The following is a 111285-nucleotide window of genomic DNA, read 5'->3' on the forward strand; positions in this document are numbered from 1 at the left end:
CGAAGGCCCGGCCCCGGCCCGCAAGCGCCAGTCGCGCGCGCGCCTGGCCGACATGACCTCCGCCGCCTGGCCCGAACTGGCCGCGCGCCTGCCGGTCACCGGCCTGGCCGCCGAACTGGCGCGCCAGAGCGAATGGGCCGGCGTGCAGGGCGATGCCATCATCCTGCGCGTGGCCGTCAAGACGCTGGCCGAAAGCGAAAGCCGCGTGCGCCTGCAGACGGTGCTGTGCGAACACTTCGGCCAGGGCATCCGGCTGGACGTGGACGTCGGCGCGGTCGGTGAAGCCACGGCCCACGCCGTGGCCCAGGCCGAGCGCGCGGCGCGCCAGCAGGCCGCCGAGGACGCGGTCGCCGTCGATCCCTTCGTGCAGGCGCTGGTGGCGGACTTCGGCGCCCATGTCGTGGCCGGTTCGATCCGCCACGTCGACTCTCCTTCCGCCGCCGCGTAACGCGCCGGCAAATCCCTACATTCCCTCGTTCAAGGAAGCTCCATCATGATGAAAGGACAACTGGCCGGCCTGATGCGCCAGGCGCAGCAGATGCAGGAAAACATGAAGAAGGCGCAGGACGCGCTGGCCGAGATCCAGGTCGAAGGCGCCTCCGGCGGCGGCCTGGTCAAGGTCGCCATGACCTGCCGCCACGACGTCAAGCGCGTCGAAATCGATCCGTCGCTGCTGGCCGACGACAAGGACATGCTGGAAGACCTGGTCGCCGCCGCCTTCAACGACGCGCTGCGCAAGGCCGAAGCCACCTCGCAGGAAAAGATGGCGTCCGTCACCGCCGGCATGCCGCTGCCCCCGGGCATGAAGCTGCCGTTCTGATCGAACGTTCCGGCCGCCGCCGCCCCGGGCGGCGCGGCCTTTGCCGTCCGCAAGTTGCCGTCGTGTCATGGACCCTCTACTGCCCGAACCCGAACCGCTGGTCTCGCTGATCGAGGCGCTGCGGCGCCTGCCCGGCGTGGGTGTGCGTTCCGCGCGACGCATGGCCTATCACCTGTTGCAGCACGACCCCCAGGGCGCCGACATGCTCGGACGCGCGCTGGCCGGCGCCGTGCGCGACCTGCGCCACTGCTCGCGTTGCAACAGCTTCGCCGAAGAAGACGTGTGCGCGACCTGCGCCAATCCCAAGCGCGATCCCTCGCTACTGTGCATCGTCGAGACGCCGGCCGACCAGAACATGATCGAGTCCAGCCACGGCTACCGCGGCCTGTACTACGTGCTGATGGGACGCGTCGCGCCGCTCGAGGGCATCGGCCCGCGCGAGCTGGATTTCGACCGCGTCATCCGCCGCGCCACCGACGGCGTGGTGCAGGAGGTTATCCTGGCCACCAACTTCACCGCCGAAGGCGAGACCACCGCGCATTTCCTGGGCGAGGCCCTGGGCGAGCGCGGCCTGCGGGTCACGCGCCTGGCGCGCGGCGTGCCGGCCGGCAGCGAGCTGGAATACGTGGACGCCGGCACCATCGCCTGGGCGCTGATGGAGCGCAAGACCACCTGACACGCCCCCACAATAGCGCGCCGGCAATGTACCGGCGGGCATTGGAAAAACGGCCCGCCCGCGCGGCGCGGCCTCCACGAGAGGAAGACAACCAACATGTCAGCCCTGACCGGCCTGAAGGTCCTGGAACTCGGCACGCTCATCGCCGGCCCGTTCGCCGCGCGCATCTTCGGCGAATTCGGCGCCGACGTCATCAAGGTGGAAACGCCGCACGGTCCCGACGGCACGGGCGGGGGCGACCCCATTCGCAGTTGGCGCCACCTGCATGAAGGCAATTCGCTGTGGTGGACGGTGCAGGCCCGCAACAAGCAATCCATTGCCCTCAATCTCAAGCATCCCGAGGCCCGCGAAATCGCCCGCAAACTGGCGCTGGACGCCGACGTGGTGGTCGAGAACTACCGCCCCGGCGTGCTCGAGAAGTGGGGCCTGGGCTTCGAGCAGTTGCGCGCCATCAATCCCGCCCTCATCATGGTGCGCCTGTCCGGCTACGGCCAGACCGGCCCGATGAAGGATCAACCGGGCTTCGGCGCCATCGGCGAATCCATGGGCGGCCTGCGCTACGTGTCGGGGCATCCCGACCGGCCGCCGCTGCGGGTCGGCATCTCGATCGGCGATTCGATCGCCGCGCTGCATGGCGTGATCGGCGCGATGATGGCGCTGCGCCACCGCGACGCCACCGGCGGCCGCTGGAACGGCGTGCAGGGCGAAGGATGCCAGGCGGGGCAGGGCCAGATGGTCGACGTGGCGCTGTATGAGGCCGTGTTCAACATGATGGAAAGCCTGGTGCCCGAGTATGACGTGGCCGGCGTGGTGCGCGAGCGCACCGGCGGCGCGCTGCCCGGTATCGTGCCGTCCAACACCTACACCACGCGCGACGGCCAGAACATCGTCATCGCCGGCAACGGCGATGCGATCTTCCACCGCCTGATGCTGGCCATCGGCCGCGACGACCTTGCCTCGGACCCGGACCTGGTGCGCAACGATGGCCGCGCCCGCCGGGTCGCCGAGATCGACGGCGCCATCCAGCAATGGTGCGATGGCCGCGGCATCGAGGAAGCGCTCAACACCCTGAAGGCGGCCGACGTGCCGGTCGGCAAGATCTACAGCGTGGCCGACATGTTCAGCGATCCGCAGTTCCTGGCGCGCCGCATGATCGAGCAGCACCACTTCGCCGACGGCAGTCCGGTCAAGCTGCCTGCGGTGGTGCCCAAGCTCTCGGAAACCCCGGGCGGCACCCGCTGGATCGGTCCGTCATTAGGGGAACATACCGAGGAAGTCCTGAAATCGCTGGGGTATGATTCAGCGGCTATCGACAAGCTGGCGCAGACCGGCGCTATCGGTATCCCCGCACCCAAGGAGACAACACATGTCAGTCACACGTCGTGATCTGCTCAAGATGGCCGGCGCCGCCGGCGTCATGGGCATGGCCCCCGCCATCGTGCGCGCCCAGAAGCTGGAGAAGACCAAGGTCCAGATCGCCGTGGGCGGCAAGCCCCTGATCTACTACCTGCCGCTGTCCATCGCCGAAGCGCGCGGTTACTTCAAGGACGAGGGCCTGGACGTCTCCATCGCCGACTTCGCCGGCGGCTCCAAGGCGCTGCAGGCCGTGGTGGGCGGCAGCGCCGACGTGGTCTCGGGCGCCTTCGAGCACACCCTTGCCATGCAATCGAAGGGCCAGGCCTACCGCGCCTTCGTGCTGCAGGGCCGCGCGCCGATGATCGGCGTGGGCGTCTCCAAGAAGAACCTGCCCAACTACAAGGGCCCGGCCGACCTGAAGGGCAAGAAGATCGGCGTGACCGCGCCGGGCTCGTCCACCAACATGGTGGTCAGCTTCTTCCTGGCCAAGCACGGCCTGAAGGCTTCCGACGTTTCCATCATCGGCGTGGGCGCCGGCGCCGGCGCGGTGACCGCGCTGCGCAGCGGCCAGATCGACGCCATCTCCAACACCGACCCCGTGGTGTCGATGCTGGAAATGCCGGGTGACATCCAGATCATCGTCGACACCCGCACTCTCAAGGACACGCAGGACATCTTCGGCGGCAACATGCCGGCCGGCTGCCTGTACGCGCCGCAGGCGTTCATCGACGCCAATCCGAATACCGTGCAGGCGCTCACCAACGCCATGGTGCGCGCCGACAAGTGGATCCAGAAGGCCGGTCCCGACGAGATCGCCAAGGTCGTGCCGGAAACGTACCTGCTGGGCGACCCGGCGGTGTACAAGGCCGCCATCGGCAAGAGCCTCGAGGGCCTGTCGCCCGACGGCATGATCCCCGAGGACGGCGCCGCCACCGCGCTCAAGGCCCTGGCTGCGTACCAGGCGGATTTCGACGGCGCCAAGATCGATCCGTCCAAGGTCTGGACCAACGATTTCGCCCGCCGCGCCAACGAGAAGTACCCCAATGGCTGAAGCCGCGCTATCGCTGGAAAACATCAGCTGCACCTTCGTCTCCCGCGACGACCGCTCGCAGCGCTACACCGCCGTCAGCGACACGAGCCTGGCCATCGCGCCGGGCGAGTTCGTGTCGGTGGTGGGCCCCACGGGCTGCGGCAAGTCCACCCTGCTCAACGTCAGCGCCGGCCTGCTGGCGCCGTCGTCGGGCCAGGTAAAGATCTTCGGCCAGCCGCTGTCGGGCATCAATTCGCGCGCCGGGTACATGTTCCAGGGCGAGGCGCTGCTGCCTTGGCGCAGCGCGCTCGACAACGTGGTGGCCGGGCTGGATTTCGCCGGCGTGCCGCGTGACGAGGCGCTCGAGCGCGGCCGCGACTGGATGCGCCGCGTCGGCCTGGGCGGCTTCGAGAGCCGCTATCCGCACCAGATGTCCGGCGGCATGCGCAAGCGCGCCATGCTGGCGCAGACGCTGATCCGCGACCCCGACATCATCCTCATGGACGAGCCGTTCTCGGCGCTCGACATCCAGACGCGCCAACTGATGGAAAACGAGGTGCTGGACCTGTGGATGGCCAAGCGCAAGGCGGTGCTGTTCATCACCCATGACCTGGACGAAGCCATCGCCATGAGCGACCGCGTGGTGGTGCTGTCGGCCGGGCCAGGCACGCATCCCATCGGCGAATTCGCCATCGACCTGCCGCGTCCGCGCGACGTGGCCGAGGTGCGCAACAACCTGCGCTTCGTCGAACTGCACGCGGCCATCTGGGCCGTGCTGCGCGAGGAAGTGCTCAAGGGCTATGCCCAACAACAGAAGCGGGCCTGAGGCCGTGCCTGATCCCGGCCACGCCCGCTTCCCCATGAACAGGCCCTGACCATGTCCAAGTCGTTCAAACCAGGTTCCGCCAGCCTGCGCTTCTGGCAGTTGCTGCTGCTCGTCGTCATCCTGGGCGTGTGGCATTTCGCCTCGCGCGATTCCAAGGTGGCGTTCTTCTTCGGCGAGCCCCTCAAGGTATGGGGCCGCATCTGGGCCTGGTTCGTCACCAACGCCGACATCTACACCCACCTGTGGGTCACGCTGACCGAAACCGTGCTGGCCTTTTTCATCGGCACCATCGCCGGCCTGGCCTTCGGCCTGTGGCTGGGCCTGTCGCCGCGCGCCAGCGCGATTCTCGATCCCTACATCAAGGCGGCCAACTCCATGCCGCGCGTGATCCTGGCGCCGATCTTCGGCATGTGGTTCGGGCTCGGCATCTGGTCCAAGGTGGCGCTGGCGGTGACGCTGGTGTTCTTCATCGTCTTCTTCAACGTCTACCAGGGCGTGCGCGAAGTCAGCCCGACGCTGCTGGACAACGCCCGTATGCTGGGCGCGCGCCGGCGCCAGTTGCTGCGCCACGTCTACCTGCCGTCGGCCACCAGTTGGGTGTTCTCCAGCCTGCACACCTCGGTGGGCCTGGCCTTCGTCGGCGCGGTGGTGGGCGAATACCTGGGCTCGGCCAGCGGCGTCGGCTACCTGATCCTGCAGGCCGAGGGCACCTTCGACGTCAACACGGTGTTCGCCGGCATCGTGGTGCTGACCGCGTTCGCGCTGGTGCTGGATTACATCGTCGGGATCGGTGAAAAACGTTTGATGAAGTGGCAGCCGAAGTCGGGCGAGACCGAGAAGATCTGACCCGCAGGCCGTCCCGGAGCCGCGCGCTGGCGCGGCCCGGCGGCTATCGCTGGCCCGGGCTCTGCAGGGCGCCCTGGTCCCGGAGCCAGGCGGCGAGGCTGTCGAACGCGTCGCGCGCGCCTTTCAGCGCCTGCGTTTCCTGTCCTTGCGCCGCCACGTCCAGGTGTTGCAGGAAACCCTTCCACAGTGGCCCGACCTCATCGCCATAGCCGCGCAGGTAGCGCAGCGGCAACGGCGGATCGGCGGCTTCGAGCCGCTTGGCCAGGAAGCGTCCTCCCAGTTGCGAACCCTCGACCACGTAGGCCACGCCCAGCGCATAGGCGTCGGCCGCCAGCGGGCGCGGCGCATCGGGACATTGCGGAACCGGCGCGCTATCGCCCGCCGCCCGCAGGTCGGCACGGATCAACGCGCTTTTGCCGTCCCGGTCCGCAGCCCGCAACGAGGCGGGCCAGTCCAGTTGCCACAGCCGGCTTTCCACCGGTTCAAGCCAGCCCAGCATGGCGCGCAGATAAGCCACATAGCGGGCCGGGCTGACGTTGCCATCGGCCAGCGCCAGCCCCATATCCAGGGCCTCGTGGCGGTCGCGCGTGCCGTCGCGCAGGAGTTGGTGCACCGGGGAGATCATGCGGGCTCATTGCCGGGGGCGGCGTTGCGGTGCAAGGACCAGATCTGCGGCTGCCGCTCGAAGCGCCAGCCTGAATCGGCGGCCAGCCATTCGATGTCGCGCGCGTCGAACAGCGCGGGCCCGTCCGGCGCCTGCGCGGGCACGGCGAAGCGGGCATGCCATGCCGAGGGGTCAGCCGTGTCGAGCTCCACTTCGGCGTCTTCGGGCAGCCAGGCCACCAGGCACAGCAGCCAGGCCATGAGCAGATAACGACTGCTGAAAGCGGGCAGTTCGAGCATGCCCGGGTCCTCGGGCCAGCGGACCCGGCGCTTGGACCACATCAATTGCGAGAACAGCAGCTTGCGGCATTCCTTGAGCAGCGTTGCCAGCGGCAGCATCGCGCCGTTGTCGCTGAACCACTGGTCGAGGTCGCGGATCACGCTGACGCTGTCTTCCAGCATATCGTTGAGGTCTCCGGCGAGCCGTTCGCAGCGCTGCTGCCGGGCCTCGGCATCCGCGCCTTCCGGCGCGTGGCCCAGCATCGCCGCCGCCAAGGTGGCGTTCGATAGCGGCGCGATGGCCTCATGGCGCAGCACCGGGAATATCTGCGCCAGCACCTTCAGCCGTACGCCTTGCGCGGCCAGCGCCTGGGCGGAAATATCGACTTGCATGGCGGTGTCAACCTGCCTGGCGCAGCACGGTCAGCAGCGCATCGGGGTCGGCGGGCTTTTCGATCCAGCCATCGAAGAGGGCGGTGGCGTCTTCGTGCCGTTCATGCCGCGCCAGGCCGCTCAGGGCGTAGATGCGCGATGACACATTGCGTTCGCGCAGCCGGCGGGCCAGCTCGTAGCCGTCCATGTCGGGAAGCAGGATGTCGACCAGCACTGCTTCGGGAGCGAACGTGGCGGCCTGCCGCAGCGCGTCTTCGCCAGTACCTGCGCAGCGCGCTTCCAGGCCGGACAGCGCCAGGAATTCGGCCAGCAGTTCCGAGCCCATTTCATTGTCGTCAACCAGCAGGACGCGTAGGGCGCGCTCGTCGTTCAAGGGGTGTCTCCAGATTCGGGGATCTGCGGCGCATCCTGGTCGCGCGGCAGGGTAACGGTGAAAATGACCAGGCCGTCGCGGCAGTCGACGGCGATCTCGCCCTGGTGGTCGCGCACCACCTGTTCGGCGATGTACAGGCCGAGCCCGAGGCCATTGCGGTTGCGCGACTGGCCCAGGGATTCGGGCTTGAAGGGCGAGAACAGGTGCGCCATGACCTCGTCGGGGATCGGCGCGCCATGGTTGGCCACGGTAAGTTCGATGGTGTCGCCACGCGGCATCGCGCTGACGTGGATCGGCATGCGCGGCGCGCCATGCTGGCGGGCGTTGCTCATCAGGTTGGTGACCACCTGGGCGATGCGGTCGGTGTCGGCCGTCAGCACCAGGTCGGGGTGCACGTCCGGCTCGATGAGCAGGCCGGGATAGGCCTGACGCTTTTCCTCGATCAGACCGTTCAGGAGGTCGGACAGGCGGCATTCGCGCTTTTCGATGCCAAGCCCCATGCCGCCCTGCAGCCGGGATAGATCCAGCACCTGCGAGATCAGCCGCTGCATGCGTCCGCTGGAATAGCGGATGCGCTCGCCCATGCGCGCGCCGGCGTCGGTCCGCGAAAGCAGCGTGGCCGCCATGGAAATCGATTGCAGCGGATCGCGCAGGTCATGGCCCAGCATCGCCAGCAGCGCGGTGCGGGCGCGGTCGACGTCGGCGGCGCGGCTGGTGGCGATGTGCGACAGCTCGTCGCGCAGGTTGTCGGCCGCCTCGAGTTCGGCCGGCAGCCAGGGCGGGCTGGTGTCGCGCATGACCTCGCGCCAGGCCTCGAACGAGCCGCGCGGAGTCAGGCGCGGCCCCAGGTTGCCCACCGCGTATTGCTTTTCGGGTTTGCCGCCCCACACCACGGTCTCGATCTGTTCGCGCCGCAACCAGATCAGCCAACCATTGTTCATGGGATCGAACTTGCACGCCAGCAGGCCCGCATAGGGCACCAGGTCGGTCTGCAGCTCGGGATAGTCGCGCGCGATGTGGTTGGTGTGGACGACACGTTGCCCGCTCTGGTCCAGCGCGCACAGGATGCCGGCAAGTTCGCCGCGCGGCGCGATGCCTCCGAATACCGTGACGCTGTTGCCCCACAGGCACAGCGCGGCGTCGTTGGCGATCAGCGAGGCGGGCGTTTCCGGGCCGCCGGAAAGGGCCTGGTGGATGTTTTCGGAATCCGACGCGCGCTCGGTCAGCCGGCTGACCAGCGCGGCATTGCGCCGTGTCTGCGCGGCGCGGTCGTTGCCCTCGATGGTCGCCAGCGCCGCGGACAGCACCTGCGCCAGGGCCTCGCAGGCCAGCCGGGCCGGGTAGGGGACCAGGCGCGGCGAATGGTGGTGGCACGCGATCATGCCCCAGAGCCTGCCGCCGATCACCAGCGACAGGCTCATGGTGGCGCGCACGCCCATGTTCGCCATGTATTCCAGATGGACCGGCGACACGCTGCGCAGCACCGAGAAGCTCATGTCGAGCGGCGCGTCGATGCCGTCCTGCGCCAGCACCCGCACCGGCCGGTATTGGCCGTCGGCGATCTGGCGCAAGGTATTCACGGTGTACAGGCGGCGCGCCTGGGCCGGAATGTCGCCGGCGGGATAGCGGCGCCCGACCCAGTCTTCGAGCGCGGGATCGCCGCGCCGCTCGGCCACGATCTCGCCGCTGTCGTCGGGATGGAAGCGATAGGCCATGACGCGGTCGAAGCCGGTGGCGCGTTGCACCTCTTGGACGGCGCGCTCCAGCAGGCCGGCGATGTCGCGCTGGGCCCGCACGCGCTCGATGCTGCGGTAGATCAGCGCCTGATCGGCGATGCCGGCGTCGTTGCCGCGGCGCTCGAGTTCGATCAGCGTCAGTTCGTCGGTGTTGCGGTGGGCGATGACGTCGTAGACGTGCCCGTCCAGCGAGATGCTGAGCGGATCGAAGACGGGATCGTCCTGGGACAGCCAGCCCGGCAGGTTCCGCGCCAGGCCCGGCGGCAGCGAAGCGGGATCGCAGCGATAGCCCAATGCGACCGGCATCCCCAGCACCTGCGGCGCGTTTTCGCTGGCGTAGCGCAACACGCCCGCGGCATCGAAGGCGAGCAACGCGCCCAGGGGCTGGATCGCGCCCGGGACGTGAATCGGTTCGCTGTCGCAGTTCGCGAGCGTGACTGGCGGATGCGACTGGGTGGGCGCATTCATTCTAGGCTTGTCCTGGAGGTGCGCAATGTGTTGTCATTATGTCAAAGTTCTTGTGAATGTGTGCATATGCAGCGTCGGGGATTTTGGCGCGCGCCGCCTCGTCTTTTGGGCGTCCACCATCCCCCTGGCCGTTTGGCGCAAGCGGCCGGATTATTCCGGAGTTTCCATGGCGCGTCTTCCCTACGCCGATCTGTCCCATCCCGAAGCGCGACCCCTGGTCGACCGCATCGTCGCCGAACGCGGCAGCGTGCTGCACTTGTACCAGATGTTGCTGCACAGCCCGGCCGTGGCCGGCGGCTGGCTCAACTACCTGACCTCGATCCGGCAGTTGTCGACCCTGCCGGGCGACATCCGCGAATTGGTGATCATGCGGGTGGCGGCGATCAACGGCGCGCCCTACGAGGCCGACCAGCATGCGCCGATCGCGCTGAAAGAGGGCGTGTCGCAGGCCCAACTGGACGCCTTGTCCGATTGGGAGGCCTCGTCCCTCTTCAGCGAGCGCGAGCGCGCCGTGCTGGCCTACACCGACGCCATGACGCGCCAGGTGCAGGTGCCCGAGCCGGTGTTCCAGGCGGCCCGCGCCGCCATGGGATCCGACAAGCTGACCGTGGAATTGACCGCCACCGTGGCGGCCTACAACATGGTGTCACGCTTCCTGGAAGCGCTGCAGGTGCATTCGCACGATCATCGCTGAGCGCGCCCGGCCAATGCCGGCCGGGCAAGCGGTCAGGCGCGTTGCGCCTCGATCAGCGCGTCCAGCTTGATGGCGTCGGCCACGAACGCGCGGATGCCTTCGGCCAGCTTGTCGCTGGCCATGGCGTCGTCATTGAGCAGGGTGCGGAACGCCACTTCATCCGAGGCGATGCGGGCGATATCGCCGCTCACCGCGTCGGCGCGCAGTTGCGCCGGGGCGTCGCCTTCGGTCTGCGCGAGCTGGGTCAGCAGCTCGGGGCTGATGGTCAGCAGGTCGCAGCCCGACAGGGCCAGGATCTGGCCGACGTTGCGGAAGCTGGCGCCCATGATCTCGGTGGAGATGCCGAAACGCTTGTAGTACTGGTAGATGCGGGTCACCGACTGCACGCCGGGGTCGCGCGCGCCGGCGTGGTCGGCTTCGACCCAATTGGCGCCCGCGGCCTTCTTGTGCCAGTCGTAGATGCGGCCGACGAACGGCGAGATCAACTGCACCTGGGCATCGGCGCAGGCCACCGCCTGCGGCAGCGAGAACAGCAGCGTCAGGTTGCAGCGCACGCCCTCGGCCTGCAGCGCGCGGGCCGCCTGGATGCCTTCCCAGGTGGATGCGATCTTGATCAGCACCCGTTCGCGCGGCACGCCGGCGGCTTCGTACAGGGCAATCAGGGCGCGGGCGCGCTCGATGGTGGCGCGGGTGTCGAACGACAGGCGCGCGTCCACTTCGGTCGAGACGCGGCCGGGCACGATGTCCAGGATGGCGCGGCCAAAGGCGACCAGCAGGCGGTCCATCAATTCCGGCGTGGGGGCGCCGCGGTGGTCGCGCGCGGTCTTTTCCAGCAGCGGGCGGTAGGCATCCTGCTGCACGGCCTTCAAAATAAGGGACGGGTTTGTGGTGGCGTCGGTGGGCCGCAGCGCCTTCATCGCTTCGAAATTGCCGGTGTCAGCGACGACGGTGGTGTGATTGCGCAGGGCGTCAAGTTGGCTGGACATGGACAATACGGCTCGCAGCATCAGGGTTGAAGGTGCTTTAGCGTATCACCGCGCCGCCGGCCGCGCTGTCACCGTTGGTAGGCCGGCGGCGGGGCGTGATCGGCCTGGCGCGGCGGCTGAAATCTTCGATCTCAGCCTTATTTGGCGCGGTTCCCCGGGAAAAACGCCCGCTCAAGGTATAATTCCAAGGTTTGATTATCGATTCTAAAACCGGGGTTTACTGTGCTGCCGCAACTCTTTCCCGAGGGGATCAACCGCTTCCCTCCTGCAATTCTGGCTCTGGCGGACGGTACCATTTTTCGAGGCGTGTCGATCGGTGCGCCTGGGCATACCGTTGCCGAAGTGGTGTTCAACACCGCGATGACCGGGTACCAGGAAATTCTCACCGATCCCAGCTATAGCGGCCAGATCGTCACGCTGACCTATCCGCATATCGGCAACACCGGCGTCAACGCTGAGGACGTCGAAGCCAACCGCGTCTACGCCGCCGGCCTGGTGGTGCGCGACTGTCCCGCCCGCGTGTCGAACTTCCGTTCCACGCAATCGCTGCCCGAGTACCTGTCCGAGCAGGGCATCGTCGCCATTTCCGGCGTCGACACCCGCAAGCTGACCCGCATCCTGCGTGAAAAGGGCGCCCAGGGCGCCTGCATCTTCGTTGGTTCGGACGCCGACCGCGCCGTCGAACTGGCCCGCGGCTTTGCCGGCATGGCCGGCCAGGACCTGGCCAAGGTCGTGTCCATCAAGGACAGCACCACCTGGACCCAGGGCACCTGGCAACTGGGCGAAGGCTACACCCAGCCGGACCAGTCCAAATTCCATGTCGTCGCCTATGACTTCGGCATCAAGTCCAACATCCTGCGCCTGCTGGCCGACCGTGGCTGCCGCCTGACGCTGGTGCCGGCCCAGACCAGCGCCGAGGACGTCCTCAAGCTCAACCCCGACGGCGTGTTCCTGTCCAACGGCCCCGGCGACCCCGAGCCCTGCGACTACGCCATCGACGCCACCCGCGTGTTCCTGGACAAGAAGCTGCCGGTGTTCGGCATCTGCCTGGGCCACCAGATCATGGGCCTGGCCGTCGGCGGCAAGACGCTCAAGATGAAGACCGGCCACCACGGCGCCAACCACCCGGTGCAGGACCTGGCCTCCAAGCGCGTCTTCATCACCAGCCAGAACCACGGTTTCGCGGTCGATGCGGCCAGCCTGCCGGCCAATGCGCGCGTCACGCACGTCTCGCTGTTCGACGGCACGCTGCAGGGCTTCGAGCTCACCGACCGTCCGGCCTTCTGCTTCCAGGGCCACCCCGAAGCCAGCCCCGGTCCGCACGACATCCTGGAGCTGTTCGACAAGTTCATCAGCCTGATGTCCGGCCAAAAGTAAAGATTGCATCATGCCCAAGCGTACAGACCTAAAAAGCATTCTCATCATCGGCGCCGGCCCCATCATCATCGGGCAGGCCTGCGAATTCGACTATTCCGGCGCGCAAGCGTGCAAGGCGCTCAAGGCCGAGGGTTACCGCACCATCCTGGTGAACAGCAACCCCGCCACGATCATGACGGACCCGGAAACGGCCGACGTCACCTACATCGAGCCCATCACCTGGCAGGCCGTCGAAAAGATCATCGAGCGTGAAAAGCCCGATGCGCTGCTGCCCACCATGGGCGGCCAGACCGCGCTGAACTGCGCGCTCGACCTGGCCCGCCATGGCGTGCTGAAAAAGCACAACGTCGAACTGATCGGCGCCAACGAGCACGCCATCGAAAAGGCCGAGGACCGCCAGAAGTTCAAACAGGCCATGACCGACATCGGCCTGGAATCGGCCAAGTCGGGCGTCGCCCATAGCATGGACGAAGCCTGGGAAGTGCAGCGCCGCATCGCCGCGGAAGTCGGCACCTCGGGCTTCCCCGCCGTGATCCGCCCCAGCTTCACCATGGGCGGCTCGGGCGGCGGCATCGCCTACAACGCCGAAGAATTCGAAACCATCTGCCGCCGCGGCCTGGAAGCCTCGCCCACCAGCGAGCTGCTGATCGAAGAGTCGCTGCTGGGCTGGAAGGAATTCGAGATGGAAGTGGTCCGCGACAAGGCGGACAACTGCATCATCGTCTGCTCCATCGAGAACCTGGACCCCATGGGCGTGCACACTGGTGACTCGATCACCGTGGCGCCGGCCCAGACGCTGACCGACAAGGAATACCAGATCATGCGTAACGCATCGATCGCGGTGTTGCGCGAGATCGGCGTGGACACGGGCGGCTCGAACGTGCAGTTCGCGGTCAACCCCAAGAACGGCCGCATGATCGTCATCGAGATGAACCCGCGCGTGTCGCGTTCGTCGGCGCTGGCGTCCAAGGCCACCGGTTTCCCCATCGCCAAGGTCGCCGCGCGCCTGGCCGTGGGCTACACGCTGGACGAGCTCAAGAACGAAATCACCGGCGGCGCCACGCCCGCCTCGTTCGAGCCGTCGATCGACTACGTGGTCACCAAGGTGCCGCGTTTCGCCTTCGAGAAATTCCCCACCGCCGACGCGCGCCTGACCACCCAGATGAAGTCCGTGGGCGAAGTCATGGCCATCGGCCGCACCTTCCAGGAATCGTTCCAGAAGGCGCTGCGCGGCCTGGAAGTCGGCGTCGACGGCCTGAACCAGAAGACCACCGACCGCGAAAAGCTGCAGGTCGAGCTGGGCGAACCCGGTCCGGAACGCATCTGGTACGTGGGCGACGCCTTCGCGCAGGGCTTCACGCTGGACGAAGTGCACAACATCACGCACATCGACCCCTGGTTCCTGTCGCAGATCAAGGAAATCGTCGATATCGAGCTGGCGCTCGAACAGAAGACGCTGTCCGACCTGGACTACGCCACCCTCTGGGAACTGAAGCGCCGCGGTTTCTCCGACCGTCGCCTGGCGTTCCTGCTGGACACGGTCGAATCCGAAGTGCGCAAGCTGCGTCACCAGTTGAACGTGCGCCCGGTCTACAAGCGCGTGGACACCTGCGCCGCCGAATTCGCCACCCGCACGGCCTACATGTACTCGACCTACGAGGAAGAGTGCGAAGCCGCGCCCACCGACCGCAAAAAGATCGTGGTGCTGGGCGGTGGCCCGAACCGCATCGGCCAGGGCATCGAGTTCGACTACTGCTGCGTGCATGCCGCGCTGGCGCTGCGTGACGACGGGTACGAGACCATCATGGTCAACTGCAACCCGGAAACCGTCTCCACCGACTACGACACCTCCGACCGCCTGTACTTCGAGCCGCTGACGCTGGAAGACGTGCTGGAAATCGTCCACAAGGAAAATCCGGTCGGCATGATCGTCCAGTACGGCGGCCAGACCCCGCTGAAGCTGGCGCGCGCGCTGGAAGCCAACGGCGTGCCGATCATCGGCACCAGCCCGGAATCCATCGACATCGCCGAAGACCGCGAGCGTTTCCAAAAGCTGCTGAACAAGCTCGGCCTGCGCCAGCCGCCCAACCGCACGGCCCGCACGGAAGCCGAGGCCCTGGCCCACGCCGCCGAGATCGGCTACCCGCTGGTGGTGCGTCCCAGCTACGTGCTGGGCGGCCGTGCCATGGAAATCGTGCACGAGCAGCAGGACCTCGAACGCTACATGCGCGAGGCCGTGAAGGTCAGCAATGACTCGCCCGTGCTGCTGGACCGCTTCCTGAACAACGCCACCGAAGTCGACGTGGACTGCCTGGCCGACGGCGAAACCGTCTTCATCGGCGGCGTCATGGAACACATCGAGCAGGCCGGCGTGCACTCGGGCGACTCCGCCTGCAGCCTGCCGCCGTACTCGCTGTCGGCCGACGTCATCGCCGAGATCAAGCGCCAGACCGGCATGATGGCCAAGGCCCTGAACGTCAGCGGCCTGATGAACGTGCAGTTCGCCATCCAGGGCGGCGATGTCTACGTGCTGGAAGTGAACCCGCGCGCTTCGCGCACGGTGCCCTACGTGTCCAAGGCCACCGGCCTGCAACTGGCCAAGATCGCCGCGCGCGCCATGGCCGGCCAGACGCTGGCGGCCCAGGGCGTCACCCGCGAAGTCGTGCCGCCTTACTTCTCGGTCAAGGAAGCCGTGTTCCCGTTCGTGAAGTTCCCGGGCGTGGACACCATCCTCGGCCCGGAAATGAAGTCGACCGGTGAAGTCATGGGCGTGGGCACCAGCTTCGGCGAAGCCTTCGTCAAGTCGCAGCTTGCCGCCGGCGTGCGCCTGCCGGAATCCGGCACGGTGTTCATCAGCGTCAAGAACCAGGACAAGCCCCGCGCCGTCGAAGTGGCGCGCGGCCTGCACGCCCTGGGCTTCAAGCTGGTGGCCACGCGCGGCACCGCGGCCGAGATCGAAGCGGCGGGCATTCCCGTGCAACTGGTCAACAAGGTCACGGAAGGCCGTCCGCACATCGTCGACATGGTCAAGAACGGCGAGATCGCGCTGGTCATCAACACCGTCGAAGAGCGCCGCAACGCCATTGCCGACTCGCGTACCATCCGTACGCAGGCGCTGGCCGCGCGCGTGACCTTCTTCACCACCATCGCCGGTGCGCGTGCCGCGGTCGAGGGCATGCAGTACCTGCGTCAAGGCCTCGGCCTGCAGGTGTATCCGCTGCAGGAACTTCACGCGTCCTTGTTGGACAAATAGCGCTTGGGCGCGCAGAGGGCGCGCCGCAAGTGAATTGAGGACAAAAGAATGAAGTGGTTCATTCTGGCGTTATTCATCGTATGCGCCACGGTAGTCCACTACCGTGGCCGCGTACGACACCGGTTCTCGCGGCAGGCATTGGATCACTCCACCTTCACGGCGCCGCTGAACTGTTTCATGTACGCGTTCTCCAGCGTGCCCAACAAGCCCTATCTCGACCTGGACCAGTTCCCGGAACTGAAGGTCTTGCTGGACCGCTGCGAGGAAATCCGCGCCGAGGCCGTCAACCTTTATGGCGACGGCCACATCAAGGCGTCGGACAAGTACAACGATGCGGGCTTCAACTCGTTCTTCAAGACGGGCTGGAAGCGCTTCTACCTGAAGTGGTACGACGCCGACCATCCGTCGGCCGAGGCCCTCTGTCCGGTCACGACCAAGCTGCTGGCGGGCATCCCGACCATCAAGGCCGCGATGTTCGCCTCGCTGCCCCCGGGAAGCCGCCTGCCGCGCCATCGTGATCCGTACGCCGGTTCGCTGCGTTTCCACATGGGTCTGATCACGCCGAACAGCCCCGACTGCTACATCAACGTCGACGGCCAGGAATACCACTGGCGCGACGGCGAGGCGGTGGTGTTCGACGAGACCTTCATCCATTACGCCGAAAACAAGACCGACCAGAACCGGATCATCCTGTTCGCGGACGTCGAGCGCCCCATGCGTTACCGCTGGGCCCAGGCGTTCAACCGCGTGGTCGGCGGCTTCCTGTTGCGCGCGGCGGCCGCGCCCAACCAGGAAGGCGACGCCACCGGCGGCATCAATCGCATCTTCGGCGCGGTGTATGCGGTGCGCCGCTTCGGCAAGGCGCTCAAGAAGAAGAGCAAGCCGCTGTACTACCTGTCCAAGTGGGCGCTGGTGGCGGCGATCTTCGCGCTGATCTTCCTGTAAGACTCGCGCCGACCTTCCTGTAGCATAGCGGGCGGGGCCTCTCTTGCGAGAGGCTCCGCCTTTTTTCATCCGACCCGGGGCGAGCCTCCATGGACAGAGTATTCATCACCGGCGCCAGCAGCGGCCTGGGCCGCGCGTTGGCGCAGCGCTATGCCGCCAGCGGCGCCACGCTCGGCCTGCTGGGCCGGCGCGAGGACGCGTTGCGGGAGCTGGCCGCCAGCCTGCCGGGCCAGCATCGCTGCTACGCGGTGGACGTGCGCGACCGTCAGGCGCTGCACGCGGCGGCGCAGGATTTCATTGCGTTCTGCCAGGGGCGGGTCGATGTGGTCATCGCCAGCGCCGGCATCAGCGCCGGCACGTTGACCGGCCATCACGAAGACTACGAGGTCTTCAAGGCCATCGTCGACACCAACCTGCTGGCGACCGTGGCGACCTTCGAGCCGTTCGTCGAGCCGATGCGAGCCGCCGGTGGCGGCCGGCTGGTCGGCATCGCCAGTGTCGCCGGCGTGCGCGGTTTGCCCGGGGCGGGCGCCTACAGCGCCTCCAAGTCGGCGGTAGTGACCTACTGCGAGAGCCTGCGGTTGGAACTGGCGGGCGACGGCATCCGTGTCGTCACCATCGCGCCGGGGTACATCAAGACCGCGATGACGGCGCACAATCCGTACAAGATGCCGTTCCTGATGGACGCCGACAAGTTCGCGCAGCGCGCCCAGGCGGCGATTGGGCGCGGCAACACGTACACGGTGATTCCCTGGCAGATGGGCGTGGTGGCGAAACTGATGCGCCTGCTGCCCAACGCGGTCTACGACCGGCTGGCGCGCAACGCGCCGCGCAAGCCGCGCAAGGCGGATACGGCGGGCTGAGCCCGCGTGCCGGGGGGGGCGGTCCGCCGGCGGTGCAGAGAGCGAGCGCCGGCGGGCGCAGGCCGGGCGGCAGCAGCTTGGGCGTCCGGCTTGCGTCGGACGCCGGTCATCACGGCACGACGTCGTTGCCGACTTCAGTGTCCACGTGGCCCACGTCGCCCCAATCCAGCACTTCCCACTGCCGGCCGCGCACGCCGACGCGGTTGATGCTGACGTTCAGCAGCGCCGCGTCGCGCGGCGCGTTCAGCGGCACGCCGCTGGCATGGCGCCAGATGATGTCCAGCACGCCGCCGTGGGTGAACATCAGGATGCGTTCGCCGTCATGGCGGCTGGCCACGTCATCCACCGTGGAGATGACGCGCGACTGGAACTGGCCCAGCGTCTCGCCGCCGTCCAGCGGGCGCAGCGGGTCGCGGCTGCGCCAGGCGGCTGCCGCTTCCGGCGCCAGCACGTCGATGCGGTCCAGGTCCAGCCCTTCGAGCACGCCAAAGCCGCGCTCGCGGATGCCGGGCTCGATCCGCACGCGCAGGTCCAGTTGTTCCGACACCGGCGTGGCGGTGGCGTGGGCGCGCTGCAGGTCGCTGCTGTAGATGGCGTCGATCGGCGTGCTGCGCGCGTCTTCGCGCAGGCGCGAGGCCAGCAGGCCGGCCTGGTTGCGGCCGAACTCGTTCAGGGGGATGTCTTGCCAGCCCTGCAGGCGGCGCTGGCGGTTCCAGTCGGTTTCGCCGTGGCGGATGAACCAGATTTCAGTCATTGCGGTGTCGATACGGTGGGGAAGGGCGCGGGTGGCGACCGACCCGGCTCAGAGCGGCTCGGGCGCGACGGGCGCGCGCGGCTTCCAGATGGCTTGAATCACCGAGCTTAACGCGACCAGCGCGGGCTCGCTAGCGCGTTCGTAGGGCAGGATGAAGCCGAGGGTGGCGTCGGCCCGCGCCTGGCCCCACACCATGAAGTCGCCCGAGGCCGCGCCGGCCAGTGCGGTTTCCTCGCGCAGCAGCGCGCAACCGGCGCCGGCCCGCACCAGCGCCTCCAGGTTGGCCTGGTCGTCATTCTGCATGGCGATGCGCGGCGACAGGCCGTGGCGCTCGAACATGTCGCGCAACAGCAGGTGGGTGTGGCTGCCGGCGGGACCGTCCAGCCACGGCAATTGCGCCACCTCGCGCCAGCCGCCGCGCTTGAGCACGGCGGCGTGTTCGGTCGGCAGCGCGATGCGGTACCGCACGCTGCGCAGCGGTAGCCACAGCACGCCGCGCGGCGGGTGCGCGGCGATGGTCAACGCCGCCGGCAGCCGGCCGGTGCTGACCTGCTCGGCCAGCACGGCGGTGGGCTGGATCTGCGTCTTCAGTTCGATCAGCGGCAGCCGCTGCGTAATGGCCGCCGCCAGCTCGCCCAGCCGCAGGAAGTCGGGCTTCTCGCTGGGCAGGCCCAGTTCCACCACGCCCTGCAGGCTGCCTTGCAGTTGCTGCGCCTCGGACTTGAACTGCGCGCCCAGCACCAGCAGCGATTCGGCGGTGGGCAGCAGCATCTCGCCGGCCTTGGCCAGCGCCAGCCGCCCGCCGCTGCGGTCGAACAGCGCCACGCCCAGGCTCTGTTCCAGCGCCTTGATCTGCGCGGTGACGGCGGGCTGGGTCAGCGACAGCGCTTCGGCGGCCCGCGTCAGGTTGCCCAGGCGGGCAACCGTGACGAAGGCGCGGATCTGATAGATTTCCATGCCGCCTTTGTAGGGGAAGCGGGCTCAGGCGGCAAGCAGCCGTACTTGCGTCGGCTCCAACCCGATCGACACCGGCGCGCCCACCGGGAACGGCGACAGCCCCGCCAGGTGCGACTGGTCGGCCGTCAGGCGCTGTTCGCCGATCTGCACCTGGTAGCGGGTGAATTCGCCCAGGAACTCGCTGCTTTCCACCACGCCCGGCAGCCATACGTAGCGCGCGTCGCCCAGCCCGTCGGCCATTTCGATCTGCACCGTGTGCGGCCGGAAGCTGGCCGCCAGCCGCTGCGCCGCGGGCGCTTCGGCCGCCAGCGGCAGGTGCAGGTCGCCCACGCCTTCCACTGCCAGCACCACGCTGCCGCTGGTGCGCTCGCGCACCTCGCCCTCCAGCACGTTCATGGTGCCGACGAAGTTGGCCACGAAGCGGTTCACCGGATAATCGAACAGCGTGCTGGGGGCGCCGATCTGCTGGACCACGCCGTGGTCCAGCACCGCCATGCGGTCGGCGGTGGTCATGGCTTCTTCCTGGTCGTGGGTGACGAAGATGGTGGTGATGCCGAGCCGCCGCTGCAGGCTCAGCAGGTCCTGGCGCATCTGCACGCGCAGCTTCTTGTCCAGGTTCGACAGCGGCTCGTCCAGCAGCAGCACCTGCGGTTCGATCACGATGGTGCGCGCCAGCGCCACGCGCTGCTGCTGTCCGCCGGACAGTTGGTTGGGGCGGCGGCGTGCGTACTGCGACAGCCCCACCAGCTCCAGCGCGGCCTCGACCTTGGCGCGGATCTGCTCGCGCGGCAGCTTGCGCTCGACCAGCCCGAACGCCACGTTGTCCCACACGGTCATGTGCGGCCACAGCGCGTAGTTCTGGAACACCATGCCGATGTTGCGGTCCCATGGCGGGATGGCGCTGATGTCCTTGCCATCCACCAGCAACTGGCCGGCGTCCTGCCGGTTGAAGCCCGCGATCAGGCGCAGCAGGGTGGACTTGCCCGAACCCGACGGCCCCAGCAGGGCGAAGAACTCGCCCGGTTCGATGTGGATGTTGACGTCCTTGAGCACTTCCGTCTTGCCATACGACAGCCGGATGTTGCGGCATTCAACGCTGACTTTCTTCATGTCGATTCCCCTTGATTCAGGCCGTCTCGTCGTGACGCGCCGGGCGCTGGCGCGCCTGGGCGCGTTCCACCAGCAAGTGCGAGACATAGGTGCCGATGGCGACCGCGGCCACCGCCAGCACGCCCAGCGCGGCGCCCGGACCCCGGCCCGCGGCGCTCTGCATGTACAGATAGATGCCATAGCTCATCGGCGCCTGGCTGTCCTTGGTGACCAGCATGATGGTGGCCGACAGCTCCACCGCCGCGGTCACGAAGCTGGTCACGAAACCGGCCAGCATGCCGCCGGCCATCAGCGGCACCACCACCCGCCGGATGGTGCGCAGGCGCGTCGCGCCCAGCGATTGCGCCGCTTCCTCCAGCGATACGTTGATCTGCTGCAGCGCGGCCACGCACGAGCGCAAGGCGTAGGGCAGCCGCCGCACCGAGTACGCGATCATGATGATGATCCACGACGAGGTCAGCAGCGTGCCGGTGCCCGGGATCTCCACGCCGCGGAACGTGCGCAGCAGCCCGATCGCCAGCACGATGCCCGGGATCGCCAGCGCCGCCGACGCCAGGAAGTCCAGCCACTGGCGCGCCGGCAGCCGGGTGCGCAGCATCAGGTAGGCGATGGCGGTGCCCAGGATCACGTCCACGCCCGCCGCCAGGCCGCAATAGAGCAGGGTGTTGGCGATCATGCCCTGCGATTCGCTGAACACCGCGCTGTAGTGCGCCAGCGTGTAGCCGTCCGGCAGCGGCGCGAAGCTCCAGACGCTCGCCAGCGACAGCAGCAGCACCCCCATGTGCGGCGACAGCACCAGCAGCAGCACCAGGATGATCCAGCCATAGGCCAGCACGCTTTCGGCCGGGCGCAGCTTGCGCTTCTGGATCGAGTTGCCGCCCTTTTGCAGCGTGGAGTAGTCGCGGCCCTTGAGCACGCGCGCCGACAGCCACAGCGCCAGGATCGAGAAGGCGATCATGATGACGCTGATGACGTAGCCCAGCGGATCCTCCAGCCCCACCTGCGTGATGCGCAGATAGGCCTGCGGCGCCAGCATGTTGGTGGTGCCCAGCACCAGCGGCGTGCCCAGGTCGTCGAACACCTTCACGAACACCAGCGAGGTGCCGGCCACGTAGCCCGGCAGCGCCAGCGGGAAGATCACGCGGCGGAACAGCCGGAAGCCGCGCGCGCCCAGGTTGAAGGCCGCTTCCTCCATGGCGCCGTCGATGTTGCGCAGCGCCACCACCAGGTTCATCAGGATGAACGGGAAGTAGTGCAGCGCCTCGACGAATATGACGCCGTTCAGGCCTTCCATGAACGGGATGGTGAAGCCGAACCAGTCGTTCAGCAGCAGGTTGACGCTGCCCGAGCGGCCGAAGATGAGCTGCATCGCCACCGCGCCGACGAAGGGCGGCATGATCAGCGGCAGCACCCCCAGCGTCTGGATGATGAGCGCGCCGCGGAAATCGAAGCGCACCGTGAAGTACGCCAGCGGCACCGCGATCAGCGAGGCCAGCAGCGCTGACCAGCCCGCCACGTAGAGGCTGTTGAAGAACGCCTCCAGCATCAGCGGCTGGTTGAAGAACGCGCCGAAGTGGCCGATGGTGAAGCCGCCGTCGGCGTTGACGAAGGCGCTGTAGAACACCGTGCCGACCGGCACGGCCAGGAACAGCGCCAGGAAACCCAGCACCAGGAGCGCGGCCAGCACGGGGCCGGCGGGCAGGCGTGAATGGCCCGGAAGATTCATCGAGATTCCCGTAAAGGTTCAGGACAGGCCGCCCGCGGCGGGGCGGCGGCCGGACGGGGCGAGCCCCCCGTCCGGCGCGAGCCGGGCTCAGAGCGCCGCGGCTTCCCGCGCCAGCTTCACGGCCTGCTCGTAATTGCTCTTGGCCGTGCCGTTCCATTCGCCTTCCAGCTTGGTGATCTGCTGGTTGACCGCGGCGTCTTTCTTGTTGCCGCTGAAGATCTTCAGGAACTCGGGATCGGCGGCCTGCTTGCCGTCCACCAGCGGCGCCCAGGCCAGCTTGCGGGCCTGCGCCAGCAGTTCGGCCGGCTTGCCGCTCTTGCCCTTGTCGCCGAGCTTGGCCTCGGCGTCGTAGATCGCCTTGGTCGCCGCCTGCAGTTCCTTCAGGCGGAACGTGACGGTCTGGTCGTACAGCGACTGCACCACGTAGTAACGCGTCTGCGACAGGTCGGCGTTGAACTGCACCTTGCTGCGGCGCGCGATCTCGGCGGGATCCGGATAACCCTGCGGCACCTTGCCGCCCAGCGCCGAATACGGCAGCACCGGCAGGCGCGAGATCTTCGGTTCCAGCAGCAGTTCCTGGCCCGCCTGGCTGAGCGTGAAGGCGATGAACTTCTTGCCTTCCTCGGTGTTCTTGGCGCCGTCGATCAGCGCGATGTTGGCCGGCACGATGGCGGTCTCGGAGGGATAGACGAATTCCACCGGGAACTTCGAGTACTTGCTCGACAGGCCGAAGAAGTCGATCACCGGCCCCGCGCCGAACTGGCCGTTGTTGACGCCGTCCGGCACGCCGAACGAGCGCTCGGTCACGGCGCTGCTGTTGCCCGACATGCGCAGCAGCGTGTTCCAGCCGTCGTCCCAGCCTTCGCCCTGCAGGATGGTCTCGACCGTCAGGTGCATGGTGCCCGAGCGCGACGGCGAGGTGATGCCGACGTGGCCGAACCAGTGCGGCGCCAGCAGGTCCTTCCATTCGACCGGGGCGGGGATCTTGTGCGCCGCGATGTAGCGCGTGTTGTAGACAATGCCGTAGCCGGCCAGCGCCTGGCCCAGGTACATGCCGCCCGGGTCGTTGATGGGGTAGTTGCCGATCTTGTCCGGCACGTCCTTGTTGGCGACGTCCGAGGACTTGGCCAGCAGCTTGTCGCGGCCCAGCACCTCGAAGGCGTCCGGGGCGCTGGCCCAGAACACTTCCGGGCGCTGGCCGGCCGGCGTCTCGCGCACGTAGGCAATGCCGGACACGGTGTTCTTGTTGAGGATCTCCAGCGTGATGCCGGGGTTGGCCTTCTCGAACGCGGTCTTGTAGGCCTGGGTCAAATCTTTCGGGAACGACGTGATCACCGTGACGGTGCCCGCCAGGGCGGGGGCGGCGCAGGCGGCCAGCAGCGCCCCTGCAAGGGCTGTGCGCATTGCATGCATGGTTTGTCTCCGTGGTTTTTCGATTTGTCCGGAGACCTTAGCGGCTGCATGCGCCGCCAGTCCAATCACAAATTTTGATGCGCGCCATCAGTGTGGCGGGCATTCGGGAGAACCCGCGCGAGCGCGCGGGCCTGGGGCGGCCGCCTAGGCCGTGGCCGACACGCCGCCGTTGGCCTTGGTCATCGCCTTGATCTTTTCGTTCATCACCTGCTGGATCTGGTTCATGATCTGCAGCGCCTGCCCGTTCAGGGCCTGCATTTGCGTGGCCTTCTGCTCCGCCGACGCGTTGCTATCGCGCACGCGTTCGATTTGCTCCATGACGCGCTTGAGCTGGCGCTGCAGTTCCTTGATCTGCCGGGTGTAATGATCGTCGTTTTCGGACGATTCGGTTTCCTCGGCCTGGCCCACCTTCATCGCGCCGGCGTTGTTGACGCGGATCTTGCCGTCTGGCGTGACGCTGACGCCCGGATCGCCGGCCTTGGCATCCTTGGCTTCCTTGTTGGCCTGGATCTTCTGCGCCCACAGGTCGGCCATGCTGCCGATGCGCGAGGTGCCGCTGATGGAATCGATGGCCATGGAGGTCTCCTGGGAGGGAATTGACTGGGGTTTTCACTAATACGGCATTGCGGCGGGGAACTTAAGTTGCCGCCCGTTCCCGCCCCCCTTTACACTGGCGCCCGCTCACACCAATCACTCCCGGGGATTCCATGTCCAATTCCTATTTTCCGCGCTGGCGCCTGGCGGACGACGCCGAGCCCGGCGTCATCATCGCGCCCGACGAACGGCTGTCCTGGCCCAAGAACGTGGCCATGGGGGCGCAACACGTGGTGGCGATGTTCGGCTCCACCGTGCTGGCGCCGCTGCTGATGGGCTTCGATCCCAACGTCGCCATCCTGATGTCGGGCATCGGCACCCTGATCTTCTTCCTGTTCGTGGGCGGCCGGGTCCCCAGTTACCTGGGTTCCAGCTTTGCCTTCATCGGCGGCGTCATCGCGGTTACCGGCTATGCCGGCGGCGGGGCCAACGCCAACATCGGCGTGGCGCTGGGCGCCATCATCGCCTGCGGCCTGGCCTACACGCTGATCGGCGTTCTCGTCTGGATCGCCAACGGCCGCGCCGGCGGCGGCGCCAACTGGATCGACACCCTGATGCCGCCGGTGGTGACGGGCGCGGTGGTCGCGGTGATCGGCCTGAACCTGGCGCCTATCGCCGCCAAGGGGGCCATGGGCGCCTCGGGCTTCGACAGCGCCATGGCAATCGTCACCATCCTGTGCGTGGGCGGCATTGCGGTCTACACCAAGGGCATGGTGCAGCGCCTGCTGATCCTGGTCGGCCTGATCCTGGCCTGCGTGGTCTACGCGATCTTCGCCAACGGCATGGGCCTGGGCAAGCCGATCGACTTCTCGGCCGTGTCGGCCGCCGCCTGGTTCGGGCTGCCGCACTTCGCCGCGCCCGTGTTCAAGGCCGAGGCCATGGGCCTGATCGTGCCGGTGGCCATCATCCTGGTCGCCGAGAACCTGGGCCACGTCAAAGCGGTCAGCGCCATGACCGGCCAGGACCTGGACCGCTACCTGGGCCGCGCCTTCGTCGGCGACGGCGTGGCCACCATGGTCTCGGGCGCCGTCGGCGGCACCGGCGTCACCACCTACGCCGAAAACATCGGCGTGATGGCGGTGACCCGCATCTATTCGACGCTGGTGTTCGTGATCGCCGCGCTGATCGCCATTGTGCTGGGCTTCTCGCCCAAGTTCGGCGCCCTGATCCAGACCATTCCCGCGCCCGTGCTGGGCGGCATGTCGGTGGTGGTCTTCGGCTTGATCGCCATTGCCGGGGCCCGCATCTGGGTGGTCAATCAGGTCGACTTCAGCGACAACCGTAACCTGATCGTGGCCGCGGTCACGCTGGTGCTGGGCGCGGGCGATTTCACCGTCAAACTGGGCAACTTCACGTTGGGCGGCATCGGCACCGCAACCTTCGGCGCCATCATCCTGTACGCGTTGCTGCGCCGCAAGAAATAGGGCGGGGCGGTTGTCCTGCCTGGCGCCCGTCCCTCGGGCGCCGCGCCCGGCCCGCGGCGGCCGGCCGCGAGGCGGCAGCTCCGCTGGCCGGGCGCGACAGGCCGGCGCCGCTCAGGAACGCGACAGCCGCGACGCCGGCGTCCGGCCGCCCACCTGCACCGGGGCCGCCTCGATCACCTGGCCCGACTGGGTCTTGAAGACCGCGGTCGCCTCCGCGAGGCGCCGGGCCTGATCCTCCATCGCCGACGCGGCCGCCGAGGCCTGCTCCACCAGCGCGGCGTTCTGCTGCGTCACCTCGTCCATCTGCGAGACTGCCAGGCTGACCTGGTCGATGCCGCCGGCCTGTTGCGCCGAGGCCGCCGAGATCTCACCCATGATGTCGGCCACGCGCTGCACCGAGGTCACGATTTCGTCCATGGTCTGGCCGGCGGCCGCGACCTGCGATGAGCCGGCCGCGACCGTATCGACCGAGGTCTCGATCAGGACCTTGATCTCCTTGGCCGCCTGCGCCGCGCGCTGCGCCAGGGTGCGCACCTCGCCCGCCACCACGGCGAAACCCTTGCCCTGTTCCCCGGCACGGGCCGCCTCCACGGCGGCATTCAGCGCCAGGATATTGGTCTGGAAGGCAATGCCGTCGATCACCGATACGATGTCGGCGATGCGCCGCGAACTCTCGGAAATGCCCTGCATGGTGGCCACCACCTGGCCGACCGTCTGGCCGCCACGCTGCGCCACCTCCATGCTCACCGCCGCCAGTTGGTTGGCCTGGGCGGCGTTGTCGGCATTCTGCTTGACGGTGGCGGCCAGCTCTTCCATCGTCGAGGCGGTCTCTTCAAGCGCGGCTGCCTGCTGCTCGGTGCGGGTCGACAGATTGGCATTGCCGGCGGCGATCTCGGCCGCGCCGACATTGATCTCCTCGACCCCCTGACGCACCGTGGTCACCGTGCGGGTCAAGCCGTCCTGCATGCGCCGCACCGCGGAAAACAGCGTGCCGATCTCATTGTTGGAGCGGGCGTCGACCCGCTGGGTCAGGTCGCCCGCGGCGATCCGGTCGAAATGCCGGCCGGCGTCCTGCAGCGGCAGCAGCACGCCGCGGCGGATGAAGGCCCAGCACAGCACCGCCAGCAGCAGCGCCACCGACAGCAGGGAGATGGCCGAGATGCGGGCGGTCGAATAGGTGCTCTGCGACCTTTCCAGCACGCTATCGCTGCGTTCCTGAACCCGCGCCAGGAACACCTGCATGTCCTTGGCGAAGTCGGCGTCAGCCTGGCGCACCCGCGCTTCGTTCTGCTGGTAGCGCGCGACCGAGCGCTCCTTGAGCGCCGCGTCCAGTTCGCCCAGCGCGGCGGCGTAGGCGTTGAAGCGGCCCTGCAGGACCCGCGCCAGCTCCTGGCCGCGCTCGCTCTTGGGCACCGCCATGTAGCGGTCGAAGCGCTCGCGCGCCAGTTTGAGCTGTTCGGCGGCGGCGGCTTGCGCGCTGGCCGCCTGGTCGTTGGCGCCGGACTGCAGGTCGGCGATGCCCGTGCCCAACGACAGCCGGGCGCGCAGTAGCGCGGCATTGGATTCATAGAGCGGATCGACCTGATGCACGGCCACATTATTCAGGTCCTCGATTTCGTGCATGCTGTTTTCGGCGTTCATCCAGCTCAAGCCGCAAGCCAGCGCCAGGGTAATCACAAAGCAGGCCAACACCAGCATCATGCCCGTACGGACTTTCAATTTTTCCAGCATGGGAGCTCCCGTTCTTGAACGCGCTCCACCGCAGGCGTGGATACCGTGCCCACCGGCGCTGCGGCAGAGGGGCGAACGTCGCGCCGGATGACTGCGATGCGTCCGCCCAACCTGCAACACGCACAATCAATCGCTTTACGCGTGGCCGACACGGGCGGCTCGCGTATCCCTTCGCTTGAAACAGGAAAATGCCGGCTAATACCGGCATGTATTTAATTGTTATTAATGGGCCAGTTTGTCGGTTATACCTTTTTTATTGAGCACCACATCGCGTTTTTACATAAACCTCGCCGTGGTCGGGTTTGTCCTTACTGTTGAGTATCTTTTGTGCAACGCCGGCGCTGATCCGGGAAACGACGGGTTTTAGCGGGTTACGGCGGCGAAATGCGCCGAAAAAGCCGGTTTCTCCGGCGGCTTGCAATTCCGGCGGACTTTGACCACAATATGACCTTGATTGCCCCGGTTCCGACCCGAGCCGGGGTTTTGTTTTGGTCGCAGCTTGCCGCATTCGTCCGGCGGGCCGGCCCGAGCGGGCGCAAGGGGATCCATCGGGTTCAGCTTTGCCCGCCCCTGGCCGTTCCGTTCCTGGCGATGCCCGTCACGAGTCCGCTTCCGACGGCGCCCCATGCGTCAGGTCCAAGACCTTCACACCGAGAACGCTCCGTCGGGGGCGTTTTCTACTTTTGTTTGGGAAACGACATGTCTGCCATTCCTTTGACCGTGCGCGGGGCCGAGCGCTTGCAAGAAGAGCTCCAGCGGCTGAAAACCGTGGAACGTCCCGCCGTCATCAACGCTATCGCCGAAGCGCGCGCGCAGGGCGATCTGTCGGAGAACGCCGAGTACGATGCGGCTCGCGAGCGCCAGGGTTTCATCGAGGGCCGGATCGCCGAGCTTGAGGGCACGCTTTCCAATGCCCACCTGATCGACCCGACTTCGCTCGAGGCCGAAGGTCGCGCCGTGTTCGGTGCCACCGTCGACATCGAGGACCTGGATTCGGGCGATCGTGTGACGTACCAGATCGTCGGCGACGTTGAAGCCGACATCAAGTCGAACCTGATCTCCGTGTCGAGCCCCGTGGCCCGCGCGCTGATCGGCAAGAGCGAAGGCGACGTGGTCGAGGTCAAGGCCCCGGCCGGTGTTCGCGAGTATGAAGTATTGAGCGTGCGTTACATCTGACGCTGGCTCTGAGCGGTAAAATCAGCAAAGCACCATAGCCCGCACCGGGTACCCGGCACGGCAACACTGCGGAACGCTATGGTGGATCGGGCGCGTAAAGCGCCCGTTTTTGTGCCCGGCGGAACTGCCCGGATTACCTTTTGGGCGACGACTTGCGGCTGGTGCCGCTGCGTGCCCCGGCGCGCAGGCTCAGCGCGCTGCCGGCGCGGCGCGGGATGCCGTGGCTGCCGGAAGCGGTCTTCTTGTTGCTGGGACGCATCGGCTTGCCGTTTTTGTTGAGCTGATCCTGCGGCACGAAGCGCGTCTTCGGCTTGGGCTCTTCGGTTTCGGAGCGGCGCGGACGCTTGGCCAGGGTCTTGCCTTCGGCGGCGAGCTTCTTGGGCGTATGCGGCTCGGAGGCGCGGCGCTTGGCGGGACGTTCCGGCTCGAGGGCGGCCAGCACGGGCGGCTTGATGTTGCCGGCCAGCGGGCGGAACAGGATCAGGGTCTTGCCCAGGTGGTGCACCGGGGCGCAGGACAGGGTGTCGCAGATGGTCGACAGCATGGCCTCGCGGGCCTCGCGATCGTCGCCGCCGGCCCGGACCTTGATCAGGCCGTGGGAAGTGAGTGCCAGGTCGATTTCCTTGAGCACGGCTTCGGTCAGGCCGTTGTCGCCGATCAGGACGACGGGGCGCAGAGGGTGAGCGGCGGACCGAAGGTCGCTGCGCTCACGAGAGGTAAGTTCTAATATAGGCATGCGTGGAATTGTACGGTAATGGCCAAGAATAAATTCTCCAAAGACTGGATTCACCAGCACATCAACGATCCCTATGTGAAGATGGCGCAACAGAAGGGCTACCGGGCCCGCGCCGCCTTCAAGCTGATCGAGATTCTCGACACCGAGAAGCTGCTGCGGCGTGGCGACCTGGTCGTCGACCTGGGCTCGGCCCCCGGCAGCTGGTCGCAGGTGGCGCGCGAGCGCCTGGCGGGCCCGGGCGGCGTGGTGGACGGGCGCATCATCGCCCTGGACATGCTGCCCATGGAGCCCGTGGCGGGCGTCGAATTCATCCAGGGCGACTTCCGCGAGGATGACATTTTGAAACAACTGGAAGACATGGTCGGATCGCGCGCGGTGGATCTTGTAATCTCCGACATGGCCCCCAACTTGTCAGGCGTGGGTATCGCCGACGCCGCGCGCATCCAGCACGTGTGCGAGCTGGCGATGGAGTTTTCCCTCGCCCATCTCAAGCCCAACGGGGCGCTGATCGTCAAGGCATTCCACGGAACGGGCTTTTCGCAGATCGTGGAGTCCTACAAACAGCACTTCAAGCGGGTGGTCGAGCGCAAGCCGAAGGCATCGCGGGACAAGTCCTCCGAAACCTTTCTGGTTGCGCGCGATCTGAAATAGCCCGCGCCGGGGCACGTGCCCCGGTGTCACAAGAACCCACCGGTCCGACGACGGCCGGCCTGCCGAGACAAAGACCAGCAAAATCACGAATCAGACGTAACTTAGCGGCCCCGCCCCTTCCCAGGACGCAACCCGGTCCGACAGGGTAGAATGGGCTATTGACATACTTGTGACTGTGCCATATGCGGGTGCGCGGTCGCCGGTCGGAATCGAAAGCAGGAGATCGACCTTGAATAATTCATTTTCGAAAGTCGCCGTCTGGATGGTGATAGCCCTGGTGCTATTCACGGTCTTCAAGCAGTTCGACGGACGCGCGCAGACCCAGGACGGCGTGACCTACACGCAGTTCATGGACGACGCCAAGGCGGGCCGTATCCGCAAGGTGGACGTGCAGGGCGGCCCTGGCGGCGACGTGCTCTACGTCACGCCGGACGCGGGCCGCCCCTACACGCTGACCTCGCCGGGCGACCTCTGGATGGTTTCCGACCTGCTCAAGTATGGCGTGCAGGTTTCGGGCAAGCCGCGCGAAGAGCAGTCGCTGCTGATGAGCATCTTCGTGTCCTGGTTCCCCATGCTGCTGCTGATCGGCGTGTGGGTGTTCTTCATGCGCCAGATGCAGGGCGGCGGCAGGGGCGGCGCGTTCAGCTTCGGCAAGTCGCGCGCCCGCATGCTCGACGAGAACACCAACCAGATCACCTTCGCCGACGTCGCCGGCTGCGATGAAGCCAAGGAAGACGTCCAGGAACTGGTCGACTTCCTGCGCGATCCCAGCAAGTTCCAGAAGCTGGGCGGTCGTATTCCGCGCGGCGTGCTGATGGTCGGCTCGCCCGGTACCGGCAAGACGCTGCTGGCCAAGGCCATCGCCGGCGAAGCCAAGGTGCCGTTCTTCAGCATTTCCGGCTCGGACTTCGTTGAAATGTTCGTCGGCGTGGGCGCGGCCCGCGTGCGCGACATGTTCGAGAACGCCAAGAAGCACGCGCCCTGCATCATCTTCATCGACGAAATCGACGCCGTCGGTCGCCAGCGTGGCGCCGGCCTGGGCGGCGGCAACGACGAACGCGAACAGACGCTGAACCAGATGCTGGTGGAAATGGACGGCTTCGAGTCGGGCCAGGGCGTCATCGTCATCGCCGCCACCAACCGTCCCGACGTGCTGGATCCGGCGCTGCTGCGTCCGGGCCGCTTCGACCGCCAGGTCGTGGTGCCGCTGCCGGACATCCGCGGCCGCGAACAGATCCTGAAGGTCCACATGCGCAAGGTGCCGCTGTCGCCCAACGTCGACGCGACCATCCTGGCGCGCGGCTGCCCGGGCTTCTCCGGCGCCGACCTGGCCAACCTGGTCAACGAAGCCGCGCTGTTCGCCGCGCGCCGCAACGGCCGCACGGTCGATATGTCGGACTTCGAGAAGGCCAAGGACAAGATCATCATGGGCGCCGAGCGCCGCTCGATCGTCATGCCCGAAGAGGAACGCAAGAACACCGCGTACCACGAATCCGGCCACGCCATCGTCGCCCGCATGCTGCCCAAGACCGATCCGGTCCACAAGGTCACCATCATTCCGCGCGGCCGCGCGCTGGGCGTGACGATGCAGTTGCCGGAAAGCGATCGCTACAGCATGGACAAGAGCCGCCTGTTGTCGACCATCGCGGTGTTGTTCGGCGGCCGTATCGCCGAAGAGATCTTCATGAACCAGATGACCACCGGCGCCTCGAACGACTTCGAACGCGCCACGGCCATCGCCCGCGACATCGTCACGCGCTACGGCATGACCGACGAGCTGGGTCCGATGGTCTACGCCGAGAACGAAGGCGAGGTGTTCCTGGGCCGCAGCGTCACCAAGACCACGCACATGTCCGAAGCCACCATGCAGAAGGTGGACTCCGAGATCCGCCGCATCATCGACGAGCAATACGGCGTTGCGCGCAAGATCCTGGAAGACAACCGCGACAAGGTCGAAGCCATGACCGCCGCGCTGCTCGAATGGGAAACCATCGACGCCGACCAGATCAACGACATCATCGAGGGCCGCCCGCCGCGTCCCCCGAAGACGCCGCAAGGTCCGTCGGATACGTCGGATACGCCTCCGACCGGCCTGGCCGCCGGCGGTAACACGGCAGCCGCGGTCTGAGGTCTTTCGTCCTGATTTATGGCGAATAACTTCCTTTGCGGGCGCTTCGAGTTTGATCTCGAGCGCCCGCTTGTCATGGGTATCGTCAATGTCACGCCGGATTCGTTTTCCGACGGCGGCCAGCACGACGATACCGACGCCGCGGTGGCGCATGCGCGCCGCCTGATCGACGAAGGCGCGCAGATCCTCGATCTGGGCGGCGAGTCGACGCGACCCGGCGCCGAGCCGGTGGCCGTCGCCGACGAGCTGGACAGGCTGCTGCCGGTGATCGAGGCGCTGCGCGACTGCGGCGTGCCTTTGTCGATCGACACCTTCAAGCCCGAGGTCATGCGCGCCACGCTGGATGCCGGCGCCGACATGATCAACGACATCTACGGCTTCCGGCAGCCCGGCGCCATCGAGGCGGTGGCGCAGTCGCGTTGCGGTCTGTGCGTCATGCACATGAAAGGCGAGCCGCGCACCATGCAGGCGACGCCGCCCGAATATTCCGACCTGATCGGCGAAATCGGTCTCTTTCTGGGGGCGCGGGCGCAGAAGCTGCGCGCCGCCTGGATCGATCCCCGACGCATCGTGCTGGACCCCGGCTTTGGGTTCGGCAAGACCGCCGACCAGAACTTCCAATTGCTGCGCCGGCTGTCGAGCCTGCGCAGCGGCGGTTATCCATTGCTGATCGGCCTGTCGCGCAAGAACATGATCGGCCAGGCCACCGGCCGGCCGGTCGGCGACCGGCTGTCCGGCAGCATTGCCGCCGCCCTGGCCTGTGTGGCCCGTGGCGCCTCGATCGTGCGGGTGCACGATGTGGCGGCCACGGTGGATGCGCTCAAGGTCTGGCAGGCGGCTGAACAAGGAGCAATCACTTCATGACTCAACGCAAGTATTTTGGTACCGACGGTGTGCGCGGCGAAGTCGGCGGCCCGGTGATCAACGCGGAATTCGCCCTGCGCCTGGGTTATGCCGCCGGCCGCGTGCTGGCGCGCGAACACGCGGTGCGCGGCGGCAGCCGCCCGCAGGTGGTGATCGGCAAGGACACGCGCATTTCCGGCTACATGCTGGAATCGGCGCTCGAGGCCGGGCTGTCGGCCGCGGGCATCGACGTGCTGCTGGCCGGCCCGATCCCCACGCCCGCCGTGGCCTACCTGACGCGCGCGCTGCGCCTGGTCGCGGGCATCGTGATCAGCGCCTCGCACAATCCTTACCAGGATAACGGCATCAAATTCTTCTCGGCCCAGGGCATGAAGTTGCCGGATGAGATCGAGGCGGCCATCGAGGCCGCCCTGGATGAGCCGCTGGGCTGTGTCAGCTCCGAGGGATTGGGCCGCGCGCGCCGTATGTCGGACTCCCAGGGCCGCTACATCGAGTTCTGCAAGAGCACGTTCCCCAACGACCTGGACCTGAACGGCATGACGATCGTGGTGGACGCCGCCCACGGCGCGGCCTACAACATCGCGCCGCACGTGTTCCGCGAGCTGGGCGCCGAAGTGCACGCGATTGGCGTGCACCCGGATGGCTTCAACATCAACAAGGGCGTGGGCGCGCTGCACCCGGAGCAGTTGGCCAAGGAAGTGAAGGCGCGTGGCGCCCAGCTCGGCATCGCGCTGGACGGCGACGCCGACCGCCTGCAGATGGTGGACGGCGACGGCCGCATCTACAACGGCGACGAACTGCTGTACGCCATCCTGCGCGAGCGCATGCAGCGCGGCAAGGTGGACGGCGTGGTCGGCACGCTCATGACCAACTTTGGTTTCGAGCGGGCGCTGCAGCGCCTGAATGTGGGCTTCGAACGCGCCAACGTGGGCGACCGCTACGTGCTGGAACAGATGCAGGCGCGCGGCTGGCTCTACGGCGGCGAAAGCTCCGGCCACCTGCTGTGCCTGGATTGCCACTCCACCGGCGACGGCATCATCGCCGCGCTGCAGGTGCTGACCGCGCTGCGCCGCAATCATGCCTCGATGGCCGAATGGATCAAGGACCTGCGCATGTATCCGCAGAAGATGATCAACGTGCCGCTGACCCCGGGCCAGGACTGGAAGACTCATCCGGGCCTGACCGCCGCGCGCCAGGCCGTCGAGGCCGAACTGGGCGACCGCGGCCGCGTGCTGATCCGCGCCTCGGGCACCGAGCCCAAGCTGCGTCTGATGGTGGAGGCCGAGGACGAAACCCTGGCAGTGACGTCAGCCGAGAAGCTGGCGGCCAGCCTGGGATAAGCCAACTTCGCCAGGACCGGACATGGCCATTCATTGCTTTGCGATGAATGGCCATTGTTTGTTGGGAATAAGTATTGTTTTGTAAAGTTTTGTCGAACTTTGCGGAATTGTGGCCGCAGCGCTCCGAACTAAACTTCATAGTCACGTAACATATTGGTCAAGTCTTTGACATACAGGGCGTCCAAACTGACCGGACTCTCTAGGAGCTTCGCGCAATGCTGGAACTAGCACGCATCAACCCAAGCCGTAACGCTACCGAACCGTGGACAGGCCCCGCCGCACGGGTGCTGGTGGTCGGCCTGGCGCGCACGGCCGAGGAAATTGAACAGATCCAGCGCCTGCGCTACGACGTCTTCACCGAAGACATGGGCGCGGTCTTCCCCGATGCCCAGGACGGAATCGAGCACGACCGTTTCGATCCCTTCTGCGAGCATCTGATGGTGCGCGAACTCGACACCGGCCGTGTCGTCGGCACCTACCGCATCCTCACGCCCGAAAAGGCGCGCGAGGCCGGCGGCTACTACTCGCAATCCGAATTCGACCTGTCCGGCCTCGGCGCGATCCGCGACGAGCTGGTGGAAGTGGGGCGCTCGTGCACTCACGCCGACTACCGCAACGGCGCGGTCATCATGCTGTTGTGGTCGGGCCTGGCGGAATACCTGCGCCGCGGCGGCTACCAGTACGTGCTGGGCTGCGCCAGCGTCAGCCTGCGCGACGACGGCGTCACCGCTGCCGAAGTGTGGCGCACGATTTCCAAGCAATTGCCGACAGAAGGGCAGCCGCATGTGACGCCGCTGCATCGTTATCCGGTGGAAAAACTCAACAGCACGCTGCCGGCGCGCGTACCGCCGCTGATCAAGGGCTACCTGAAGCTGGGCGCGACGGTCTGCGGCGAACCCGCCTGGGACCCGGATTTCAACGCCGCCGACTTCCCGGTGCTGCTGAAGATGGACGGCATGGACGAGCGTTACCGCCGCCATTTCGGCCTGGATCAACCCACGGCCAACGGTCAGCGCTAATCATGCGCCGCTTGTTCCGCCGCATGAAGATCAGACTGATTCGGCGGGCAACGCGGCCATTCCGCCTGGAACTCAAGCAGCTCGAACGCGAGACCGATCTGTCGCCGTTCTAGCGCCAGATGCCCGCCACGCCACACGGCCCCGGATTCTTCCGGGGCCGTGCTGTTTTGGACGCGGCTCAGAACTCGAGCAGTTCGAATGAGAAGCCCACTTTCGACCATTCGGCTTCTTCCGCGCGCAGCGTGAAGTCGCTGAGCGGGTGTTGCGCGAGCCAGTCGCGGTTCACGCGCACGACGATGGAGTCGTTGCGCATGGACGCGGTCAGGGGCAGAGGGTCGATTTCGCCGCGGCGGCGGAACAGCAGCACCGCCAGCCGCAGGCTGAGGATGGCCATCCACTGGGCGCGATTGCGCACCAGCGGCTCGAGCTTGCTCAGCTTGCCCTGGTGGCCCAGCGCCAGCAGCGCCAGCAATTGCTGGTCGGCGCGAGAAAAGCCCGGCATGTCGGCGTTCTCGAGCACGTAGGCGGTGTGCTTGTGGTAAGCGTTGTGGGCGATGGACAGGCCCACTTCGTGCAGGTCGGCGGCCCAGCCCAGGGCGGCGCGCAGTTCGGCGCGCAGTTCGGCGCGTTCGGCGCCTTCGGGCATCATCGCGTCGAACAGGCTGAGCGCGGCGCGGTGCACGCGACGCGCCTGGTTGATGTCGACGTGATAGCGCCTCATGAACTGGCGCACCGACTCGTCGCGCTTGTCGTGCTCGTCGTCGCGGCCCAGCAGGTCGTACAGCACGCCCAGGCGCAATGCGCCGTCGCCGGTGTGCATGACATCGATGCCCAGTTCGTCGAACAGCGCGCTCATGATGGCCAGCCCGCCGGGCAGCACGTCGGCGCGCTCGACCTTGATGCCGGGCAGCTCGGACGGGATGACGCGGCCGGCGCGCACGATGCGGTCTTTCAGCTTGCTCAGGCCGGCGCGGGTGATGCCGCGTTCGGACATGCCGCCTTCGGTGAGGATGGCGTACAGCGCCTTGGCGGTGCCGGAAGAGCCGTAGGCTTCCTTCCAGCCGGTCTTGCGGTACTGCTTGGCGATGACTTCGATCTCGCGCCGCGCGGCCAGCTCGGCCTGCTTCATCTGGTGGGCGTCGACGATGCCGTCCGAGAAGAACTGGCGGCTGTAGCTGACGCAGCCCATGTAGAGCGACGACATCAGGCCGGGTTCATGGCCCTTGCCGATGATGACTTCCGTGGAGCCGCCGCCGATGTCAATTACCAGGCGCTTGTTGGGCGAGGGCGGCAGGGTGTGGACCACGCCCGAGAAGATCAGGCGGGCCTCTTCGCGGCCGGCGATGACTTCGATCGGGAAGCCCAGGGCGGCTTCGGCCCGGGGCAGGAAATCGCGGGTATTGCGCGCCACCCGGAAGGTGTTGGTGGCGACCGCGCGCACACGGTTGGGATGGAAACTGCGCAGGCGTTCGCCGAAACGTTCCAGGACCGCGATGGCCCGCTCGATGGCGTCGTCGCCAAGGCGTTTTTCGGCGTCCAGCCCGGCGGCGAGCCGGACGGTTTCCTTGAGGCGATCGATCTGGTAGATCTGGGGCGTACCGTCCTGCTGAACGATGCGTCCGATGGAGAGGCGGAAGCTGTTGGACCCGAGGTCCACGGCGGCCAGAAGTTGATCCATGCGGCTCGTAATATTGGCTGTGAGGTGGCCTGATTATAGAGACCCCATATGACAGCGCCTTCCGCTGCGGGTTTTCGCTTATGGAACAGGCAGTTGGCGCCGGGAGACCATGCTCCATGCGTCCCGGTTTTGTCGTACGCTACGCATTTGGCGTTGTGTCATAGAACCGTCACTATTTTGCAGTAAAACTCCACGCTCTCCTTACGTATGGAATCCGGTATGACCACACGCCCGCCCGCCGAGCCCTTGCTCCTGAATCGCGAGTTGTCGCTGCTCAAGTTCAACGAACGCGTGCTGGCGATGGCGGAAAATCCGAGCACGCCCCTGCTCGAACGGCTGCGCTACGTCTGTATCGTCAGTTCCAATCTTGATGAATTCTTCGAGATCCGGATCTCGAGTCTCAAGGAACAACAGCGCCAGTCGCCGAACTTGGTCGGCCCGGACGGCATGACGCCCGACCAGGCGTTCGAGAACGTCCAGCAGGCGGTGCACGAGCTGGTGGGGCGCCAGTACGCGCTGCTCAACGACGCCATCCTGCCGGCGCTGCAGGCCGAGGGTATCGCGCTGCACCATGCCTCGGAATGGAATGCCGAGCAGCAGGAATGGGCGCGCGAGGTCTTCAACCGCGACGTGATGCCGCTGCTGACGCCGATCGGGCTGGACCCGGCGCATCCGTTCCCGCGGGTCTACAACAAGAGCCTGAATTTCATCGTCTCGCTGTCCGGCGCCGACGCCTTCGGCCGCCAGGCCTCGATCGCCGTGGTGCAGGCGCCGCGCGCGCTGCCGCGCCTGATCAAGATGCCGCCAGAGCTGTCCGGCCATCCGGAAGGCTACATCCTGCTGACCTCGCTGCTGCGCGCCTTCGTCGGCGAGCTGTTCCCGGGCCTGGAGATGCTGGGCTGCTACCAGTGGCGGGTGACGCGCAACAGCGACCTGTTCGTGGACGAGGAAGAAGTCACCAACCTGCGCCACGCCCTGCAGGGCGAGCTGTCGCAGCGCAACTTCGGCGCCGCGGTGCGCCTGGAGATCGACAAACTGACGCCGGTCGAGCTGGAAACCTTCCTGCAGCGCGAATTTTCCCTGAAGGCCGAGGACACCTACCGGGTGCCGGGGCCGGTGAACCTGTCGCGCCTGATGCAGTTGTGCAATTCGCCCAACCGGCCCGACCTGCTGTTCCCCGATTACCGCGCGCCTGTGCCGGCGCCATTCGACCGCGTCGGCGACAAGCCGGCCGAACTGTTCGAGGCCGTGGCCGAGCAGGACCGCCTGCTGCACCACCCGTACCAGTCATTCCAGCCGGTCATCGACTTCCTGACGGCCGCCGCGCTGGATCCGGACGTGATGGCCATCAAGCAGACCATCTACCGCACCGGCGAGGATTCCGAGCTGATGAAGATCCTGCTGGCCGCGGCGCGCGCCGGCAAGGAAGTGACGGTGGTGGTGGAACTGATGGCGCGCTTTGACGAGCAGACCAACATCAACTGGGCCTCCAAGCTGGAAGAGGTGGGGGCGCATGTGGTCTATGGCGTCGTGGCGCACAAGACCCACGCCAAGATGGCGGTGGTGCTGCGGCGCGAAAAGGGCCGCCTGCGCCGCTACGCCCACCTGGGCACCGGCAACTACCACCCGCGCACCGCGCGCCTGTACACCGATTTCGGCCTGCTGACCGCCGATCCCAAGCTGTGCGAGGACATGGACAAGGTGTTCGCGCAGTTGACCGGCCTGGGCGCGCGGCGCGCGCTCAAGTCGCTGATGCAGTCGCCGTTCACGATGCATGAAGGCATGGTGGCGCTGATCCGCGCCGAGGCTCGCGCCGCCAAGGCGGGCAAGCGCGCGCGCATCATGGCCAAGATGAACTCGCTGCTGGAAGAGCAGATCATCGAGGAACTCTACAAGGCCAGCCAGGCCGGCGTGAAGATCGACCTGATCGTGCGCGGCGTCTGCGCGCTGCGCGCCGGCGTGCCGGGACTGTCCGAGAACATCCGGGTGCGCTCCATCGTAGGCCGCTTCCTGGAGCATTCGCGCGTGTTCTATTTCTACGCCGAAGGCGCCGAGACGGTGTACCTGTCCTCGGCCGACTGGATGGACCGCAATTTCTTCCGCCGCGTGGAAATCGCCTTCCCGATCTACGACAAGGCCCTCAAGAAGCGCGTCATCGACGAAGCCTTCACGTTCGCCCTGCGCGACAACCAACTGGCCTGGCAGCAACAGGCCGACGGCGACTACGTCCGCGTCCGCAGCCGCCGCGAACCCTTCAACCTGCACCAGTACCTGATGCAGAAGCTGGGCGTATAGCCTCGCCCGTCCTTCTCCCAGGCCCCGCCCAGCGGGGCCTTTTCTATCCGTCCCCAACCGCCAACACCGGCAAAAAACCACCCCCAAGGCACCGCCCTCCCAATCCAGGCCGCGCGGATCCGGCCCCGCTGGTCCACCACCGGCGCCCCCCTGGGGCGACCTCCGCCCCCACATCCCCCACCAGCAAGCCACTCCCCATGCCAACCGCGCCCCTCCCAATCCAGGCCGCGCGGATCCGGCTCCGCCGGTCCGCCACCGGCGCCCCCCTGGGGGGGAAGCGCGCAGCGCTCCGGGGGGGGTTTATGACTGTCACTATCCTGTCACGTTGGACTTCTAACATGCGAGGGTCGCTGAAAGACGGGCAGTAGAAAGCCTGCCAAAGACTCCTCTAACGAGCACAGAAGGAACCAAGATGTTCAAACGTGTCTTCAAACAAGTTTCCCTGGGTGTCGCGCTGAGCGCCGCCGTTTTTGCCGTCCAGGCCGCCGACGTGACCGGCGCCGGCGCTTCGTTCCCGTACCCGATCTACGCCAAGTGGGCGTCGGACTACAAGGCTGCCACCAACAATGCCGTGAACTACCAGTCGATCGGTTCGGGCGGCGGCCAGCAACAGATCATCGCCAAGACCGTCGATTTCGGCGCCTCGGACGATCCCATGAAGGCCGCTGACCTGGAAAAGAATGGTCTGCTGCAGTTCCCGGCCGTCATCGGCGGCACGGTTGCCGTGGTGAACATCGACGGCGTCGAGGCGGGCAAGCTGAAGCTGTCCGGCAAGGTCCTGGGCGACATTTTCCTGGGCAAGATCAAGAAGTGGGACGACGCCGCCATCAAGGCGCTGAACCCCGACCTGAAGCTGCCGTCGGCCGACATCATCGTCGTGCACCGTTCGGACGGCTCGGGCACCACCTTCGGCTGGACCAACTACCTGTCCAAGGTGTCGCCGGAGTGGAAGGAACAGGTCGGCGAAGGCAAGGCCGTCAAGTGGCCGGTGGGCCAGGGCGGCAAGGGCAACGAAGGCGTCGCCGCCTACGTCGGCCAACTGAAGAACTCGATCGGCTACGTCGAATACGCCTATGCCAAGCAGAACAAGCTGGCCTGGACGCAACTGCAGAACAAGGACGGCAAGTTCGTCCAGCCGGAACAGAAGGCCTTCGCCGCCGCCGCCGCCAACGCCGACTGGAAGAGCGCGCCCGGCATGGGCGTGGTGCTGACGGACGAGCCGGGCGCCGATTCGTGGCCCGTCACCGCCGCCACCTTCATCCTGGTCCACAAGTCGCAAGACAAGCCGGTGCAAGGCAAGGCCGTCCTGGACTTCTTCGACTGGGCCTTCAAGAACGGCGCCAAGTCGGCTGAAGCCATGGACTACGTGCCGCTGCCGGAAGCCGTGACCAAGGAAATCCGCGCCGCCTGGGGCGAGGTCAAGTCCGCCGACGGCAAGGCTGTCTGGAAGTAAAGCGGATGCCTGGCGCGCGACATCGCGTTCGCGCGCCGGCATCGGCCCACTGCCCCGGTTGCCGGCTTGCCGCAGACCGGGGCGGGTCCCCCGGACCCACTCGTCGTTTCTCCCAAGGTTTCCTAAGGAAAGTCCATCCATGAGCGCGGTAATGGATAATAGTGTGCCGCTTTCGCCCAGCGTGGCGGACTCCGTGACTACCGGCACGCCTTCGCCTATGAAGCAAAATAAAAACGCGCTGATGGATGCGCTGTTCAAGAACCTGACCCGCCTGTTCGCCTTCCTGGTGTTCATTCTGCTGGCGGCGATTCTCATTTCCCTGATCTACGGCAGCCGCGAATCGCTGGCCAAATACGGCCTTTCGTTCCTGTGGCTGAACGACTGGGACCCGGTCAAGCAGAACTACGGCGCGGTGGTGCCCATCATCGGCACGCTGCTGACCTCGGCCATCGCCCTGATCATCGCGGTGCCGGTGTCGTTCGGCATCGCTATCTTCCTGACCGAACTGTCGCCGACCTGGCTGCGCCGCCCGCTGGGCACCGCGGTCGAGATGCTGGCGGCGATTCCGTCGATCATCTACGGCATGTGGGGCCTGTTCGTCTTCGTGCCGGTGTTCCAGCAATACGTGCAGCCGTTCCTGATCGCCACGCTCGGCAGTGTGCCGATCATCGGCGGCATGTTCGCCGGGCCTCCGTTCGGTATCGGTATCTTCACCGCCGGCCTGATCCTGTCGATCATGATCATCCCGTTCATCGCCGCGGTGATGCGCGACGTGTTCGAACTGGTGCCGGCCATGCTGAAGGAATCGGCCTACGGCCTGGGCAGCACGACCTGGGAAGTGATGTGGCGCGTGGTGCTGCCCTTCACCAAGTCGGGCGTCATCGGCGGCATCATGCTGGGCCTGGGACGCGCGCTGGGCGAGACCATGGCGGTGACCTTCGTGATCGGCAACGCCTTCAAGTGGTCCGGTTCGCTGTTCTCGCCGGGCAACTCGATCGCCTCGGCGCTGGCCAACGAATTCAATGAAGCCGGCGGCATCCAGAAGTCGGCGCTGCTGGAACTGGGCCTGATCCTGTTCCTGATCACCACGATCGTGCTGGCCCTGGCGAAGATGCTGCTGGTCCGCCTGTCGGCCGGTGAAGGCAAGAAATCCTGACCCCGGCCCACAAGGAAAAGATCATGGCTGTCTCCGTACTCAATATGCAGAACGGCGTGTATCGCCGGCGCCGGGTGGTCAACCGCATCATGCTGACCATCTCGCTGGCCACGCTGGTGTTCGGGCTGTTCTGGCTGTTCTGGATCATCCAGACCCTGCTGTTCAAGGGCGCGCCGGCGCTGTCGTACACCCTCTTCACCGAAATCACGCCGCCGCCGGGGCAGTCCGGCGGCCTGGTCAACGCCATCTTCGGCAGCGTGATGATGGCCGGCGTGGGCACGCTGATCGGCACGCCGGTCGGCATCCTGGCGGGCACCTACCTGGCCGAATACGGCCAGCGCGGCTGGCTGGCGCCGGCCACGCGCTTCCTGAACGACGTGCTGCTGTCGGCGCCGTCCATCATCATCGGTCTGTTCATCTACGCCGTGTACGTGGCGCAGGTCGGGCACTACTCGGGTTGGGCCGGCGCCATCGCGCTGTCGATCCTGGTGATCCCGGTGGTGGTGCGCACCACCGACAACATGCTGCTGCTGGTGCCCAACAGCCTGCGCGAAGCCGCGGCCGCGCTGGGCTGCCCCAAGTGGCGCATGATCACCCTGGTGTGCTATCGCGCCGCCAAGACCGGCATCATCACCGGCGTGCTGCTGGCGATTGCCCGCATCTCGGGCGAAACCGCGCCGCTGCTGTTCACGGCGCTGTCGAACCAGTTCATGTCGACCAACATGAACGGCCCGATGGCCAACCTGCCGGTCGTGATCTACCAATACGCCGCCAGCCCCTTCAAGGACTGGAACGACCTGGCGTGGGCCGGCGCCACCCTGATTACGCTGCTGGTGCTGGGCATCAACATCATTGCCCGCAACATGTTCCGCAAATAAAGATCGCTTTGCCGGCGCGCCCGCCGCGCCGGACCTAGGGAAACCAAATGGAAAACACCGCTACCGCCGTCAAGAACAAGATCGAGGTCAAGAACCTGAACTTCTACTACGGCAAGTTCCATGCGATCCGCAATGTGAACATGTCGATCCAGGAGAAGAAGGTCACCGCCTTCATCGGCCCGTCGGGCTGCGGCAAGTCGACGCTGCTGCGCACCTTCAACCGCATGTTCGAGCTGTATCCGGGCCAGCGCGCCGAAGGCGAGATCATCCTGGACGGCGAGAACCTGCTGACCGCCAAGACGGACATCTCGCTGATCCGAGCCAAGGTCGGCATGGTGTTCCAGAAGCCCACGCCGTTCCCCATGAGCATCTACGACAACATCGCCTTCGGCGTGCGCCTGTTCGAGCGCCTGTCCAAGGGCGAGATGGACGAGCGCGTGGAATGGGCGCTGAGCAAGGCCGCGCTGTGGAACGAAGTGAAGGACAAGCTGCACCAGAGCGGCAACAGCCTGTCGGGCGGCCAGCAACAGCGCCTGTGCATCGCGCGCGGCGTGGCCATCAAGCCGGAAGTGCTGCTGCTGGACGAGCCGTGTTCGGCGCTGGATCCGATCTCGACCGCCAAGATCGAGGAACTGATCGCCGAGCTGAAGAACGACTACACCGTCGTCATCGTGACCCACAACATGCAGCAGGCCGCTCGCTGTTCGGATTTCACCGCCTACATGTACCTGGGCGAGCTGATGGAATTCGGCCAGACCGACCAGATCTTCGTGAAGCCGTCGCGCAAGGAAACCGAGGACTACATCACCGGCCGTTTCGGCTGAGCGTCCATCGAAACGGTTGCCTGTCGGGCAGACTGCGCGATCCGCCTTGGATCCCGCATGAAACAACGGCGCACCTTCGGGTAGCGCCGTTGTCGTTTACGCCAGTCCGATTCCGCGGCGAGCGCCGCGGTGCCGGACGCTCTGCCTGTCAGGACTGCTGCTGCCCCACGGGCCGCGTGCCGGCGGCCGGCCGCGACGAGGCGCCGCCCGCGTAGCGGCCAGGGATCAGGATCACAAACGCTGCCGCCAGCACCGCCGCGCACGAGAACGCAATGAAGTTCCACGCCAGCGGCAATTTCAATCCCGCCAGATAGCCGCCGACGATGGGGCCGCTCATGGCGCCGATGCGGGCGAACGACAGCGCCCAGCCGGTGGCCGCGCCGCGCGCGTGCGCCGGGTAGTAGCCGGCCAGGTAGCCGGTCAGGATCAGCGACGACGAAATGCTGCCGATGCCGGCCAGCGCCACCCACAGGTAATTGACCGCCAGCGGATTGTTGTAGGTCAGGCAGTAGATGCCGACCGCGCCCACCAGGTAGAAAAGCGCCACGATCTTGCGCGGTTCGCTCTTGTCGGCGAACTGGCCCAGCACCAGGCCGCCGATGGCCGAGGCCAGGCTGAAGACCAGCAGGAACGAGATGCTCGAGCCCAGGTCGTAGCCGTTCTTGCGCATGATCTGCGGCAGCCAGGTGTTCAGGCCATACACCAGCATCATGCCCAGGAACAGCGCGCCCCAGAAGCACAGCGTGGCGCGCAGGTGGCGCGGCGCGAATACCGCGGCCATGACGTCGCGCCACGTGGCTTTTTCGCCCGTCACTTCGCGCGGGCGGAACGGTTCCAGCGAGGCAATGCCCAGGCGCTGCGCCATGGCGCGGGCGCCGGCCTCATCGCCCTTGGCCAGCAGGTATTCGAGCGATTCAGGCAGCAGGCGCGCCAGCACCGGCACCAGCAGCAGCGGCGCCGCGCCCACCAGAATCACCGCGCGCCAGCCCCAGTGCTGCAGCACCGCCATGGCCACCGCGGCGGAGCACAGGATGCCGAGCGAGTAGCCGGAGTACATCACACCGTAGTTGAAGCCCCGTTTGGCGGGCGGGGAATACTCGATCGTCAGCGCCGCCGCCACCGGAATGACCCCGCCCAGTCCCAGGCCGCCGATGAAGCGGAAGGTGGCGAACCATGTCGGCGTCGGCGCCCAGGCCGCGCCGATCATGGTCAGCGAGAACAGCGTCACGCAGGCCAGCAACATGCGTCGGCGGCCCAGCAGGTCGGACAGCGTGCCGACGGCGAATGAGCCGACGAACATGCCCGCCAGCGCGTAGCTGCCCAGCATGCCGAGCTCGATCGGCGTCAGGTTCCAGTTCTTGTCGTCCGCCAGGGCGGGCAGCACCGCGCCCATGACGCCGACGTCGTAACCCTCGAACAGGATCGCCAGCCAGCAGACGAACAGCACCGTGTAGGTGGTCCGCGTGGGCGTCGCCCAGGCGGACGGAGAGGAGGCATTTGCCATGGGATTCCCGATGTATGTCGTTATTTGGTTTGTCGAATTAATTTATGCTTCAACTATATAGGTGTCAATCAGGGGATCGCCGGGCATGGCCGTGGCGAGCAGGGCATCGGGCCGTTGCACGGTGATGCGCCGGTATCTGGTATAGTTGCGACCCTCGGGGCGTAGCGCAGCCTGGTAGCGCATCTGCTTTGGGAGCAGAGGGTCGCGAGTTCGAATCCCGCCGCCCCGACCAATAAAATCAAAGGGTTAGCTCAATGTCGTTGAGCTAACCCTTTTTGTTTGCTGGGCATATGGGACAACATATGGGACAACGAACTTGTAGTTGGCGGTGAGCAAGTTCAGGCGGCATCAAGGCAAGGATGTGCACTCGGTGGCAATAGCCCATCTTGGGACTTGCCGGGTCTCTGCTTGATTGGGGGGGGCGGGCAGCTCGCCGCACTTTAGGCTCATCAGGCCAATTGGGTGGGCTCTGGGGACTGTTGCGCTTGGGGCAGGCCAAACTCCTTCATCTGAGGCTGTGTGTGCTGGGGCAGCAAAGCGAGAGTTCCGAGCCCAGGTCGCAGAGCATCGGCGGCACCACGCAACAGTTGAATCGTTACGACCCCTCGGCCCTTCCATCCTCGCGGCGTTATTCGTTAGCGGAGCAAATGCCGAGCTGTGCTGTGGACCGGTCTTCCGCGGTTGCACTTTTAAAGCGTCGCGGCCTGTACTCTGCATGTGCTGTGTGCATTGCACTGAGACCATACTGCACACCTCAGTGTCAAATGCGCTCTGAGCTGCGCTGAGAGAAATCAAAGTCGACGGTCTATCCGCCCCGAACTGCGGAGACTTGGCCTAGTACGGGAATGAGGGGATAGGGCATCCTTTAACCTAGTACTGATACGAGGGGGGCCTTTTCGACAATGGAAGTAGGAGCTGCCAGCGCAATGTCTGAATGGCTGCGACAGGGACACGGAGTCTTTCAGGCGGCTAACAGATTATTTCGCTGAGTCGACCCCGGGCTGGCCGCGATCCCGCGTATGAGGCGCTGAAACTTGTTCGCAGGTCCGTAGATTTCACCCCGCCGCAACCGTCCGCACTTGTGAATCGTGGGGGGGGCGGCCTTGGCGGATCCTGCTGCACCGAAGGAGGGTGGGGCGCGATTAATGCTCAGAAACACGGACCGTGGGTCGCAGCAAAAAGGTCGGCAATGGCTGGACCAAGCGCGGTTCATGTCGCGGAGGAGTTTGTGGCTTGAATTGCCGACAGGGTATTTGAGTATATCGGCCTGGCACCTAGTTCCCAGTCAAAAGAGTCCGGCTCGTGGCGTTGCAAAAATAACTCCCACCTTGAGACGCCGGCGCCGGACAGTTGCCACCCCTAGTCACGCACGTCTGGAACATCATCAACCGTCGATCGTTCCAGCTTCACTGACGGTGGGCGAGGGGCGGGGTGGCTGTCCAGTTGTGGACCATCGAACAGATCCGGAGTGCTTGGCTGGCGTAGAGATCAAGTGTTGACGCCATCAGTCAAAGCCCTTTTCAAACACCCTATCAAAATCCCTATCAAATATTCCGACTGTGCGGGGAATCTTGGCGCCCCGGTGGGCATCGATTCTTGCCATGGACAAAAGGGAAGGCTGGCTCGGCGGTTTCACGTTCTAGCGAGCGAAATCGTTGGATTGTGCAATACAGGACTCTGGCCACACCCTCCGACTTGCCCACTTTCTTTTGCACGGCGCCAACTGTCTTCTAGACCCTGCAAGGCAAAAACTCGGAGATTCGACTCACGTTTCAGAAACAGAGCGCGAGACCGCGCAGAACGCGCTCTGGGCTGCAATGACTCTAAAGTGGCTGCTACCCCGTCACCCGAGGTGTTTCGACCGCTCATGCGGGCTGTGGACGCGTCTAAGCACCATCACTGCATCTACGAGGGCGTCCCATCTGGAATTGGTCCGGCCTGTTGTGGCTTATCAGGTCAGACAGCGGCGCAGACGCTGTTGACACTGGCGTAGCCAGTAAAAGATTTGGGATTGGGAATGGGATTGGGATTGGTAGCTTTGCATCCGGTTTGCACTGGGTTCGAAAGTAAAACCTGGCCATAACCTGCTGGGTTTCCGCTACAGGCCCCCAGTTTCCCTCGCTTCGTGGGTATTTCTCCTATGAGGATGGCCATGGATGCTGTGTCAGCGGCGCTCATGGACCTCAAGATCTGAGCAACTGTGCTGGGGCACAGCGCGCTCCTTTACGCCGTGTTTCAGAACCAAATTGGTCGAGTGCCGCTCTAGGTTTTGATGTGGGAACCGGCGGTTAACCAAGTAGGAACCCAGCAGGATCCCAGCGGGTTTCCTGTTACGAACGATGTTGCGTTGCGCTGCGGATTCTCAGTTCATATCCGGCGGTGATTGCTATCATCAGGCGTACCGATAGGGCTGTGTTTGTGGAGAAAAGCGTATGGACCTGGGTACTACAGTGATGCTCGGAGTACTTGTAGCTGTTATCGCATTCGGCCTTTGGGTCGCGAATAACATCGCTCGTTCCGAAGGACGCAACAAAGAAGACCATCAGACCTGAAGCGGCATCAGGGCGAAGGAAAATCTCGAGGTCCTCGTCTATGACCACAGGACTGGGGAGGCCGCCGACTACATCGCGGTCACACGAGAAGAAGACGACAGAGTCCTCGTGAGTCTGTATCACTGCAAGGGAGCTGGGGGCGAACCAAATGGTGCCCGTGTTGACGACGTCTACGAAGTCACCTGCCAGCTACTAAAGTCAGTTGTTTATTGCGAATCCCGTGTGTTGGTCGAGCATGTGGAGCATCGGATAAATGAAAGGCGGCATAGGCGTCCGTCAGTCTTCAAGGTCGGCAATCTTGCAATGTTGCAAGAGATCTTGCTGAACCGGAGCGCGGACAAAGTCATTTTCGCCATCTATGGCGTGCAGCCGGGGATTTCGAAAGGACAGATTGATGCCCACCTCGCTGATCTTATGGCCTTCAGTATTGACTACGTGAAAAGAGGGGGCGCGGCCGTTGGGAAGTGGTTGGTGAATGCATAGCCGAGACTTCCATCAGGTGAGGCCGCGTTTGGCACGGGAGACTTAAGGGCGTGGGCGCAACACTGAAGTGGTTTCTGAACAAACTTGGACAACTGCTCGCAACGCGTCGAAGGTGGCCCAGATGCAACAAATGTACTGGGAGAGCTTTGCCGTGCTTCGCGGTGCCGATGACCAGGCGGACCAGCGGCTCTCCGCTTCGCACACTGAATAAAACCTGTCGAGGAGTGCGGCGGCTGGTCCAGGTTCGGCTCTGTGGGCGATCTTATTCCGTACCGTATTGAGTTGCTCCGCAGCAACCCAGCATGCGCCCTCATTAAAGTGTCCGGCGACTGCTCTTGCCAAGCACAAGGCATTGGAGAATGTGAGCTTCGCTTCGTCAAAGTAGCGAGGGTTGGCGACTGACGAACGGGTGATGGATCGTAGTTGCTCTTCGACCAGGAGGTGCCCTTTCAGTATTACTGTGAGTTCGTCCGCTGTTGGAGGAACGAGCCGAAAAAATCGTTCGTCATTCTCCGCAAAATCGGCTTTATGGTTGGCAGGACTCTTCACGGGGGCGCTCGCATGAGATATAGGGGCGCGACGAGGTTAGCGCGCAGTAGAGGGTAGGAGCAATCTCGGCTTTGGCAGGGACTACCTTATCTCTTGCTAGGCGGAATTCACCAGCCCGAACTTTCACCTGATGTCTGTGGTCTCGGCTCCGAACGAGGTACGGTCGTACCTGGGAAAGTTGCGTACCGTACATTCCTTCATGTAGGTACGGTAACGGGCGCTATTGCGCTTTTCCAGCAACATAGCCTATCGACGCTTCCATCTCCCTGATCTTTAAGGTCATATCCAACAATGTTGCTGTCGAATATCATTCAAGTTGAGATTTGGCTCACTGAAGTTGGCCGTAGTCTGTGCGGGGAGTACCTCGCGCCGTCGGCGTTTCCGACCCGTTGCAACGCCACCACCTGGGCGGTGGTGGCGGACGCTTTGCACATCATCCCGTACTTCGGGCCAGGCCAGTCACCGGCCTCTGCGGACGCTTAGAGCGGTGAGCTGGTGAGGAGGCGGCGTTTGAGCTCGTACAGTGGACTGCCCATCGGTCGTGCGCGCATCAGTCGGGGTAGCGCACCTTTAGATGCCACCGTGCGCGGCGATGAATATGGCGACGGCCGACCGGCAATAGGATGCGATTTTGTTGCCATCCTCCGTTCTCGCCTCATCAAAGCGGGCGATAAGCGGGAGATCGGATCCCTTGAAAAATGCGGCAAACAGGCGCGGGATCGGGGAGCATCGGGTACGTTCACAATCGCTTTCGCGTGCAACTGATGCAACACGGCCTCGACTCGGGCGAGGATATTGGCGGGCCCAGCTCGAAGGCCGTCGCTGGCGTGGCCAAGAGGTTTGAGATGGCGGATATCTGAAGGGTCAGCTTTCGATATTGCCGCGAGTACGAGCTTATTTCCTGACCGGTACTGGCAGATGCGCGCTTGGTTAGCGTGTTTCTGCCGCTCGTAGATATTGACTCACTAGCGGTCAGGGTTGCATCGCCTGTTGCACGGAGTGGCTGTCCACTATCTGCTCCATGCTGACTATCTTGCCGTCCCGCAGGCGATAGAGATGAGCAAAGGTGGCCCTCATGGACTTTCCCGTTTTGCGGTAAGTGCCCGAGTAGGCGCCAAAAGCGGCGACGCGGTCGCCCTCGACCAGATAGGTATGGACCTTGGCGCGGTAGTCCTGCCATTCGGTCGCCAGGCGCTCGAACACGCCGACCACAATCTGCTCCGGCCCCACATAGGTGCCGGCGTAGGGGAAGCCTGCGGCTTCCGTCCAGGAGGCGTCCGGCGCCAGCACCGCTAGTAGATTTCGCCCGTTTTCTTCGGACGAGCCTTCATAGCTTGCTCGGATGATATCGATATTGCTCTTCATGGCATCGTCCTGCGGGTCAGCCCCACTTCATCTCGCCCTTGGCCACCTTGGCGCCGATTTGCAGCGCGGGCGCCAGACCGGCATTGGGGTAGCGTTTGGTCATGGCTGCGATCAGCGCATCGCTGGTGGCGGCCTTGGACACTTCATCCTCGAACGCAAGCAGGTATTCACGGGTGTAATTGACGGCCGAAACGTCCACGGCACCGTCGGCCGTCATGTGGCCCGGCACTACCGAGGCGGGCTTGCGCGCCGCGATGGCTTCCAGGTTCTTGATCCATACGGCGCGGGCTGCGGGAGTGGGCGTGTCGGCCGTCCAGACGTGCAGCCCGGAGAAGACCAGCACGCCGCCGAACACCGCATTCAATGAAGGCACCCACAGGTAACGGCGGTTATCCATGCCCTGTGCCTTGACGATGTCAATTGATTTGCCTTCCAGCGTCAGTGATGGGCCGTCGAAGGCTTCCGGGAAAACGATGTCGGCCAGGCTCTGCGGTCCGTTCTCTTTGAGCTGGGGCGACCAGGTGTCGATCTTCTTCTGCACGGTGGCGCGGATGGCCGCGATGGTGTCGCTAGCGGCGATGACTTTGGCTTGCGGGAACGCGGTCTTGATCGCGCCGAGGCTGAAATAGTAGTCGGGATCGCTTTGGCTGATGTAGATGGTGGTCAGTGTCTTTCCCGAGGCCTTGATGGCGTCGGCCACCGCGCGGCCATCGGGCAGCGAAAATCCCCCATCGATTAAGATCGCTTCCCGGGTGCCCGAGAGAAGGACGGGTGCGCGGAAGAAGCCTTTTTCGCCGGCCGGATAGTGCTTCCATTGCAATGGAGAGCCCGTGTCGGACGCGCCGGCGCGCCCGGCCAGGACGGTGGCGGCGCCGGCTGCGCCCGCGGCTTGAATAAAGTGTCTGCGAGTGATCATCATGCTCTCTGAGTAAATGAAGGGGCTAAAGGGATTGATTCAGGCGGCGACCAATTGCGAGACGAACGCCTGCGGGTTAGAGAACGCGGTTCCGGCGGGCAGCAATTGACGATGGCCTTCCTTCTCCAGAATGAAGGTGGGCACGCCACGCGCGCCGAACTGCTGCATCAGCGATTGCGCCTGGGCGATGCGGACGCGGTTGGCCTGAATTAGCGTGGCGTCAGAGCGGCTAAGCAGGCCTGCGGCAGCTTCAAGATCCAGGGACTGGAGCACGGCGACCAAGGTGCGGAGCGCCGTTATGTCGCGCCCTTCAACGTTTCGGGCCTCCTGGATCGCCGTAAGCGCAGCCAGTTCCTGATCGGGAGCGGTTAGCGAAACCGCCGTCAGGGCGACTGTCGCTGGACCGCTGTCGAAGACTTGCTGGCGGTCTCCCAGTATCTGGAGGCGATAGCGCTCAGTGAATGGCTGCCCTGTTAGCTGCTCGATGCGCTGGTCGTTGCTCCAGGCATAGGCGGCGAAGTCGTCGTCCATGAGACGTGCGCCTTCACCGCTGAACAGGCCAGTAGGCAATAGACGCAACTCTAAACCGCGCACGTCCGCCAGGGCCGCCACAGCGCGGCCGGCGCCGTAGCACCATCCGCAGAGCGGATCGAACAAGTAATGAAGTGTCTTTTCCATAAGAAGAAGCTTGATTTCTGTTGTATGAGGCGATGATAGACAGCGAAAATTGGTAGATAAATACCTATGAAAGAGATGCTGTGTATGCAAATAGCAAACAACTTGCAGGATGCGGGGCGCGCGCATTTGGCCAACCTGAGACGTCTGGCTTACTTCGCCGCCGTGGTGGAGACGGGTAGCTTCACCGCTGCCGCTGAGCGACTTGGAATCACCAAGGCCGTGGTCAGTCAACAGGTCGCGCGTCTGGAGCGCGACTTTCAGACCACGCTACTCACGCGCACGACGCGCAAGGTCGCGCCCACGGATGCCGGCAAGACTTTCTACGGGCGGTGTGTCATGATCCTCAAGGAGGCGGGCGATGCCTTCGATGAGCTGGGCGAGATGGCGTCCGAACCTTCAGGAGTTTTGCGAATCACGGCCCCACTGGACTACGGCATTTCCGCGCTCGTGCCCGCGATCACGGAGTTCACCCGTCGCTACCCCCAATGCAGGGTCGACGCAGTATTCAGTGATCAGTCGCTTGATCTGATGTCGGGGCAGATTGAACTGGCGATCCGGGTGGGGTGGCTGACCAATCTAAACGTGCAGGCACGCCAGATCGGTTCTTTTCGGCAGTTCCTGGTCGCCGCCTCTTCATATCAGCGGCAGCTGGAGCAGTTGAGGACGCCTAAAGATATAGCGACGCTGCCGTTCGTGGCGAACACTGCGTTGCGGGAACCCACGCAATGGAGTTTTTCTCGCAGCGAACTGCATCGTCAGAGCGTGCGCGTAAATCCGACCATCTCGCTAGATGCGACGCTGGCCGTGCGGGAAGCCGTGCGCCTGGGCGCGGGTTTATCGGTGCTGCCCGATTTTGCTGTGCAGGAAGATCTCCGAGAGGGCCGGTTGCTGCGGGTGCTTCCCGGCTGGGTATTGCCCCTAGGCGGTATTCACGCCGTAACTCCCTCTGCACGATTCCGCCCACCAAAAGTGCGCGCGTTTATTGAGGTGTTAGCCGGACTCGCCCCGGTGGGGGAGAGGTGGGATGTCGGCTAAGCCCATCTGGACCGAAATAGGAGGCACTGGACGGTTGAGCGGGAGCACTATCGTCGTTCTCAGCCTGCTGCGCTACGACCTGCAATTCAAGCCGCAGCCGCTGCTGGCCACCACATGGACGATCAGTGAAGACGGTTTGCGCTACACCTTCAGGCTGCGAATCGGAGCCGTCCATGCCGACAGGCCGTGGCGACCCGGACCACTTGTGGGCGGTGGCCGATCTTGACCATTCGCGGCGTTCGCCGCCCTTCATTGCCCCCGCGCGTAGCGCTCGGCAACTGCCCCCCAAGTTCATCGTGGAACGGTCAGTTGGCCATCCAGCAAGGGCGGGTGCCTGGTCTAACGGGGAGAGGGACTGCCCTGCGCCCGCAACTCTAATCTTGTCGATCGGCCAAATTATCTCTAAGTACTTCGATGGCTTTCATCTGGGGCCGCAAATGATCGACCAGGAAATTTGAGAAAGCTCGAATTGCGGGTGATAGTCCTTTGCTTGAGCCATATACCAGATGCAGGTGGTGGTCAGGTAATCGCATCTGTGGCAGAAGTAAAACTAACTCATTTCTTAAAATTTCCTCATGACAGATGTTCAGCGGAAGCTGTGCTATTCCAACGCCCTGCAATACCGCCTGCTTCAGTATTGGACCGTAAGCCACTTGGAGAGATGATTTAAAGCTTAGAGTAACTGCCTTCCCGCCCTCATCTTCAAGAGTCCACGTTGAAGTGTCACCATGATCTCCTCGCGCCCCGATGGCCGGACGGCCGATTAAAGACTCGGGGCAATCAAATGGACCGTAGCGCTTTACAAATGACGGACTCGCCACAAGTACCTGGGGGGATATTCCCAGATTTCGCAAAATTAGTTCCGAGTCGGGTAATGCCGTGCGCACTCTCAGAGCCACGTCAAACCCCTCGGCAATAAGATCAACCCTTCGGTTGGTAAGCTCCAACGCAACTTGTACATCTGGAAAAGCCTGCATAAATTGGGGCAACAGGTCCATTAGGAATAGATGTGCCAGTCCCGCTGGGCTGCTGACGCGCAACACACCCCTAGGTTGCTCAACAATTTGTCGAGCTAGATTCATGGCGCCTTGGGCCGCGTCCAGCATTGCCTCACAATATTTGAAAAAGTCGCTCCCAACTTCGGTAATGTGGATTGCACGCGTGGAACGCTGCACCAACCGTAGTCCCAACTGATCTTCCAGTACCGCGAGCCGGCGGCTTATCTTGGATTTGGTTTGACCGGTCGCTGTAGCAGCTGCACTTAGACTTCCGTGCTTGACTATGGCCGCAAACAGCGCCAAGTCATTAAGATTTGTGTCGGCCTTCATGGTAACGATTGTCCTATTTTTGAGACATTCATTGGCGTTTTTCTATCTTCATTGAGCCTGGCTAGAGGCCTATAGTTCTCATGCATAGCGCGGATCCCCGTCACCCATATCGATTATCGAAGTGAAGGTCATCATGAATCAACGTCGTCACGTACTCGCATCCATTGCATCGCTGGGAGCGATGAGCCTTCTGCCCACGAGACCTCTCTGGGCTCAGGAGTCATCTAGTTCCGGCGCTAAGCTTTCTAAAGAGCCGCGCCAGCGCTTCCGGAAAGTTCGATTGGGCGACGTGGAGATCGTCGCGTTATACGATGGGGTAACCCGTCTGCCACTCACCGAGCGATACGTTGCAAATGCTCCCTTTCAGGAAGTCAAGGCCCTTGCGACCGACCTCGGACTGAGTACAACAGAGATTGAACTACCTTTCACTGGGTTTCTTGTCGTTGCCGGCTCTCGTCGCATCCTTCTCGACACTGGATTAGGCGAATTCGGAACGCCGCGCGAGACTACCGGAGGATTACTCGATAGCTTGCGGTTAGCTGGCTTCCGCCCTGAAGAGATTGATACTGTCCTCATATCGCACTTCCATGCAGACCATATCAGCGGGCTGCGAAGTCGGGCTGGAGATTTTGTCTATCCCAACGCAAAAGTATGGGTAAGCAACCAGGAGTACAACTATTGGATGAGTGAACAAAACATGCGCGCAGCTCCAGCTCGCAAGACCGCCTTCGAACTGGCTCAGCGTGTGTTTACTGGGATGCCGGAGTCAATGATACGGCGGTACGAGCCTGGCGGTGAAGTGGCCCCTGGCATCAGGTCGGTCCCTGCATTTGGTCACACGCCCGGGCATACCGCGTTTAAGGTCGTGAGCAAAGAGCAGGTGTTTCACTACATTGCTGACATGATTAACGTGCCAGCATTCTTCGCACGCCACCCGGAATGGTCGGTAGCCAGCGATATGGACGCGGCTGCTGCCTTGCAGGTGCGGGCGAACTTTCTCCAGGGGCTCGAGCCTAATGCGCTCGTCGGTGGCTTTCACTTTCCCTTTCCGGCTATCGGTCACCTGCGGAAGGAGAGCCAAGGATATAGCTTCGTTCCGTTGCCTTAGATCAAACTCATCGGTTCTCGTACGAAAAATCAGTTTCGCTTTACGATCGAAATGCGGTGCCGATGAACCTAGGCCGGTCACATTCATCCGTCACGGGCAGCAACCTGGATTGCCTCGGCCGACGTGGCTGTCTCTCTTTTTTCCGAATCGTGGATTTAACGGCCCCGCCGCGCAGGCGGCCGGGGGCCGTTAGAACGCCTGCGAGCATTGGGGAGACTTCGCAAGGCTAAGGCCAGCGCAGCCGGGGGATTAAGCCCCGCTCCGGAGCGTCGTGCCTTCATCCCAGAGGGCCACGCCTGTGACGCTGTTTGCATTCGCACGGGTCGTGCGGCTGCCAGTTGTGACTCGCCGGGCTGCACCAACCGCCCTCGCTTAGCGCCAGTTTTCGGGCCAGCGCCGCGAATGCAACTGAGGGGTGAACGCCTCCACCGAGGCGGTCGCAACCCCGGTGATTAGGAACGCATCCCCTGCCAGCAGGCGCGACAACGCATCCCGATCCACGCAGTGAGCAATGACGATGCCGCCGGTGCCATCTTCCGTCGGTCCTGCGGCCAGAATCTGCTGGGACTCGATGCCATCGGCGAGCCACTGCTTATGCGAGTCAAGGTGCAGACCCAGGCTTTCCTTGGGTACGGTATAGGTCAGTTTGACGATGAATATCATGTCGTCCTCCTTAGACGGTAAGCGCCAGGCGCACGACGTTGTCGATCTCCTCGCGAGCGCTGGCCATCGACTTGGCGCTCGCCTCTGCGCCGCGTGACAGGTTTTCTGCACGCACAAACTGGACGTCTGTAATCCCCATGAAGCCGAACGCCGCCTTGATGTATGCCTCCTGGAAGTCGAGTCCGCTCATCGGCCCGGAGAGGTAGCTACCGCCGCGGGTGGACACCACGATGACGGCTTTCGGCCCCGCCAATCCCACCGGACCCTCCGGGGCGTACTTGAACGTGCGGCCGGGCTGCACGATGCGGTCGATCCACGCCTTCAACTGACTCGACACAGAAAAGTTGTACATGGGCGCGCCGATCACAACGACGTCGCTCGCCACAAACTCGTCGACCAGCGACGCTGAACGCGCGTGTTCCCTGACCGTCGCGGCGTCAAAGGTCGTGGGCCCGATCGGCCGGAAGCCGGCAGCGATGGCGCCCGTCAGGTGGGCGATGGGTTCTTCCACCACGTCGCGGTAGATGAGCTTGCTGGTGGGAACCAGCGACGTGATCGAATTAAGCACCTCATGCGTCAACGCACGCGACGCTGAGGCATCGCCAAGAATCGAAGAATCAATCAGCAGAACCTGCATGGTATTTCTCGGAAAAGGACACGGTGAGGGCACTCTACTGGCGCCTGGTGGACCGCGCTAGAATGCGACAGCGTGACGCTTTGTCCCACCGAGCGGGACAATAATCCGGGAGCCGCACATGATCGATCTGAATGACTTGGCGTTGTTTGCCGCTGTCGTGGAACACGGCAGCTTCTCCAGCGCGGGCCGTGCGCTGGGTTTTCCCAAGTCGAAAGTCAGCCGCCGTATCGGGGACCTTGAAGATCAGTTAGGCGTACGGCTGCTGCACCGGTCCACGCGCGTGGTCGGATTGACCGATGCCGGCACCGAGTTCTACAAGCACTGCCAAAGCGTCACATCCGCGGCCAAGGCCGCCGTCGACGTGGCCCAGCGAGCGGCCGAAGGCCCAATTGGCAAAGTGCGGGTCAGTTGCCCCGTCGGCGTGGCCCACCTGTTCCTCGCCCGAATCCTTCCGCAATTCCTGCTTAGCGAACCGGAGGTGCAGCTTGAGTTCGAGATCACAAGCCGGCGCGTGGACGTGATCGCAGAGGGATTCGACGTCGCCATCCGAATTCGAACCGTGCTGGATGATTCCGAACTCGTCGTGCGGTCGTTGGGCGTCAGCGAACAAGTCATGGTGGCCAGCCCGGCGTTCTTGGCGGCGCATGGCCCATTCGCCGAGCCGGCAGACCTGCAAGGCGCCCTGGGCATCGGCCCCAAAGGCATCAACGGCGAGCCGCCCCGCTGGCGGATCACTGCCGCGGACGGCTCGGCGCAGACCATCGACTATCGGTCGGTGCTGGTGTCCGACGACGTCTACCTGCTCTATCACGCTGCGGTAGCAGGGGTGGGCGTCGCTCATCTACCCATTCATGTCTGCGCACACGCGCTGGAAAGCAACCAGCTCGTGGCGCTATTGCCAGACCATGAAAGGTCCCGGCATCAACTGCACCTGGTGTACCCCTCGCGGCGTGGCATGGTGCCCGCCGTTCGCGCGTTCGTGGAATACCTGGCGCGGAACGTTCCCGATGTCATGAATCACGTGTCCGGCCAATACGGCTGCGAACCGATTGTGGCAAGCGAATAGAGTACTCCAGATCACGCTGGCCGAATATCGCGAACCCCACACGACTGTCAATTGGCAAAACCGCGTTTTTCCAGGACGCTGCGTATCGCGTTTTGCAGTTGTCTGTAGGGTAGGGGCATGCTCCACTGCGGGATTCGCTGCGGGTGACATACCTGCGACCTTCCCGCCGCCCTTCGTTGCGGTCACGACATCACGAACGAAAATGCTCAAGAACCTCAAAGTGCGGACCGGCCTGGCGGCGGTTATCGGACTGCTTTTGGCGGCCATCGCTGCCGCATGCCTGTTAGCGTTGACCATTTCGAAGCAATCCGACAACGACATCACGGAACTTAATTCCATCTCGGCTGAACAGGCCATCCCCCTTTACGAAGCCAAGATATCCCTGCTGCGCGCGCGGTTGGCCCTTGTCGCGGCGTACATCGACATCGCTACCGGATCCGGGGTCAACGCACCGGCCGCAATCACGACAGGCGAAGACTATCTGAAGGATGCTGACCGAGAACTTGCGCGGTTCAATAGCGTCCCCAAGCTGACAAAAGACGGGCAAGATATCGCCGCAAAGATCGTCGCCGAATTTGGACCCTACGAGCTGGCGATCAAGCATCTGCAACAGCAGCTGCGCAATGGTTCGGCCAGCGGCTATGTCGAGCAGGCCTCGGCCATGCGCCGCGCCGACGCCGTCTTCAACGATGCAACGCTCGCGTTCTTTTCCCACGCTGAGAAGCGCAATGCGCAGATCAACCTCACGTCGGATCAGCGTATCGAAACAGCGGAGCTTGCCGTCGCATTGATGCTGTGCACCGGGTTTGCCCTGGCTGTCGCGTCATGGATATTCCTGGACCGGCAAGTGCTGCGGCCGCTGAAGGCCGCCTCTGTGCAGTTCGACCGGATCGCAGTAGGAGACCTCACCAGCGCCATCGGCGCGCACTCCCGAAACGAAATCGGCGTGTTAATTGCATCGCTCGGCGGCATGCAGGCCGCGTTGGCCCACACGGTCGGCGCTGTGAGGGATGGCGTGTACGAGATCAACCGCGGCACGGCTGAAATCGCGGCAGGCAATACCGATCTTTCGGCGCGCACGGAACAGCAGGCCGCCTCGCTGGAGGAAACGGCTGCGAGCATGGAACAGATTGCAGCCACTGTGAAACAGAACGCCGAGTACTCCCGCCAAGCCAAGGATGTCGCCGCCGAAACCTCCGGCGTTGCGCGCAATGGCGAGGCAGTCGTCAAGGAAGCCGTTGGCAACATCAACCGCATTGCCGCCAATTCGACCAAGATATCCGACATCATTTCAGTCATCGATAGCATCGCCTTCCAGACGAACATCCTAGCTCTGAACGCCGCAGTCGAAGCCGCGCGCGCGGGCGAGCAAGGTCGAGGCTTCGCCGTAGTGGCCAGCGAGGTCAGGGCGCTCGCGCAACGCAGCGCCTCAGCCGCCCGCGACGTTCGGACCCTGATCGAGCGGTCAACAATCGATGTCCAAGACGGGGTTGCCCTCGTAACAAAGGCAGGTGAAATGATGGACAGCATCCTGTCGTCGGTCCATCGCGTGGACCAGATCATGGGTGAGATCAGCGCAGGATCCGTTGAGCAGGCGCAGGGAATCGACCAGATCAGCCGGGCAGTCGCGCAGATGGACGAGGTCACGCAACAGAACGCGGCACTGGTCGAAGAAGCCGCTGCCGCCTCCGCGTCACTGGACATGCAGGCCAAGAGCCTGACGCAAGCCGTCGCTGTCTTCAGGCTGCCGTCCGCCGCCGGTGGGCCAAGCGCTACGATAGATCGCCCCATTCTGCTTGCAGGAGCCCAATCATGAATCACCGAAATCTGCTTCTCGGCCTGGTGCACTCGGCCCTCTTGTCCACCTGCGCAATCATGCCGGCGATGTCCGCTGCGGCCGAGCCGGTACGCAACATCGTCCTGGTTCACGGTGCCTTCACCGATGGGTCGATATGGTCCGACGTCGTTGTCCGCCTGCAAGCCAAGGGGTTTACCGTCACTTCGGTCCAGAACCCGCTCACTTCCCTGGCCGCCGACATCGAAGCCACCAAGCGCGTGCTGCGGCGTCAGAAGAGCGACACGCTGATCGTGGGCCACTCGTGGGCAGGCGCGGTGGTGACTGCCGCCGCCAATGAGCCGAACGTCAGGGGAATTGCCTATGTGTCCGCGTTGGTGCCGGGTTCCAACGAGTCAGTAGCCGAGATGTTCGAACGTCAGGCCGTGCCCATGGAAGCCTTGCATGCGGACCAGGACGGTTTGATCTGGCTGGACGAAGCCACATTCGGCCGCATCATGGCGGGCGACGTAGCTCCCGCGAAAGTGCGGCTATTGACAGCCATGCAGCAGCCCATCGCCGCCCAAGCATTCGGCGAAAGAATAGGCCTTGCGGCGTGGCGCGACAAGCCCAGCTTTTATCTGCTGACGCAAGGCGATGCCGCCGTGCCCGAAGCGCTTCAGCGCAAGATGGCCAAGGAGGCGAGATCGACCGTCACGACGTTGGCGTCGAGCCACCTGTCCATGGTCTCCAAGCCGCAAGCGGTCTCCGACTTCATTGAGCGGGCGGCACAAACGTTACCCTAAACACTCTCCTTGTCGAGCACGTCCACTAACTGCCAAGAACGCTATTTGCAGATCAGCAAATAGCACTCAGAACTGGTGTCCGTTTCTGGCCGGGAGCCGTCAGCGAGTGATCTGCTCGAAAAAAATTGTCCAAACCTGACGCCTGAGTTACGCCGACCCGCGGAGCGGGTTCGGCTTGAATGAATTGTTAGGCCTTGGGTGAGGCCGAAGTATCCTCAGAAAGCTAACGTTGGAGCTCAACGGCGGCCGTAGACCGTCTGAGGGAACGACTAGTTAGATTCCCGCGCGACCGCCGCAATGATCATCCCGTCTCCCAATCGATAAGCTTGTTGTGTTGCCGTATGTACTCGGGAAGTGGGCGATGCCGAGACAAACGCGGAACCTTCATGGGCTGGTTGTGTAGGTCGATGGATAGTGCAGCCTCCAGCTTGGAGTGCTCGCGCTCCTTGCCTTCTGGATCCCAATACATCATCCGATAGTCAGGCGTGATGGTGAGGTATGCTTTGTCGAAGAGGCAATGATGCAGTGGATTCAATAGCAACCCGTTCCTCACATCCAAGCGCTGCTGGGGGGTTGCATACGCCCAGGGGATGATATGGCATGCTTGTAGCGCGTCTGGGAATCGAGTTCCGGAGAAAGCGCAACTCCAGGAATAGGCCTTCCGCACAGCGTCCCTAAACAAAATTTGCTGGACCCCTCGGGTTTTAACTTTTGCGTAGACTACTCCAGCGTCATCGGGGTTTTGCGTTAGGATCTTGAGGAGGCTCGGATATGACAGTCCTTCGGAAGCAAAGTCAAACGGGTTCTGTATGGTCTTCCACCCGAACGACCATACAGCTTCCAGCCCGCTCTCAAGGTCATTCGGATCGTGTGCAATAAACCCGGTGCCGGGCCGACCTGATCCATTGACAACAAGAATCGTAAGCGGCGGAAGCCTAGTCTCCAGACAATAGTCTTGAATCGGACCCAGAACATAGCGGATCGCCCGGTGATGCACGCCAATTCGAGCGCCCAGTCCACCATACGAGATAGTGTCTCTCGCTCTGGCGACATCGATTAGAACTTGCCAGGCAAGGCGCGCGCGTTCTATTTGGTTAATAGATGACATCGTGTCTCCAGAATCTAACGTTATTGTTAAGCCAAATGGCAATGGCCGTCATGCTGAGCCCCAAGGGTCCATAATTTCTCCACGCGCTAGATTATTGCCCAGTTGGCGACAGACCGCTTCTGGCCGAGAGCCCTCCTTGTCGACCGGCCGATGACGACCCCTTTGCGTCACTCGCACATGCTTGTGCGAATGACCGCTTTGAATGTCAGCGCGGTCATCGCGAAGAATCTGAAGTCGGTCACGTTCTGGCATAGACACGAAGAGCAACCGGAAAGGTGCTTCTCTCTGGAAGCGACGACTCGGTGGGGGAGCAGCGGCGGGGGATGAGATTGCTTAGGCTAGCGCACGGTCCGTTAGACGCGAACGTAGGGAGTCGCATGGACTCTTAGAACGTCGAATTCGGAGTCTTCTTTCACGTGCTGGTTACCTCTCGAACCTGCCATTTGAAAGTTAGGTCATACTCTGTCAATTCCTTCAGCTTTATGAGTACAGCAAACTTCGAATTCTTTGGATAGACGACCGCGATCTGCCCGACCCTCATCCTTGCAGCATGAGCAGTCTCACGAAATACAAGCGGATCAGAAATATCGTCAAAGTCGCGGGCGCCCAGCGCTTCGCGCACCGCATCATCGCCGTAATCTGCGTGAAGATCGACTATCCCCGAAGAGAACTGAATCAATCGCCATCGAATGTCAATGCTCGACGGATCAGTGCGGGACCGTTGAATCGCAAATCGCTTCCCGGCCGTGCCAACGACCCCGACGCGACGCGTACCTTCCGGCCCATACCCCTTATTTACGTCTCCATCCTTAAACGAGTTCTTCTCTACCTGTTCCCTCAGACTTGACTCGAAAAAGCTCACTTGGATACCGGCATTGAGGAGGGCGCTGTACCCTTGGCTGTACACCTTTCCGTTAGGATCCAATACGCCAATGATGACTTCGCTAACGGCATGTTGCGTGATGAGTTCGGCACAGGGTCGCTCAGGTTGTTCAGCATGAAACTCTACGCACGGTTCCAGCGTCGTCACGACTATCGCGCCATCCAGTTGACTCGCATGCAGTTTGCCGATGGCCACACGTTCCGCGTGCAACTTAGGGACTTCGCCGCGAAACCCTGTGGCCAATATCTCGCCGCCCTTCGCTATCACGACTCCCACTTTCGGAAACGTGTCGCAGTTATTTTGCTCTTCGATGGCTTTCGCCATTAGTTCGTCTCTGGTGTAATTTCTGCTCATAGAAAATCGATACAAAACGAAGTTGACGCCGATTTGCCGACACGACGGTGCAAACAAATGGCGCTTATCGGCCGATTAGTCAATCATAGGCTTGACGTTTGACTAACAACTCATCGGCGCCCTGCGGCGCTGCAAGCCGGGTCCGGCATGTCAAAGTGGTCCTTACGGATGAACCCCGTACTGTTCGACATTCGGCCAAGTGGCACGTATGTGATCGCGAAGCGCTGGATAATCGCGGGCAATAAGAGCTACGTGATTGCCAACCAAGGACACGCGCGAAAACCTGTGCCGCAACCCGTCTTAAGTCTCCATCTCTTTGCTCGATCCAACGTGTGTACCGATGAGTTTCATGTCCGTCGACTTCCATGCCGGACGCTTCAAATGCGTACTCCACCAACCACCGCCGCTTGCGCCACGGAATGTGCATAGTGTTGCCGGTGTCGGATCGTCGGCAAGAGTATCGACGTTGCCTTGCTGTGGAATCCAGACGTGAATTTCAAGGTGAGCGCCACAGAGGGCGGGGGCCAGGCTACTGGCAGGCGCATGCTCATCGCCAGCCATTGTCGTTGAATACACAAGCAGTTTGACCCCGGTACCGCCGTCGTGATTTAGCATCAATTGCAGTGGGTATCCAGCAAGTGCCAGGAAATCGCGAGATGCGTCGATCGCCGAGGGAGAAAGAACTTCGATAGATCGTTCGCTCAAGAAAATCCGGTTGCCCGCCTCGATAGACGAGGCCGCATCTTTTTTAACCTCGTAATAGCCGAAATCCCTCCCACCGGAACATACGTAGCCAGATCTAATCGGGTCGAACAGGAACCGATGACGATATTCGCGGACGCCCAGCGCTATTGACTCGAAGGTGCCGTGCACGCAATGTCCAGCCGTCAGCACAAAAAAAAATCCCCTATTTTCACTAGCACTCCCGACCCACAATCCTGAGGCTCGGGGGCGCTTCCGAACCTGAAGATAGGAACAGTGAACGGTTTAAGGCGCTCCTGCAACTCGAGGCCGTGTTCTATTGGACCTTCCTGAGCGTGAATTAGGCTGTCCGCGCTCTGGTCGTTTGATTTCAAGATTCAGCCATCCTGTTTCTGAAGTTACGGGCAATTTACCAAATCATGGTCGAGCTTGTGCTTCGTCACCACAGCCTCACGCGAACGGGTGGAGCGCTAGTAGCGGAAAGAACAGCATCGACGAGTGGTGTGGTCCGTCATGAGCGGTTTAACGGACGTCAGAACCTAGCAACGAAGGTACGCTTCTGGCCGATAGTGGTCTCACAATGGCGGCGGCAGGTGTATTGACCCAGCAGAACCTGCTCAGGTTAAGCGCCTAGTACAAATGCTTCAGCCGGGGTCTTCATGCCTCGCGGCAGGTGCGGGCGCCGGTGGCTGTTAATGCGTATTAGTCCCCTACAACGCGGCAGGTGGGCTTGATAGTTTCAAAGCGATGCCGATGCGCGCATCGCCTTCAAACTTACGGATCACGCGTTCGACCATGCCGTTTTGTTGCGGGCGTCGAACTCCTGGCGCAGTCCGCACGCACTCAACATCACGATCGCCGAATGAACGCGTTCAATCAAGAGGAGCGCCATTTTGGCCTCATGTCTCTGCCCGATCGTGATTTGCTCTGCTCAGACATATTAGGGCGCCGTCGACCTCCGCGGCGAGATAATGCACCGTCCACTCCAGTTTGGCGTGCCTAAGGCGCAGCTTATACGCTCGTTGAGCTGTGTACGAGGCGATCGGTGGAGTACCCCGGGTCCTATGCGCCAACTACGCATGCAGGATTGGCCAAATTGATCGGAACGCCTCTTTTTACGGTAGGCGCTCCATGACGCTTCAACTGTGCCTATTGCTTCAGCGGCGTTGTCAACACGACGTCATCGCTATCGACGACAAACACCGCCAGTAGCTTTGCCGGTTCCGTCTTGCTCGCGTTGGCACTTACATCGTGCCGGTCGCCGGGCATCTCGGTGAAATTCTGTCCTTCGGTATAGGTACGTAGCGGCCCGCCGTTGAGCTGGTTCAATACCGCACCTTCCAGCACGGTTGCATAAATGATCGCCGACTTTGCATGCATATGCGCTGCGTTGACACCCCCCGGCTCGTACTCGACCAGCACGCCTTTGATGCTCTTGCCAGGCATGTCGGGGATCGCTTGCTGATACACCTGGGTGACTTTGACTCCGACGGTTTGTTTGGCAAATGCGGCTGGCGCGACCGGCGCCTGGTTTGTCGAGTGATCGTGTGCAAAAACTGCCTGCATGGGCAGAGCTGCGAGTAGCAGCGAAGCAATGAGTTTCTTCATGGTGGAACTCCGGTTGGACAATCTGGATGTGATTCGCCAAATTCAGTGCACTGCCTTCTGGCGTTGCAGCCAGCTGCCGCGCGTGGTGGTGCCCAGACGAGCTTGACCGAGCGGGACCAGAGACTCTTCGGTCACAGTGCCACCAAAGTACTTCGCTTGCGGGTCGCGCTCGACCACGCGTGCGTCGTTGGTCAAAGCCAGATGGCGCCCGACGATGTCGGCCAATGGCGCGCGCTGCGGGCCCGCAACCTCCACGACTCCGTTTGCCGGCGCGCCAGTGGCAATGTCCGCCAGGAATGCCGCGACATCGTCGGCAGCGATCGGCTGGAAGAGGCCAGGGGAGAGGCGGATCTTTCCTTCTACGACGCTAGAGTCGGCGATACCCGTCAGAAACTCCATGAACTGTGTGGCACGCACGATCGTGTACGGGGTGCCGGCGTTGGTGACGATCGCTTCCTGCGCGAGCTTGCCTTGGAAGTAACCGTTGTCAGGCATGCGATCCACACCAACGATGGAGAGCATTACATGGTGCTTTACCTTGACAACCGCTTCAGCGGCGGCGATGTTACGGCCTGAGGTCTCGAAGAACGACTTCACGACGGCCGGATCGTAGGACGGGGCGTTGCTGACGTCTATCACGGCATGAGCGCCGTTCAACGCCTGTGCAAGGCCTTCTCCGGTAATGCTGTTGACGCCTGTCGCAGGCGCTGCGACCACAACGTCGTGGCCGGACGTTTGCAACAAGGCCACAACCTTGCTGCCGATGAGACCGGTACCACCCACAACTACGATTTTCTGACTCGCTTGCATGATGACTCTCCTGGTTATTCGCTGGCCTGCGGTTGTTGCAGGACTGGATGAATAGTAGGCAGCGGCGGAGCGTTGTGCCGTTCCAGTATTGCGCGGACTGTTCAGATCTTGCGGTGATCGTCGGAAAACTGGCGACCGCAAGATCTGAACAGTCCGCGCAACCTTGGGAAAGCCCAGTGACCGGCCCAGGCATATAAAGGTGCGGTGTATATCCTCACATCAAGGTCGGCATGTCACAAGCAAAGAACATCCTGGTTACCCACGCAGCGGAAGGCGTGGGGCCGCTTACCGTCAGCGCCTTGGCGCATGGCGGCCATACAGTTCATGCAGCGTTGGACTACAGCCGGGGGCGGGATCGGGCGTGCGCCCGGCGTCTGCAAGCCCAAGCGCACGAGCAAGGCATCGATATCAGGACGCTGGACTTCAGGCCCCAATCCTCGGAAAAGGTATCGATGGCGGTCGAGCAGATTGTCCGCGCACATGGGGACCTGGACGTCCTGGTGCACGGAGGCGTTCCGGCGATGGTCGGGCCCACGGAAGGGTTCAAGAGTGAACAAGTGAGCAGCGCGCTGGACCGGTATCTCACGGGCGCCCAACGGACCATGCGCGCGATCCTGCCACATATGCGCCAACATCGTTCGGGATTGATCGTCTGGATCGTCAGCACCGCCGCTGGGGGCGGTGCCGCCCCTCATCTCGGCTGGTATTGCGCCATCCAGTCCGGCCTTGAAGCACTAGCGGTGCAATATGCGCGTGAGCTGCGCGCCTCCGGTATCGAAAGTGCAATCGTCATGCCCGGCATGTTCGGGACCTTATCGAGCCCGTTCCAGCACCCTGAGGCGCCGGGCGATGAAAGCGCTTGCAAGCCTTACGAGCAAAGGCTCGGAAAAGGTTTTCGCCAGCGGCTGAAGAATGCGGCCGGCGGTCTCAAGCATCGGGAAGAGATTCCCGGCGCTGCGGCAGGCGCTGTTGCAATGATTGTCGAGACCCCAGCGGGAGAGCGCCCGTTCCGGACCATCGTGGACCCCGTGCACGATGGGGCGGACGTTGTATTTCCAGTGCTGGATCGTGTCCGGGCGGAGATGATGCGGGAACTTGGCTTTGGCGAGCTTTTGAGGAAAGTCCTATCGCCCGCGGCGTAGCGATGAAGGTGCAACGCCTGTGACCTTGCGAAACGCGGCGGCAAAGGACGAGGGCGTCTGGTAGCCCACTGCCAGGCCCACGCTTGTCACGGGCAGCTCGGTTGTCATCAGCAGGTGCCTCGCTTGGCCGATACGCAGCGCCGTCAGCCATTCATGGGGTGTCTGCCCGGTAGCAAGCCGGAAAGCGGTGCAGAAGTGAAATCGGCTCATCTGAAGCAAACCGGCCAGGTCGTCCAGCCGGATTTCCTGGTCAAGGGCGTCCTTCATGTAGTCAGTGACACGACGGACCTGCCAGTCGACCAGACCCTTGCGGGCGGGCGGCGTGGAAATCGCCGACTGCGATGAGTGGCCCCGAATCAGCTGCGCACAAAGCAGGTCTAGCGCATGGTCGGCAAACAGCGAGGAACTTGCATCCCCGCTAGCGGCCTCGTGGCTCAGGATTTCAAGAATGCGCGAGGCAACGGGATCGTCAAAACAGATTCGACCAATGAGTTCCACACCGCTGATTCCAGAGGACAGCGACCTCGCCGCTTCCTGCAAGCGCTGGCTGCTGAGATAGACGTGCGATACCTCAATGGGTCCGGCCACGTCCCACCTTCCGTCCTGGCCTTCGGGAATGATGGTTACGCTGCCTGGCCGCGTTCGCCCACTGCCTCGCTTGCCATCAACGTGGCAACTCGAGTTTTGTGCGGCGCCGTAATACGTCATGATGACATGCGTGTCCATCGCGGGAAGCGATGCGTGAAACTCGCCGTGTCGCCAACGTTGGGTCAGGCGGGTGCCGCCTCGCAGGACATTGGCCAGCGTCGGCGGCTGATCGAGGATGCCGCCAATTGCAACCGCTGCATCGGATCCGGTTGTTGTCGTCATTCGCCCACTGCCAGATTGCGCCGGTACGACGAGGGCGCCATGCCATAGATGCGCTTGAAGGCCAGGCTAAAAGCGCTGTCGGATTGATAGCCGATCGATTCCGCGATCCGGCTGATTGGCTGTGTTCCTTCTCGTAGCGCATGAGCTGCCAGCCTCATGCGCCACCGCATAATGTACTCGAGGGGAGCCAACCCCGTGAGTGCTTTGAAACGCGCCGCGAATGCCGACCGGGACATGGCAACAAGTTTGGCCAAGTCTTCGACTTTCCATTGCCGGCCTGGGTCGTTATGCACGGCGTGCAGGCAGGCCGCGAGGCGGTTGTCGATAAGCGCGGTCAGCAGGCCGTACCGCGAGGAATGCCGCGCCCAATAGCGCATGAATTCCACGCACAGCATGCGGGCGAGGAGTTCCTGGCTTGCGTTCGTGCCGGGCGCAAGTGAGTCCAACTCGTCGCGAAGACGCATGATGAGCCAACGAATGGCGTCGGCGCTCGACTGGGCACCTGGAACGACGAGCGCGGTCGGCAGCCTGGATATCAGCAATTGGACATCCAAGGTGTCCAGTGTGACGGCGCAGCCAACCATATGACATTGCGGACCAGCCTTGGGACCTGGCGTTCCAGTAATGACACCGCTGCTATCCGAGAACACTTCGGAAGCGTGCACGGGCTTTAGCGAAGGATGGCTGCATAGTACGTACGTTCCCGGTCTGGTCAGCATGAACGCATCGCCACCATGAAGCTTGATCGGTCCCCCGAGGTCATCATGCAACAGCCATGTTTCCCCATGAGTGATCACATTAATCTTCGGTGTGGTTGTCTCTATCGTCACGGACCACTCGCCGCTAGCCTGGAGCGACCCGCTGAGCGTGCAACGTACGGCCAGCAGGGACAACCATTGGGAAAGGGGGTCGTAAGGCATCTGTGGACGTTCTAATAGAAATCTTGGACGCTGCATTATGGGCAGAAGCCCACAGGTTGCCTAGAGTTTGAGCTTCGCAAACCAGGGGCTTTAATCAAACGTATGCAGAACCAAAATAGGATAGGAAGCGGCTTTGGCGCCAGCACCACCGCAGCCCAAGTCATGGCGGGCGTCAACTTGCGCGGCCGCAACGTGGTTGTCACAGGTGGGCACGCTGGTCTTGGCTTGGAAGTCGTCCGAGCACTGGCGGGGGCGGGTGCCTCGGTATGGGTCGGCGCCCGTAACCCAGCGCGCGCTCAACAGATTCTCGGGGGTACCGAGTCGGTGCAAGTGCTATGCCTTGATTTGGCGGATCCCACCAGCGTTGATGCATTCGCGCAACGCTTTACGGCCGAAAATTTGCCTTTGCATCTGCTCGTCAACAATGCCGGGATCATGGCCGTGCCGTTCCAACGCGATGCCCAAGGTCACGAACTTCAACTCTCGACGAATTATCTGGGACATTTCCGGCTCACGGCACAGCTCTGGCCAGCGCTTGCCGCGGCGAAGGGGGCCCGTGTGGTCGCGTTGAGTTCCGGCGCCCACCGATTGTCTGGGGTCGATCTTGAAGACCCTGACTACCATCGTCGGCCGTACGATAAATGGCAGGCGTACGGGCAGTCCAAGACGGCTGCCGCACTATTTGCGGTCGAGCTGGATCGTCGCGGTGCAAAAGAAGGCGTCCGGGCTTTCTCGGTACACCCGGGCGCAATCAGGACGGGGCTCGGTGCACACCTTACGACAGAAGATCTTGTCCGAATTGGAGCTATTTTTGCTGATGGCAAGCCAAACCCGGCCTTCGAGGCATTGTTCAAGACTGTGGAACAGGGAGCCGCCACCACCGTATGGGCGGCGACCAGTAGTCGGTTGCAGGGACTGGGTGGGCTTTACTGCGAGGATTGCGACGTAGCCGATCTGGTCGCCACCACTTCAACCTCATTGCGAGGTGTCCTGCCGCACGCCTGCGACCCCCAGATGGCTCACAGGTGGTGGGAGAGAAGCGAGGGACTTGCCGGCATGCCGTTTCTGGCTGGCTAGCTAAATAGGGGCCGACGTAAAAAGCCCCGCACAGGCGAGAGTAAATGAGTTTCCAAAGGGAACGATGACCGTAGCCTGGCCTATGCTAGGTTCCGACGGCGACGCAGACGCTCGCCGACGAAAATGGAAGCAATTGGCCGGCAAGCGACCGCTCGCCGGCCGGGATGCGTCAAACCTCGGTTTGCTCTGCCATCTCAAGAGCATCGTCGACCTCGATGCCGAGATAGCGAACTGTGCTTTCCAGCTTCGTATGCCCGAGCAGCAGCTGTACAGCCCGAAGATTCTTCGTCCGGCGGTAGATCAGCGAGGCTTTTGTACGGCGCATAGTGTGGGTGCCATATGCGGTATCGTCGAGGCCAATCGATGCGACCCAGCGATGCACAATACGGGCGTACTGCCGCGTCGACAGATGCGGTGACGTATGCAAGCGGCTCGGAAACAGAAAATCCGCCGCCTTTAGTCCTCGCGCCTCGATCCATGCTTCAAGGCTCTCACGGGTTTGCTCCGTTATCTCGAATTGAACCGGACGCTGGGTCTTTTGTTGCATGACGGTGGCTCTCGCGGCCACATGGCTTCCGTGACGTATGTCCTGCACCTGCAATCGCGTGAGATCGCACGCTCTAAGCTTGCTATCGATTGCGAGATTGAACATTGCGAGTTCCCGGACGTTGGACGCCATCTTCAGTCTCGTTCGGATTGCCCAAATTTCTCCTAGCTTTAGAGGTGGCTTCTGCCCGGTGAGTTTGCCCTTGTTCCATGGCGCAGGACGGCCAACGGTCACATTCGCGGATTCCATGACAATCTCCTTTCGCGTAAAGGGAGATTCAGTGTGCTCCTACGGAGGGTCGCTATCCGACCCTGAGCCGACCTTTCCCTGGCCCGATAGCTGTCTTTCAAGACGCGTGCTGGCTGGCTTGCTCAGACGTCAAACGACGCGTTCGCCCCCTCCGTGTCGAAGCTAATCTCGAACTCTTCGCATTCGAGTTCGTCGGGCGACTCCCAAAGCTTGCTCGCCATCTCGAAGACATGATCCGGTACGACCATGGAAAACGTGGGACCTCGCTCTTCATTTCTGCGTCGAACTCGCGCACGACGGATTTCCAAGGGTGCGTCGAGGACATGGAGGTGAGGGGGAAATCCTTCGTTCGTGATCATTCGACAGAACTGGATTCTTGGTTGCTGCTGGATCAGACCAAGTTCGAGCACAACGTCTCGACCCGACGCCAGTACTCTGCGGCTGTGGTTCCATATCAGACCCAGCAACCGTTCTTTTCGCTCAACATACCAAGGCACAAAATCGCCGCCTGGGCGGTCTGGGCTGAACAGCGTCGCAAACCACTCGTCGAGCGGGATGTGCACGCCGTTGCTGCTTGCAGCCAGAGCCGCGCCGAAGGTGGATTTTCCAGCCCCTACCGGGCCCTCGATCAAATGAACTTGAGACATGCTTGACAGTCACTGATTAAGAAACGGGCGAGATTATCACGCGACCTCCAACGCCCGCTTCTGGCCGAGACTGTGTGAAAACTCGTGATGGACTTGTTTTCGAGGGTGTTCAAACCCTTCCCTCAACTCCGATCGTCGATCCTGAGTTGATCTGAGAGGCCAACTTCCGACATGACCCTCAGCACGGTGAGTTTTCACACAACCTCGGCCGGCAGCGGAAGTTCGATTGGATAGCCGAATGCAAGCTCAGAGTGCTTATCGGAGGCGAGTATCCAATTGCCGAAGCCGCAAGGGCCCCCGTAGAGATGGCAAGCCGTTTCACCGTGGGCAAGCTGCTACTGCACATGGCTTGAAACTGAAGACGCTTCAGCGCGTGGGCGCATGAGTCAGATGTGGGCTGGTTTGAGCAACCGGGGAAATCCGGGTGAGTCCAGCCTGACCCCTGTTTTTCGCATCTGGCTATCAGCATGGCGCGAATTGCCGTGTATTCGACATTCCCGCCAACACGACATTGGCCTATTCTGCGCCCGCCCAGAACCGTCTTCGAGTGCCGTCATGACCGCGCAGACCGATTCCCGCAGCCGTGACGTCCAGACCGAGCGCCTGCTGACCGCCCCGATTTTGCCTGTGATGTTGTCGCTTGCCGGCCCGACACTGCTGGTGATGCTCAGCCAAACGTTTGTTGGACTGATGGAGGTGTGGTTTCTCTCCCAGCTCGGTGAAGACGTGCTCGCTGGCGTGTCGGTTGTGTTTCCACTGCTGGCATTGACGACGGCGCTTGCGACCGGCGCGGTCGGTGGGGGAATGCTTGGAGCGGTTGCGCGGGCGCTGGGGCGCAACGACCGCGTGCAAGCCAACGCGCTGGTTTGGCATGCTGTCGCCATTGCGGTGGCGTTTGGGCTTGTCACGGCAGGGCTCGTCTTGGCTTTTGGCTCCGCGGCGTTCAGTGCCATGGGAGCTAGCGGCGAAGCGCTTGCGCACGCCGACCACTATGCCGCCGTCGTCTTTGGCGGCGCACCGCTGATATGGCTGTTCAATGCACTGCTGGCGCTCATTCGGGGCAGTGGCAATGTGCGCTTGCCGATGCGGGTGGTGTGCGGCGGCGGCGTCATCCTGATACCGGTATCGTGGCTGCTGATCTTTGGCGCGGCAGGCTTTCAGGGGCTGGGTGTGACAGGCGGCGCGTTGGCAATGGTTTTGTATTACGTCGTTGGTAGCCTGGTTTTCGCAATATATCTTTGGCGTGGCCAAGGAGTGCTGCAGCCGGTCGCCAGACCGGTGCGGCTGCAACGTCGGCTATTTGCCGAAATTCTCAAGGTCGGCGGCGTGTCGGCCGTTATCGCGACAAGTACCAATCTCACCATCGCCATCGTTACCGGCTACGTTGGGGCGTACGGTCTGGCGGCCGTGGCCGGATACGGGGCGGCTGCGCGATTGGAATTCTTGTTGGTGCCGCTCAGTTTCGGCATCGGCGGGCCTGCCGCGATCCTGATTGGCACCAACGCTGCGGCAGGCAGGATCGATCGCGCACGCCGCGCCGCGTTGATCGCAGCCTGTCTGGGGTTCGGCGTTGCCGAGACTATTGGGTTGGTGGTTGCGATATGGCCCGAATTATGGCTGGGCGCGTTTTTGACGGACCCCGAAAGTGTGGCGACGGGAAGCGTTTACCTGCGCCATGTTGGCCCCTTTTTTGGCTTCTTCGGGCTTGGATTCACCCAGTACTGCGCCGCGCAAGGCACCGGAAAGATGGCGGTACCGTTGGCGGGGGCCTTGGCGCGCACGGTGGTGGCGTTGGGTGGGGGGCTGATCGCCACCACGCAGACCGGGCTATTCGTCAGCGTGGGCCTGGGTATGGCGGCTTTTGGTGCGGCGGGGCTTTATGCGCTGCTGCGCGATTGCCGGAAACAGGAATAACGAAGGATGGCTTTCGACGTCCAAATGGCGCAACAAAGTGGGCCGATATTTTTCAACAACGTGGATGCCGTTCCCCGTGCCGGATTAAGCTAATCTTTCATTGCCTGAAAAGGAAGCATGATGCGGCACGTTGGTTTAATCCTGGAAGATGGCTTCCAGCTGATGGGTTTGGCGGCGCTCTCTGCCTTTGAGCTCGCCAATACTGAGCTGGGCGATAAGGGCTATCGGCTGACGGTGCTCTCTGAAAAAGGCGGCACGGTCAGGTCGTCCATGAACGCAGGTATCGAAACAACGCCGCTAGGTGTCATACCCGATACCCTGATAGTTGCCGGCCAATTGGCGCCCCAGGATATTTCGCCCGGGCTGCGTGCGTATCTCGCCCGTGCGGGGGAACAAGCCCGCCGGGTGGCTGGGGTATGCACAGGCGCTTTTGTACTAGCACACGCCGGTCTGCTTGACGGCCGTACCGCCACCACGCACTGGGCGCATGCGCCGGCGCTTCGGGCGCGCTTTCCGAAGGTCAGGGTCGAAGAGGACCGAATTTTCATCCGTGACGGCAACATCTGGACGTCGGCGGGAATGTCATCGGCCATCGACCTGACGCTTGCGCTGATCGAGGACGACCATGGGGCTGCGCTTTCCCGGGCACTGGCTCGTAGGCTTGTCGTCTACCATCGTCGCCACGGCGGGCAATCGCAATTTTCGGCGATGCTTGCGCTGGAGCCTCGCTCTGACCGGGTAAAGCGCGCGCTGGCCTACGCCCGTGAAAACCTGCGCAATCCCTTGTCTGTCGAAGAGCTTGCCGAGGCTGCCAGCCTGTCACCGCGTCAGTTCAGCCGGGTATTTCGCGAAGAAACCGGGCGGTCTCCGGCCAAAGCCGTGGAAATGCTGCGCTTGGAGGCTGCGCGCGTCATGTTGGAAGACGGTCGTCACCCTTTGGAAATCGTGGCGCGTGACACGGGTTTTGCTGACCGTGACCGAATGCGGCGCGCCTTCCTGCGCAACCTTGGCCAGCCCCCGGCCAGCGTGAAGCGGAGCCTGATGTCGATGCAAGACCGCGACGCCGCCTAAGTGACCTTGGGCGGCCTGCTTATAACCGGTGTCTGTTTTTGCCGGATCTATGGCATTTGAGACTTCACCCGACCCGCGCATAGTACGTCCATCGAAGGCGCCATCCAGGCGCCACACAAGGACAAATCATGCAGATGACGGGCAACACAATCTTTATCACGGGCGGCACCTCGGGCATTGGCCGCGCGCTTGCCGAACAGTTTCATTCCCTGGGTAACAAGGTCATCATCGCCGGGCGCCGTCAGGCCCTGCTGGATGAAGTGGCCGCCACCCATCCGGGGATCGAGGGCATCGCCCTGGACATCTCGGATGCGGCCGACATCGACCGCGTTGCCGCGCAACTGATCCGCGACTACCCGACGCTGAATGTACTGGTCAACAATGCGGGGATCATGCCGTTCGACGATCCCTCGGGCCGGATCGATGATGCCGTGTCGCGTCAGATTCTCGACACGAACCTGCTTGGCCCGATCCGGCTGACCTCTGCGCTGATCGAACATCTGAAGGCGCAGCCGCGCGCGACCATCATTCACAACACCTCGGTTCTGGCCTACGTGCCTATCGCCACCAATGCCGTCTATTCCGCTTCGAAGGCGGCGCTGCACTCGTATGCCTTGTCGCAACGCTTCATGCTCAAAGGCACGAGCGTGTCCGTCCAGGAAATCGCGCCTCCGTGGGTCGACACCGACCTGATCAAAAAGAGCGGTGACCCTCGCGCCATGCCGCTGGACGCCTTTATCGCCGAAACGATGAAGGGGCTGGCGACCGACGCACCGGAAGTGTTTGTTGAGGCGATTCGTGCCCTGCGAGACAACCCCGGCATTGGTGAACATGCGCTGATTGACGGTTTCAACACTGAAATCGCCGCCAACCCCATCCCCGTCTAAGACGCCTGACAGGCGGGCTCGCGCCCGCACAGACTGCATTTTTTGGAGAGTTGAGTCATGACCGGAACGCTTGCCGACGATTCGCGCACGGTGTTGCTGCCCGCGGGATTCCTGGCCTTGGGAACGTTCGCCATTGGCACAGAAGGCTTCATGATCGCGCCCTTGCTGCCGGTCATGGCAAAGGACTTTGCGCTGCCCGTGCCCACCATCGCGCTGTTGGTGATCGTGTTCACGCTGGTGCTGGCATTGTCGTCGCCGGTGACCACTGTGGTGACCGGCCGCATGGCCCGCAAGCAGGTGCTGCTGATCGCGATGGCCCTGTTCGCCATTGGCAACGTTGTGGCCGCGCTGTCTTCGTCGTTCACGGTGCTGATCGCCGCGCGCGTGCTGATGGCCATTGCGGCGGGGCTATATGTGCCCGCCGCCAATGGCCTGGCCGGCGTCATCGTCCCACCCACGATGCGTGGGCGTGCGCTTGCCATTGTCAGCGGGGGGCAGACATTGGCCATCGCACTGGGCCTGCCGCTTGGCGGACTGATCGGCCACGCCTTCGGCTGGCGGGCAACCTTTATGCTGGTCGGCGCGATGAGCCTGGTGGCCATTGCAGGCATTTTCACTGGCATCGACCGTGACGCGGGGCAGGGCATCGCGGTGGCCAGTTTGCGCGAACGTGTCTCGGTGGTGGCGCAGCGTTCCGTGTTGCGCTTGCTGGCGGTCAGCCTGTTCTGGTCAATCGGTGCCTTTGCTGCCTACCCGTATATCGCCGAGTATCTGAGCGCCGTGTTGGCCTTCGGTCCATTGGAGATCACAGCATCTGTCTCGCTCTGGGGGCTTTGTGCAGCGGCGGGGGTCATGACCGGTGGGGTTCTCAACGATCGCTTCGGGGCTGGCACGGTGGTGCGCGGGTCACTCGTGCTGTTGGCGTTGTCGTTCCTGGCTTTGGCCGTTGCAACGGTGCTGCCACCGGGAGTTTCGTTGGGTCTGGTCATGAGCGCCGTGGCTGTGTGGGGCTTCACGGTGTGGTCATTCTTTCCCGCGCAGATGGCACGGCTTATCGGCGCGGGCGTCCCCTCGCAAGCGCCCGTTGCGCTAGCGCTTAACACCTCGACGATGTATTTCGGATTTTCAATCGGCAGCGCCCTGGGTGCCACCGTGTTGGGCGCTGGCGCCATTTGGGCAATTGGCGTCGTGGCGGCCATGGCGGAACTGATCGCCTTGGGCCTGAACGCCGCCATTGCGCGTAGAACTTGAATTTCTCTGTATCGGCGGGTTCACGGCTGCCGGTTTTCAGCAACACCACTTTGAAAGGAACCAAGAAAATGACTTCCCGTATCAACACGCCCGCCGCCGCTAGCGCCTCCGGCGAAACCGCCGACGTTTTCGCCGCTATCCGCAAAGCGGTGGGCATGGTCCCCAACGCCTATGCGGCCATTGGCGCCTTGAATACGCCCGCACTTAAGGCGATGCTGTCCGCCGACGCGGTGCTGGCGCAAGGCGTCCTGTCCGCGCAGGACCGCGAAACCATCAAGTTGGTGGTGAGCGCGATTGCCGGTTGTGACTACTGCGTCGCTGCACACAGCTTGGCGGGCAAGGCATCCGGCCTGCCCGTGGACACCGTGCGCGCCATCAGGGCGCTGCAGCCGACCGGCGATGCAAAGCGCGATGCGCTGATCCAATTTGTCCGGCACCTTCAAGAAGGCCGAGGCACCCTCGACGCCGAGCAATTCATGGCCTTGCGCGCGGCGGGTTATCCGGACGAGGCCGTCGTGGATATCGCATTGGCCATCGCCGTCATCACGTTTACGAACGTGTTCAATCGTGCGAATGACACCGTGGTGGAATTTCCAGAACTGAAGTAATGGGAGTGACGGGGGAAGGGGAGCAGTAAGGAGGGGCGGTCGGGGCGGGTCGATGATCGTTCCCGACCCGAAGCGGCCAATCGGCAGTTCTTTATCTGGCAGGCACCCCGGCTTCAGGCTGCCTTTCAAACAGCCTCGCGTCCAGGCATGGCAAGCGGGCTGTTGACGCGCCCACAGACCCGACGGAGAATCCATATCAGGAGCGGGCCTCATGTGCCCAGAGAAGAAGCACCATAAGAACCTGTGCGCTCACTTTCGAGGAGTGCCGATATGACCATCACCGACGATTGGCTGCTGCAGTGGCAAACCCCCAAAGGTGGCTATAAAAAGCGGCAGCTCGCATTGATCGATGTGCCATGGCCGCCGAGGCGAGGGTGGAAATACGACGTGATCGGCATGGAAATACCCGACGAGACGGCGCGAGCGTTCGAGCAGGCGTCGGGGCAAGACAACGGCATTTATGCGATTTGAAGGCGACGCGCTGCTGCGTAAGGCAGGTTTCACTGTCCGGGTGGGTGCCGCAAATCCGGCCGCGCGGGGCCGCGAGAGCGCGATGCTTTGCTATACCGTCCGCGAACGGCGGCTCCTGGCCGAAACCGGCCTTCATTCCCAAGGTTGATCAAAATCCCAAGTTAAGTGACGCGTCCACAGCAAAATCCCAACTTGAGTGACGCGATGGAACCAAAGTCAAAGGCGCATTTCTCGTAATTCATTGATTTGACGGTAATGTCATTCCCAAGCGCGCTGAACGTCGACACTTGCCTGGCCGCAACCTGCCACCAGCCACAGATCCAACCACCTGACTTCTAACGGTCATGCCCGACCGCTGCGGATCGAGGGTAGACTCGTTCGTTTCTCACTACGCTGGAGCTTGTATATGCCCGTCGCCGACGTCGCCCTGCTGACCCCGCTGCACGTCCATTCCATCGCAGTCCCGACGCAGAAGAACGATACCGTCCAGATCACGCTGCTTTCGGACATCGACCTGAACCACTGCGTCGCGCGCCTGCTGCACAATCATTTCGACGTCGCCAAATTGAATCACCTGGCTGATCTCAGCCCGTACAAGCTGGAGGTGTTGTTCGATGAAGACACGCTGGCCGGCGCCGGCGTCAAATACGGCCTGCGATCGGACCTGCACACCTGGGAGCCGATCCACAACGCGAACCAGTTCGCGTTTGCGATGAGCCTCGACCAGTCGATCAACACCACGCCGCCAGCGGCCGGCTTCCCGATCGAAACCTGGCGCCGGACGCTGTTGCAGACTCTCGTACAAAACGCCGTCACCCGTGCCTTTGGCCCCAACGTCACCACCATCGACGTCCGCCGCCTTGTCTTCTGATCGCCAGCACTCTTTTGCTGGTGGCCATCACCCATTCGAGACTTTCGCGTGCGAAAGTGGCCCGGGCCGCGCCCTGCGCCCGGACCCGCCGACGGCGGTTCCTCCTGGCGGTGCGCGGCCATGGCCACTGCGCGCGAGGCCGCGGCGCGCTCCGTCCAGGCCGGCCGGCACATGTCACCTGCGGCCGCACGCCAATACATCTGGGCCCAGCTCGCGGACCGAGACACCGAGGCTTTCGCGATGCTCTGCCTCAACTCGCAGATGGAACCGCTCGACTACTGCGAGCCGTTCCACGGCACGCTCGATCATCCGCGATTGCCCAGAAGAGCTTTTTCGGAAAATTCCAGGTTAAGTGAGATTTCCTACTCCCAAGCCGATCGAACTTCGACATCGGCACCGGTGGCGGTAGTCGTGCTAGCCCGCAAGCGAATTCGCTTCTGGACGTCGTCGGCGATGTCAATGCGAAATGCCCTTTGGACAATGCACATGGGGCAAATGAATGTCGGTACGCAAGCTCGATCTGACACCGAGGATTGTTGACGACCGAAGGGCAATGGGTTGATAGGCAACCCTCGCTTTTGGAGAGAGCAATGCAACTAAGTTTCAGTAGTGCGTGGGCAGGAGAAAGGCAGGTGCCGGAGGTTGCGCAAGGCGCACCGGTTGTGCGCGAGGCGGGCGGCCTCTATCGAGCCGCAACCCCGGAAGAGCTGCTACGTGCAGCTGCGCAGCAATTGGAGGGGGCGCTGGGTAGCCGCCTGCCAGTGGCCAAGCCATCCGCTGCTATCGACTATATAGTGACGCGGCTGGCGCTGTCGGACGTCGAAATATTCGGCGTTATGTTCCTTGATGCGCAGTTGAGGATGATCGCCTTCGAGGAAATGTTCAGAGGCACGCTGTCTGAGACGAGCGTGTATCCACGCGAGGTCGTCAAGGCGGCTATTCGGCACAACGCGCATTCCATCTTGATTGCCCACAACCATCCCTCGGGTTTGTCGCAGCCAAGCAGGGCGGACGTTGAGGCTACGCGGCGGTTGAAGGAAGCCGTGGCTCTGGTCAATGTGACATTGGTCGACCACGTGATCGTGGCGGCAGGTAGCGGCCATTCTATGGCCCAGAAGGGCTTGATCTAGGCTTGCCCGCCTGCGTCCAACAGCCGAAGACCGAACGGTCTTCGGCTTTTTTTACGCCGCGAGTAGTTGCTTGGCGGTTAGCCGCTTTTGAAGCTCGGCTGGCGCCACGGCCCCCGACAGCAGTCTTTCCAAATAGTCGCCGAGCTTCGCCCATGCTGCTTGCTTCTCGTCGGCGTAGTCGTAGAGCTGGTAGTGCCGCCTGACACGGTTCTTGCCCGTGTGAATGACGTGATTTTGGCAGCGGTCGATGATGTTTGGATCGATTCCCAGTGATTCCATGATGGTCGACCCCGTTCGCCGTAAATCATGAGGCGTCCAATTACCGTTTTGGCCTTTGCCGAGCACCAGGGAGTTGTCCGAAGCGCGGCGTGCTTTGGGCTTTCCGTTGAACATGGCTTGCCGATCTTTGATTTGCTTAGTAAAGGCCTGCTTGTACATCGGTTGGTCTACCCCCGCGTCATCATTGTCGCGCGAAGGTAGGAGCCAGCGGGATGATCCTGCCAGGCTGACAAGGGTCTCGAAATGCTTGATTGCGAAGGGTGACAGAAAGACCAGGTGGTCGCGCTTCTGTGATTTTCTGCCCTTGACGTTCGCCTTGGGAATGAACCACGTACCTTCTCGGAGATCGAGATGCGTAATTTCGGTTAGGTGCAATTCCCCTATCCGGCATAGCGTGCTCAAACAGATCCAGGAAACTGCCTGCAACGCCTTGGATGGAGGCTTCCTCTTTCGCTTGTCATCCGAAGCGAGATACTGGTCCTCCAACTCGCGGTATCGAGTCTGGAGCTCGACAATCTCAATAGGCGGGAGAACGCGTTCGCGCGCGTTATCCGGGTCGTAATCGTCCGCCAGGAGCACCCCGAGCTCAACCAGCTCAACCGGATTTCCTTCCGAAAGCAGCTTTCGCCATGGTTGGCGCTTTTCTGCCCAATGGAACATCTGGCCCAGTATTTGGAAGGTCACCTCGGCAAGCCGATTGCAACCGCGGCCGACAATCGAGCGGATCACTCGCTCAATATCCTTCTCGCGAATTGATCGCACGGGAGTATCACCGATCAAGGGAAGCACGTCCTTTTCAACGATGCGCTTCACTTCGGTGTTGCCATCTGCTCGCTTCACTCCCGATTCCAGCCAGCTTTTATACATCTCTTGGAACGAAAGGGCGTCGGTCGTGGCCTCTTCTTCAGCGGCGGTTACAGCGGCAGATTCAGCTGCCATAGCCTCCCGCGCCTGGGCTTTCTCCAAGTCGCGGACGGCTGACGGATTGCGGCCCGCCTTAATGTCCGCCCGCGCTTTGTTCCTGGCGGAGCGGATCTCGTCGAGTGTGCGCTCCGGCCATGAGCCGCAGTAGAATCTCTTTACCTTGTCGCCCATGCGATAGGCGTATCGCCACACCACGGCCATCGTGCCGCGCTGAATGCGGATTTCCCCCGTCAGGCCGTCCCCATCGGCCAGGTGATCACCGACCCATTCCGCCGGTACCGCTTCCAGTTCTTTGACGGTCCACCGCGCACCTTTTCCGCGTTTTGGGTATCTCGTCATATTTCCTCAAATCTCTCCGTTCTTCTGCCTCATGCGCCATATGGGACAACATATGGGACAACATATGGGACAACATTTTTGCGGCTGTCAGCGTACATTAGCGAACGTCGACGAACAAGGAAATTTGTATAAAGCCTTATGAATCAGTTGGTTATTCGTTCGCTGACGTTCGCCGACGTTCGCGCGTTTCTAATTTGGGAGCAGAGGGTCGCGAGTTCGAATCCCGCCGCCCCGACCATATTCAAGTGATGCCAGCCGTCCGCGCATTTTTCCCCCCATGCAACGGGTGGGCCGGCGGAGGATCCACGGCAAAAATGCCCTCTCATGTGTCGCATGAGAGGGTTTTTTTGCGCCATCTCATGGTGGGGATGATCCGGCATCGCGGCGCCGCGAATGGCCCGCGTCAGCCTGGCGTGCCGACCCATCTTCAAACCTGGATGCACAAGTCACATTTTGACGGGTGGCTAACGGTCAGGCGTCGGTAGAATTTCAGGGTCACATTGAATTCGCGGTGTTGCCATGGCCGAATCCACGTCCTCTTCTTCGCAGGAAACCGTGCGCCCCTGGCGCAGCGGCGATGTCACCGTCATCGATAACACCAAGCTGAAAAAGGCGGTGACGGCCGCGGCGCTGGGCAATGCGATGGAGTGGTTCGATTTCGGCGTCTATGGCTTTGTCGCCTTCGCGCTGGGCAAGGTGTTCTTCCCCGACGCCTCGCCGGCCGTGCAGACCATCGCGGCGCTGGGCACGTTCTCGGTGCCCTTTCTGGTGCGGCCGCTGGGCGGGGTGTTCTTCGGGGTGATGGGAGACAAGTTCGGACGGCAGAAGGTCCTGTCGCTGACGATCATCATCATGGCCATCAGCACATTCTGCATCGGCTTGATTCCGTCCTATGACTCCATTGGTCTCTGGGCCCCGTTGCTGTTGCTGCTGTGCAAGTTGGCGCAGGGTTTCTCGGTGGGCGGGGAATACACCGGCGCCGCGATTTTCGTCGCCGAGTATGCGCCCGATCGTCAACGAGGATTCCTGGGAAGCTGGCTCGACTTCGGATCGATTGCCGGTTTCGTGTTGGGGGCCGGCCTGGTGCTGCTGCTGCAGACCGCGATGTCCGAACAAGCCTTCCTGGACTGGGGCTGGCGCGCGCCGTTCTTCATCGCCGGTCCGCTGGGCCTGCTGGGCCTGTATCTGCGCCACGCCGCCGAAGAAACGCCGGCCTTCACGCAACAGCTCGAGAAAATGGAGCAGGACGACCGTGATGCGGTGCAGGAACGGCCGAAGGTCTCGGTGCGCGAGATCTTCGCCAAATACCGCAAGGCACTCCTGGTCTGCATCGGCATGGTGCTGACGACCAACATCACCTATTACATGCTGCTGACCTACATGCCGACCTATCTGTCGGGCAGCCTGCACTATCCGGAGCAGCACGGCGTGTTGATCGTGGTCGTTGTGATGGTCGGCATGCTGTTCGTGCAGCCGGGCGTGGGCTTCGTCAGCGACAAGATCGGCCGCAAACCGTTCTTCATCACCGGCTGCCTGGGGTTGATGGTGGTGGCCATTCCGGCCTTCATGCTCCTGGGTAGCGACAATATCGGACTTATCTTCCTTGGCCTGCTGTTGATCGCGATCGTGCTGAACTGCATGATCGGCGTGATGGCCGCCACCCTGCCGGCGCTGTTTCCCACCCGCATCCGCTACAGCGCGCTGGCGGCCTCATTCAACGTGGCCATCATCATCGCCGGCCTGACGCCGACCGCCGCCGCCTGGATCGTCGAGGAAACCGACAATCTCATGATGCCGGCGTATTACCTGATGGCGGCCGCGGTCGTGGGCCTGATCACGGCCGTATTCATGCCCGAGACGGCCAACCGGCCTTTGCGCGGGGACACGCCGAACGCCGCGAACAAGGGCGAGGTGAAGGCGCTGCTGCAACAGGCCTACGATCACATCGAACAGAGCGTGCAGGACATGGATGCCGAGATCGCCGACCTGGAAGAGAAACTGGAAGCGTTGAAGCAGAAGCGGCAGCGCCTGGCGGATCGGCATCCGCACATCGAATGACCCGCGTGGCAGGCGCACATGGCCCAATCCGGAACCCGCTTCTTGGCCCTTCCGGAATAAACCGCGCCGGCGCAACATGGAGTCTTCGACAGCCATCTATCAGGACTCTTTCATCATGAGTCAGCGCATCGACTATGCCCGCGCCGCGCCCGAAGGCTACAAGGCTTTTGGCGCCGTTCACGCCTACCTGCGCCAGTGCGGCCTGCCGGAGGCGCTAGTCAATCTCGTGTACTTGCGGGTTTCGCAGATCAACGGTTGCGCCTACTGTATCGACATGCATTCACGCGACCTGCTCAAGCAGGGCGTGACGGTGGACAAGCTGGTGCTGGTGCCGGTGTGGCGCGAAGGCGGCGCGTTGTTCAGCGCCCGCGAGCAGGCCGCGCTCGCCTGGGCCGAGTGCGTGACGCGGGTGGCCGAAACGGGCGTGCCGGATGCCGATTATGCCGCCGCCGCGGCCGAGTTCAGCGACAAGGAACTGGCGGACCTGACCTACGCGATCGGGCTGATGAACGCCTTCAACCGCTTGGGCGTCACGTTCCGCAATATGCCGGCCGCCGTCAGGGCCGGAGCAGCTTGACCGCGATTGCCAGCATGACCAGCCCGACCAGTGCGTCCAGCACCCGCCAGGCGGCCTGACTGGCGAACACCGGCCGTAGCAGCCGGGCGCCGAAGCCCAGCGTGAAGAAGAAGACGAACGAGGCCGCCATGGCGCCGAGCGCGAAGGCGACCTTGCGGCCCTCGTACTGGCTGGAGATTGAGCCGAGCAGGACCACGGTGTCCAGGTAGACGTGCGGATTGAGCCAGGTCAAGGCCAGGCAGGTCGCCAGCGTGGCGCCCAGCCCGGCGGCCTGGCGCGAGGACGGCGTCAGGCCGCCGTGGTTGCGCAACGCCGAGCGGAAACTGCGCGCCGCGTAAATCAGCAGGAACAGCGCGCCGCCGTAGCGCAGCACCGGCTCCAGCCAGGGCAGGGCGTTTGACGCCAGGCCGAATCCGGCAACCCCCGCGGCGATCAAAACGGCATCCGACAACGCGCACGTCATGCAGACGGCAAAGACGTGTTCCTGGCGCAGGCCTTGCCGCAGCACGAAGGCATTCTGCGCGCCGATCGCGAGGATCAGGCTGAGGCTGAGGAAAAAACCGGGGAAAAAGGCGCTGGTCATGTCGTACCCTGAAGCAAGGGCGACAGACTAGCGGTTGCAGCTTAATTAGAGAATCTAAAGATCCTAATCCATCTTTAGAAATGCTGAATATTTTCCGGCGGCGTCATGGCGCCGCCCCGCATCAATGGCGCGGACCGTCTTGGCCGGGTTGCAGCTTGGCCAACTGCGCCTGCAGCGAATCGAGCAGCAACTGCAGTTGCTCGGACGTCACGGCATAGACGCGCCCTCGTTCGCTGCGCGTGGCCGCCGCGGGCGACGGGGCGGCCAGGAAGTCCAGCCGCAGCAGCAACGAATCGTGTTCCACCAACGGCATCATGGCCCAGCCTGTCACCGGCGAGACGGCCTCGCCGGCCTTGAAATCTCTGTCTTGCACCTTTGCATCCTGTTCACGCGGTCGGCAGGCGACCGTATCCCGGGATTTTATTTATTCAGCTTATTGTCAGCAAGTGCGTTGAAAAGGAGACTTCCGCGGACTGGTGATCGAAACTCGGACCGAAAGATAGGCGCCTGTGCGGAAAGCGGGCAACAAAAAGGCGCCCCGGAGAGGGCGCCTGTTGTCAGGCGAGTGCGTGAAACCCGCCTAGCCGGCGTTCTGGTCCGCCGCGCGCAGCAGGCTGTACAGCTTGTCCTTGAGCAGCAGTTTTTCCTTTTTCAGGACTTCGACGCTGGTGTCCGAGGCCGGCACGATGCCCGCCTCCATATTCTTGATTTCCTGGTCCAGGTCGTTGTGACGCTGGAACAGGGCGGAGAAATGTCCGTTTTCGGCTTTCAGGCGGGTAATCAGTTGGCGGTACTCAGGGAACATGACGGCCTCTTGCGTGATCCGGTTAAGGGGGGGCTGCGCGGGGCCGGCGGGCCGGCCCGTAAATGAGCTGTCGATTCCATGACAGCCCAATGGCCTGCCAAAGTCAACCCGCCAGGTGGCGCGCCGCAGGGCGGACTTGATGCCACGCAAAAGGCGCGTCAAGAGGAGCGCCGCGGGGGAGTTGCTTGGTCTTATCTTTTCACGTTTATTTACATGGACCGTTTCGGGCCGGGGATACACTCGCTTCCCCGTGGTCTGCCATAAAAGTGACATGAATCAGCGCGCGCCCATCTATCGCCGAGTCCTGGCGTTGTTCCAGCAGGAGGGCCGTATTCATCCGGGCACCGGAATGATCACCGGCGTGATTGCGCTATTCCTCGCGATCCTGTCGGTGCTCGGCGTACTGGCATTTCACTTTCCGGCGTATCTGACGACGCCCGAACTGCGTACTTTCTACACCGTCGACGCGATGCGCACGTTGCTGTTCGCCGCCTTGCTGGCGTCCGGCACCATCGCCCTGACCAACATCGTGTTCGGCCGCCAGCGCTGGCTCAACATCGCCGCGTTCGTGCTGGTGTGCGGCGCGGTCGCCGCCGGCGGCAGCCAGGTGGTAGTGACGACTTCCAACACCGGCCATCATCCCTACCTGGGGCTGGACTGGTTCATCCTCGACCTGCTGGCCTCCAGCACCGTTTTCATCATCTTCGAAAAGCTGTTTCCGCTATACCCGGGCCAGCCGGTGTTCCGCGGCGAATGGCAGGTGGACATGAAGCACTTCCTCTTCAACCACCTGTCGGTGGGCGCGGTGCTGCTGTGCATCAACTTCTTCGTGCACCGCTTGTTCTCGTGGGCCGCGTACGAACCGCTGCAGCAGGCGATCCAGTCGCTGCCTTACCTGGTGGAGTTGTTCGTGGCGGTGCTGGTGGCGGACCTGGTGCAGTACGCCGCGCATCGGGCGTATCACGAGGTGCCCTTCCTGTGGCGCATCCACGCGGTGCACCACAGCACCCGCACGCTCGACTGGCTGGCCGGCTCGCGCCTGCACATCGTCGAACTGCTGATCACGCGGGTGGCGGTGCTGGGCGTGCTGTTCGCGCTGGGCTTTTCCAAGCCGGTGCTGGATGCCTACATCATCATCGTCGGCTTCCAGGCGGTGCTGATCCATTCCAACGTCAAGCTGCCATGGGGCTGGCTGCGCTATATCATCGTGACGCCGGACTTCCACCACTGGCATCACTCGTCCGACACCGAGGCGATCGACAAGAACTATGCTGCGCACCTGTCGTTCATCGACTACCTGTTCGGCACGGCGGTGCGCGGCACGGGCAAGCGCCTGCCGGAAAACTACGGCATTCTCGATAACGACATGCCCGGCACGTTCCTGGCGCAGCAGGCCTACCCCTTCCGCAAGAAGTAGGCCGTCCGGCGCTACATCATCTTGACCGCGCGGCCGATGAACTGGATCGGTCCGGTAGGCCTGCCGATGGGAGACCCGGTGGCGGGCTCCAGCGTCAGTTCGAACAACTGATTGGGCTCCAGCGGCGGCAAGGCATCCAGCGGGATGCGCACCGGTTCGCCGGGCTTGACCAGGCCCAGGGACACCGGAGCGGACCAGCCGTCGGCCTTGGTCCAGAATTCCAGGGCGCGGTCCGGCGGCACCTGTACCGCGGCAATCGGGACGAGCTGCACGTCGTGGCTTCCTGCCTGGGCCTGTATCACCCAACCGGGCGCCTGCGACTGCGGCGCCACCAGCACCACCATGTATTGCGTGGCCGCGGGCGTCGACACCGGACGCAGCGACAGGGCGACCGCCAGGGTCAGCGCCGCGGCCAGGCCGCAAGCGGCCGCGCCGCGCCAGAACGGCAGGCTATCCCAGAGCGTGGCGCGCGTTTGCCGGGGCTTGGGCGCGGGCGCGGCCTGGCCCGCGTCCAGCGTGGCCGCGATGCGCGGCCAGAGGCCGGGCGACGGGTCGATCGGGGTGGCCAGATCGGCCAGCGGCAGCAGTCGCGCTTCCCAGCGGTCGACGGCGGCGCGCAGCGCGGCGTCGTGCTCCAGGCGGGCCTCGACTTCGCGCCGGCGGGCGCCGGGCAAGATGCCCAGCACGTATTCGCCGGCCAGTTCGTCCAGGCCTTCCGGGGTCGTCGGCAGCGCGCTCATGCCAGACATTCCTTCAGCGCTTTGAGGCTGCGCTTGATCCAGGCTTTGACGGTGCCCAGGGGGGCGCCGATACGTTGCGCGATCTCGCTTTGCGACAGGCCCTCGACGTAAGCGTGCAGCAGGCAGTTGCGACGCACCGGCTCCAGTTGTTCGAGGCACGGGCCGATGCGGCCGGCGCTGTCACGCCATTCGAAAGCGTCGCGGGTGTCGTGCCAGGCCTGCATCGAGTCACGGATATCCAGGGCCGCGGCGGTGTCTTCGTCCATGCCGGTTTCGTGGCGGCTGTCGCGCACGGCGTTCAGGGCGAGGTTGCGGGCGATGCGGTAGAGCCAGCCGCGCGCCGAGCCCCGCGTGGCGTCGAAGCCGCCGGCCTGCTTCCAGATATTGACGAAGGCGTCGTGCACGATGTCTTCGGCGCGGGCGCGGTCGCGCAGGATGCGCTGGGCCACGCCCAGCAGGCGTGGCCCTTCTTGCCGATACAGCGCCTCGAGCGCCGCGCGGCGGCCCGCCGCGCACTCCTTGAGAGCCGCTTCGTAATCGAAATCCGGGGCGGGGCGTTGCGGCATGTGCGCGGGCCTGGCGACGGTGGGTGCGGACCCGGGCCGGGCCCGGGCGGGTGACAGCATATTACCGGAGTCCGCCCGCCCGCCAAGCCCCGCCGTGTCAGTCCGCCTTCCAGAAAATGTAGTCGGCCTGGTAGGCGACCTGGCTGCGCTGGCCCAGGGTCGCGGTCGTGCACGGCGTCTGTGGCGCCACGCCGCCCTTGAGCGCCGTGCGCTGGATATAGGCCACGCCCGTCAAGGCGCCCGCGCCCATGGCGGGATTGGCCTTGACCAATTGATAGGGCAGGTTGCCCGCCCCGGCCGGCGCCACGGCGACCTGGGTGCCGGTCAGCTTGGAGCCGTCCGCCGCTTCCCAGGTGGCGGGAGGCCCGTAGTACGTGCCGACCTGCTTGCCCTGGCGGTCGTTCAGGACGGCCTTGGGACCGGCGAAGACCCATTCAGCCTGGTCTTTCGCGTCGGCCTTGGCGCGGCACTCGTAGGTGATTTCACCCTTGCCCACGGTTTCCCAGGCCACTTTGTGGCCGCCGGGCACGCGGACGTCGGCGGGCAGCGCGTCTTGCGAGTACGCCATGGCCTGGAAGGCGCCAAGCGTGCCGCACGCGGCCAGCATGGCGGTGGCGAACAGGCCGGCGCCAGGGCGGCGGAGGGGGAAGCGAGTATTCATGAGCGGTCTCCTGCGGGTAGAGGGGATCTGTCTGCAACGACACACGGAATGCGCGCCGTTGCAGGTACTACACGCGAGAGACGGATTTGGATGCAGGGCGAACTGGCGCCGCAATGGCGGCGGCCGCGCGTCGGAGGATCAGGCAGTTGCCAGCGCCTCGTCCTTCCAGCGTCGCTTGTCGCGCAGGGGCGGGGTGCCGAACAGGCGGCTGTATTCGCGGCTGAACTGCGACGAGCTTTCGTAGCCCACGGCATGGGCCGCCAGCGCCACGCCTGCATCGTCGGTCAGCATCAGCCGCCGCGCCTCCTGCAACCGCAGGTGCTTCTGGTATTGCAGCGGGCTCATGGCCGTGGCCTGTTTGAAGTGATGGTGCAGCGACGATACGCTCATGTGGACGTCGCGGGCGATTTCCTCGACCCGCAGCGGCTGGGCGTAGTTGTCGCGCAGGATGCGGATGGCCTTGGCGACGCGGTTGAGCTGGCTGTCCTGCAGCACGGTCTGGCGCAGCACCACGCCCTGGCCGTTCATCAGCAGGCGGTACAGCAGCTCACGCTTGATCATGGGCGCCAGGATCGGGATATCGCGCGGCGTGTCCAGCAGCCGCAGCAGGCGCAGCATCACGTCCAGCAGCGTGCCGCCCAGCGGGTTGATGCACAGCGCGCGCGAAGATTCGGCCGGCACCAACGGCGGCAGGTTCTCGTCGCTGATCAGCTCGGTGATCTCCTCCGGGTTCAGGTCCAGCCGCAGGCCCAGGTAGGGCAGGGTCGGGCTGGCCACGGACACCTTGGCCACCACCGGCAGGTCGACCGACGAGATCAGGTAGTGGAAGGGATCGTACTCGTAGGTCTCCTCGCCGATCAGCAGCCGCTTGGAGCCTTGGGCGATGACCGCCAGCGCGGCCTTCTGCAGGCCGGGCTTGGGGCCGGTCGGCTGTGACAGGCGATGCAGGTACAGGCCCTCGACGGGGGTGTCGATGGATCCTTCCTGCGTGCCGGTCATGCGTTCCAGCAGGCACAGCAGTTCGTGCCGGGCGGGCTCGAAGACGGGGTTGGGGGTGTGGTCGGCGGGAGGCATGGACGGGCTCCGGGCAAGGCGGCCTTGCGCGCGCGTGGCGCGGGCCGCTGGAGAATCAGGCGATGTCCAGTGTAGACCCAGTCAGCACACGTTCGGGGGCATGCCGGAGGGGGTGCGGAGAAATAGGCAAAAAATGCGGAGGATCGGGCGCGTCTCCCACTGTCGGGTGCGATGGCCAGAGAATCGGGCAAAAAAAGGGCAGGATCGAGCATCCATCCCCCGGCGCTGGCGACGCATACTGTTTTCACCCCGGCCATGCCGGCGCCGTCCATCCCGGGACGGCCGCCGCGCCGCGCCCAGGAAGGAGTGCAATGATGCGGTACAAGAAATTCGGTAGCACCGGCCTGTTCGTCTCGGAACTGTGCCTGGGCACAATGACCTTCGGTGGCGAAGGCGAGCTGTGGAGCAAGATCGGCGCCTTGCAGCAGGAAGACGCCAACCGCCTGGTGGGACGCGCGCTTGAAGCGGGCGTCAACTTCATCGACACGGCGGACGTGTATTCGGAGGGCCGTTCCGAGGTCATCACTGGCCAGGCGCTGCGCGACCTCAAGGTGGCGCGCGACGACGTCGTCATCGCCACCAAGGTGTTCGGCCAGACCGGCGCCGGCGTCAACGCCCGGGGCAATTCGCGGGTCCACATCATGGAGGGCGTCAAGAAGAGCCTGGCGCGCCTGCAACTGGACCATATCGACCTCTACCAGATCCACGGCTTCGATCCGGCCACGCCGATCGAGGAAACCGTTCGCGCGCTCGACAACCTGGTGCAGCATGGCCACGTGCGCTACGTCGGCGTGTCCAATTGGGCGGCCTGGCAGATCATGAAGGCGCTGGGCATCGCCGAGCGGCTGGGCCTGGCCCGCTTCGAATCGCTGCAGGCCTACTACACCATCGCCGGGCGCGACCTGGAGCGCGAGCTCGTGCCCATGCTGCAAAGCGAGGGCGTAGGCCTGATGGTGTGGAGCCCGCTGGCGGGCGGCCTGCTCAGCGGCAAGTACAGCCGCGATGGCCAGGCCGCCGCGGGTGATCGTCGCGCCCAATTCGACTTTCCGCCGGTCAACCGCGAGCGCGCCTTCGACAGCATTGACGCCTTGCGCCAGGTGGCCGACGCGCGCGGCGTCTCCGTGGCGCAGGTGGCATTGGCCTGGCTGCTGCACCAGAAGGCGGTCACCAGCGTCATCATCGGCGCCAAGCGCGTCGATCAGCTTGACGACAACCTGGCGGCCACGGATATCCGCCTGACGGCCGAAGAGCTGGCGGCGTTGGACCAGGTCAGCGCCCTGCCGCCCGAGTACCCGGGCTGGATGTTCACGCGCCAGGGCGAGTTTCGCCGCAAGCAGTTGAGCGAGTCCGACGCCGCGTGAGCGGGCAGGGACTTGGACCGGGAATGGACGGCGGTGGCGGCAAACCCCGCCGGCCAGGGCGATGAGGCGGGTAGAATCCAGGAACCGGGCGCGGCCCGTTCGCCGGCCGCGCTGCCCTTTTTCCGGGAGTTCCCGCTATGAAGCGCTATGCGCGCGCCGCCGGCCTGGCGGTCGTCATGCTGGTTGCAGGCGTTGGCGCCGCCTCCGCGGCGGCCCGGCCCTCTTTCGATAGCGCCCGCGCCAAGAGCGGCGCCGAGAAAGCCATTTGCGGCGATCCAACGCTGGCCTTGGCGGCGGAGCCCTACAACGCCCGCTGGCTGTGCGATATGTCGGGCAAGGCCGAGGCGCGCGGCGCTACCCTGGTGGTCCAAGAAAAGGATGCGCCCGGCTGGACGCTGGTGCTGCGCCGCAACGGCGCGGGCCTGGTCGCCCAGGAGGCGCGGCCGCCGGGCGGCAAAAGCGGTGACTCTACGCCCAACTGTGGCTCGGGCGGCTCCATGGACGGCACCTGTTTCGCCGTACACTAGCGCGCCGCCATGACCATTCCCTTCCTGCGCCAGCTCACCGCGGTCAGCCGCACGCCGCAGGCCAACCGGCGGCTGGCGTATTTCCTGACTTTCATCGCGGGGGCCGTCAACGCGGGCGGTTTCCTGGCCGTGCAGCAGTACACCTCGCACATGTCGGGCATTGTCTCGATGATCGCCGACCACATGGTGCTGGGCGGCCTGGCCGTGGTGGTGCAGGGGCTGGCCGCGCTGCTGTCGTTCGTGGCGGGGGCGGCCACCTCGGCCTCGCTGATCAATTTCGGCCGGCGCACGCACCTGGCCAGCGAGTTCGCCCTGCCGCTGATGGTCGAGGCGGTATTGCTGCTGGCCTTCGGCCTGCTGGGGGCGAACCTCGAGAACCTGCGCTGGTTCTACGTGCCCGGCACCGTGATGCTGCTGTGCTACATCATGGGCCTGCAGAACGCGATGATCACCAAGGTGTCCAAGTCCGAGATCCGCACGACCCACGTGACCGGCATGGTCACCGACATCGGCATCGAACTGGGCAAGCTGTTCTACTGGAACCTGGCGCACGAGGACAGGGCCGGCGCGGCCCCGGTGCGGGCAGACCGCGGCAAGCTGATCGTGCTGAGCACGATGGTCACGCTGTTTTTCGCCGGCGGCGTGACGGGCGCCTATTCCTTTTTCCACTACGGCTTCGGTTCGACCGTGCCGCTGGCGCTGTTCCTGATGGTGCTGGCGGCGGTGCCGGTGGCCGACGACATCCGCCATTTCTTCGCGCGTCCTTAGTGCGCCCGCTTCGGCGCGCGGTTCAGGTCTTGGCGTGCGCCAGCACGACCTGCAACGCCGCCGCCGTCTGCCAGTGCAGTTTTTCCAGGCGGGAATCCGTGGCGGGATCGGTGATGGCACGGCCATTGGCGCCCACTGGATAGGGTTTGCCTAGCAGTTGCGCCATGTCGATCTGGTAGTGGCTGCTGTCGCCATACGGGCGCTTGCCGTCGATGAAGGGCATCGGCCAGAAGGCGTCGCCTTCGCGCAGCACGGCTTCCAACTCGCCCTTGCCGGCCTCGCGCCAGTTCGCCGCGCGCAGCAGGGTCAGGTGTTCGGGGCGAAGCTGGAAAACCCCCTGCGCATCCACCCCGCTGTCGGGAAAATCGAACGCCTCGCGCCGCGGCGCCGGCAGGGCGTAGCGGCCGGGCGCCAGGCGTGCGATGTCGCGCACGTAGGTCGGCACCAACCGGCATGTCTCGGCCAGTCGTCGCGTCGCCAGCGGCCTGTCTGACGTGCCCAGCAACGTCATCGCCGCCGCAACGGTGTCCCTGCCGCCCAGCGGATGTTCGAACTCGATGCCCGGCGCGCCGGACTCCACCGGAATCCAGATCACTCCCAGCCCGCCCATCAATTTGGCGTGGTCCTTGCCATAGCGAATGCCCGCCAGGTCCGTCTGGAAGACCTGGCGGATGATGGCGTTCCGGTCCGTCGGCGCCGTGGCGTTGGCGGCCGCCGCAAGGCACAGCGGCGCGCAGGCCAGGGCCGTCAGGCCCAGCGCCAACGCCCGCCGGGGCGGCGATGCGAGAGGCGCTTGCATGTCGGGCGGCAGAATCGGTTCGGACGGCATGCGGGGCATGGGGGGGGCTCCTCTGGTGGATTTCCTTGTCGGGGCAGAGCCGGGCGACAAGCATAGGAAAGAACGCCGCTATCGCGGTAACGATGCCAGTTCGGCCTGCGCTCGGGAGTAGCCGGGCTGCAGTCGCAGTGCCGCCTCGTAGCTGGCGCGGGCCTCGGCCTGGCGCCCGAGCCGACGCAGCAGCATGCCGTGGTTGGTCAGGATCTGGGCGCTGGGCGGCGTTGCCGCCGCCGCCCGTTCATAGGCCTTGAGGGCCTCCTGGGGGCGCTCCAGGCCGTCCAGCAGGGCGGCTTCCAGGTTCCAGCCGATGCTCCATTGCGGATAGCGCTGGGTCAGGGCGCGCGCCGTGGCCAGCGCATTGGGCAGGTCCCGCTGTTCGGCCTGGATGCCGGCCTTGTTCACATAGAACCAGGGATTGTCCGGATTCAGCGCGATCGCTTCGTCGAACAGCTTGGCGGCCGCCGCCGGCTGGCCGTTGACGGATTGCAGCTTGCCCAGGAAGTTCTTGACGTCGGCATTGCCGGGATCGCGTTGCGACAGGGCCTCGGCGATGCGCTGCGCCTGCGCCGGATCGTTGGCGCGCAGCGCGGCGGATATCTGCTGGTTCATCTCCCGCAGCGGCGCCGGCCATTGCTGGATGCGGGCGCGCAGGGCCGCGCTTTCAGTGGCCAACTCGGCCTTGTAGGCGTTGTCGAACTCCAGCGGCGCCTGCGCTTGCGCGCTTGCGGCGGGGCCCGTCAGCAGCAGAACGGCAAGCAGGCCGCGGGACAGGGTGCCGGAGAGCCCTGCGTGTTGGCGCTGACCGGGCGCGGCGCCGGCAGTGGGGGCGCGCAAGCCGAACATCACTCGAACAAGGCGGGATAGCGTTGCGGTCATGAGGGGGGGACGCAGGGGCTGGAGCCCCTACGATATCCCGAAACCGCGCCGGCGGCCCTTAGATGGAAAGAGCTCGCCGGCGCCGGGCCGTTCCAGGCCTCCAGGTGCACGGGCGGCACGCGCAGCGGCTGGAACTACTTGGGCATCAGCACGCTGTCGATCACGTGGATCACGCCATTGGACTGGTAGACGTCGTAGGTGCTGATGTTGGCGACGCCGCCTTTCTCGTCCTTGACGATGAGGTTGTGCTTGCCATTCATCATCACCCACAATTTGCCGCCGCTGGCGGTGGCCAGCTCGGTGACCCCGCCTTTCCTGGCCTTGGCCGCCAGCGCATCGAAGTCCAGCTTGCCCGGCACGACGTGGTACGTCAGGATCTTGGTCAGGGTGGCCTTGTTCTCGGGCTTGACCAGGGTGTCGACCGTGCCCGCCGGCAGCTTGGCGAAGGCGGCATTGGTGGGGGCGAACACCGTGAACGGACCCTTGCCCTGCAGCGTGTCCACCAGGCCGGCGGCCTTGACCGCGGCCACCAGGGTGGTGTGGTCGGCGGAGTTGACCGCGTTTGCGACGATGGTCTTGGCGGGCATCATCGGTTGGCCCCCGACCATCACGTCGGCCGCATAGGTGGGCGCCAGGGTCAAGGCGGAGCTGGCGATGGCAATCGAAGCTAGCAATTTCATGACGATCTCCTTTTTGGTTGGCCGTCGCTAGCAGATACGGGACGGGGCGGCGGTTGGATGCAGCCTGCGCGCTGGGATAAACCCTGAGAGGCAGTCGTCGACGCCTCGGGTATGCCGCGCCGCCCGGGGCCCATGGCGGCCGCATCACTACAATGGACCCAGCCGAGTCAGGCGGTGGCGTTGACGCAGCCCGACGCCGGTATGCATGCCTTTCGGGCGCTTGTTCGCAACGTTGGTCCGGCAGCGCACGAGTAGTATCGGAAGGCGTGATCAGCAGGCCGCGCACCGGCGCGCGGCTTCCCCGCGAATCACGCGATTCGCTATTTTCCGGAGGACAAGAACAAACATGGACGCGGAATTCTGGTTGGAACGCTGGCGCGACGGGCGCACGCATTTTCATCAAACACGAGTGACGCCGCTGCTGCAGAAATACTGGCCGACACTCTCGGTGCCCGCGGGCGGCAAGGTGCTGGTGCCGCTGTGCGGCAAATCCCTCGACATGGTCTGGCTGGCGGCGCAAGGCTTCCAGGTGCTGGGCGTGGAACTGTCGCAACTGGCGGTCGAGCAGTTCTTCGTCGAGAACGAGCTCAAGCCGGTGCTCCAGGAAAGCGTTTATGGCAGGCACTACGTGGCCGGCAACATCGAGATCATCTGCGGCGACATCTTCAAGCTGGACTCGCCGCTGCTGTCGCACTGCGTCGGCGCGTATGACCGCGCGGCCCTGGTCGCCCTGCCGGCGCAGATGCGCGGCGAGTACGTGCGCCACGTCTACGGGCAACTGTCGCCCCGCTATCGTGGTCTGCTGATCACGCTGGACTATCCGCAGGAAGAGATGGACGGACCGCCGTTCGCGGTGGTGGATGCCGAGATGCGGACGTTGTTCAGCGGCGTCTCGCCGGCGGTCATCATCGACCGGCGCGATATCCTGTCCAAGGAGCCCAAGTTCGCGGAGCGCGGCGTGAGCCGGCTCGACACGGTCGTCTACCGGCTGGGCGCGCAGGGCTGAGACGGGGGCGGGCCGCGCGTCGATCCCGCCGGGGCCGCTTCCGGGACACCGGTTCAGAAGAACCAGCCGCCGCGGGTCAGGTCCTTTTCGCAGCTCTTGTACTGGCTGGCGAATTTGTCGGCGCGCGCCTGCACCTTCTTTGACACCGTCTTGAGCCACGCCTTGCGGTCATAGCTGCGGTTGCGGTAGCCGGTCCAGCCCTCATGGTAGTTCAGGTACTGGCCGTAGGCGTCGGACTTGGAGATGCCGTTCAGGCGCTGGGTCTTGTTCATGTACCAGCCCATGAAATCCAGTGCGTCGGCGAAGTTGTCGCGGCTGGAGCCCCAGCCGCCGGCGTCCTTCTTGTAGTCGGCCCAGGTCTCGTCCTTGGCCTGCGCGTAGCCGTAGGCGGAGCTGACGCGGCCCCACGGGATGATGCCCAGGAAGTAATAGCGCGGCGGCACCGCGTCCTGCTTGAAGCTGGACTCCTGGTACATCATCGCCATCGGCACTGGCACCGGGGCGCCCCATTTTTTTTGCACCTTGAGCGCGGCATCGTGCCAGTCCGGCTTTTCGCGGAAGATGGCGCAGATGTTTTCCGGGTTCGAGGGCGGGGCGGTGGCGCAGCCGGCAAGCGCGGCCAGCAGCGGCAGCGGCAGCAAGAGCCGTGTCATGGGCGGTCTTCTCCTGGTGCCGGCGGGCGGCGGTTACGTTTTGCATGTCACGATTTGCGGTGATTGTATGAAAACGTATCGATGGAAAAGTTCCGCCCCCGATTTTTCCCCGGCGTCGCGCCGGTCACGCCCGGGCGCGCTGGCGGCTTGCCGCCATGGCGCCACAAATGAAAACGGCCCCGGATCGCTCCGGGGCCGTGTCGCAGGCGAGCCTACGTGGCGAGGTTTACACCTCGATCACGTCCGCCACGTCCTTGTAGTCGGCGATCTTGTCGAAGTTCAGGTACTGGTAGATCTGGTCGCCGCTCTTGTTGATGACGCCCATGTCGGCCATGTACTCGTCCTTGGTCGGGATGCGGCCCAGCTTCGAGCAGATCGCGGCCAGTTCGGCCGAACCCAGGTACACGTTGGTGTTCTTGCCCAGGCGGTTCGGGAAGTTGCGGGTGCTGGTGGACATCACCGTCGCGCCTTCGCGGACCTGGGCCTGGTTGCCCATGCACAGCGAGCAGCCCGGCATTTCGGTGCGGGCGCCGGCGGTGCCGAACACGCCGTAGTGGCCTTCCTCGGTCAGTTGCGTGGCATCCATCTTGGTGGGCGGGGCCACCCACAGCTTGACGGGGATGTCGCGCTTGCCCTCGAGCAGCTTGGACGCCGCGCGGAAGTGGCCGATGTTGGTCATGCAGCTACCGATGAACACTTCGTCGATCTTGGCGCCGGCGACTTCCGACAGCGTCTTGACGTCGTCCGGGTCGTTCGGGCAGGCCACGATGGGCTCGTGCACGTCGGCCAGGTCGATTTCAATGACGGCGGCGTACTCGGCGTCGGCGTCCGGCTCCAGCAGTTGAGGATTGGCCAGCCAGGCTTCCATTGCCTTGATGCGGCGGCCCAGCGTGCGCTCGTCTTCGTAGCCGTTGGCGATCATCCACTTGAGCATCACGATGTTGCTGTTGATGTACTCGATGATCGGTTCCTTGTTCAGGCGCACCGAGCAGCCGGCGGCCGAACGTTCGGCCGAGGCGTCCGACAGTTCGAAGGCTTGTTCGACCTTCAGGTCGGGCAGGCCTTCGATTTCGAGGATGCGGCCGGAGAAGATGTTCTTCTTGCCTTGCTTGGCGACCGTCAGCAGGCCCTGCTTGATGGCGTACAGCGGGATCGCGTTGACCAGGTCACGCAGGGTGACGCCGGGCTGCAGCTTGCCCTTGAAGCGGACCAGCACCGATTCCGGCATGTCCAGCGGCATCACGCCGGTGGCGGCGGCGAAGGCGACCAGGCCCGAGCCGGCCGGGAACGAGATGCCGATGGGGAAGCGGGTGTGCGAGTCGCCGCCGGTGCCGACGGTGTCGGGCAGCAGCATGCGGTTCAGCCACGAGTGGATCACGCCGTCGCCCGGACGCAGCGAGACGCCGCCGCGGGTGCTGATGAACTCGGGCAGCGTGTGGTGCGTCTTGACGTCCACGGGCTTGGGGTAGGCCGCGGTGTGGCAGAACGACTGCATCACCAGGTCGGCCGAGAAGCCCAGGCAGGCCAGGTCCTTGAGTTCGTCGCGGGTCATGGGGCCGGTGGTGTCCTGGCTGCCGACCGAGGTCATCTTCGGTTCGCAGTAGGTGCCCGGGCGGATGCCGCGGCCTTCCGGCAGGCCGCAGGCGCGGCCGACCATCTTCTGGGCCAGCGAGAAGCCCTTGCCGGTGTCGGCCGGGTCCTTGGGCAGGCGGAACAGCGTCGACGGCGCCAGGCCCAGCGCTTCGCGCGCCTTGGCGGTCAGGCCGCGGCCGATGATTAGCGGAATGCGGCCGCCGGCGCGCACTTCGTCGAACAGCACGTCGGACTTCACTTCGAATTCGGCGATGACTTCGCCATTCTTGATGGCCTTGCCTTCATAGGGGCGCAGTTCGACCACGTCGCCCATTTCCATCTTGGAAACGTCGAGTTCGATCGGCAGGGCGCCGGCGTCTTCCATGGTGTTGTAGAAGATCGGGGCAATCTTGTTGCCCAGGCACACGCCGCCGAAACGCTTGTTCGGGACGAAGGGGATGTCTTCGCCGGTGAACCACAGCACCGAGTTGGTGGCCGACTTGCGCGAGGAGCCGGTGCCGACGACGTCGCCGACGTAGGCGACCAGGTGACCCTTTTCCTTGAGCGACTCGATGAACTTCACGGGACCGCGCTTGCCGTCTTCTTCCGGTTGGAAGGCGGCGCCGTCGCGCTTGTTCTTGAGCATCGCCAGGGCGTGCATCGGGATGTCGGGGCGGGTGGTGGCGTCCGGGGCCGGCGACAGGTCGTCGGTGTTGGTTTCGCCGGGCACCTTGAAGACCGTGATGGTCAGGCTTTCGGGCAGTTCGGGGCGGCTGGTGAACCATTCGGCGTCGGCCCAGCTCTGCATCACGGCCTTGGCGTTGGCGTTGCCCTTGTCGGCCTTTTCCTTCACGTCGTGGAAGGCGTCGAACATCAGCAGGGTCTTTTTCAGGGCGTCGGCGGCGATCGTGCCGATTTCCTTGTCGTCGAGCAGTTGGACCAGCGGGCCAATGTTGTAGCCGCCCAGCATGGTGCCGAGCAGTTCGGTCGCCTTGGCGCGGCTGATCAGGGCACAAGCTTCGGTGCCCAGGGCCACGGCGGCCAGATACGAGGCCTTGACCTTGGCGGCATCGTCCACGCCGGCCGGAACACGGTGGGTCAGCAGATCGACCAGGTTCTGCTCTTCGCCCGCGGGCGGGTTCTTCAGCAGTTCGATCAGTTCAGCGGTTTGTTTTGCCGTCAGGGGCAGCGGGGGAATCCCCAGGGCCGCGCGTTCGGCAACGTGTTGGCGGTAAGTATCCAGCATGTGAGGCCTGCTCAAAGTCGGGTTGGAAGAAGGGTTGTCGCCGGAATTGTAGAGGGAAGAGGGGGGCGCAAGCAAATGTCTTATATCTTATATAAGACTTGGGTCGATAGCCGTTGCCTGCGGGCCACGCCGGGTGCGGGCGGCGAGGAGCGGGGCGGCCCATCACGGCAGAAAACGGGGGCGATTCAGGGATGGGCACGCCGAAGCGAGACTGCGGCGGCGGCAGCCGCGAGCGCGACTGCCAGCCCCAAGTCTGTGCTTGCGCTTGCGCTCGGGTGGCGCAAGCCCGTGCTGATAAATGAGGAGGGTCTGGCGGGCGGTCGGGCGGACCGCCGGGCGCGCGATCAGTTGGCCTTGGCGTCGTACACCACGCCCACCCGGGCGAAGTTGGCGCCGTACTGCTTGACGTCCAACTGGAACGGGGCGCTTTCACCCGGCTTGAGCTTGGGCAGCCGCAGCTCCGAATAGCGCGCGCCGGTCAGCTTGTCCTGGGCGTCGTAGAGGCTGAGCCAGACCTTGACGTTGTCGATTTCGGCGCTGTCGTTGTTGCGCACCCGGCCATGCACCGTGACGTACTTGTAGCGATAGCGATAGGTGAAGTTCAGGGTGCCGGTGCCGATGCCGGCCTCGGTGTTCTCGACGCTGATGTCCAGCGCCGGGCGCGAGCCAGGCAGGGCCGCGCGCTTGGCCGGCTTCCAGTGGGTCTTGACCTCGGAATAGCGCTCGAAATTCTCGCCGTTCAACAGTACCGGAATGCGCTCGCCGGGATAGAGCATGGCCGGCAGCGACCATTCCTGGCGCAGACGCAGGGGGCGCGATCCGTCGAACACCGAGATCTCCATACCCGGCGACAACGCTACGTACTTGTCGCTGCGGTTGACCACCTCGGCCAGCAGCAGCGGGCGTTCGATCTCGTCGAGCAGGCGGCGCGGCGGCGACAAGGTCAGCGCCGCCGGATCAAAGAGGGCGAAGTCAGGATCGAGCAGTTCGGCCGTGGTCAATCGCACGTCGTCGATGATGCGCGGGTTGGCGGGGCTGACACGCACGATGCGGCTGGCGGGGCCTGCGGGAACCGGCTCCGAGGCGGCAGGCGCCGGCGCGGCCTGGGCGGATTTGGGCGCGTCCCAGGGCAGCAGGCCGTTGTATTTGGCCAGGGCATAACCGCCGGCGGCGAGGATGATCAGCACCAGGCCGGCCCGGGCGGGCCGCGACAGGGGCCGCGCGGGAGAACGGTCAGCCTTCACTTTGCACCATGTAATCGTAGGATCCGACCTTGCCTTCGGCCAGCATGTCGCAGCGCACGTCGAACGAGGTCAGCGCGCCGGGGGCGAGCGGACTGGCCGAGCCGTAACCGTTGCCCGTGCCGATCAGCTTGCCATCCTCGCCGTACAGCATCACCGTGACCTGCGTGCTGCTGGCAGCGACCGCGCCCTTGTTGCGCAGCAGGCCGACCAGCCGGTAGGCGCCGTCGTTGCGCACCAGTTGCACCTTGTCCGCGGCCACGTCGCGGGCGGCGCTGTGCGCCAGCGACGGCGTGGCCGGCTTCAGGACGTAGCGGCTGTAGGCGGTGTCGGGCAGCGAAATCGTCACCGGCGTGTATTCGCCCGGCAGCAGCGTGCGAGCCATCGGCGAGCCCGAGCTGGACGACAGTGTCAGTTCGCCCTGGTAGAAGGTGGCGGTGACCCGCGGCGCATCGATCTTCTTGCCGGTCTCGTTGCGCATCAGCATCACCAGTTGGCTGCGGCCGCGCGAACGCACTTCCTGCACGTCGGTCAGCTTGACCAATGCCGCGTCGATGGGAGGAGGCGCGGGGCGCGAAGGCGAGCGCGTCGAGGAGCCACTCGTGAACAGCGAGGCGGTGATCGGCACCAGGATGGCGGCAAGCACCACCAGGACGATTGCGACGACCGCGCCCGGCTGCAGCTTGGCGGCGGGAGCCGGCTGCTGCATGCCGCGCAGAATCTTCTCCAGGCGCTGGGCGACGTTGTCCTCGACCAGCGTGACGGCGTGGCAATGGCTGCACTGGTACTCGTTGGTGTCCAGCTTGGTGAACTGCGCGCTGCCGCAGGTCGAGCAGGTCAGCGTCACCGTGTTGATCGTGGTCTGTTTGGGCGTCATGCGAGGGGACGGTGCCGCTTTCGGGTGGGGCGCCGGGATGGCGCTGCCTGGCCGGGCGCGGCGGGCATACTGGGCGGCAAGGATAGCGGCCGGGCGCGGGCGCCGGGGTGCATGAGCGCATCTGATTATTACAAAATGTAGACGAAAGCCCCGGCCCCTCCCGAGCCCGGTGCTATGATCGCCGCCGTCGAACGCCTCTCTTGATACGCCGTTTCCCCCAGTCGTTCCGCTCCAGGCCCGCGAGACTTCGCGGCGGGGCCGAGCCGAGGCAGGTCAGGCTCTCCCCCAGCATGAGCATTCTCCAACACCTGTTGTTTCTCGCCTGCGTGGCGCTGGCAACCTACGCCCAGACCATGACCGGCTTCGCCTTCGGACTGGTGCTGCTGGGCCTGTCGGGCGTGTTCCAACTGGCGTCCGTGCCGGAGGTGGCCAATGTGGTCAGCGTCCTGTCGCTGGTGAACGCCGCCGTGACGCTGGCCCGCGCCAAGCCGCAGGTCAACTGGCCGTTGATGGCGCCGGCGCTGGTCAGCAGCCTTGCCGGCGTGGCCGTCGGCGTGACCGCACTCGCCTGGATCAGCGGCGCCATGGCGGTGTTGCTGCAATTGCTGCTGGGGGTCACCATCATGGCCTGCGCCGTGTTGCTGGTGGCGCGTACCCAGCCCCTGGCGCGCCTGTCGTCGCGCGCGTCGTTCCTGTTCTTCGGCGGGGTTTCGGGCGTGCTGGGCGGCTTGTTTTCGAGCGCCGGTCCCCCCATGGTCTATCACCTGTACCGTCAGCCGCTGCCGCTGGCTTCCATCCGCAACAGCCTGTTGGTGCTGTTTTCGCTGAATGCCGTGGTGCGCCTGGCGCTCGTGACGGGCCAGGGCGCCTTCATGGCGAGCTCGTTCTGGCTGAGCCTGCAGGCGCTGCCCGTGGTGATCGGGGTGACGTGGGTGGCGCGCCGCTATGCCACCGCCGGGTCGATGAAGACTGTCAAGCGGATGGTGTTCGTGCTGCTGCTGGCGGCCGGGCTGGGCCTGGTGGTGCCGGCGTCGCGGCTCCTCGCGGCGGGTTAGCCGCGAGGGATCCTCCGCCGCTGCCGCGGGCGCTCAGCCGTGTTCGCCCGAGATGTAGCGCTCGAGTTCGGTGATGATGAACTTCTGTTCGCTCATGACGTCCTTGACCAGGTCGCCGATGGACACCAGGCCGACCAGTTTCTTGTCCTGGATGACGGGCAGGTGGCGGAAGTGGCGCTCGGTCATCAGCGCCATGCAGTGTTCGCGCGTGTCTTCCGGACGCACGTAGAAGACCGAATCGGTCATGATCTCGCGGACCTTGGTGGTGCGCGACGAGCGATCCTGCAGCACGATCTTGCGGGCGTAGTCGCGCTCGGTGAGCATGCCCAGCACCTCGTCGCCGTCCGCCACCACCACGGCGCCGATACTGCGCTCGGCCATGGTCTTGATGGCGTCGTACACGGACGAGTCCGGCGAGACGGTCACGACGGGCGGGTTGGCCTTTTCCCTCAGAATCTCAGCAACTTTCTTCACGATGTGCTCCCGAATCGCTGGCAAGGTTCAAGCGCCGGCTAGAGCCCGCGCCCGACGCCTGGCGCCGGCGCACGGTCTGGCCGTGACTCCATCCTAAGCCCGGCGGCGGGATTGCCGCAAGTTTCCGGTGGGTTCTCAGGCGGTATGGCCTGGCAGGTTCGTGGAGCAGGTGGCTATAGTCGCGGCCGCCATAGAACACGCCCATAATGGTCACGGACCCGTCATCGTTCACGGAGTAGGCGATGGTGCATCGCTTCTGATGATGGAGGAAGCGAAGATTGGGGTTGGCGGCATGGCGCCGCGCTCCGCGTCTTGGAAAATGGGCCAAATCCAGGCAGGCTTGGATCACGCCGTCGACATAGCCGTCCGCTCTTGCGGAAGTTCCGGCCGGGCTGAAATACCGTTGCATGTTGACGATGTCGCGGAGCGCGTCCGGCGTGAACACGACGCGGAACATGTCAGCGGCCTGAAGGTCGTCTGGCGCGCTCCGCGGCGAGCGCGGCCAGAACCTCGCCAGGGGTGAGCAGGCGGGATGGATCCGCCTTGCTGGCCCGGCTTATCGCTTCGAGCCGCTTGAGCCAGGCGTTTTCGTCCCGCTGATCGACGCTGGGTAGATAGGGAGGCGGCAGCTCCGGGGCAGGATCCGATTGGCAGTGTTCCCGTATGGCGGGCCGTTGGGGTGGCGTTGGACGGCGTGGCATGTAGAGGATTCCAAAGACGTGGGCGACCTGGATAGCCTATGTGCGGCACGACGACGCGACAAGTCCTTTAGGCCATTCCTCTCGTCCTATCTTTCGCCAAGCGCGCGCCGGTGGTCGGCGGCCAGCCCACGCCGGCCGCCGCACCTTCTCAGCGGATCAGGAACCCGGCGCCCACCGGATCGTTCTTGTCGATCACCCAGCGCGCTGTGCCCAGGATGCTGGCCGTGCCCTTCACCGTCGGCCGCACCGCGCGGGTGCCGTTCAGGTCGACCTCGCCCAGCAGGCAGCCCTCGAAGGTGCCGCTGCCCAGCAGGCCCTCGGACTTGATCGGCTGGTTCAGCCCCATCTTGCCGCGGGCTTCGAACATCGCCATCATCGCGCTGGTGCCGGTGCCGCCGGGCGAGCGGTCGAGCTGGCCGGCGCTGAACACGTGCACGTTCTTGTAGAACGCGCCCTCGATCGTCGGCTGGTGCCAGAACGTGATGAAGTTCAGGTTGTTGATGTGCGCTTCGGTCGGGTGCTGGATACGCTGGCGCGCGTTGAGCTGATCGCGCACGATCAGGCCCATGCGCGACAGCTCGGTGCCGTTGTCCGGCGAGATGCGCAGGTCGCAGTTCGACAGATCGACGATGCCGAAGTAGTTGCCGCCCCAGACGATGTCGGCCGACAGCTTGCCGTAGCCAGGCAGCTCCACCGGGATGTCCTGCGCCGCGACATACGCCGGCACGTTCTCGAAGCGCGTCCACAGCACGTTGTCGCCTTCCGAGGCCACTTCCGACACCACCAGGCCGGCGGTGGTCTCGAAGCGGATGCGGGTGATGCCGTCCTTGCCGCGCGGCACCAGGCCGTTGGCCACCATGGCCATGCTGACCGCGATGGTGCCGTGGCCGCACATGTGCGAATACTCGGTGCCGTCGATGTAGATCAGGCCGGCGTCGTACTCGGGGCTGGACGGCGGCGTCAGGAACACGCCGAACATGTCCTTGTGGCCGCGCGGCTCGCGCATCAGTGCCTTGCGCAGCCAGTCGTAGTGCTGCTCCAGGAACGCGCGCTTTTCCAGGATGGTGGAACCGGCGGGGTACGGAATGCCGCTGTGGACGATACACAGGGGCTCGCCTTCCGTATGGGTATAGATGACATCGAACGCGTCTTGCTTGCGCATGACAGTGACTCCAGGCGGTAGATAGGGGGAAGAGGAAAGTTATTTGCCGCGTTCGGACAGCATGTCCAGCCCGACGGTCAAATCCAGGATCACGATGGCGACGACCGCAGCCACGATCGTGGCGCCCGATACGGCTGCGATGGTCGGATCAATCGTGTATTGCACGTAATTGAAAAGCTTCACGGGGATGGTGTTCAGGTCCGCCGTGGTGTTGAAAATCGACAGCTCCACGTTGATCCATGACGAGATGAAGGCGAAGATCGAACCGGTCACGATGCCCGGACGGATCTGCGGCAGCACCACCAGGAAGAACGTGGTCCAGGGGTTGGCGCCCAGGTCGGCCGAGGCTTCCTCCAGCGCGCGCTGTTCCGGCGTCAGCAGCGTCAGGGTGGAGCGCAGCACGAACGGCGCGATGATCACGACGTGGCCGATCAGGAGCGAGAGGAAGCTGCGGGTCAGGCCGAAGTACGCGCCGAATTGCAGCAGCGCCGCGCCCAGCACGATGTGCGGCAGCACCAGCGGCGACATCAGTACCGAGGTCAGCGCGGCCTTGCCCGGAAACGCGTAGCGCGCCAGCGCCAGCGCCGCCGGCACCGTCAGCAGCACCGCGGCCACCGTGGCGGCCAGCGCCAGCACCGTGCTGGTGGTGAACGCGGCCACATAGCCGGCCTCGACCAGCAAGGTGCGGTACCACTCCAGCGTCCAGCCTTGCGGCGGGAACGCGAGATACGGCGTGGCGGTGAACGACGCGCCCAGGATCACCACGAGCGGCAGCGCCAGGTAGGCCAGCACGGCCAGCGCGGTCAGGCGGATCAGGTGGCGGGCGATCATCGCACGGCTCCCGGCAAGGTGGCGGCGCGGTTGGCCAGCGCCACCAGGATCAGGGTGAAGACCAGCAGCACCATGCTCAGCGCGCCGCCGTAGTGGAAATCGAACACCGTGCTGTACTGCTGGAAGATCAGCATCGACAGCACCGTGACGCGGCCGCCCGACAGCAGCGCCGGCGTCACATAGGCGCTGACCGCCAGCGTGAAGACGATGATGGCGCCCGACACCACGCCGGGCAGCGTCAGCGGCCAAGTCACGTGCAGGAAGGTCGCCGCCGGGCTCGCGCCCAGGTCGGCCGAAGCCTGCTCGCAGGCCGGATCGACCCGCGCCAGCGCATTGCCCACCGCCAGCACCACGAACGGCAGCAGCACGTAGACCATGCCGATCAGGATGCCGAGTTCGGTGCCGATGAAGCGCATCGGCCGGTCCACCGCGCCGGTCGCCATCAGGCCCTGGTTGACCAGGCCGTTGCGGCCCAGCAGCACCATCCAGCCGAAGGCGCGCACGATGTTGCTGGTGAACAGCGGCACCACCAGCAGGATCACGCAGGCGCGGCGCCAGGCCTGCCAGCGCACCACGCGCACCAGGTACCAGGCCAGCGGATAGCCCAGCACCAGGCAAGCAAGGGTGGTGAACAGGGCCAGCCGGAATGTCACCAGGATCACGTCCCAGTGGTACTGGTCGGCCAGCACCTTGGTGTACTGCGCGAGCGTCGGCGTCAGGCCGTCCGGCCCGCCGGTGGCGCTGGCCAGCGCCACCACCGCCAGCGGCGCCAGGAAGAAGGCCGCGAAGAACAGCACCGGGGCCGCCAGCAGCAGGCCGGGGGAGAGCCAGGCGCGCCGCGTCATGGCTGGCCGCCGATCAGGTGCAGGTGCTCGGGTGCAAACGCCAGCGTCACCTCGCCGCCGGCATGCAGGCCGCCGGGCGCGAGGCCGCCGTGGCGCGCCACCAGCGTCTGGCCGCCGATGTCGACGTGGATCATGCTGTGGCTGCCCACATTGATCACGTCGCTCACGGTGCCGGTCAGCATGGCGTCGGCGCGCTCGCACAGCTTCAGGTCCTCGGGCCGCAGCACGGCCAGGCCGCGCGCCGTCGCCGGACGTTGGGCGAGCGGCACGCGCAGGCCCTGGGCATCCAGCATCAAGGCGCCGTCATCGGCCACCGTATAGGCGATGAAGTTGGCATCGCCGATGAACTCGGCGACGAAGCGCGTGGCCGGCTGGCGGTAGATGTCGGCGCCAGCGCCGACCTGCTCGATGCGACCGGCGTGCATGACCACGACGCGGTCCGCCATGGTCATCGCTTCTTCCTGGTCGTGGGTGACGAAGATGAAGGCGATGCCGAGGCGGGCCTGCAGATGCTTGAGTTCGAGCTGCATGCGCTTGCGCAGCTTCAGGTCCAGCGCCGACAGCGGCTCGTCCAGCAACAGCAGCTTGGGCTGGTTGACGATGGCGCGCGCCAGCGCCACGCGCTGCTGCTGGCCGCCCGACATTTCGCGGGGATAGCGCGGGCCGAAGTCGGCCAGGCCGACCATGTCCAGCGCATCCCGGGCGCGTTCCGCCGCCTGCGCCTTCGAGGCGCCCTGGCGCCGCGGACCATAGGCGACGTTCTCCAGCACCGTCATGTGCGGGAACAGCGCATAGTTCTGGAACACGGTATTGAGCGGGCGGCGATGCGCCGGCAACCGGCTGACGTCCTGGCCGTCGATCAGGATGCGGCCAGATTCCGGCTGCAGGAAACCGGCGATCGACTTGAGCAGCGTGGTCTTGCCGCAGCCGCTGGGGCCCAGCAGCGCCACGAACTCTCCCTGCTGGATCGCCAGGTCGATGCGATCCAGCGCCTGGTAGGCGCCGAAGCGCATCGACACGCCTTCGATGGTGAGCAAAGCGGACATGGGGAACGGACCTTGCTCAGCGCTTGCGGGCGACCTGCCGGTTCCACGCGTCGGTGACCTCGGCGCGGCGGGCGTTGATGATGTTCCAGTCGAACAGGCTCAGGTTCTTGACCGAGCCTTCCGCGCCCCAGGGCAGCTTGCGGGCCACGTCCTTGGAGACCTGCACGTCCTTGACCGCCGGGCCCAGGTACAGCTTGGTCGCCAGGCAGGCGGCCGCGTCCGGCGTCAATGCGGTGTCGATGAACTTCTGCGCCGCGGCCTTGTTGGGCGCGCCCTTGACCAGGTGCAGGCGGGCGTCGGTGGCCCACACGCCTTCCTTGGGCACGCTGAAGCCGATGGGCAGGCCCTTGTCGATCAGGTCCCAGGCGCCGACGTTGAAGTGCGCCCCGATCACCGCTTCGCCGCTCTGGAAGGCGTTGGTGGCCGCGCCCGAGCTGTCGAAGAACAGCGCGGTGTCCAGCGAGGCCAGCTTGGCATAGAGCGGGGCCAGGTTCGACGGATCGATCGCCCAGACCCGCGCCAGGAAGAAGATGAACGGCACACCCGACGAGTTGGCGGGCGAGGGCACCGCCACCGCGCCGGCATACTCGGGCTTCCACAGGTCCTTCCAACTGGTCGGCGGCTGCGTCACTTCCTTGGTGCTGTAGGTGATGCCGAGCGAGTAATAGCCGGTGCTGACCGCGAAGGCGGCATTGCCGTCGCGGTACACGCCCTGCTCGATGACGTTCTTCAGGTTGGGAATGGCGCCGCCGTCCAGCGCATCCAGCACGCCGGCCTGCTGCGCCAGCTCGCTGATGCCGCCGTCCATCCAGGCCACGTCAATGGTGGGCGCGCCCTTCTGCTGCTGCAGCTTGGCCAGCGTGGTGGTGGAGGTGCCGACTTCCGGCACCACGGTGACGCCGGTGGCTTTGGTGAAGGGCTCGGCCACGCAGGCGCGGAACGCGTCGCCCCAGTTGCCGCCGTACCAGGCGACGGTGATTTTCTGCTGTTGCGCCAGCGCCGCGTGCGAAGCCAGGAGCAGCCCCGCGCCGAGCGCAGCCGCGCCCAGCGCGCTGCGGGTGTTTGTTGCCATGTCGGATTCCCCTTGTAGATTTGTCGATCCGCGATTCATTGACTCAAGTACCACAGGCGCATCTTGGGCGATGCTCGGGAAAACGAGCTTGAAGGCGCGGGACATAAACTTGAATAATTGCGTCATGTCCGCCGTCGCGCCACCCTTGTCCTCGCCGCTCTCCTATGAAGACGGCGACGCGCTCCTGCCTCAGGGAAAACCCGCCCTGACTGTCGGCATCGTGCTGCTGGACCAGTTCACGCTTGCGGCGTTCGCCGGTTTCGTCGACGTGTTGCGGCTGGCTGGCGACCATGGTGGCCGCAGCCGCCAGATCCACACCGCGTGGCGGGTGATGAGCTGGGACGGCAAACCGCGCTGCTCCAGCGCCGGCCTGACGATCGAGGTGGAGGCCGGGCTACCCGACGACCCGGCGCAGTTCGACTACATCGCCATCTGCGGCGGCAACGACTATTCCAGCGGGCGCATGCCCGAACCGCTGCGCGATTGGCTGCGGCGGGCGGCGGCGCTGCGGGTGCGGCTGCTCGGCATCTGCACGGGCACCTTCGCGCTGGCGCAGGCCGACGTGATCGGACCGCGCACGGTGTGCGTGCACTGGAATGTGCTGGAAACCTTCCGCGAGCGCTTTCCCGCGACCCGCGCGGTGGTCGACCGCCTGTTCGTCGACGAAGGCGACCTGATTTCGTGCGCCGGTTCCACCGCCGCCATCGACCTGGGACTGTATCTGGTGGCGCGCCATTGCGGCCGCGACAAGGCGCAGCAGGCCATGCGCCACATGATGCTGCAGGGCGCGCGGCCGGGGCGCGTGCCGCAGGCGCATTTCCGCACCGACCTGTCTGGCATCCAGGATTTGCGGGTAAGGCAGGCGGCACATTTCATCGAGCAGCGCATCGATAACCCGCCGCCACTGGATGCCATCGCGCGTTATGTCGGCGTCGGTCGGCGCCAACTCGAAAGGGCTTTCCGTGTGGCCACGGGCATGTCGCCAATGGCGTTCCAGCGGCAATTGCGGCTGGAATATGGCAGTTGGTTGTTGCTTAATAATGCCTGCAGCATCACGCAAATCGCGCTGGATTGCGGATTTGCCGACGGCGCGCATTTTTCACGCGACTTCCGCGCGCATTTCGGACTATCTCCGCGCCAGTATCAGCAGAGCCATGGGCAGCAAGCCGCGCGGCATGAGGGCGAGATCAGCGTCTTTCCCGCCTAGCTTTGCCCCGGCAAGGAGAACGCATGACATACGACCTTTGGTATTGGGACGGCATCCCCGGCCGCGGAGAATTCGTGCGCCTGGCCCTGGAAGCGGGCGGCATTGCCTACCGCGAGCGTGCCCGCGAGCCGGGCGTCGGCGAAGACGCGCTGATCCAGGACATGCTTTCGGACCGCAAGCAGCCGCCCTTCGCGCCGCCTTATCTCGTGGCCGGGAAAATGACCCTGGCGCAGACCGCCAACATCCTGCTGTTCCTCGGAGAAAAACATGGCCTGGCGCCCGCCACGGTATCGGGACGCCTGTGGGTGAACCAATTGCAGTTGACCATCGCCGACATGGTGGCCGAGGCGCACGATACCCATCACCCGATTTCGGCCAGTGATTATTACGAGGACCAGAAGGAAGAGGCGGCGCGGCGCGCCCGCAGTTTTCGCGAGGAACGCATTCCGAAATTCCTGGGATATTTCGAGCGGGTGCTGGCAGGGCCCGATGCGTGGCTGGCCGGTGGCAAACGCTGGAGTTATGCCGACCTGTCTTTGTTCCATCTGGTCGACGGGCTGCTGTTCGCCTTTCCCCGGCGCATGGGCACACAAGCCGTGAAATTCCCCAAGGTCATGGCCTTGCACCGGCGCGTCGCGGAACTGCCGGCATTGCAACCGTATTTCGCCAGCGGCAGGCGCCTGCCGTTCGGCCAGGGCATATTCCGCCATTATCGCGAGCTCGACGCGGAATAGAGGCCACGCGGAGAAGAGGTTGGCGCATCGGATGCTCGGGATCCGGTACGCATTTTTCGTCTTGTTAAATAAATTGGGGTCGTCGCCAATGCGGGCCCATTATCGCTTCGCCTCATTTATGAAAATAAGGGGCGGATTCGTATTAACCCTGATTAATAACGAAATTCACGCTCGCGTTATTCCTGGAGCGCGCTGAGGTATCCGTCGCCGCGTTTTTTTTATGGGTTTCCTCAATGAATATATTGAGCGCGGTTCATTTTTAGGATTAAATATTTTCGAATGGATACATTCTTCCGTTTTTCTTATTCCTGACCTGCCGTCGCTACCCGGGCGACGGAACTGCAGGCAAGCGTGTGCATGCGGCGCGGCATGCGACGTTTGATTCCTGGGGCGCGCCAAAGCAACTGCTTCAGACAAGCCAAGGTTTCTCCATCGGTTTTCAGCACACTCGTCCCAATCCCTGCGGGAGACGTCAACATGCAATGGCTTACCCTCAAACGCCTGCTGCGCGGCGAGCGCGGCATGCAGAAAGCGGATCTATACGGACAGATCGCGGCCATCCATAAAGCGCAGGCGGTTATCGAGTTCGATCTCGAAGGCCATGTGCTGATGGCCAATCAGAATTTCCTCGACACCATGGGTTATGAACTGGACGAGGTGCTGGGGCAGCATCACCGCATGTTCGTGGTGCCCGAGGACCGGGAATCGGCCGAATATCTCGCCTTCTGGGACAAACTGGGCCAGGGCGCGCACGATGCGGGCCGCTACCGCCGCATTCGCAGGGATGGCGGCGACGTCTGGCTGCAGGCCAGCTACAACCCCATCTTTGATAAACACGGCCGTCCCTTCAAGGTGGTCAAGTACGCCATCGACATTACCGAGCAGCAGCGGCGCCAGGCGGATACCGAGGGCCAGCTCGAGGCCATTTCCAAAGTGCAGGCCATTATCGAGTTCGAGCTGGACGGCACCATCATCCGCGCCAACGACCTGTTCCTGAATGCGGTCGGTTATCGCGAGGACGAAGTGCGCGGCCGCCATCACAGCATGTTCGTGCTGCCCGAAGAGGCGCGCAGCGGCGCCTATGCGGAATTCTGGCGCAAACTGCGCGGCGGCCAGCACGACACCGGCCAATACCTGCGCATCGGCAAGAATGGCCGGCATGTCTGGATCGAGGCCAGCTATAACCCGATCTTCGATGCCGAGGGCCGGCCCTTCAAGGTGGTGAAGTTCGCCACCGACATCACCAAGCGGTTTACCGCGGCGCAGACGCTGCGGGTGGCGGTGCAGGGCCTGACCGAGAACGCCGAGCGCGCCAGCCAGGCCAATTCCCTGGCGCAGGACGCCTGCCGCGTGGCCGAAGAGGGTGGCAAGACCGTCGCGGGCGTGGTCCGCACCATGGGCGCCATCACCGACAGCTCCAAGCGCATTTCGGAGATCATCGGCGTGATGGACGGCATCGCGTTCCAGACCAATAT

At 64.1% G+C, this 111285-nt stretch carries 104 protein-coding genes, 1 tRNA gene and 1 pseudogene (1 of these 106 only partly in view); 53 read left to right on the forward strand and 53 right to left on the reverse strand.

The features are described 5' to 3' along the window. From HV783_RS12135 to HV783_RS12165, 7 genes are all read left to right on the forward strand, one after another. On the forward strand, window positions 1–448 hold a 448-nt coding region (locus HV783_RS12135), incomplete at its 5' end, for a DNA polymerase III subunit gamma/tau C-terminal domain-containing protein (protein ID WP_302477798.1). Window positions 449–493: 45 nt separating this feature from the next. Then, window positions 494–820, forward strand: a complete 327-nt coding sequence (locus tag HV783_RS12140; protein WP_175189225.1) for a YbaB/EbfC family nucleoid-associated protein — start codon at window positions 494–496, stop codon at window positions 818–820. A 67-nt stretch (window positions 821–887) separates the two neighbouring features. Continuing rightward, entirely contained in the window at window positions 888–1496 is a 609-nt protein-coding gene (gene recR / locus HV783_RS12145) for a recombination mediator RecR (RefSeq protein WP_006385499.1), read from the forward strand. Window positions 1497–1592: 96 nt separating this feature from the next. Further along, entirely contained in the window at window positions 1593–2882 is a 1290-nt protein-coding gene (locus HV783_RS12150; protein WP_064524049.1) for a CaiB/BaiF CoA transferase family protein, read from the forward strand. Then, window positions 2863–3903, forward strand: coding sequence for an ABC transporter substrate-binding protein (locus tag HV783_RS12155; RefSeq protein WP_049075404.1), 1041 nt, complete (start codon window positions 2863–2865; stop codon window positions 3901–3903). Before HV783_RS12150 ends, HV783_RS12155 begins: the two co-directional genes overlap by 20 nt. Beyond that, window positions 3896–4708, forward strand: a complete 813-nt coding sequence (locus tag HV783_RS12160) for an ABC transporter ATP-binding protein (protein ID WP_175189226.1) — start codon at window positions 3896–3898, stop codon at window positions 4706–4708. Before HV783_RS12155 ends, HV783_RS12160 begins: the two co-directional genes overlap by 8 nt. A gap of 51 nt (window positions 4709–4759) precedes the next feature. Next, window positions 4760–5554: an ABC transporter permease gene (locus HV783_RS12165; RefSeq protein WP_049075402.1), complete on the forward strand. Its 795-nt coding sequence runs from the start codon at window positions 4760–4762 to the stop codon at window positions 5552–5554. Between the two features lie 43 nt (window positions 5555–5597). Here HV783_RS12165 and HV783_RS12170 read toward each other — a convergent pair whose 3' ends face one another. The 4 genes from HV783_RS12170 to HV783_RS12185 are packed head-to-tail and all read right to left on the reverse strand — an operon-like array spanning window position 5598 to window position 9406. Continuing rightward, on the reverse strand, window positions 5598–6179 hold the full coding sequence (locus HV783_RS12170; protein WP_064524051.1) for a biliverdin-producing heme oxygenase: 582 nt from the start codon (window positions 6177–6179) through the stop codon (window positions 5598–5600). After that, on the reverse strand, window positions 6176–6829 hold the full coding sequence (locus HV783_RS12175; RefSeq protein ID WP_116792850.1) for a hypothetical protein: 654 nt from the start codon (window positions 6827–6829) through the stop codon (window positions 6176–6178). The genes HV783_RS12170 and HV783_RS12175 overlap by 4 nt, the downstream gene beginning before the upstream one ends. A gap of 7 nt (window positions 6830–6836) precedes the next feature. Beyond that, window positions 6837–7202, reverse strand: coding sequence for a response regulator (locus tag HV783_RS12180; RefSeq protein WP_054501091.1), 366 nt, complete (start codon window positions 7200–7202; stop codon window positions 6837–6839). Further along, window positions 7199–9406, reverse strand: a complete 2208-nt coding sequence (locus HV783_RS12185) for an ATP-binding protein (RefSeq protein ID WP_064524055.1) — start codon at window positions 9404–9406, stop codon at window positions 7199–7201. The genes HV783_RS12180 and HV783_RS12185 overlap by 4 nt, the downstream gene beginning before the upstream one ends. Window positions 9407–9572: 166 nt before the next feature. On the opposite strand from HV783_RS12185, the gene HV783_RS12190 reads away from it, so the two are divergent. Continuing rightward, window positions 9573–10100 (forward strand): carboxymuconolactone decarboxylase family protein, encoded by a 528-nt coding sequence (locus tag HV783_RS12190; protein WP_100504158.1) that lies wholly within the window; start codon window positions 9573–9575, stop codon window positions 10098–10100. A gap of 32 nt (window positions 10101–10132) precedes the next feature. Here HV783_RS12190 and tal read toward each other — a convergent pair whose 3' ends face one another. Then, window positions 10133–11086: a transaldolase gene (tal, locus tag HV783_RS12195; RefSeq protein WP_175189227.1), complete on the reverse strand. Its 954-nt coding sequence runs from the start codon at window positions 11084–11086 to the stop codon at window positions 10133–10135. 222 nt (window positions 11087–11308) lie between these two features. Between tal and carA the strand changes: the two genes are divergently transcribed. The 4 genes from carA to HV783_RS12215 all read left to right on the forward strand — a co-directional run bounded on the left by carA (window position 11309) and on the right by HV783_RS12215 (window position 17524). Then, the gene (gene carA / locus HV783_RS12200) at window positions 11309–12463 is read left to right on the forward strand and encodes a glutamine-hydrolyzing carbamoyl-phosphate synthase small subunit (RefSeq protein ID WP_054501095.1); all 1155 of its coding nucleotides are present in this window, start codon (window positions 11309–11311) and stop codon (window positions 12461–12463) included. Window positions 12464–12473: 10 nt separating this feature from the next. Further along, entirely contained in the window at window positions 12474–15716 is a 3243-nt protein-coding gene (carB, locus tag HV783_RS12205; RefSeq protein ID WP_054501096.1) for a carbamoyl-phosphate synthase large subunit, read from the forward strand. A 48-nt stretch (window positions 15717–15764) separates the two neighbouring features. Further along, the gene (lpxO, locus tag HV783_RS12210; protein ID WP_054501097.1) at window positions 15765–16661 is read left to right on the forward strand and encodes a lipid A hydroxylase LpxO; all 897 of its coding nucleotides are present in this window, start codon (window positions 15765–15767) and stop codon (window positions 16659–16661) included. Window positions 16662–16750: 89 nt separating this feature from the next. Then, window positions 16751–17524 carry an SDR family oxidoreductase gene (locus HV783_RS12215; protein WP_175189228.1) on the forward strand — a complete coding sequence of 258 codons (774 nt, stop codon included), beginning with the start codon at window positions 16751–16753 and terminating at the stop codon, window positions 17522–17524. 109 nt (window positions 17525–17633) lie between these two features. Here HV783_RS12215 and HV783_RS12220 read toward each other — a convergent pair whose 3' ends face one another. From HV783_RS12220 to HV783_RS12245, 6 genes are all read right to left on the reverse strand, one after another. After that, window positions 17634–18278, reverse strand: coding sequence for a histidine phosphatase family protein (locus tag HV783_RS12220; RefSeq protein WP_064524061.1), 645 nt, complete (start codon window positions 18276–18278; stop codon window positions 17634–17636). Between the two features lie 48 nt (window positions 18279–18326). Continuing rightward, window positions 18327–19235 (reverse strand): LysR family transcriptional regulator, encoded by a 909-nt coding sequence (locus HV783_RS12225; protein ID WP_006385483.1) that lies wholly within the window; start codon window positions 19233–19235, stop codon window positions 18327–18329. A gap of 24 nt (window positions 19236–19259) precedes the next feature. Next, entirely contained in the window at window positions 19260–20345 is a 1086-nt protein-coding gene (locus HV783_RS12230) for an ABC transporter ATP-binding protein (protein ID WP_006385482.1), read from the reverse strand. A 16-nt stretch (window positions 20346–20361) separates the two neighbouring features. Then, window positions 20362–22071 (reverse strand): ABC transporter permease, encoded by a 1710-nt coding sequence (locus HV783_RS12235; RefSeq protein ID WP_054501100.1) that lies wholly within the window; start codon window positions 22069–22071, stop codon window positions 20362–20364. 87 nt (window positions 22072–22158) lie between these two features. Continuing rightward, window positions 22159–23484, reverse strand: coding sequence for an ABC transporter substrate-binding protein (locus tag HV783_RS12240; RefSeq protein ID WP_049075384.1), 1326 nt, complete (start codon window positions 23482–23484; stop codon window positions 22159–22161). A gap of 144 nt (window positions 23485–23628) precedes the next feature. Then, a complete protein-coding gene (locus HV783_RS12245; protein WP_116792844.1) occupies window positions 23629–24060 on the reverse strand; it encodes a FlxA-like family protein in 432 nt (143 codons plus the stop codon). A 131-nt stretch (window positions 24061–24191) separates the two neighbouring features. Between HV783_RS12245 and HV783_RS12250 the strand changes: the two genes are divergently transcribed. Beyond that, window positions 24192–25502, forward strand: coding sequence for a solute carrier family 23 protein (locus HV783_RS12250; protein WP_054501102.1), 1311 nt, complete (start codon window positions 24192–24194; stop codon window positions 25500–25502). A 111-nt stretch (window positions 25503–25613) separates the two neighbouring features. On the opposite strand, the gene HV783_RS12255 is transcribed toward HV783_RS12250, so the two are convergent. After that, the gene (locus HV783_RS12255) at window positions 25614–27233 is read right to left on the reverse strand and encodes a methyl-accepting chemotaxis protein (protein ID WP_175189229.1); all 1620 of its coding nucleotides are present in this window, start codon (window positions 27231–27233) and stop codon (window positions 25614–25616) included. Window positions 27234–27932: 699 nt separating this feature from the next. On the opposite strand from HV783_RS12255, the gene greA reads away from it, so the two are divergent. Then, window positions 27933–28409: a transcription elongation factor GreA gene (gene greA / locus HV783_RS12260; protein ID WP_006385475.1), complete on the forward strand. Its 477-nt coding sequence runs from the start codon at window positions 27933–27935 to the stop codon at window positions 28407–28409. Between the two features lie 133 nt (window positions 28410–28542). Here greA and HV783_RS12265 read toward each other — a convergent pair whose 3' ends face one another. Beyond that, entirely contained in the window at window positions 28543–29145 is a 603-nt protein-coding gene (locus tag HV783_RS12265) for a YhbY family RNA-binding protein (protein ID WP_049075379.1), read from the reverse strand. 18 nt (window positions 29146–29163) lie between these two features. Between HV783_RS12265 and HV783_RS12270 the strand changes: the two genes are divergently transcribed. The 5 genes from HV783_RS12270 to HV783_RS12290 all read left to right on the forward strand — a co-directional run bounded on the left by HV783_RS12270 (window position 29164) and on the right by HV783_RS12290 (window position 35147). Beyond that, window positions 29164–29796, forward strand: a complete 633-nt coding sequence (locus HV783_RS12270) for an RlmE family RNA methyltransferase (RefSeq protein WP_006385473.1) — start codon at window positions 29164–29166, stop codon at window positions 29794–29796. 229 nt (window positions 29797–30025) lie between these two features. After that, the gene (gene ftsH, locus HV783_RS12275) at window positions 30026–31924 is read left to right on the forward strand and encodes an ATP-dependent zinc metalloprotease FtsH (protein ID WP_054501104.1); all 1899 of its coding nucleotides are present in this window, start codon (window positions 30026–30028) and stop codon (window positions 31922–31924) included. 18 nt (window positions 31925–31942) lie between these two features. Next, window positions 31943–32788, forward strand: coding sequence for a dihydropteroate synthase (folP, locus tag HV783_RS12280; protein WP_054501105.1), 846 nt, complete (start codon window positions 31943–31945; stop codon window positions 32786–32788). After that, window positions 32785–34128, forward strand: a complete 1344-nt coding sequence (gene glmM, locus HV783_RS12285; protein ID WP_054501106.1) for a phosphoglucosamine mutase — start codon at window positions 32785–32787, stop codon at window positions 34126–34128. Before folP ends, glmM begins: the two co-directional genes overlap by 4 nt. Before the next feature lie 215 nt (window positions 34129–34343). Further along, entirely contained in the window at window positions 34344–35147 is an 804-nt protein-coding gene (locus tag HV783_RS12290) for a GNAT family N-acetyltransferase (protein ID WP_054501107.1), read from the forward strand. 178 nt (window positions 35148–35325) lie between these two features. Here the strand turns inward: HV783_RS12290 and ppx are convergent, their stop codons facing one another. Continuing rightward, a complete protein-coding gene (gene ppx, locus HV783_RS12295; protein WP_175189230.1) occupies window positions 35326–36825 on the reverse strand; it encodes an exopolyphosphatase in 1500 nt (499 codons plus the stop codon). Window positions 36826–37044: 219 nt separating this feature from the next. Here ppx and ppk1 point away from each other — a divergent pair, with 219 nt between their 5' ends. The 5 genes from ppk1 (at window position 37045) to pstB (ending at window position 43431) form a co-directional block, all read left to right on the forward strand. Next, on the forward strand, window positions 37045–39120 hold the full coding sequence (gene ppk1, locus HV783_RS12300) for a polyphosphate kinase 1 (RefSeq protein ID WP_054501109.1): 2076 nt from the start codon (window positions 37045–37047) through the stop codon (window positions 39118–39120). A 412-nt stretch (window positions 39121–39532) separates the two neighbouring features. Next, on the forward strand, window positions 39533–40573 hold the full coding sequence (pstS, locus tag HV783_RS12305; RefSeq protein WP_064524069.1) for a phosphate ABC transporter substrate-binding protein PstS: 1041 nt from the start codon (window positions 39533–39535) through the stop codon (window positions 40571–40573). A gap of 139 nt (window positions 40574–40712) precedes the next feature. Further along, on the forward strand, window positions 40713–41729 hold the full coding sequence (gene pstC / locus HV783_RS12310) for a phosphate ABC transporter permease subunit PstC (protein ID WP_054501111.1): 1017 nt from the start codon (window positions 40713–40715) through the stop codon (window positions 41727–41729). Window positions 41730–41752: 23 nt separating this feature from the next. Continuing rightward, complete coding sequence (gene pstA / locus HV783_RS12315; protein WP_080977466.1) at window positions 41753–42607, forward strand: phosphate ABC transporter permease PstA; 855 nt, start codon at window positions 41753–41755, stop codon at window positions 42605–42607. 47 nt (window positions 42608–42654) lie between these two features. Next, complete coding sequence (gene pstB / locus HV783_RS12320) at window positions 42655–43431, forward strand: phosphate ABC transporter ATP-binding protein PstB (RefSeq protein WP_006385463.1); 777 nt, start codon at window positions 42655–42657, stop codon at window positions 43429–43431. A 148-nt stretch (window positions 43432–43579) separates the two neighbouring features. Here the strand turns inward: pstB and HV783_RS12325 are convergent, their stop codons facing one another. Then, window positions 43580–44935 (reverse strand): MFS transporter, encoded by a 1356-nt coding sequence (locus tag HV783_RS12325; RefSeq protein ID WP_116792840.1) that lies wholly within the window; start codon window positions 44933–44935, stop codon window positions 43580–43582. Between the two features lie 155 nt (window positions 44936–45090). On the opposite strand from HV783_RS12325, the gene HV783_RS12330 reads away from it, so the two are divergent. Both HV783_RS12330 and HV783_RS12335 read left to right on the forward strand, forming a co-directional pair. Then, window positions 45091–45167, forward strand: a tRNA-Pro gene (locus tag HV783_RS12330). A 2428-nt stretch (window positions 45168–47595) separates the two neighbouring features. After that, window positions 47596–47970, forward strand: coding sequence for a hypothetical protein (locus tag HV783_RS12335; protein ID WP_175189231.1), 375 nt, complete (start codon window positions 47596–47598; stop codon window positions 47968–47970). Between the two features lie 1119 nt (window positions 47971–49089). Here HV783_RS12335 and HV783_RS29475 read toward each other — a convergent pair. The 4 genes and pseudogenes from HV783_RS29475 to HV783_RS12355 all read right to left on the reverse strand — a co-directional run. Further along, window positions 49090–49331 (reverse strand): annotated as a pseudogene (locus HV783_RS29475) (TetR/AcrR family transcriptional regulator); the annotation flags it as partial. 160 nt (window positions 49332–49491) lie between these two features. Beyond that, window positions 49492–49884, reverse strand: coding sequence for a nuclear transport factor 2 family protein (locus HV783_RS12345; RefSeq protein WP_116792839.1), 393 nt, complete (start codon window positions 49882–49884; stop codon window positions 49492–49494). Between the two features lie 16 nt (window positions 49885–49900). Continuing rightward, a complete protein-coding gene (locus HV783_RS12350; protein ID WP_116792915.1) occupies window positions 49901–50800 on the reverse strand; it encodes an MBL fold metallo-hydrolase in 900 nt (299 codons plus the stop codon). Window positions 50801–50839: 39 nt separating this feature from the next. After that, window positions 50840–51478 carry a DsbA family protein gene (locus tag HV783_RS12355; RefSeq protein ID WP_116792838.1) on the reverse strand — a complete coding sequence of 213 codons (639 nt, stop codon included), beginning with the start codon at window positions 51476–51478 and terminating at the stop codon, window positions 50840–50842. Window positions 51479–51562: 84 nt separating this feature from the next. On the opposite strand from HV783_RS12355, the gene HV783_RS12360 reads away from it, so the two are divergent. Further along, entirely contained in the window at window positions 51563–52513 is a 951-nt protein-coding gene (locus tag HV783_RS12360; protein WP_175189256.1) for a LysR family transcriptional regulator, read from the forward strand. Window positions 52514–52887: 374 nt separating this feature from the next. Here HV783_RS12360 and HV783_RS12365 read toward each other — a convergent pair whose 3' ends face one another. Further along, complete coding sequence (locus tag HV783_RS12365; protein ID WP_116792837.1) at window positions 52888–53841, reverse strand: LysR family transcriptional regulator; 954 nt, start codon at window positions 53839–53841, stop codon at window positions 52888–52890. Between the two features lie 133 nt (window positions 53842–53974). Here HV783_RS12365 and HV783_RS12370 point away from each other — a divergent pair, with 133 nt between their 5' ends. Further along, entirely contained in the window at window positions 53975–54949 is a 975-nt protein-coding gene (locus tag HV783_RS12370) for an MBL fold metallo-hydrolase (RefSeq protein ID WP_116792913.1), read from the forward strand. Window positions 54950–55321: 372 nt separating this feature from the next. On the opposite strand, the gene HV783_RS12375 is transcribed toward HV783_RS12370, so the two are convergent. Beyond that, window positions 55322–55612, reverse strand: coding sequence for a YciI family protein (locus HV783_RS12375; protein WP_116792836.1), 291 nt, complete (start codon window positions 55610–55612; stop codon window positions 55322–55324). Window positions 55613–55622: 10 nt separating this feature from the next. Continuing rightward, complete coding sequence (locus tag HV783_RS12380) at window positions 55623–56249, reverse strand: FMN-dependent NADH-azoreductase (protein ID WP_116792835.1); 627 nt, start codon at window positions 56247–56249, stop codon at window positions 55623–55625. A 118-nt stretch (window positions 56250–56367) separates the two neighbouring features. Here HV783_RS12380 and HV783_RS12385 point away from each other — a divergent pair, with 118 nt between their 5' ends. From HV783_RS12385 to HV783_RS12395, 3 genes are all read left to right on the forward strand, one after another. Further along, window positions 56368–57315: a LysR family transcriptional regulator gene (locus HV783_RS12385; RefSeq protein WP_175189232.1), complete on the forward strand. Its 948-nt coding sequence runs from the start codon at window positions 56368–56370 to the stop codon at window positions 57313–57315. A 202-nt stretch (window positions 57316–57517) separates the two neighbouring features. After that, window positions 57518–59131: a methyl-accepting chemotaxis protein gene (locus HV783_RS12390; protein WP_116792833.1), complete on the forward strand. Its 1614-nt coding sequence runs from the start codon at window positions 57518–57520 to the stop codon at window positions 59129–59131. After that, on the forward strand, window positions 59128–59895 hold the full coding sequence (locus HV783_RS12395) for an alpha/beta hydrolase (RefSeq protein WP_205412707.1): 768 nt from the start codon (window positions 59128–59130) through the stop codon (window positions 59893–59895). The genes HV783_RS12390 and HV783_RS12395 overlap by 4 nt, the downstream gene beginning before the upstream one ends. A 301-nt stretch (window positions 59896–60196) precedes the next feature. Here HV783_RS12395 and HV783_RS12400 read toward each other — a convergent pair whose 3' ends face one another. The 5 genes from HV783_RS12400 to HV783_RS12420 form a co-directional block, all read right to left on the reverse strand. Further along, window positions 60197–61003: an HNH endonuclease gene (locus tag HV783_RS12400; RefSeq protein WP_175189233.1), complete on the reverse strand. Its 807-nt coding sequence runs from the start codon at window positions 61001–61003 to the stop codon at window positions 60197–60199. A gap of 412 nt (window positions 61004–61415) precedes the next feature. Beyond that, window positions 61416–62210, reverse strand: coding sequence for a cytidine/deoxycytidylate deaminase family protein (locus HV783_RS12405; protein WP_217484232.1), 795 nt, complete (start codon window positions 62208–62210; stop codon window positions 61416–61418). Window positions 62211–62540: 330 nt separating this feature from the next. Then, window positions 62541–63113 (reverse strand): hypothetical protein, encoded by a 573-nt coding sequence (locus HV783_RS12410; RefSeq protein ID WP_175189235.1) that lies wholly within the window; start codon window positions 63111–63113, stop codon window positions 62541–62543. Window positions 63114–64091: 978 nt separating this feature from the next. Next, window positions 64092–64550, reverse strand: coding sequence for a cupin domain-containing protein (locus HV783_RS12415; RefSeq protein WP_175189236.1), 459 nt, complete (start codon window positions 64548–64550; stop codon window positions 64092–64094). A 42-nt stretch (window positions 64551–64592) separates the two neighbouring features. Further along, window positions 64593–65360, reverse strand: coding sequence for an SDR family oxidoreductase (locus HV783_RS12420; protein ID WP_175189237.1), 768 nt, complete (start codon window positions 65358–65360; stop codon window positions 64593–64595). Between the two features lie 230 nt (window positions 65361–65590). Here HV783_RS12420 and HV783_RS12425 point away from each other — a divergent pair, with 230 nt between their 5' ends. Continuing rightward, window positions 65591–66502: an SDR family NAD(P)-dependent oxidoreductase gene (locus HV783_RS12425; RefSeq protein WP_175189238.1), complete on the forward strand. Its 912-nt coding sequence runs from the start codon at window positions 65591–65593 to the stop codon at window positions 66500–66502. On the opposite strand, the gene HV783_RS12430 is transcribed toward HV783_RS12425, so the two are convergent. Together HV783_RS12430 and HV783_RS12435 are read right to left on the reverse strand one after the other, a co-directional pair. Further along, window positions 66485–67372: a helix-turn-helix domain-containing protein gene (locus tag HV783_RS12430; RefSeq protein WP_175189239.1), complete on the reverse strand. Its 888-nt coding sequence runs from the start codon at window positions 67370–67372 to the stop codon at window positions 66485–66487. The two genes, HV783_RS12425 and HV783_RS12430, sit on opposite strands and share 18 nt — an antisense overlap. Continuing rightward, window positions 67369–68328, reverse strand: a complete 960-nt coding sequence (locus HV783_RS12435) for a helix-turn-helix transcriptional regulator (RefSeq protein ID WP_367646383.1) — start codon at window positions 68326–68328, stop codon at window positions 67369–67371. Before HV783_RS12435 ends, HV783_RS12430 begins: the two co-directional genes overlap by 4 nt. A gap of 66 nt (window positions 68329–68394) precedes the next feature. Here HV783_RS12435 and HV783_RS12440 point away from each other — a divergent pair, with 66 nt between their 5' ends. Beyond that, entirely contained in the window at window positions 68395–69369 is a 975-nt protein-coding gene (locus tag HV783_RS12440) for an SDR family NAD(P)-dependent oxidoreductase (RefSeq protein ID WP_175189241.1), read from the forward strand. A 169-nt stretch (window positions 69370–69538) separates the two neighbouring features. Here HV783_RS12440 and HV783_RS12445 read toward each other — a convergent pair whose 3' ends face one another. Further along, window positions 69539–70165, reverse strand: a complete 627-nt coding sequence (locus tag HV783_RS12445) for a tyrosine-type recombinase/integrase (RefSeq protein ID WP_149063625.1) — start codon at window positions 70163–70165, stop codon at window positions 69539–69541. Between the two features lie 122 nt (window positions 70166–70287). Then, window positions 70288–70812 carry a P-loop nucleotide/nucleoside kinase family protein gene (locus HV783_RS12450; protein ID WP_054501114.1) on the reverse strand — a complete coding sequence of 175 codons (525 nt, stop codon included), beginning with the start codon at window positions 70810–70812 and terminating at the stop codon, window positions 70288–70290. Between the two features lie 555 nt (window positions 70813–71367). On the opposite strand from HV783_RS12450, the gene HV783_RS12455 reads away from it, so the two are divergent. The 9 genes from HV783_RS12455 (at window position 71368) to HV783_RS12495 (ending at window position 79015) form a co-directional block, all read left to right on the forward strand. Further along, entirely contained in the window at window positions 71368–72726 is a 1359-nt protein-coding gene (locus HV783_RS12455) for an MATE family efflux transporter (protein WP_175189242.1), read from the forward strand. A gap of 120 nt (window positions 72727–72846) precedes the next feature. After that, window positions 72847–73797, forward strand: a complete 951-nt coding sequence (locus HV783_RS12460) for a GlxA family transcriptional regulator (RefSeq protein WP_175189257.1) — start codon at window positions 72847–72849, stop codon at window positions 73795–73797. A 128-nt stretch (window positions 73798–73925) separates the two neighbouring features. Then, the gene (locus HV783_RS12465; RefSeq protein WP_149063627.1) at window positions 73926–74684 is read left to right on the forward strand and encodes an SDR family oxidoreductase; all 759 of its coding nucleotides are present in this window, start codon (window positions 73926–73928) and stop codon (window positions 74682–74684) included. Window positions 74685–74741: 57 nt separating this feature from the next. Beyond that, on the forward strand, window positions 74742–75935 hold the full coding sequence (locus HV783_RS12470; RefSeq protein ID WP_175189243.1) for an MFS transporter: 1194 nt from the start codon (window positions 74742–74744) through the stop codon (window positions 75933–75935). A gap of 68 nt (window positions 75936–76003) precedes the next feature. Continuing rightward, complete coding sequence (locus tag HV783_RS12475; RefSeq protein WP_175189244.1) at window positions 76004–76543, forward strand: carboxymuconolactone decarboxylase family protein; 540 nt, start codon at window positions 76004–76006, stop codon at window positions 76541–76543. A 270-nt stretch (window positions 76544–76813) separates the two neighbouring features. Then, window positions 76814–77014, forward strand: coding sequence for a hypothetical protein (locus HV783_RS12480; RefSeq protein ID WP_175189245.1), 201 nt, complete (start codon window positions 76814–76816; stop codon window positions 77012–77014). 406 nt (window positions 77015–77420) lie between these two features. Further along, window positions 77421–77885, forward strand: coding sequence for a hypothetical protein (locus HV783_RS12485; protein WP_175189246.1), 465 nt, complete (start codon window positions 77421–77423; stop codon window positions 77883–77885). A gap of 120 nt (window positions 77886–78005) precedes the next feature. Further along, window positions 78006–78425: a JAB domain-containing protein gene (locus tag HV783_RS12490; RefSeq protein WP_175189247.1), complete on the forward strand. Its 420-nt coding sequence runs from the start codon at window positions 78006–78008 to the stop codon at window positions 78423–78425. Between the two features lie 50 nt (window positions 78426–78475). Continuing rightward, a complete protein-coding gene (locus HV783_RS12495) occupies window positions 78476–79015 on the forward strand; it encodes a JAB domain-containing protein (RefSeq protein WP_175189248.1) in 540 nt (179 codons plus the stop codon). A gap of 51 nt (window positions 79016–79066) precedes the next feature. On the opposite strand, the gene HV783_RS12500 is transcribed toward HV783_RS12495, so the two are convergent. Then, on the reverse strand, window positions 79067–80557 hold the full coding sequence (locus tag HV783_RS12500; RefSeq protein ID WP_175189249.1) for a tyrosine-type recombinase/integrase: 1491 nt from the start codon (window positions 80555–80557) through the stop codon (window positions 79067–79069). A gap of 519 nt (window positions 80558–81076) precedes the next feature. Between HV783_RS12500 and proP the strand changes: the two genes are divergently transcribed. Together proP and HV783_RS12510 are read left to right on the forward strand one after the other, a co-directional pair. Further along, window positions 81077–82615 (forward strand): glycine betaine/L-proline transporter ProP, encoded by a 1539-nt coding sequence (proP, locus tag HV783_RS12505; RefSeq protein ID WP_175189250.1) that lies wholly within the window; start codon window positions 81077–81079, stop codon window positions 82613–82615. 115 nt (window positions 82616–82730) lie between these two features. Beyond that, window positions 82731–83192, forward strand: coding sequence for a carboxymuconolactone decarboxylase family protein (locus HV783_RS12510; protein ID WP_054501242.1), 462 nt, complete (start codon window positions 82731–82733; stop codon window positions 83190–83192). On the opposite strand, the gene HV783_RS12515 is transcribed toward HV783_RS12510, so the two are convergent. The 3 genes from HV783_RS12515 to HV783_RS12525 all read right to left on the reverse strand — a co-directional run bounded on the left by HV783_RS12515 (window position 83173) and on the right by HV783_RS12525 (window position 84580). Continuing rightward, window positions 83173–83775, reverse strand: a complete 603-nt coding sequence (locus tag HV783_RS12515) for a LysE/ArgO family amino acid transporter (protein WP_175189251.1) — start codon at window positions 83773–83775, stop codon at window positions 83173–83175. The two genes, HV783_RS12510 and HV783_RS12515, sit on opposite strands and share 20 nt — an antisense overlap. 121 nt (window positions 83776–83896) lie before the next feature. Further along, the gene (locus HV783_RS12520; RefSeq protein ID WP_054501140.1) at window positions 83897–84148 is read right to left on the reverse strand and encodes a hypothetical protein; all 252 of its coding nucleotides are present in this window, start codon (window positions 84146–84148) and stop codon (window positions 83897–83899) included. A gap of 207 nt (window positions 84149–84355) precedes the next feature. Next, on the reverse strand, window positions 84356–84580 hold the full coding sequence (locus tag HV783_RS12525) for an HP1242/YdcH family protein (protein WP_049075356.1): 225 nt from the start codon (window positions 84578–84580) through the stop codon (window positions 84356–84358). A 271-nt stretch (window positions 84581–84851) separates the two neighbouring features. Between HV783_RS12525 and HV783_RS12530 the strand changes: the two genes are divergently transcribed. Continuing rightward, window positions 84852–85997, forward strand: a complete 1146-nt coding sequence (locus tag HV783_RS12530; RefSeq protein ID WP_054501141.1) for a sterol desaturase family protein — start codon at window positions 84852–84854, stop codon at window positions 85995–85997. A gap of 11 nt (window positions 85998–86008) precedes the next feature. On the opposite strand, the gene HV783_RS12535 is transcribed toward HV783_RS12530, so the two are convergent. From HV783_RS12535 to HV783_RS12550, 4 genes are all read right to left on the reverse strand, one after another. Then, the gene (locus tag HV783_RS12535; protein WP_155755494.1) at window positions 86009–86737 is read right to left on the reverse strand and encodes an anti-sigma factor; all 729 of its coding nucleotides are present in this window, start codon (window positions 86735–86737) and stop codon (window positions 86009–86011) included. Continuing rightward, window positions 86734–87303, reverse strand: a complete 570-nt coding sequence (locus tag HV783_RS12540) for a sigma-70 family RNA polymerase sigma factor (RefSeq protein WP_054501143.1) — start codon at window positions 87301–87303, stop codon at window positions 86734–86736. Before HV783_RS12540 ends, HV783_RS12535 begins: the two co-directional genes overlap by 4 nt. A gap of 97 nt (window positions 87304–87400) precedes the next feature. Continuing rightward, complete coding sequence (locus HV783_RS12545; RefSeq protein WP_054501144.1) at window positions 87401–87964, reverse strand: DUF3455 domain-containing protein; 564 nt, start codon at window positions 87962–87964, stop codon at window positions 87401–87403. 138 nt (window positions 87965–88102) lie between these two features. Next, a complete protein-coding gene (locus HV783_RS12550) occupies window positions 88103–89038 on the reverse strand; it encodes an AraC family transcriptional regulator (RefSeq protein ID WP_064524084.1) in 936 nt (311 codons plus the stop codon). Between the two features lie 314 nt (window positions 89039–89352). On the opposite strand from HV783_RS12550, the gene HV783_RS12555 reads away from it, so the two are divergent. The 3 genes from HV783_RS12555 to HV783_RS12565 all read left to right on the forward strand — a co-directional run bounded on the left by HV783_RS12555 (window position 89353) and on the right by HV783_RS12565 (window position 91694). Next, on the forward strand, window positions 89353–90399 hold the full coding sequence (locus HV783_RS12555; protein ID WP_054501243.1) for an aldo/keto reductase: 1047 nt from the start codon (window positions 89353–89355) through the stop codon (window positions 90397–90399). 137 nt (window positions 90400–90536) lie between these two features. After that, window positions 90537–90926, forward strand: a complete 390-nt coding sequence (locus HV783_RS12560; RefSeq protein WP_175189252.1) for a lysozyme inhibitor LprI family protein — start codon at window positions 90537–90539, stop codon at window positions 90924–90926. A 9-nt stretch (window positions 90927–90935) separates the two neighbouring features. Further along, entirely contained in the window at window positions 90936–91694 is a 759-nt protein-coding gene (locus tag HV783_RS12565; protein ID WP_054501147.1) for a YoaK family protein, read from the forward strand. 22 nt (window positions 91695–91716) lie between these two features. Here HV783_RS12565 and HV783_RS12570 read toward each other — a convergent pair whose 3' ends face one another. From HV783_RS12570 to HV783_RS12580, 3 genes are all read right to left on the reverse strand, one after another. Further along, entirely contained in the window at window positions 91717–92532 is an 816-nt protein-coding gene (locus tag HV783_RS12570; RefSeq protein ID WP_175189253.1) for a hypothetical protein, read from the reverse strand. A gap of 69 nt (window positions 92533–92601) precedes the next feature. Continuing rightward, window positions 92602–93366 carry a tetratricopeptide repeat protein gene (locus tag HV783_RS12575; protein WP_240806428.1) on the reverse strand — a complete coding sequence of 255 codons (765 nt, stop codon included), beginning with the start codon at window positions 93364–93366 and terminating at the stop codon, window positions 92602–92604. A 176-nt stretch (window positions 93367–93542) separates the two neighbouring features. After that, window positions 93543–94088, reverse strand: coding sequence for a fasciclin domain-containing protein (locus tag HV783_RS12580; protein WP_054501148.1), 546 nt, complete (start codon window positions 94086–94088; stop codon window positions 93543–93545). A gap of 346 nt (window positions 94089–94434) precedes the next feature. Here HV783_RS12580 and HV783_RS12585 point away from each other — a divergent pair, with 346 nt between their 5' ends. Then, window positions 94435–95094: a thiopurine S-methyltransferase gene (locus tag HV783_RS12585; protein ID WP_175167556.1), complete on the forward strand. Its 660-nt coding sequence runs from the start codon at window positions 94435–94437 to the stop codon at window positions 95092–95094. Window positions 95095–95147: 53 nt separating this feature from the next. On the opposite strand, the gene HV783_RS12590 is transcribed toward HV783_RS12585, so the two are convergent. From HV783_RS12590 to HV783_RS12605, 4 genes are all read right to left on the reverse strand, one after another. Continuing rightward, window positions 95148–95747 carry a transglycosylase SLT domain-containing protein gene (locus HV783_RS12590; protein WP_054501150.1) on the reverse strand — a complete coding sequence of 200 codons (600 nt, stop codon included), beginning with the start codon at window positions 95745–95747 and terminating at the stop codon, window positions 95148–95150. A gap of 226 nt (window positions 95748–95973) precedes the next feature. After that, window positions 95974–98565, reverse strand: coding sequence for a bifunctional aconitate hydratase 2/2-methylisocitrate dehydratase (gene acnB, locus HV783_RS12595; protein WP_026383801.1), 2592 nt, complete (start codon window positions 98563–98565; stop codon window positions 95974–95976). A gap of 344 nt (window positions 98566–98909) precedes the next feature. Beyond that, window positions 98910–99809 (reverse strand): FxLYD domain-containing protein, encoded by a 900-nt coding sequence (locus tag HV783_RS12600; RefSeq protein ID WP_175142504.1) that lies wholly within the window; start codon window positions 99807–99809, stop codon window positions 98910–98912. Continuing rightward, complete coding sequence (locus tag HV783_RS12605; protein ID WP_054501152.1) at window positions 99799–100683, reverse strand: FxLYD domain-containing protein; 885 nt, start codon at window positions 100681–100683, stop codon at window positions 99799–99801. The genes HV783_RS12600 and HV783_RS12605 overlap by 11 nt, the downstream gene beginning before the upstream one ends. A 290-nt stretch (window positions 100684–100973) precedes the next feature. Between HV783_RS12605 and HV783_RS12610 the strand changes: the two genes are divergently transcribed. Beyond that, window positions 100974–101738 (forward strand): TSUP family transporter, encoded by a 765-nt coding sequence (locus tag HV783_RS12610; RefSeq protein WP_054501153.1) that lies wholly within the window; start codon window positions 100974–100976, stop codon window positions 101736–101738. Window positions 101739–101771: 33 nt separating this feature from the next. Here the strand turns inward: HV783_RS12610 and HV783_RS12615 are convergent, their stop codons facing one another. The 7 genes from HV783_RS12615 to HV783_RS12645 all read right to left on the reverse strand — a co-directional run bounded on the left by HV783_RS12615 (window position 101772) and on the right by HV783_RS12645 (window position 107869). Next, complete coding sequence (locus tag HV783_RS12615; protein ID WP_054418651.1) at window positions 101772–102212, reverse strand: CBS domain-containing protein; 441 nt, start codon at window positions 102210–102212, stop codon at window positions 101772–101774. Beyond that, entirely contained in the window at window positions 102196–102669 is a 474-nt protein-coding gene (locus HV783_RS12620) for a type II toxin-antitoxin system RelE/ParE family toxin (RefSeq protein WP_081273415.1), read from the reverse strand. Before HV783_RS12620 ends, HV783_RS12615 begins: the two co-directional genes overlap by 17 nt. 392 nt (window positions 102670–103061) lie before the next feature. After that, window positions 103062–104075 (reverse strand): proline racemase family protein, encoded by a 1014-nt coding sequence (locus tag HV783_RS12625; RefSeq protein ID WP_054418649.1) that lies wholly within the window; start codon window positions 104073–104075, stop codon window positions 103062–103064. A gap of 39 nt (window positions 104076–104114) precedes the next feature. Next, window positions 104115–104906 (reverse strand): ABC transporter permease, encoded by a 792-nt coding sequence (locus tag HV783_RS12630; RefSeq protein WP_054418647.1) that lies wholly within the window; start codon window positions 104904–104906, stop codon window positions 104115–104117. Next, window positions 104903–105751, reverse strand: a complete 849-nt coding sequence (locus tag HV783_RS12635; RefSeq protein WP_175189254.1) for an ABC transporter permease — start codon at window positions 105749–105751, stop codon at window positions 104903–104905. The genes HV783_RS12630 and HV783_RS12635 overlap by 4 nt, the downstream gene beginning before the upstream one ends. Continuing rightward, window positions 105748–106797: an ABC transporter ATP-binding protein gene (locus HV783_RS12640; protein ID WP_175142502.1), complete on the reverse strand. Its 1050-nt coding sequence runs from the start codon at window positions 106795–106797 to the stop codon at window positions 105748–105750. Before HV783_RS12640 ends, HV783_RS12635 begins: the two co-directional genes overlap by 4 nt. Window positions 106798–106813: 16 nt before the next feature. Further along, window positions 106814–107869 carry an ABC transporter substrate-binding protein gene (locus HV783_RS12645; protein ID WP_054501156.1) on the reverse strand — a complete coding sequence of 352 codons (1056 nt, stop codon included), beginning with the start codon at window positions 107867–107869 and terminating at the stop codon, window positions 106814–106816. On the opposite strand from HV783_RS12645, the gene HV783_RS12650 reads away from it, so the two are divergent. The 3 genes from HV783_RS12650 to HV783_RS12660 all read left to right on the forward strand — a co-directional run. Continuing rightward, complete coding sequence (locus HV783_RS12650; protein WP_367646384.1) at window positions 107868–109076, forward strand: GlxA family transcriptional regulator; 1209 nt, start codon at window positions 107868–107870, stop codon at window positions 109074–109076. The two genes, HV783_RS12645 and HV783_RS12650, sit on opposite strands and share 2 nt — an antisense overlap. A gap of 23 nt (window positions 109077–109099) precedes the next feature. Further along, the gene (locus HV783_RS12655) at window positions 109100–109810 is read left to right on the forward strand and encodes a glutathione S-transferase (protein WP_054501157.1); all 711 of its coding nucleotides are present in this window, start codon (window positions 109100–109102) and stop codon (window positions 109808–109810) included. Window positions 109811–110287: 477 nt separating this feature from the next. After that, on the forward strand, window positions 110288–111285 hold the 5' portion of the coding sequence (locus HV783_RS12660; protein ID WP_054501158.1) for a methyl-accepting chemotaxis protein. Its footprint extends 472 nt past the window's final position; 998 of the gene's 1470 nt are visible here — the first part of the coding sequence; it begins with the start codon at window positions 110288–110290; its stop codon lies off the right edge, out of view.

The organism is Achromobacter dolens (genome assembly GCF_902859745.1).
In the GTDB taxonomy this organism is placed as follows: Bacteria; Pseudomonadota; Gammaproteobacteria; order Burkholderiales; family Burkholderiaceae_B; genus Achromobacter; species Achromobacter dolens.

Excerpts from the sequence above, each read along its gene's own strand:
- HV783_RS12140 (WP_175189225.1), top strand. The coding sequence starts at position 494 with ATGATGAAAGGACAACTGGCCGGCCTGATGCGCCAGGCGCAGCAGATG.
- recR (WP_006385499.1), top strand. The coding sequence starts at position 888 with ATGGACCCTCTACTGCCCGAACCCGAACCGCTGGTCTCGCTGATCGAG.
- HV783_RS12150 (WP_064524049.1), top strand. The coding sequence starts at position 1,593 with ATGTCAGCCCTGACCGGCCTGAAGGTCCTGGAACTCGGCACGCTCATC.
- HV783_RS12155 (WP_049075404.1), top strand. The coding sequence starts at position 2,863 with ATGTCAGTCACACGTCGTGATCTGCTCAAGATGGCCGGCGCCGCCGGC.
- HV783_RS12160 (WP_175189226.1), top strand. The coding sequence starts at position 3,896 with ATGGCTGAAGCCGCGCTATCGCTGGAAAACATCAGCTGCACCTTCGTC.
- HV783_RS12165 (WP_049075402.1), top strand. The coding sequence starts at position 4,760 with ATGTCCAAGTCGTTCAAACCAGGTTCCGCCAGCCTGCGCTTCTGGCAG.
- HV783_RS12170 (WP_064524051.1), bottom strand. The coding sequence starts at position 6,179 with ATGATCTCCCCGGTGCACCAACTCCTGCGCGACGGCACGCGCGACCGC.
- HV783_RS12175 (WP_116792850.1), bottom strand. The coding sequence starts at position 6,829 with ATGCAAGTCGATATTTCCGCCCAGGCGCTGGCCGCGCAAGGCGTACGG.
- HV783_RS12185 (WP_064524055.1), bottom strand. The coding sequence starts at position 9,406 with ATGAATGCGCCCACCCAGTCGCATCCGCCAGTCACGCTCGCGAACTGC.
- HV783_RS12190 (WP_100504158.1), top strand. The coding sequence starts at position 9,573 with ATGGCGCGTCTTCCCTACGCCGATCTGTCCCATCCCGAAGCGCGACCC.
- tal (WP_175189227.1), bottom strand. The coding sequence starts at position 11,086 with ATGTCCAGCCAACTTGACGCCCTGCGCAATCACACCACCGTCGTCGCT.
- carB (WP_054501096.1), top strand. The coding sequence starts at position 12,474 with ATGCCCAAGCGTACAGACCTAAAAAGCATTCTCATCATCGGCGCCGGC.
- lpxO (WP_054501097.1), top strand. The coding sequence starts at position 15,765 with ATGAAGTGGTTCATTCTGGCGTTATTCATCGTATGCGCCACGGTAGTC.
- HV783_RS12215 (WP_175189228.1), top strand. The coding sequence starts at position 16,751 with ATGGACAGAGTATTCATCACCGGCGCCAGCAGCGGCCTGGGCCGCGCG.
- HV783_RS12220 (WP_064524061.1), bottom strand. The coding sequence starts at position 18,278 with ATGACTGAAATCTGGTTCATCCGCCACGGCGAAACCGACTGGAACCGC.
- HV783_RS12225 (WP_006385483.1), bottom strand. The coding sequence starts at position 19,235 with ATGGAAATCTATCAGATCCGCGCCTTCGTCACGGTTGCCCGCCTGGGC.
- HV783_RS12230 (WP_006385482.1), bottom strand. The coding sequence starts at position 20,345 with ATGAAGAAAGTCAGCGTTGAATGCCGCAACATCCGGCTGTCGTATGGC.
- HV783_RS12235 (WP_054501100.1), bottom strand. The coding sequence starts at position 22,071 with ATGAATCTTCCGGGCCATTCACGCCTGCCCGCCGGCCCCGTGCTGGCC.
- HV783_RS12240 (WP_049075384.1), bottom strand. The coding sequence starts at position 23,484 with ATGCATGCAATGCGCACAGCCCTTGCAGGGGCGCTGCTGGCCGCCTGC.
- HV783_RS12245 (WP_116792844.1), bottom strand. The coding sequence starts at position 24,060 with ATGGCCATCGATTCCATCAGCGGCACCTCGCGCATCGGCAGCATGGCC.
- HV783_RS12250 (WP_054501102.1), top strand. The coding sequence starts at position 24,192 with ATGTCCAATTCCTATTTTCCGCGCTGGCGCCTGGCGGACGACGCCGAG.
- HV783_RS12255 (WP_175189229.1), bottom strand. The coding sequence starts at position 27,233 with ATGCTGGAAAAATTGAAAGTCCGTACGGGCATGATGCTGGTGTTGGCC.
- greA (WP_006385475.1), top strand. The coding sequence starts at position 27,933 with ATGTCTGCCATTCCTTTGACCGTGCGCGGGGCCGAGCGCTTGCAAGAA.
- HV783_RS12265 (WP_049075379.1), bottom strand. The coding sequence starts at position 29,145 with ATGCCTATATTAGAACTTACCTCTCGTGAGCGCAGCGACCTTCGGTCC.
- HV783_RS12270 (WP_006385473.1), top strand. The coding sequence starts at position 29,164 with ATGGCCAAGAATAAATTCTCCAAAGACTGGATTCACCAGCACATCAAC.
- folP (WP_054501105.1), top strand. The coding sequence starts at position 31,943 with ATGGCGAATAACTTCCTTTGCGGGCGCTTCGAGTTTGATCTCGAGCGC.
- glmM (WP_054501106.1), top strand. The coding sequence starts at position 32,785 with ATGACTCAACGCAAGTATTTTGGTACCGACGGTGTGCGCGGCGAAGTC.
- HV783_RS12290 (WP_054501107.1), top strand. The coding sequence starts at position 34,344 with ATGCTGGAACTAGCACGCATCAACCCAAGCCGTAACGCTACCGAACCG.
- ppx (WP_175189230.1), bottom strand. The coding sequence starts at position 36,825 with ATGGATCAACTTCTGGCCGCCGTGGACCTCGGGTCCAACAGCTTCCGC.
- ppk1 (WP_054501109.1), top strand. The coding sequence starts at position 37,045 with ATGACCACACGCCCGCCCGCCGAGCCCTTGCTCCTGAATCGCGAGTTG.
- pstS (WP_064524069.1), top strand. The coding sequence starts at position 39,533 with ATGTTCAAACGTGTCTTCAAACAAGTTTCCCTGGGTGTCGCGCTGAGC.
- pstC (WP_054501111.1), top strand. The coding sequence starts at position 40,713 with ATGAGCGCGGTAATGGATAATAGTGTGCCGCTTTCGCCCAGCGTGGCG.
- pstA (WP_080977466.1), top strand. The coding sequence starts at position 41,753 with ATGGCTGTCTCCGTACTCAATATGCAGAACGGCGTGTATCGCCGGCGC.
- pstB (WP_006385463.1), top strand. The coding sequence starts at position 42,655 with ATGGAAAACACCGCTACCGCCGTCAAGAACAAGATCGAGGTCAAGAAC.
- HV783_RS12325 (WP_116792840.1), bottom strand. The coding sequence starts at position 44,935 with ATGGCAAATGCCTCCTCTCCGTCCGCCTGGGCGACGCCCACGCGGACC.
- HV783_RS12345 (WP_116792839.1), bottom strand. The coding sequence starts at position 49,884 with ATGAAGAGCAATATCGATATCATCCGAGCAAGCTATGAAGGCTCGTCC.
- HV783_RS12350 (WP_116792915.1), bottom strand. The coding sequence starts at position 50,800 with ATGATCACTCGCAGACACTTTATTCAAGCCGCGGGCGCAGCCGGCGCC.
- HV783_RS12355 (WP_116792838.1), bottom strand. The coding sequence starts at position 51,478 with ATGGAAAAGACACTTCATTACTTGTTCGATCCGCTCTGCGGATGGTGC.
- HV783_RS12360 (WP_175189256.1), top strand. The coding sequence starts at position 51,563 with ATGCAAATAGCAAACAACTTGCAGGATGCGGGGCGCGCGCATTTGGCC.
- HV783_RS12365 (WP_116792837.1), bottom strand. The coding sequence starts at position 53,841 with ATGAAGGCCGACACAAATCTTAATGACTTGGCGCTGTTTGCGGCCATA.
- HV783_RS12370 (WP_116792913.1), top strand. The coding sequence starts at position 53,975 with ATGAATCAACGTCGTCACGTACTCGCATCCATTGCATCGCTGGGAGCG.
- HV783_RS12375 (WP_116792836.1), bottom strand. The coding sequence starts at position 55,612 with ATGATATTCATCGTCAAACTGACCTATACCGTACCCAAGGAAAGCCTG.
- HV783_RS12380 (WP_116792835.1), bottom strand. The coding sequence starts at position 56,249 with ATGCAGGTTCTGCTGATTGATTCTTCGATTCTTGGCGATGCCTCAGCG.
- HV783_RS12385 (WP_175189232.1), top strand. The coding sequence starts at position 56,368 with ATGATCGATCTGAATGACTTGGCGTTGTTTGCCGCTGTCGTGGAACAC.
- HV783_RS12390 (WP_116792833.1), top strand. The coding sequence starts at position 57,518 with ATGCTCAAGAACCTCAAAGTGCGGACCGGCCTGGCGGCGGTTATCGGA.
- HV783_RS12395 (WP_205412707.1), top strand. The coding sequence starts at position 59,128 with ATGAATCACCGAAATCTGCTTCTCGGCCTGGTGCACTCGGCCCTCTTG.
- HV783_RS12400 (WP_175189233.1), bottom strand. The coding sequence starts at position 61,003 with ATGTCATCTATTAACCAAATAGAACGCGCGCGCCTTGCCTGGCAAGTT.
- HV783_RS12405 (WP_217484232.1), bottom strand. The coding sequence starts at position 62,210 with ATGGCGAAAGCCATCGAAGAGCAAAATAACTGCGACACGTTTCCGAAA.
- HV783_RS12415 (WP_175189236.1), bottom strand. The coding sequence starts at position 64,550 with ATGAAGAAACTCATTGCTTCGCTGCTACTCGCAGCTCTGCCCATGCAG.
- HV783_RS12420 (WP_175189237.1), bottom strand. The coding sequence starts at position 65,360 with ATGCAAGCGAGTCAGAAAATCGTAGTTGTGGGTGGTACCGGTCTCATC.
- HV783_RS12425 (WP_175189238.1), top strand. The coding sequence starts at position 65,591 with ATGTCACAAGCAAAGAACATCCTGGTTACCCACGCAGCGGAAGGCGTG.
- HV783_RS12430 (WP_175189239.1), bottom strand. The coding sequence starts at position 67,372 with ATGACGACAACAACCGGATCCGATGCAGCGGTTGCAATTGGCGGCATC.
- HV783_RS12435 (WP_367646383.1), bottom strand. The coding sequence starts at position 68,328 with ATGCAGCGTCCAAGATTTCTATTAGAACGTCCACAGATGCCTTACGAC.
- HV783_RS12440 (WP_175189241.1), top strand. The coding sequence starts at position 68,395 with ATGCAGAACCAAAATAGGATAGGAAGCGGCTTTGGCGCCAGCACCACC.
- HV783_RS12445 (WP_149063625.1), bottom strand. The coding sequence starts at position 70,165 with ATGGAATCCGCGAATGTGACCGTTGGCCGTCCTGCGCCATGGAACAAG.
- HV783_RS12450 (WP_054501114.1), bottom strand. The coding sequence starts at position 70,812 with ATGTCTCAAGTTCATTTGATCGAGGGCCCGGTAGGGGCTGGAAAATCC.
- HV783_RS12455 (WP_175189242.1), top strand. The coding sequence starts at position 71,368 with ATGACCGCGCAGACCGATTCCCGCAGCCGTGACGTCCAGACCGAGCGC.
- HV783_RS12460 (WP_175189257.1), top strand. The coding sequence starts at position 72,847 with ATGCGGCACGTTGGTTTAATCCTGGAAGATGGCTTCCAGCTGATGGGT.
- HV783_RS12465 (WP_149063627.1), top strand. The coding sequence starts at position 73,926 with ATGCAGATGACGGGCAACACAATCTTTATCACGGGCGGCACCTCGGGC.
- HV783_RS12470 (WP_175189243.1), top strand. The coding sequence starts at position 74,742 with ATGACCGGAACGCTTGCCGACGATTCGCGCACGGTGTTGCTGCCCGCG.
- HV783_RS12475 (WP_175189244.1), top strand. The coding sequence starts at position 76,004 with ATGACTTCCCGTATCAACACGCCCGCCGCCGCTAGCGCCTCCGGCGAA.
- HV783_RS12480 (WP_175189245.1), top strand. The coding sequence starts at position 76,814 with ATGACCATCACCGACGATTGGCTGCTGCAGTGGCAAACCCCCAAAGGT.
- HV783_RS12485 (WP_175189246.1), top strand. The coding sequence starts at position 77,421 with ATGCCCGTCGCCGACGTCGCCCTGCTGACCCCGCTGCACGTCCATTCC.
- HV783_RS12490 (WP_175189247.1), top strand. The coding sequence starts at position 78,006 with ATGGCCACTGCGCGCGAGGCCGCGGCGCGCTCCGTCCAGGCCGGCCGG.
- HV783_RS12495 (WP_175189248.1), top strand. The coding sequence starts at position 78,476 with ATGCAACTAAGTTTCAGTAGTGCGTGGGCAGGAGAAAGGCAGGTGCCG.
- HV783_RS12500 (WP_175189249.1), bottom strand. The coding sequence starts at position 80,557 with ATGACGAGATACCCAAAACGCGGAAAAGGTGCGCGGTGGACCGTCAAA.
- proP (WP_175189250.1), top strand. The coding sequence starts at position 81,077 with ATGGCCGAATCCACGTCCTCTTCTTCGCAGGAAACCGTGCGCCCCTGG.
- HV783_RS12510 (WP_054501242.1), top strand. The coding sequence starts at position 82,731 with ATGAGTCAGCGCATCGACTATGCCCGCGCCGCGCCCGAAGGCTACAAG.
- HV783_RS12515 (WP_175189251.1), bottom strand. The coding sequence starts at position 83,775 with ATGACCAGCGCCTTTTTCCCCGGTTTTTTCCTCAGCCTCAGCCTGATC.
- HV783_RS12525 (WP_049075356.1), bottom strand. The coding sequence starts at position 84,580 with ATGTTCCCTGAGTACCGCCAACTGATTACCCGCCTGAAAGCCGAAAAC.
- HV783_RS12530 (WP_054501141.1), top strand. The coding sequence starts at position 84,852 with ATGAATCAGCGCGCGCCCATCTATCGCCGAGTCCTGGCGTTGTTCCAG.
- HV783_RS12535 (WP_155755494.1), bottom strand. The coding sequence starts at position 86,737 with ATGAGCGCGCTGCCGACGACCCCGGAAGGCCTGGACGAACTGGCCGGC.
- HV783_RS12540 (WP_054501143.1), bottom strand. The coding sequence starts at position 87,303 with ATGCCGCAACGCCCCGCCCCGGATTTCGATTACGAAGCGGCTCTCAAG.
- HV783_RS12545 (WP_054501144.1), bottom strand. The coding sequence starts at position 87,964 with ATGAATACTCGCTTCCCCCTCCGCCGCCCTGGCGCCGGCCTGTTCGCC.
- HV783_RS12550 (WP_064524084.1), bottom strand. The coding sequence starts at position 89,038 with ATGCCTCCCGCCGACCACACCCCCAACCCCGTCTTCGAGCCCGCCCGG.
- HV783_RS12555 (WP_054501243.1), top strand. The coding sequence starts at position 89,353 with ATGCGGTACAAGAAATTCGGTAGCACCGGCCTGTTCGTCTCGGAACTG.
- HV783_RS12560 (WP_175189252.1), top strand. The coding sequence starts at position 90,537 with ATGAAGCGCTATGCGCGCGCCGCCGGCCTGGCGGTCGTCATGCTGGTT.
- HV783_RS12565 (WP_054501147.1), top strand. The coding sequence starts at position 90,936 with ATGACCATTCCCTTCCTGCGCCAGCTCACCGCGGTCAGCCGCACGCCG.
- HV783_RS12570 (WP_175189253.1), bottom strand. The coding sequence starts at position 92,532 with ATGCCCCGCATGCCGTCCGAACCGATTCTGCCGCCCGACATGCAAGCG.
- HV783_RS12580 (WP_054501148.1), bottom strand. The coding sequence starts at position 94,088 with ATGAAATTGCTAGCTTCGATTGCCATCGCCAGCTCCGCCTTGACCCTG.
- HV783_RS12585 (WP_175167556.1), top strand. The coding sequence starts at position 94,435 with ATGGACGCGGAATTCTGGTTGGAACGCTGGCGCGACGGGCGCACGCAT.
- HV783_RS12590 (WP_054501150.1), bottom strand. The coding sequence starts at position 95,747 with ATGACACGGCTCTTGCTGCCGCTGCCGCTGCTGGCCGCGCTTGCCGGC.
- acnB (WP_026383801.1), bottom strand. The coding sequence starts at position 98,565 with ATGCTGGATACTTACCGCCAACACGTTGCCGAACGCGCGGCCCTGGGG.
- HV783_RS12605 (WP_054501152.1), bottom strand. The coding sequence starts at position 100,683 with ATGACGCCCAAACAGACCACGATCAACACGGTGACGCTGACCTGCTCG.
- HV783_RS12610 (WP_054501153.1), top strand. The coding sequence starts at position 100,974 with ATGAGCATTCTCCAACACCTGTTGTTTCTCGCCTGCGTGGCGCTGGCA.
- HV783_RS12620 (WP_081273415.1), bottom strand. The coding sequence starts at position 102,669 with ATGTTCCGCGTCGTGTTCACGCCGGACGCGCTCCGCGACATCGTCAAC.
- HV783_RS12625 (WP_054418649.1), bottom strand. The coding sequence starts at position 104,075 with ATGCGCAAGCAAGACGCGTTCGATGTCATCTATACCCATACGGAAGGC.
- HV783_RS12630 (WP_054418647.1), bottom strand. The coding sequence starts at position 104,906 with ATGATCGCCCGCCACCTGATCCGCCTGACCGCGCTGGCCGTGCTGGCC.
- HV783_RS12635 (WP_175189254.1), bottom strand. The coding sequence starts at position 105,751 with ATGACGCGGCGCGCCTGGCTCTCCCCCGGCCTGCTGCTGGCGGCCCCG.
- HV783_RS12640 (WP_175142502.1), bottom strand. The coding sequence starts at position 106,797 with ATGTCCGCTTTGCTCACCATCGAAGGCGTGTCGATGCGCTTCGGCGCC.
- HV783_RS12650 (WP_367646384.1), top strand. The coding sequence starts at position 107,868 with ATGTCGGATTCCCCTTGTAGATTTGTCGATCCGCGATTCATTGACTCA.
- HV783_RS12645 (WP_054501156.1), bottom strand. The coding sequence starts at position 107,869 with ATGGCAACAAACACCCGCAGCGCGCTGGGCGCGGCTGCGCTCGGCGCG.
- HV783_RS12655 (WP_054501157.1), top strand. The coding sequence starts at position 109,100 with ATGACATACGACCTTTGGTATTGGGACGGCATCCCCGGCCGCGGAGAA.